This window comes from Paenibacillus sp. D51F (genome assembly GCF_053345695.1).
The window spans coordinates 115,344-228,564 of the sequence record NZ_JBKFAO010000006.1; the positions used below are offsets into that span (position 1 = coordinate 115,344).

At 60.0% G+C, this 113,221-nt stretch carries 101 protein-coding genes, 3 pseudogenes and 3 riboswitches; of the genes and pseudogenes, 71 read left to right on the plus strand and 33 right to left on the minus strand.

The window, feature by feature from the left end; translation table 11 throughout:
* Positions 1-169 precede the first annotated feature (169 nt).
* The 4 genes from ACLBWT_RS12905 to ACLBWT_RS12920 all read left to right on the plus strand — a co-directional run bounded on the left by ACLBWT_RS12905 (position 170) and on the right by ACLBWT_RS12920 (position 6,194).
* A complete protein-coding gene (locus tag ACLBWT_RS12905) occupies positions 170-1,051 on the plus strand; it encodes a carbohydrate ABC transporter permease (protein ID WP_447663508.1) in 882 nt (293 codons plus the stop codon).
* A 24-nt stretch (positions 1,052-1,075) separates the two neighbouring features.
* Positions 1,076-1,915 carry a carbohydrate ABC transporter permease gene (locus ACLBWT_RS12910; protein WP_447663509.1) on the plus strand — a complete coding sequence of 280 codons (840 nt, stop codon included), beginning with the start codon at positions 1,076-1,078 and terminating at the stop codon, positions 1,913-1,915.
* A 107-nt stretch (positions 1,916-2,022) separates the two neighbouring features.
* A complete protein-coding gene (locus tag ACLBWT_RS12915; RefSeq protein WP_447663510.1) occupies positions 2,023-4,386 on the plus strand; it encodes a glycoside hydrolase family 43 protein in 2,364 nt (787 codons plus the stop codon).
* 47 nt (positions 4,387-4,433) lie between these two features.
* Positions 4,434-6,194, plus strand: coding sequence for a glycoside hydrolase family 2 protein (locus tag ACLBWT_RS12920; RefSeq protein ID WP_447663511.1), 1,761 nt, complete (start codon positions 4,434-4,436; stop codon positions 6,192-6,194).
* Positions 6,195-6,305: 111 nt separating this feature from the next.
* Here ACLBWT_RS12920 and ACLBWT_RS12925 read toward each other — a convergent pair whose 3' ends face one another.
* Entirely contained in the window at positions 6,306-6,518 is a 213-nt protein-coding gene (locus ACLBWT_RS12925) for a hypothetical protein (protein ID WP_447663512.1), read from the minus strand.
* A 66-nt stretch (positions 6,519-6,584) separates the two neighbouring features.
* A complete protein-coding gene (locus tag ACLBWT_RS12930) occupies positions 6,585-7,787 on the minus strand; it encodes a stalk domain-containing protein (RefSeq protein WP_447663513.1) in 1,203 nt (400 codons plus the stop codon).
* Positions 7,788-7,965: 178 nt separating this feature from the next.
* Here ACLBWT_RS12930 and ACLBWT_RS12935 point away from each other — a divergent pair, with 178 nt between their 5' ends.
* The 5 genes from ACLBWT_RS12935 (at position 7,966) to ACLBWT_RS12955 (ending at position 12,515) form a co-directional block, all read left to right on the plus strand.
* A complete protein-coding gene (locus ACLBWT_RS12935) occupies positions 7,966-8,625 on the plus strand; it encodes a helix-turn-helix transcriptional regulator (protein WP_447663514.1) in 660 nt (219 codons plus the stop codon).
* Positions 8,625-9,947 carry an alanine racemase gene (locus ACLBWT_RS12940; protein ID WP_447663515.1) on the plus strand — a complete coding sequence of 441 codons (1,323 nt, stop codon included), beginning with the start codon at positions 8,625-8,627 and terminating at the stop codon, positions 9,945-9,947. Before ACLBWT_RS12935 ends, ACLBWT_RS12940 begins: the two co-directional genes overlap by 1 nt.
* Before the next feature lie 18 nt (positions 9,948-9,965).
* Positions 9,966-11,585: an N-acyl-D-amino-acid deacylase family protein gene (locus ACLBWT_RS12945; RefSeq protein WP_447663516.1), complete on the plus strand. Its 1,620-nt coding sequence runs from the start codon at positions 9,966-9,968 to the stop codon at positions 11,583-11,585.
* A 90-nt stretch (positions 11,586-11,675) separates the two neighbouring features.
* Entirely contained in the window at positions 11,676-12,140 is a 465-nt protein-coding gene (locus ACLBWT_RS12950; RefSeq protein WP_447663517.1) for a RidA family protein, read from the plus strand.
* A gap of 201 nt (positions 12,141-12,341) precedes the next feature.
* Positions 12,342-12,515, plus strand: coding sequence for a hypothetical protein (locus ACLBWT_RS12955; protein WP_447663518.1), 174 nt, complete (start codon positions 12,342-12,344; stop codon positions 12,513-12,515).
* 404 nt (positions 12,516-12,919) lie between these two features.
* Here ACLBWT_RS12955 and ACLBWT_RS12960 read toward each other — a convergent pair whose 3' ends face one another.
* The gene (locus ACLBWT_RS12960; protein ID WP_447663519.1) at positions 12,920-13,537 is read right to left on the minus strand and encodes a TetR/AcrR family transcriptional regulator; all 618 of its coding nucleotides are present in this window, start codon (positions 13,535-13,537) and stop codon (positions 12,920-12,922) included.
* A 411-nt stretch (positions 13,538-13,948) separates the two neighbouring features.
* On the opposite strand from ACLBWT_RS12960, the gene ACLBWT_RS12965 reads away from it, so the two are divergent.
* The gene (locus ACLBWT_RS12965; RefSeq protein WP_447663520.1) at positions 13,949-14,635 is read left to right on the plus strand and encodes a response regulator transcription factor; all 687 of its coding nucleotides are present in this window, start codon (positions 13,949-13,951) and stop codon (positions 14,633-14,635) included.
* Positions 14,632-16,026: an ATP-binding protein gene (locus tag ACLBWT_RS12970; RefSeq protein WP_447663521.1), complete on the plus strand. Its 1,395-nt coding sequence runs from the start codon at positions 14,632-14,634 to the stop codon at positions 16,024-16,026. Before ACLBWT_RS12965 ends, ACLBWT_RS12970 begins: the two co-directional genes overlap by 4 nt.
* Positions 16,027-16,322: 296 nt before the next feature.
* Here the strand turns inward: ACLBWT_RS12970 and ACLBWT_RS12975 are convergent, their stop codons facing one another.
* Positions 16,323-18,185, minus strand: coding sequence for an ABC transporter substrate-binding protein (locus tag ACLBWT_RS12975; protein ID WP_447663522.1), 1,863 nt, complete (start codon positions 18,183-18,185; stop codon positions 16,323-16,325).
* Between the two features lie 123 nt (positions 18,186-18,308).
* Between ACLBWT_RS12975 and ACLBWT_RS12980 the strand changes: the two genes are divergently transcribed.
* From ACLBWT_RS12980 to ACLBWT_RS12990, 3 genes are all read left to right on the plus strand, one after another.
* Positions 18,309-18,485 (plus strand): hypothetical protein, encoded by a 177-nt coding sequence (locus ACLBWT_RS12980; RefSeq protein ID WP_447663523.1) that lies wholly within the window; start codon positions 18,309-18,311, stop codon positions 18,483-18,485.
* Between the two features lie 271 nt (positions 18,486-18,756).
* On the plus strand, positions 18,757-18,879 hold the full coding sequence (locus tag ACLBWT_RS12985; RefSeq protein WP_447663524.1) for a hypothetical protein: 123 nt from the start codon (positions 18,757-18,759) through the stop codon (positions 18,877-18,879).
* Positions 18,880-18,959: 80 nt separating this feature from the next.
* Entirely contained in the window at positions 18,960-19,409 is a 450-nt protein-coding gene (locus tag ACLBWT_RS12990) for a DinB family protein (protein WP_447663525.1), read from the plus strand.
* A 146-nt stretch (positions 19,410-19,555) separates the two neighbouring features.
* Here ACLBWT_RS12990 and ACLBWT_RS12995 read toward each other — a convergent pair whose 3' ends face one another.
* Positions 19,556-20,848: an MDR family MFS transporter gene (locus tag ACLBWT_RS12995; RefSeq protein ID WP_447663526.1), complete on the minus strand. Its 1,293-nt coding sequence runs from the start codon at positions 20,846-20,848 to the stop codon at positions 19,556-19,558.
* A gap of 141 nt (positions 20,849-20,989) precedes the next feature.
* Positions 20,990-22,390 (minus strand): MDR family MFS transporter, encoded by a 1,401-nt coding sequence (locus ACLBWT_RS13000; protein ID WP_447663527.1) that lies wholly within the window; start codon positions 22,388-22,390, stop codon positions 20,990-20,992.
* 138 nt (positions 22,391-22,528) lie between these two features.
* Here ACLBWT_RS13000 and ACLBWT_RS13005 point away from each other — a divergent pair, with 138 nt between their 5' ends.
* A complete protein-coding gene (locus ACLBWT_RS13005; protein WP_447663528.1) occupies positions 22,529-23,224 on the plus strand; it encodes a helix-turn-helix transcriptional regulator in 696 nt (231 codons plus the stop codon).
* A 247-nt stretch (positions 23,225-23,471) separates the two neighbouring features.
* Here ACLBWT_RS13005 and ACLBWT_RS13010 read toward each other — a convergent pair whose 3' ends face one another.
* Positions 23,472-23,888, minus strand: a complete 417-nt coding sequence (locus tag ACLBWT_RS13010) for an ImmA/IrrE family metallo-endopeptidase (RefSeq protein ID WP_447663529.1) — start codon at positions 23,886-23,888, stop codon at positions 23,472-23,474.
* Positions 23,889-23,907: 19 nt separating this feature from the next.
* On the minus strand, positions 23,908-24,336 hold the full coding sequence (locus ACLBWT_RS13015) for a helix-turn-helix domain-containing protein (protein WP_447663530.1): 429 nt from the start codon (positions 24,334-24,336) through the stop codon (positions 23,908-23,910).
* Positions 24,337-24,608: 272 nt separating this feature from the next.
* Between ACLBWT_RS13015 and ACLBWT_RS13020 the strand changes: the two genes are divergently transcribed.
* Both ACLBWT_RS13020 and ACLBWT_RS13025 read left to right on the plus strand, forming a co-directional pair.
* Complete coding sequence (locus tag ACLBWT_RS13020; RefSeq protein WP_447663531.1) at positions 24,609-24,905, plus strand: hypothetical protein; 297 nt, start codon at positions 24,609-24,611, stop codon at positions 24,903-24,905.
* 5 nt (positions 24,906-24,910) lie between these two features.
* Positions 24,911-25,318, plus strand: coding sequence for a phage holin, LLH family (locus tag ACLBWT_RS13025; protein WP_447663532.1), 408 nt, complete (start codon positions 24,911-24,913; stop codon positions 25,316-25,318).
* 113 nt (positions 25,319-25,431) lie between these two features.
* Here the strand turns inward: ACLBWT_RS13025 and ACLBWT_RS13030 are convergent, their stop codons facing one another.
* A complete protein-coding gene (locus ACLBWT_RS13030; RefSeq protein ID WP_447663533.1) occupies positions 25,432-26,163 on the minus strand; it encodes an MBL fold metallo-hydrolase in 732 nt (243 codons plus the stop codon).
* A gap of 494 nt (positions 26,164-26,657) precedes the next feature.
* Between ACLBWT_RS13030 and ACLBWT_RS13035 the strand changes: the two genes are divergently transcribed.
* The 4 genes from ACLBWT_RS13035 (at position 26,658) to ACLBWT_RS13050 (ending at position 29,891) form a co-directional block, all read left to right on the plus strand.
* Positions 26,658-26,978: a transcriptional repressor gene (locus tag ACLBWT_RS13035; RefSeq protein WP_447663534.1), complete on the plus strand. Its 321-nt coding sequence runs from the start codon at positions 26,658-26,660 to the stop codon at positions 26,976-26,978.
* Positions 26,979-27,329: 351 nt separating this feature from the next.
* Positions 27,330-28,121 carry an AraC family transcriptional regulator gene (locus ACLBWT_RS13040; RefSeq protein ID WP_447663535.1) on the plus strand — a complete coding sequence of 264 codons (792 nt, stop codon included), beginning with the start codon at positions 27,330-27,332 and terminating at the stop codon, positions 28,119-28,121.
* 69 nt (positions 28,122-28,190) lie between these two features.
* Positions 28,191-28,466: a GNAT family N-acetyltransferase gene (locus tag ACLBWT_RS13045; RefSeq protein WP_447663536.1), complete on the plus strand. Its 276-nt coding sequence runs from the start codon at positions 28,191-28,193 to the stop codon at positions 28,464-28,466.
* Positions 28,467-28,760: 294 nt separating this feature from the next.
* Entirely contained in the window at positions 28,761-29,891 is a 1,131-nt protein-coding gene (locus ACLBWT_RS13050; RefSeq protein ID WP_447663537.1) for a hypothetical protein, read from the plus strand.
* 107 nt (positions 29,892-29,998) lie between these two features.
* Here the strand turns inward: ACLBWT_RS13050 and modB are convergent, their stop codons facing one another.
* Together modB and modA are read right to left on the minus strand one after the other, a co-directional pair.
* Positions 29,999-30,676 (minus strand): molybdate ABC transporter permease subunit, encoded by a 678-nt coding sequence (gene modB / locus ACLBWT_RS13055; RefSeq protein WP_447663538.1) that lies wholly within the window; start codon positions 30,674-30,676, stop codon positions 29,999-30,001.
* Complete coding sequence (modA, locus tag ACLBWT_RS13060; protein ID WP_447663539.1) at positions 30,676-31,527, minus strand: molybdate ABC transporter substrate-binding protein; 852 nt, start codon at positions 31,525-31,527, stop codon at positions 30,676-30,678. Before modA ends, modB begins: the two co-directional genes overlap by 1 nt.
* A gap of 150 nt (positions 31,528-31,677) precedes the next feature.
* Here modA and ACLBWT_RS13065 point away from each other — a divergent pair, with 150 nt between their 5' ends.
* The 4 genes from ACLBWT_RS13065 to ACLBWT_RS13080 all read left to right on the plus strand — a co-directional run bounded on the left by ACLBWT_RS13065 (position 31,678) and on the right by ACLBWT_RS13080 (position 35,187).
* The gene (locus ACLBWT_RS13065; protein WP_447663540.1) at positions 31,678-32,760 is read left to right on the plus strand and encodes a substrate-binding domain-containing protein; all 1,083 of its coding nucleotides are present in this window, start codon (positions 31,678-31,680) and stop codon (positions 32,758-32,760) included.
* Between the two features lie 74 nt (positions 32,761-32,834).
* Positions 32,835-33,002: a hypothetical protein gene (locus ACLBWT_RS13070; RefSeq protein ID WP_447663541.1), complete on the plus strand. Its 168-nt coding sequence runs from the start codon at positions 32,835-32,837 to the stop codon at positions 33,000-33,002.
* Between the two features lie 4 nt (positions 33,003-33,006).
* Positions 33,007-33,507 (plus strand): DinB family protein, encoded by a 501-nt coding sequence (locus tag ACLBWT_RS13075; RefSeq protein WP_447663542.1) that lies wholly within the window; start codon positions 33,007-33,009, stop codon positions 33,505-33,507.
* Positions 33,508-33,849: 342 nt separating this feature from the next.
* Positions 33,850-35,187: an MFS transporter gene (locus ACLBWT_RS13080; RefSeq protein ID WP_447663543.1), complete on the plus strand. Its 1,338-nt coding sequence runs from the start codon at positions 33,850-33,852 to the stop codon at positions 35,185-35,187.
* Between the two features lie 120 nt (positions 35,188-35,307).
* Here ACLBWT_RS13080 and ACLBWT_RS13085 read toward each other — a convergent pair whose 3' ends face one another.
* The 5 genes from ACLBWT_RS13085 to ACLBWT_RS13105 form a co-directional block, all read right to left on the minus strand.
* The gene (locus ACLBWT_RS13085) at positions 35,308-36,183 is read right to left on the minus strand and encodes a hypothetical protein (protein ID WP_447663544.1); all 876 of its coding nucleotides are present in this window, start codon (positions 36,181-36,183) and stop codon (positions 35,308-35,310) included.
* Positions 36,184-36,503: 320 nt separating this feature from the next.
* Entirely contained in the window at positions 36,504-37,118 is a 615-nt protein-coding gene (locus ACLBWT_RS13090; RefSeq protein ID WP_447663545.1) for a DUF975 family protein, read from the minus strand.
* A 72-nt stretch (positions 37,119-37,190) separates the two neighbouring features.
* Positions 37,191-38,084, minus strand: coding sequence for a hypothetical protein (locus ACLBWT_RS13095; protein WP_447663546.1), 894 nt, complete (start codon positions 38,082-38,084; stop codon positions 37,191-37,193).
* Between the two features lie 84 nt (positions 38,085-38,168).
* On the minus strand, positions 38,169-39,125 hold the full coding sequence (locus tag ACLBWT_RS13100) for a TRM11 family SAM-dependent methyltransferase (protein ID WP_447663547.1): 957 nt from the start codon (positions 39,123-39,125) through the stop codon (positions 38,169-38,171).
* 55 nt (positions 39,126-39,180) lie between these two features.
* Positions 39,181-40,521 (minus strand): WYL domain-containing protein, encoded by a 1,341-nt coding sequence (locus ACLBWT_RS13105; protein ID WP_447663548.1) that lies wholly within the window; start codon positions 40,519-40,521, stop codon positions 39,181-39,183.
* A 146-nt stretch (positions 40,522-40,667) separates the two neighbouring features.
* On the opposite strand from ACLBWT_RS13105, the gene ACLBWT_RS13110 reads away from it, so the two are divergent.
* From ACLBWT_RS13110 to ACLBWT_RS13140, 7 genes are all read left to right on the plus strand, one after another.
* Positions 40,668-45,968 carry an S-layer homology domain-containing protein gene (locus ACLBWT_RS13110; protein WP_447663549.1) on the plus strand — a complete coding sequence of 1,767 codons (5,301 nt, stop codon included), beginning with the start codon at positions 40,668-40,670 and terminating at the stop codon, positions 45,966-45,968.
* A gap of 282 nt (positions 45,969-46,250) precedes the next feature.
* Positions 46,251-46,931, plus strand: a complete 681-nt coding sequence (locus ACLBWT_RS13115; protein WP_447663550.1) for a response regulator transcription factor — start codon at positions 46,251-46,253, stop codon at positions 46,929-46,931.
* Positions 46,928-48,349, plus strand: a complete 1,422-nt coding sequence (locus ACLBWT_RS13120; RefSeq protein WP_447663551.1) for a HAMP domain-containing sensor histidine kinase — start codon at positions 46,928-46,930, stop codon at positions 48,347-48,349. The genes ACLBWT_RS13115 and ACLBWT_RS13120 overlap by 4 nt, the downstream gene beginning before the upstream one ends.
* 4 nt (positions 48,350-48,353) lie before the next feature.
* Entirely contained in the window at positions 48,354-48,695 is a 342-nt protein-coding gene (locus ACLBWT_RS13125) for a hypothetical protein (RefSeq protein ID WP_447663552.1), read from the plus strand.
* Between the two features lie 142 nt (positions 48,696-48,837).
* Complete coding sequence (locus tag ACLBWT_RS13130; RefSeq protein ID WP_447663553.1) at positions 48,838-49,773, plus strand: ABC transporter ATP-binding protein; 936 nt, start codon at positions 48,838-48,840, stop codon at positions 49,771-49,773.
* Entirely contained in the window at positions 49,770-50,483 is a 714-nt protein-coding gene (locus tag ACLBWT_RS13135; protein ID WP_447663554.1) for an ABC transporter permease, read from the plus strand. Before ACLBWT_RS13130 ends, ACLBWT_RS13135 begins: the two co-directional genes overlap by 4 nt.
* A 1-nt stretch (position 50,484) precedes the next feature.
* Positions 50,485-51,213, plus strand: coding sequence for an ABC transporter permease (locus ACLBWT_RS13140; protein ID WP_447663555.1), 729 nt, complete (start codon positions 50,485-50,487; stop codon positions 51,211-51,213).
* Between the two features lie 220 nt (positions 51,214-51,433).
* Here the strand turns inward: ACLBWT_RS13140 and ACLBWT_RS13145 are convergent, their stop codons facing one another.
* Positions 51,434-52,801 carry a carbohydrate-binding protein gene (locus ACLBWT_RS13145; RefSeq protein WP_447663556.1) on the minus strand — a complete coding sequence of 456 codons (1,368 nt, stop codon included), beginning with the start codon at positions 52,799-52,801 and terminating at the stop codon, positions 51,434-51,436.
* 212 nt (positions 52,802-53,013) lie between these two features.
* On the opposite strand from ACLBWT_RS13145, the gene ACLBWT_RS13150 reads away from it, so the two are divergent.
* Positions 53,014-53,943 (plus strand): aromatic acid exporter family protein, encoded by a 930-nt coding sequence (locus ACLBWT_RS13150; RefSeq protein ID WP_447663557.1) that lies wholly within the window; start codon positions 53,014-53,016, stop codon positions 53,941-53,943.
* A gap of 418 nt (positions 53,944-54,361) precedes the next feature.
* Here the strand turns inward: ACLBWT_RS13150 and ACLBWT_RS13155 are convergent, their stop codons facing one another.
* Positions 54,362-55,276: a LysR family transcriptional regulator gene (locus tag ACLBWT_RS13155; protein ID WP_447663558.1), complete on the minus strand. Its 915-nt coding sequence runs from the start codon at positions 55,274-55,276 to the stop codon at positions 54,362-54,364.
* 197 nt (positions 55,277-55,473) lie between these two features.
* Between ACLBWT_RS13155 and ACLBWT_RS13160 the strand changes: the two genes are divergently transcribed.
* Entirely contained in the window at positions 55,474-56,541 is a 1,068-nt protein-coding gene (locus ACLBWT_RS13160; RefSeq protein WP_447663559.1) for a branched-chain amino acid aminotransferase, read from the plus strand.
* Positions 56,542-56,986: 445 nt separating this feature from the next.
* Here the strand turns inward: ACLBWT_RS13160 and ACLBWT_RS13165 are convergent, their stop codons facing one another.
* On the minus strand, positions 56,987-58,231 hold the full coding sequence (locus ACLBWT_RS13165; RefSeq protein WP_447663560.1) for an MFS transporter: 1,245 nt from the start codon (positions 58,229-58,231) through the stop codon (positions 56,987-56,989).
* 331 nt (positions 58,232-58,562) lie between these two features.
* Here ACLBWT_RS13165 and ACLBWT_RS13170 point away from each other — a divergent pair, with 331 nt between their 5' ends.
* The 10 genes from ACLBWT_RS13170 to ACLBWT_RS13215 all read left to right on the plus strand — a co-directional run bounded on the left by ACLBWT_RS13170 (position 58,563) and on the right by ACLBWT_RS13215 (position 71,435).
* A complete protein-coding gene (locus ACLBWT_RS13170) occupies positions 58,563-59,459 on the plus strand; it encodes an ABC transporter ATP-binding protein (RefSeq protein ID WP_447663561.1) in 897 nt (298 codons plus the stop codon).
* 38 nt (positions 59,460-59,497) lie between these two features.
* Positions 59,498-60,241: an ABC transporter permease gene (locus ACLBWT_RS13175; RefSeq protein ID WP_447663562.1), complete on the plus strand. Its 744-nt coding sequence runs from the start codon at positions 59,498-59,500 to the stop codon at positions 60,239-60,241.
* A gap of 1 nt (position 60,242) precedes the next feature.
* A complete protein-coding gene (locus ACLBWT_RS13180) occupies positions 60,243-61,376 on the plus strand; it encodes a sensor histidine kinase (protein ID WP_447663563.1) in 1,134 nt (377 codons plus the stop codon).
* Positions 61,373-61,975, plus strand: coding sequence for a response regulator (locus ACLBWT_RS13185; protein WP_447663564.1), 603 nt, complete (start codon positions 61,373-61,375; stop codon positions 61,973-61,975). The genes ACLBWT_RS13180 and ACLBWT_RS13185 overlap by 4 nt, the downstream gene beginning before the upstream one ends.
* Before the next feature lie 165 nt (positions 61,976-62,140).
* Entirely contained in the window at positions 62,141-67,447 is a 5,307-nt protein-coding gene (locus ACLBWT_RS13190; RefSeq protein ID WP_447663565.1) for a hemoblobin-interacting domain-containing protein, read from the plus strand.
* Between the two features lie 188 nt (positions 67,448-67,635).
* Positions 67,636-68,490, plus strand: a complete 855-nt coding sequence (locus ACLBWT_RS13195; protein WP_447663566.1) for a cupin domain-containing protein — start codon at positions 67,636-67,638, stop codon at positions 68,488-68,490.
* 271 nt (positions 68,491-68,761) lie between these two features.
* Positions 68,762-69,853, plus strand: a complete 1,092-nt coding sequence (locus tag ACLBWT_RS13200) for a hypothetical protein (protein ID WP_447663567.1) — start codon at positions 68,762-68,764, stop codon at positions 69,851-69,853.
* A 76-nt stretch (positions 69,854-69,929) separates the two neighbouring features.
* Positions 69,930-70,061 (plus strand): hypothetical protein, encoded by a 132-nt coding sequence (locus ACLBWT_RS13205; protein WP_447663568.1) that lies wholly within the window; start codon positions 69,930-69,932, stop codon positions 70,059-70,061.
* A gap of 89 nt (positions 70,062-70,150) precedes the next feature.
* Positions 70,151-70,912 (plus strand): RNA polymerase sigma factor, encoded by a 762-nt coding sequence (locus ACLBWT_RS13210; RefSeq protein ID WP_447663569.1) that lies wholly within the window; start codon positions 70,151-70,153, stop codon positions 70,910-70,912.
* 85 nt (positions 70,913-70,997) lie between these two features.
* On the plus strand, positions 70,998-71,435 hold the full coding sequence (locus tag ACLBWT_RS13215) for a VOC family protein (protein WP_447663570.1): 438 nt from the start codon (positions 70,998-71,000) through the stop codon (positions 71,433-71,435).
* Positions 71,436-71,594: 159 nt separating this feature from the next.
* Here the strand turns inward: ACLBWT_RS13215 and ACLBWT_RS13220 are convergent, their stop codons facing one another.
* Together ACLBWT_RS13220 and ACLBWT_RS13225 are read right to left on the minus strand one after the other, a co-directional pair.
* Entirely contained in the window at positions 71,595-71,909 is a 315-nt protein-coding gene (locus ACLBWT_RS13220) for a DMT family transporter (protein WP_447663571.1), read from the minus strand.
* Between the two features lies 1 nt (position 71,910).
* Positions 71,911-72,255 carry a DMT family transporter gene (locus ACLBWT_RS13225; protein ID WP_048745092.1) on the minus strand — a complete coding sequence of 115 codons (345 nt, stop codon included), beginning with the start codon at positions 72,253-72,255 and terminating at the stop codon, positions 71,911-71,913.
* A 128-nt stretch (positions 72,256-72,383) separates the two neighbouring features.
* Positions 72,384-72,492, minus strand: a riboswitch (guanidine-I (ykkC/yxkD leader).
* A 545-nt stretch (positions 72,493-73,037) separates the two neighbouring features.
* On the opposite strand from ACLBWT_RS13225, the gene ACLBWT_RS13230 reads away from it, so the two are divergent.
* Positions 73,038-73,511: a hypothetical protein gene (locus ACLBWT_RS13230; RefSeq protein WP_447663572.1), complete on the plus strand. Its 474-nt coding sequence runs from the start codon at positions 73,038-73,040 to the stop codon at positions 73,509-73,511.
* A 169-nt stretch (positions 73,512-73,680) separates the two neighbouring features.
* Here the strand turns inward: ACLBWT_RS13230 and ACLBWT_RS13235 are convergent, their stop codons facing one another.
* Entirely contained in the window at positions 73,681-73,923 is a 243-nt protein-coding gene (locus ACLBWT_RS13235) for a hypothetical protein (protein ID WP_447663573.1), read from the minus strand.
* A gap of 63 nt (positions 73,924-73,986) precedes the next feature.
* Positions 73,987-74,574 (minus strand): ATP-dependent Clp endopeptidase proteolytic subunit ClpP, encoded by a 588-nt coding sequence (gene clpP, locus ACLBWT_RS13240; RefSeq protein WP_447663574.1) that lies wholly within the window; start codon positions 74,572-74,574, stop codon positions 73,987-73,989.
* A 181-nt stretch (positions 74,575-74,755) separates the two neighbouring features.
* Between clpP and ACLBWT_RS13245 the strand changes: the two genes are divergently transcribed.
* The 8 genes and pseudogenes from ACLBWT_RS13245 to ACLBWT_RS13280 all read left to right on the plus strand — a co-directional run bounded on the left by ACLBWT_RS13245 (position 74,756) and on the right by ACLBWT_RS13280 (position 83,356).
* On the plus strand, positions 74,756-75,505 hold the full coding sequence (locus tag ACLBWT_RS13245; RefSeq protein ID WP_447663575.1) for an RNA polymerase sigma factor: 750 nt from the start codon (positions 74,756-74,758) through the stop codon (positions 75,503-75,505).
* A gap of 1,492 nt (positions 75,506-76,997) precedes the next feature.
* Positions 76,998-77,098, plus strand: a riboswitch (glycine riboswitch).
* A riboswitch (glycine riboswitch) is annotated at positions 77,099-77,212 on the plus strand. It abuts the riboswitch before it with no gap.
* A gap of 91 nt (positions 77,213-77,303) precedes the next feature.
* Complete coding sequence (sdaAB, locus tag ACLBWT_RS13250) at positions 77,304-78,029, plus strand: L-serine ammonia-lyase, iron-sulfur-dependent subunit beta (protein ID WP_447663576.1); 726 nt, start codon at positions 77,304-77,306, stop codon at positions 78,027-78,029.
* A complete protein-coding gene (gene sdaAA / locus ACLBWT_RS13255; protein WP_447663577.1) occupies positions 77,998-78,921 on the plus strand; it encodes an L-serine ammonia-lyase, iron-sulfur-dependent, subunit alpha in 924 nt (307 codons plus the stop codon). Before sdaAB ends, sdaAA begins: the two co-directional genes overlap by 32 nt.
* 200 nt (positions 78,922-79,121) lie before the next feature.
* On the plus strand, positions 79,122-80,378 hold the full coding sequence (locus tag ACLBWT_RS13260) for an ABC transporter substrate-binding protein (protein ID WP_447663578.1): 1,257 nt from the start codon (positions 79,122-79,124) through the stop codon (positions 80,376-80,378).
* A 60-nt stretch (positions 80,379-80,438) separates the two neighbouring features.
* Positions 80,439-81,401: a carbohydrate ABC transporter permease gene (locus ACLBWT_RS13265; protein WP_447663579.1), complete on the plus strand. Its 963-nt coding sequence runs from the start codon at positions 80,439-80,441 to the stop codon at positions 81,399-81,401.
* Positions 81,398-82,225: a carbohydrate ABC transporter permease gene (locus ACLBWT_RS13270; protein WP_447663580.1), complete on the plus strand. Its 828-nt coding sequence runs from the start codon at positions 81,398-81,400 to the stop codon at positions 82,223-82,225. Before ACLBWT_RS13265 ends, ACLBWT_RS13270 begins: the two co-directional genes overlap by 4 nt.
* A gap of 197 nt (positions 82,226-82,422) precedes the next feature.
* Positions 82,423-82,629 (plus strand): annotated as a pseudogene (locus ACLBWT_RS13275) (YrpD family protein); the annotation flags it as partial.
* A 247-nt stretch (positions 82,630-82,876) separates the two neighbouring features.
* Positions 82,877-83,356, plus strand: a complete 480-nt coding sequence (locus tag ACLBWT_RS13280) for a copper amine oxidase N-terminal domain-containing protein (protein WP_447663581.1) — start codon at positions 82,877-82,879, stop codon at positions 83,354-83,356.
* Positions 83,357-83,959: 603 nt separating this feature from the next.
* On the opposite strand, the gene ACLBWT_RS13285 is transcribed toward ACLBWT_RS13280, so the two are convergent.
* Positions 83,960-84,172, minus strand: coding sequence for a hypothetical protein (locus tag ACLBWT_RS13285; RefSeq protein ID WP_021882376.1), 213 nt, complete (start codon positions 84,170-84,172; stop codon positions 83,960-83,962).
* Between the two features lie 171 nt (positions 84,173-84,343).
* Here ACLBWT_RS13285 and ACLBWT_RS13290 point away from each other — a divergent pair, with 171 nt between their 5' ends.
* From ACLBWT_RS13290 to ACLBWT_RS13300, 3 genes are all read left to right on the plus strand, one after another.
* Positions 84,344-85,948 (plus strand): cell wall-binding repeat-containing protein, encoded by a 1,605-nt coding sequence (locus tag ACLBWT_RS13290; RefSeq protein WP_447663582.1) that lies wholly within the window; start codon positions 84,344-84,346, stop codon positions 85,946-85,948.
* A 572-nt stretch (positions 85,949-86,520) separates the two neighbouring features.
* Complete coding sequence (locus ACLBWT_RS13295; RefSeq protein WP_447663583.1) at positions 86,521-86,679, plus strand: hypothetical protein; 159 nt, start codon at positions 86,521-86,523, stop codon at positions 86,677-86,679.
* Positions 86,680-87,316: 637 nt separating this feature from the next.
* Positions 87,317-88,918, plus strand: coding sequence for a M4 family metallopeptidase (locus ACLBWT_RS13300; protein ID WP_447663584.1), 1,602 nt, complete (start codon positions 87,317-87,319; stop codon positions 88,916-88,918).
* Between the two features lie 785 nt (positions 88,919-89,703).
* Here the strand turns inward: ACLBWT_RS13300 and ACLBWT_RS13305 are convergent.
* The 4 genes and pseudogenes from ACLBWT_RS13305 to ACLBWT_RS13320 all read right to left on the minus strand — a co-directional run.
* A pseudogene (locus tag ACLBWT_RS13305) lies at positions 89,704-90,270 on the minus strand (MqnA/MqnD/SBP family protein); the annotation flags it as partial.
* 351 nt (positions 90,271-90,621) lie between these two features.
* Positions 90,622-90,885 (minus strand): annotated as a pseudogene (locus tag ACLBWT_RS13310) (MqnA/MqnD/SBP family protein); the annotation flags it as partial.
* Positions 90,882-91,613, minus strand: a complete 732-nt coding sequence (locus ACLBWT_RS13315) for a futalosine hydrolase (RefSeq protein ID WP_447663585.1) — start codon at positions 91,611-91,613, stop codon at positions 90,882-90,884. The pseudogene ACLBWT_RS13310 and the gene ACLBWT_RS13315, both read right to left, overlap by 4 nt.
* A 167-nt stretch (positions 91,614-91,780) precedes the next feature.
* Positions 91,781-92,410: a D-glycero-alpha-D-manno-heptose-1,7-bisphosphate 7-phosphatase gene (locus tag ACLBWT_RS13320; protein WP_447663586.1), complete on the minus strand. Its 630-nt coding sequence runs from the start codon at positions 92,408-92,410 to the stop codon at positions 91,781-91,783.
* A gap of 216 nt (positions 92,411-92,626) precedes the next feature.
* On the opposite strand from ACLBWT_RS13320, the gene ku reads away from it, so the two are divergent.
* The 4 genes from ku to ACLBWT_RS13340 are packed head-to-tail and all read left to right on the plus strand — an operon-like array spanning position 92,627 to position 95,682.
* Entirely contained in the window at positions 92,627-93,589 is a 963-nt protein-coding gene (gene ku / locus ACLBWT_RS13325) for a non-homologous end joining protein Ku (protein WP_447663587.1), read from the plus strand.
* Positions 93,590-93,592: 3 nt separating this feature from the next.
* Positions 93,593-94,513: an ATP-dependent DNA ligase gene (locus ACLBWT_RS13330; RefSeq protein ID WP_447663588.1), complete on the plus strand. Its 921-nt coding sequence runs from the start codon at positions 93,593-93,595 to the stop codon at positions 94,511-94,513.
* Positions 94,510-95,400, plus strand: coding sequence for a non-homologous end-joining DNA ligase (ligD, locus tag ACLBWT_RS13335; RefSeq protein ID WP_447663589.1), 891 nt, complete (start codon positions 94,510-94,512; stop codon positions 95,398-95,400). Before ACLBWT_RS13330 ends, ligD begins: the two co-directional genes overlap by 4 nt.
* A gap of 51 nt (positions 95,401-95,451) precedes the next feature.
* Positions 95,452-95,682 (plus strand): DUF2188 domain-containing protein, encoded by a 231-nt coding sequence (locus ACLBWT_RS13340; RefSeq protein WP_447663590.1) that lies wholly within the window; start codon positions 95,452-95,454, stop codon positions 95,680-95,682.
* 128 nt (positions 95,683-95,810) lie between these two features.
* On the opposite strand, the gene ACLBWT_RS13345 is transcribed toward ACLBWT_RS13340, so the two are convergent.
* From ACLBWT_RS13345 to ACLBWT_RS13355, 3 genes are read right to left on the minus strand one after another with little or no spacing between them, the layout of a single operon-like run.
* Positions 95,811-96,698 carry a DUF4097 family beta strand repeat-containing protein gene (locus ACLBWT_RS13345; RefSeq protein ID WP_447663591.1) on the minus strand — a complete coding sequence of 296 codons (888 nt, stop codon included), beginning with the start codon at positions 96,696-96,698 and terminating at the stop codon, positions 95,811-95,813.
* Entirely contained in the window at positions 96,698-97,255 is a 558-nt protein-coding gene (locus ACLBWT_RS13350; RefSeq protein ID WP_447663592.1) for an HAAS signaling domain-containing protein, read from the minus strand. Before ACLBWT_RS13350 ends, ACLBWT_RS13345 begins: the two co-directional genes overlap by 1 nt.
* Positions 97,252-97,572 carry a PadR family transcriptional regulator gene (locus tag ACLBWT_RS13355; protein ID WP_447663593.1) on the minus strand — a complete coding sequence of 107 codons (321 nt, stop codon included), beginning with the start codon at positions 97,570-97,572 and terminating at the stop codon, positions 97,252-97,254. Before ACLBWT_RS13355 ends, ACLBWT_RS13350 begins: the two co-directional genes overlap by 4 nt.
* A gap of 380 nt (positions 97,573-97,952) precedes the next feature.
* On the opposite strand from ACLBWT_RS13355, the gene ACLBWT_RS13360 reads away from it, so the two are divergent.
* The 10 genes from ACLBWT_RS13360 to ACLBWT_RS13405 all read left to right on the plus strand — a co-directional run bounded on the left by ACLBWT_RS13360 (position 97,953) and on the right by ACLBWT_RS13405 (position 111,192).
* A complete protein-coding gene (locus ACLBWT_RS13360; RefSeq protein WP_447663594.1) occupies positions 97,953-99,344 on the plus strand; it encodes an extracellular solute-binding protein in 1,392 nt (463 codons plus the stop codon).
* Positions 99,345-99,458: 114 nt separating this feature from the next.
* Positions 99,459-100,352, plus strand: a complete 894-nt coding sequence (locus ACLBWT_RS13365; RefSeq protein WP_447663595.1) for a carbohydrate ABC transporter permease — start codon at positions 99,459-99,461, stop codon at positions 100,350-100,352.
* Positions 100,353-100,367: 15 nt separating this feature from the next.
* The gene (locus ACLBWT_RS13370; RefSeq protein WP_447663596.1) at positions 100,368-101,195 is read left to right on the plus strand and encodes a carbohydrate ABC transporter permease; all 828 of its coding nucleotides are present in this window, start codon (positions 100,368-100,370) and stop codon (positions 101,193-101,195) included.
* Positions 101,196-101,585: 390 nt separating this feature from the next.
* The gene (locus ACLBWT_RS13375; protein WP_447663597.1) at positions 101,586-103,403 is read left to right on the plus strand and encodes a cache domain-containing sensor histidine kinase; all 1,818 of its coding nucleotides are present in this window, start codon (positions 101,586-101,588) and stop codon (positions 103,401-103,403) included.
* A 3-nt stretch (positions 103,404-103,406) separates the two neighbouring features.
* Positions 103,407-104,606: a response regulator transcription factor gene (locus ACLBWT_RS13380; protein WP_447663598.1), complete on the plus strand. Its 1,200-nt coding sequence runs from the start codon at positions 103,407-103,409 to the stop codon at positions 104,604-104,606.
* Between the two features lie 602 nt (positions 104,607-105,208).
* Positions 105,209-106,927, plus strand: coding sequence for a peptide ABC transporter substrate-binding protein (locus ACLBWT_RS13385; protein WP_447663599.1), 1,719 nt, complete (start codon positions 105,209-105,211; stop codon positions 106,925-106,927).
* A 135-nt stretch (positions 106,928-107,062) separates the two neighbouring features.
* Entirely contained in the window at positions 107,063-107,986 is a 924-nt protein-coding gene (locus ACLBWT_RS13390; RefSeq protein ID WP_447663600.1) for an ABC transporter permease, read from the plus strand.
* A gap of 7 nt (positions 107,987-107,993) precedes the next feature.
* A complete protein-coding gene (locus ACLBWT_RS13395) occupies positions 107,994-108,935 on the plus strand; it encodes an ABC transporter permease (protein WP_447663601.1) in 942 nt (313 codons plus the stop codon).
* 293 nt (positions 108,936-109,228) lie between these two features.
* On the plus strand, positions 109,229-110,206 hold the full coding sequence (locus tag ACLBWT_RS13400) for an ABC transporter ATP-binding protein (RefSeq protein ID WP_447663602.1): 978 nt from the start codon (positions 109,229-109,231) through the stop codon (positions 110,204-110,206).
* Positions 110,207-110,220: 14 nt separating this feature from the next.
* Entirely contained in the window at positions 110,221-111,192 is a 972-nt protein-coding gene (locus ACLBWT_RS13405) for an ABC transporter ATP-binding protein (RefSeq protein ID WP_447663603.1), read from the plus strand.
* Positions 111,193-111,724: 532 nt separating this feature from the next.
* Here ACLBWT_RS13405 and ACLBWT_RS13410 read toward each other — a convergent pair.
* Together ACLBWT_RS13410 and ACLBWT_RS13415 are read right to left on the minus strand one after the other, a co-directional pair.
* Positions 111,725-112,417 (minus strand): PspA/IM30 family protein, encoded by a 693-nt coding sequence (locus ACLBWT_RS13410; protein ID WP_447663604.1) that lies wholly within the window; start codon positions 112,415-112,417, stop codon positions 111,725-111,727.
* 65 nt (positions 112,418-112,482) lie between these two features.
* Positions 112,483-112,716, minus strand: coding sequence for a PspC domain-containing protein (locus tag ACLBWT_RS13415; RefSeq protein ID WP_232313100.1), 234 nt, complete (start codon positions 112,714-112,716; stop codon positions 112,483-112,485).
* Positions 112,717-112,946: 230 nt separating this feature from the next.
* On the opposite strand from ACLBWT_RS13415, the gene ACLBWT_RS13420 reads away from it, so the two are divergent.
* Complete coding sequence (locus ACLBWT_RS13420) at positions 112,947-113,099, plus strand: hypothetical protein (RefSeq protein WP_447663605.1); 153 nt, start codon at positions 112,947-112,949, stop codon at positions 113,097-113,099.
* Positions 113,100-113,221: the final 122 nt, after the last annotated feature.

The window sequence follows — 113,221 nt, forward strand, 5'->3', positions numbered from 1 at the left end:
TGGGAAGGAGAGCGGCGCTGATGGAGGCCGCTGAAAAAACAAGCGAAGGGCGCGGAATCGTTCTGGAGGAACGGCCGGAAGATTGATCCGCGCACGCAGCGACAACTTTTTCAGCGGCCTCGCGCTTTTGCCGCCTCCCCTTCCGGCTTCGTGCCGGGGAGGAACGTTTATGACAGGCTATCGGCGAAAAGAAATGCTATGGTCCCTGCTGTTTGTAGCGCCGCCGGTTCTCGGCTTCCTCATCTTCGGGCTGGCCCCCCTTCTAACTTCGCTGGGCCTCAGCTTCATGTCCTGGGATATGATGTCTCCAGCCAAGTTCACCGGCCTGGACAACTTCGGGAAGTTGGCCCAGGACGAGAAATTCTACAAATCCATGTACAACACGTTTTATCTGCTGCTCGGAATTCCGCTGGGCATGGTCGTCGCCATGGCGCTGGCGCTCATGATGAACCGTCCGCTCAAGGGCGTAAGCCTCTTCCGGACGATCTATTATATCCCCGTCATCTCGCCGATCATCGCGGTCTCCCTGCTCTGGCAGTGGCTGCTCAACTACGATTACGGCATCATCAACGAATTCATCTGGCGAATCTTCGGCGTGCAGGGCCCGAACTGGCTGGGCGACCCGGACTGGGTCAAGCCGTCCTTCCTGCTGATGGGCTTATGGGGAGGAGTCGGCGGCACGATGGTTCTGTACCTGGCCGGCCTGCAGGGGATATCCTCCAGCTATTACGAGGCGGCGGAAGTCGATGGCGCGAAGCGGTGGCATCAGTTCCGCTACATCACGCTGCCGCTGCTGTCTCCCATCCATTTCTTTGTCGTGGTGATGGGCGTCATCGGCACGTTCCAGTCGTTCAGCCAGATGTATATTCTCGCGGCGGACGGCGGGCCGGAGTACAGCGGAGCGACGATCGTGTACTACATTTTCCAGGAAGCGTTCAAGTACTTCAATATGGGCTTCGCCAGCTCGGTCGCCTGGGTGCTGGGAGTGATCATCTTCATTCTGACCCTGATCCAATTCCGCTTCTCCAAGCGTTGGGTCTACCAGGACTAGGCGTTCCCTAAGGAGGAGTAGACTATGGCCAGAGAAAGACGCTTGATGAACAGCTTGATCTATGTGCTGCTGCTGGCCGGCTCGATCGTCATGCTCGGGCCGCTGGCCTGGACGCTGTCGACGTCGCTCAAGACCCAGCAGCATGTGTTCGATGTTCCGCCCCAATGGATTCCGAAGCCGTCGACATGGAGCAACTATACGGATGTATGGTCCAAAGCTCCGCTGCTGTACGGCTTCCTGAACAGCGCCATCGTCGTGGTCGCCGTGCTGTCGGTCGGGCTGTTCGTGGCCTCCATGGCGGCTTATTCCTTTGCCAAATTCAATTTTCCGTTCAAGGAAGGAATCTTTCTCGCCCTGCTCGGGACGATGATGATTCCCTATTCGGTCGTCATGATTCCCCAGTACATCGGATTCTCCGAGCTGGGCTGGGTGGATACGCTGCTGCCGCTCATCGTTCCGGGACTGTTCGGGAATATCGTGACGATCTTCTTCTTCCGGCAATTCATGCAGGGCTCCATCCCGAACGATCTGATCGACGCGGCCAAAATCGACGGCTGCGGTTATTTCCGCACGTTCGCGACCGTCGCGCTGCCCATCGCCAAGCCGGCGATCGCGGCTCAGGCGGCTCTTGGCTTCATGGGCATCTGGAACGATTTCATGGGACCGCTCATCTACCTGCATACGCCGGAGAGGCAGACGATCCAGGTGCTCATCGCCAGCATGCAGTCCAACTATATCTCGACGTCCAATTATCCCTCGCTCATGGCCGCTTCGCTCATCGCGCTTGTGCCGGTCATCATCGTGTTCTTCATGGCCCAGCGCTACTTCATCGAATCGCTCGCGATCAGCGGGATCAAAGGCTGAGCCGAGGGATGGAGCCGTCAGCAATCAAAAGAAGGAATCGGGTCGTGCTCCTTGCCGGCATGGCATGTGCCGCAGGAGCTGCCGCCATCCTTTGGGGAAGGGGAGAAATGGATATGAATCCGGCCGCGCGCAGCACGGTGCAGATGGGAGCTTCCTATCAAAATCCGATGACGCTCCCGCAGGAATGGGAGGATTACGGCATCGGCGATCCTTATGTCCTGCGCCATGACGGACAGTATTACCTGTATTGCAGCACGAAGGACGGGCGGATCGGCGTGAAAGCCTGGAGCTCGGCCGATCTGGCTAATTGGACCTATGAGGGCCTGGTCGCCGAGGAGCCGGTCACGGAAGGGGCGTATGCTCCCGAGGTCGTCTACTGGAACGGAGCTTTCTATATGTACACCTCTCCGGCCGGCAAGGGGCATTACGTCCTGCGCAGCGATACGCCGACCGGACCGTTCCTCGTCCAGACCGACAATCTGGGCCTCACGATCGACGGGTCCGTGTTCATCGACGACGACGGCAGCTGGTCGTTCACGCATGCCGAATTCGGCGGCATCATGGCCGCGCCGATGAGCGATCCCTATACGATCGGCGCGGGAGAGAAGCTTGGCGCGTCGCTCGGCCATTGGACCGAGGGGTCGATGATCGTCAAGCGCGGAGGCAAGTATTACATGACCTACACGGGCAACCATGTGTTCAGCCGCGGCTATCGCGTCAACTACGCCGTCTCCGACGAATCGCCGGCCGGTCCGTACCGGATTCCGGACAACAACCCGATCCTGCTGTCCACTGAGGAGGGGTTCAACGGCCTCGGCCACAGCTCCACCGTGCTTGGGCCCGATCTCGATTCCTACTATATCTTCTATCACAATCTGGAAGGCCGTTCGGCGGAAGGACCTCCCGTCCGCCATCTCAATATGGACCGGCTTGCCTTCAGCGGCGACAAGATGAGCGTGCTGGGCCCGACCTGGGGCATTCCGACGGAAGCTCCCAAGCTGCCCGTGTTTCATGACCGTCCGGGCTCGTCTCCATCGCCCGATAAGTGGGAGCAGGCAGCCATGCCTGCTTCCGGAAGCGGCCGATCCTGGGTAAGCAGGCAGAGCACGGACAACCGCTATACGGCCGAGTTCAATGTCGTTGTCCAGCCGGACGGCAAGGAGAATGGCATCGAAGCGGGCGGCGAGGCTGTTCTGGAAATGCTGCTCTCCTACCGGAACGAGCGCGACAGCCGCGTGCTGCGCATCGACGGCCGGCAGAAGAAGCTGATCATGGCGGAGCAGTCGGACGGGGCGGAAACAATCGTCTTCTCGGGCGATCTGCCTCAGGGGACGGAACTGAGCGTCCTCCATGCGCTGCGTGCCGAATCGGATGGCGATGGGACGAGGGTCTATTGGGACGGCCTGCTTCTCTCGGATGTGAAGGCGTGGAAGGGCATATCCGGGAAGATCGGGTATCGGTGGCCGCAGGGAGCTGAGCCGGTGCTGTCTTACACCGCTTTCTCGAATGAAGCGGGAGGCAGCAGCGACCGAAGCGTGGTCAAGCCTTTGCCTGGGACGCTGGAGGCGGCCCAAGCCGTCGAAAATCCTTCCTTCCCGCTCAAGGTTGGCGCGGCCGGCACGCCGGACGGAAGCCTGGCGGCGGAGCTGGGCAGGAACGGAGAGTTGGCCTTTCCCGTTCAGGTGAAGAAGGACGGCCGCTACCGGATCGCCGTCATGGCGGAGCGCGGCTCGGAAGGAGCCGCTCTAGAGGTGGAGGCCTCGGGCCGGAAGCTCAAGTCGGAGCTTGATGCCGTCCTGTTCTCCTCGGAGTCGGAGTGGACGAAGGTGCCGCTCGGAGAGTTGGAGCTGAAGGGCGGCCTGCAGTGGCTGGCCGTCAAGCAGAAGTCTTCCGGCGTTTCCCGCATTCGTTACATCGAGGTGCTGGAATCGGCGGAGGTGGACGGTTCTGCGCAGGATGAGCTGGAGAAGCAGGAGCTCTTCGGCAGCTGGGAACAGAGCGAGGCCGGCAGTCGGATCGCGGAAGCCGGGCGCGACAGCAAGCTGTTCGCGGGCGATGCCAGATGGGGCGACTACGAGCTCGATTTCCGCCTCCAGGCGGACGGGGAGGATGCAGGAGAGGCGGCCGTGCTGCTGCGGACGAGCCGGGAATCGGACTATCCGGCTCAGGTGGCGGACTCGTTCATCGGGTATCAGCTCGTGTTCCGCAGCGGCAGGATCATCCTCGAGAAGATCGTGTACGAGCGGAAGGAAGAGCTCGATTCGGCGCTGCTGGAGCTGCGGCCCGGCCAGCCGTCCAAAGTATCCGTGAAGCTGGAAGGCGGCCGGATAAGGGTGTTCCGGGAAGACGGGGAGCCGCTTCTGGATGTGCTGGACCCCGATGCGATCCTGCAAGGAAGAATCGGCTTTCGCTCCTCGTCCCGGGACTGGATCATTTCCGGTCTTGAAGTGCGGCCGGTCGGCCATGAATGACAGAGAACGCTGCGACCAGGCGCGTTAATGGAACGGAGAGAAGACAGATGACAACGAAAAGATACATCAAGGACTACCCGAGGCCGCAGTTCGTGCGGGACAACTGGATCAATCTGAACGGAGCCTGGCAGTTCGGCTTCGACGACGGCAACGAAGGAGAGCGGCTGGGCTGGCCGGAGCGGTTCGGCGGAGATCGGACGATTCAAGTGCCCTTCACCTACGAGACCAAGGCGAGCGGCATCGTCGACGAGTCCCATCATGCCTATGTCTGGTACAGCCGCGAGCTGGACGTTCCTGCCGAGGCGGAGGGCAAGCTGGCCCTGCTCCACTTCCAGGCGGTGGATTACAAGGCCAAGCTGTGGATCAACGGAAGCTATGTGGGAAGCCATCAAGGCGGTTACGCAGAGTTCCATTTCGATATCGCTCCTTATCTGAAGTATGGACAGAGCAACGTGATCACGGTGAAGGCGGAGGACAGCCTCGACGCTACCCAGCCGCGCGGCAAGCAGCGCTGGGTGAAGGACAGCTTCGAGTGCTTCTATGTCCAGACGACCGGCATCTGGCAGACGGTCTGGCTCGAGTACGTGGAGCCGTCCTATGTGGAGGCCGTCAAGATGACGCCGGATCTGGATGCGCGGTCCATGCGGTTCGAATACCAGGTGCAAGGAGCCGGAGCGGCGGACGATATCCGCCTCGAGACGCTCGTCAGCCTGAAAGGGAAGCCGGTCAAACAGGTGAGCCTCGCCATCGACCGTCCGTGGCTGCAGTTGGATGTCGACCTTGTCCATGAAGCCAACGGCCCCTGGAAGCACTGCCACTGGTCGCCTGCCCATCCGAATCTGTATGACGTCGAGTTTATCCTGTACAAAAACGGCGCCGAGGTCGACCATGTGTACGCCTATTTCGGCATGAGGAAAATCTCGATCGAAAAGGATCGCATCCTGCTGAACAACGCCCCGATCTACCAGAAGCTGATTCTGGATCAAGGCTACTGGCCGGATACGCATCTGACGCCGCCCTCCGAGGAAGCCATTCTCGAGGATATCGACAAGCTGCTGGAAATGGGGTACAACGGCGTCCGGAAGCATATGAAGGTGGAGGATGCGCGCTTCCTGTACTGGTGCGATGTAAAGGGAGTGCTCGTATGGTCGGAGATGGCCGCCACCTTCGAATTCAACGACCGGGCCGTGGAGAGGTTCACTCGGGAATGGATGGAGGTCGTCCGGCAGCAGTACAATCATCCTTCCATCGTGACGTGGGTGCCGTTCAATGAATCGTGGGGCGTCATGAACATCGCCAAGGATGTCCGGCAGCAGAAGTTCACGGAAGCGATCTACCATCTGACCAAGGCTTTCGATCCGAATCGTCCGGTCGTGTCCAACGATGGCTGGGAGCATACCGTATCCGACATTCTCACGCTGCACGACTATGTCGAGAGCGGGGAGGAGTTCCGCCGGCGCTATGCGGGCAAGGACGAGATCACCGGCAACATGCGCAGCTTCAACCATTGGAAATACGCGTTTGCGGACAGCTATGCTTACAAGGGCCAGCCAGTCATCGTCAGCGAATTCGGCGGCATCGCCTTCAAATCCGAGGAGGGATGGGGCTACGGCAATCAGGTCGGCTCGGAGGAAAGCTTCCTGGAGCGGTTCCGCAGCATCCATGAGGCCATCCAGCAGACGGAATATATCTCGGGCTACTGCTACACCCAGATCACGGATGTGCAGCAGGAGGTCAACGGCCTGCTGACGGAGGACCGCAAGCCGAAGATTCCGCTGGAGAAGATCAGGGAAATCAACGGCTCGTAAAAGAGGGGATAACGAATCGAAGAGTACCAAAGAAGCCGTCCAATGGGACGGCTTCTTTGGTGTTTTTGCGCAGCTCGGAGGTTCCGGGCAATCGGGAACACGCTCATGATTTCAGGTGGACTTCACGATAATAAAACTCGCTTTGACGGTGGTGCCTGCACGTGGCTGACTGAATACTTCCAGTTCTCCTCCTGCCATTTCAGTCCGTTCTCGAATGCTGGTAAGGCCAATGGAGTATCGGCCGCTCTGCTTTTTATCATAATGGAAACCCATTCCCCGATCGCTGATTTCCATGGATGCTTTGCCGGTTTCAAGCTCCAGCAATAGAGAGGCCTCGCTTATCCGCGCATGCTTGCTGATATTGAGCAGGTTGGCTATTTGCGTACTGTGCTACCTTACCTCTATGATCACTTCGGCCCAGGACGTGGCGGCGGCGCCGCCCGGGGCGGGGATATAATTCGGGCTGATGACCGAGATCAGGTACAGTCCCGGCTCCTTCAGCGTCACGCTGCCGGCGAAGGCTTGCTTGGAGATCGCGACCGTTTTCGTTTCCGTTTCCGTGTAGATTTTCGTAACGTCCTTGGCGTCCTTGTTGAACTTGGCGACCGAGAGCTTCAGGCTGTCAAAGCCGTCGAGCTTCAGCAGCTTGCCGGAAATGGCGACCGGCTTGCCCGCCGCGGCCTTCACATAGCCGGAGGATGGCTCCGACAGCGACAGATTCGGCGTCCCTTCTTCCGTATAGGAGACCGGGACGGAGGCGGGATCGGAGACGCTCCGGACGACGGAGATGGGGACGCTGCCGGCCGAAATGGCTCCTACGGTAAACAGGTTGGCGCCGGGGCGCAGCTTGACGGTGAAGGAGGCTCGATCGTAGACGCGTCCGTCCAGCTGGATGTCCTTGCCCGCCGATTCTCCGGTCGATCCGCCGCCACCGCCGGATCCTAGCGGTTGCATGACCTGCGGAGAATAAATACCTTTCTCATAGAGGACGTTGAAGGTCGTCTCGGAAGAATCCGTACTCCAGGACGGCTTCAGCTTCTCCAGAATTTTGCTGCTCCAGTTCAGCCGGACAATCCCTTCCGCATAGGAAGGACTGATGCCCATGTATTTGAGAGCGGCGACCGGAACGTAGGTGATGCCCTTGCTCAGAAATGGAGCCGGAGTCGCAGGGTCCGCGATGGTGTCGCCTTGCGGGCTGAATAGGCCTGCCTTGCCGATCCGGAAGACGAGCTCCTGCCAGTAGGACTGCAGCTCTTCCTTCATTTTGATCCGCACCTGCCCTTGCTTCGGCTCCCAGTCGACGGAAACCGCGGCGCCGGTCTGGCGCAGCGTTCTCAAAGGGATATAGATGCGGCCATTTGTATGGATCGGCTTGTCTGTCTCGATTTTGTTGCCGTCCAGGACGGCTCCCGAAGCGGATGCGGCGAACGAGAATTCATGCTTGTTCTTGTAGATTTTGACGACGTCGGGGACGGGAGCGAGCGGAGAAGATGCTGCGGCTTGGCTTGGCGCGGATCCCGTGAAGGCCAGCACGGCGGCAAGCAGGGCGGCGGAGGAAGCGAGTCTCCGTTTTTTGGAGAAGAGTCGGTTCATGGATAATCCTCCCTTTTCTAGTACTTCCATTCTGATTACCCGACGGGTTGGATTTCAAATTGGTTGCAAATCACGACATGAATAAAAGTGAGGAAACAGAAAAAAAGTTTGCTGTGAAGAAGGAGCGGGTGTAGGATAAGAGGCAAGAGAATTCAAGCGGTCATGAGGAGCGGTGGAAATGGAATCGGTATCGAAAATGCTGCCGCTGCTGCGGGAGCTGGCGCAAGGCATCGCGGCCCAGTTCGGAGAGCGCTGCGAGGTCGTCGTCCACGACTGGTCGCAGCCTTATGAGAGCACGATCGTGCATATCGAGCACGGCCATGTGACGGGGCGGAAGATCGGCGATCCCGGCACGAACCTCGGACTCGAGGTGATGAGAGGCACGTCGGAGGGCGGCCATCGGCAGAATTACGTCACCCGGACCAAGGACGGCCGGCTGCTGAGATCCACTTCGATTTATTTGAAAAATGACGCAGGAACAGCGATCGGAGCCCTGTGCATCAACTTCGACATCTCTGAGCTGCTCGCCGCCGAGAAGGCGCTGCAGGGGCTGGTCGGCATGCAGGAGCTGCAGCCGGTGCAGGAGTCGTTCGTCAGCAACGTCAGCGATCTGCTGGATTCGCTGATCCAGGAGGCGGAGGACGCCGTCGGACGGCCGCCTGCGCTCATGAGCCGCGAGGAGAGGATCCGGTTCATCGCGCTGCTGGACCGCAAAGGCGCGTTTCTGGTCAAGAAGGCGGGCGAGAAGGTATGCGCGTATCTGGGCATCTCCAAGTACACGCTGTACAGCGATCTGGAGGAAGCCAAGGCGACGGATGCGGAAGGGGAGCAGAACTGATGGGCGAGAAGGAACGGGAAGGGATGGAAGCGGGCGCTCCTGAGCGGGAAGAGGAGCGGTCGGGGCAGGAGGCTGCCGCTCAGGCGGTGATCGAAGCGTCGGAGGGGCCGATAGGGACCGGCGGAGGACCGCCAGCGGCGGAGCGGCTGGATGGCGGCGATATGCCGGAGCAAGCCGCCAAGGCAGCGCCCGAGAGCGGCTGTCTGCCTGGCGGGGAATTCGGCGATGAAGGGCCGCAGACTCCCTTCATTCTTATCCGCAGCGTGCGCGTGGACGCCAATATCGCGTCCATGGCGGAAGCGGCGGCGAAGCGGGGCGTGAAGCTGCGCCCGCATGTGAAGACGCACAAGCTGCCGGAGCTCGCGGCCCGGCAGCTTGCTGCGGGAGCCGTCGGCATCACCGCCGCCAAGTTGTCGGAGGCGGAGGTGATGGCGGATGGCGGGATCGGCGATATCTTCATCGCCTATCCCGTCATGGGTGCCGCCAAGGCGCGGCGCGCCGCGAGCCTCGCGCAGCGGTGCCGGCTCGCCGTCGGCGTCGACAGCGCCGCGGGAGCGCGGCATTTGTCGGCGGCCGCCGAGGCCGCCGGCATCGCGCTCGAGGTCCGTCTCGAGATCGAGAGCGGCCTCCGGCGCACGGGGGTCGCCCCGGAGGCGGCGCTGCCGCTGGCGCGGGAGATCGCAGCGATGCCCGGCCTGGAGCTGACGGGCATCTTCACGTACCGCGGCGCGATGCTCGGCGGGGCTCCGACGATGGATCTGCGGGCGGCCGGTCACGAGGAAGGCCGCATGATGGCTGCCGTCGCACAGGAGCTGCGCCGCGGAGGCGTGCCGATCCGCGACGTGAGCGTCGGTTCGACTCCGACGGCTGTCTATGCCGCCGAGATCGAGGGCGTCACGGAGATCCGGCCCGGCACGTACGTGTTCCATGACCGGATGCAGGCGGCCTTTGGCCTCTGCAAGCTGGACGATTGCGCGGCCGAGGTATGGGCGACGGTCGTCAGCCGTCCGGCGCCGGACCGCATCGTCATCGACGGAGGCAGCAAGACGTTCGCGACCGATGTGCAGCCGGGCAGCGCGCCGCTGCAGCTGCAGGGTTTCGGCCATGTCGTCGGCCTGCCGCATGCCGTGTTCGAGCGCATGAACGAGGAGCATGGCGTCATCCGGATTCGCCCGGAGGACGACTGCCAGCCGGGCGACCTGCTGCGCGTCGTCCCGAACCATATCTGCAGCACGGTGAATCTTCATTCCAGCGTGTACATCAGCGATAAGGACGGCGGGCTTCGGCAAGTTCCGGTCGCAGCGCGCGGTTGCATTCAATAGAAGGGAGCGAAAGGCGACATGCTGGATTTAGTGCTCAAAAACGGACGCATCGTGGACGGGAGCGGCAATCCGTGGTTCCGCGGCGACGTCGGCGTGAAAGATGGGATGATTGCCGCCGTCGGCCGCGTGGACGCGGAGGCGGCGCAGACGATCGACGTCCAGGGACGCGTCATTTCCCCCGGATTCATCGACGGCCACTGCCATTCGGATCTGATGATCCTCGACCATCCGCTCAGCGAGATCAAGCTCAGCCAGGGCGTCACAGCCGAGGTCGTCGGCAATTGCGGGCTCGCTCCGGCGCCGGTATTCCCGGACCGGGAGGAGCTGCTGCGCAGCTACATTTCCCCCGTCATCGGCAGTACCCGGCATGACTGGCAGTGGAATACGGTCGGCGAATATATGGACTACGTCGCCCGATCCGCTCCCGCCGAGCATATGGCGACCTATGTCGCCCACGGCGCCTTGCGGATCGCCGTCATGGGCTTCGACAACCGTCCGGCGACTGCCGCGGAGCTGCACCGGATGAAGGAGCTGCTGGAGGAAGGGCTGCGCGCTGGCGCCATCGGCTTGTCGATCGGCCTGCTCTACTCCCCCGGCAGCTATACGTCCAAGGAAGAGCTTGCGGAGCTGTGCACGGTGCTGCCCCGCTACGACGGCCTGCTGAGCACGCATATCCGCGGCGAGGGCAACAATCTGCTGCCTTCGGTGCGCGAGGTCATCTGGATCGCCGGGAAGGCGGGCATTCCGCTCCATATCAGCCATCTCAAGGCAGCCGGAAAAATCAACTGGGGCAAGGCTCTTGAAGCGATGGAGCTCGTGGAGGAAGCCCGCGCTCAAGGCATGGATGTGACCGTGGACGTGTACCCTTATTCGGCGGGATCGACATCGCTGACGACGATTCTGCCTCCATGGGTGCTGGAGGGAGGCATCCCGGGAGCGCTGGAAGCGTTCCGCGACCCCGTCCTGCGCCGACGCATCCGCGAGGAGCTCGGCCGGGAGCAGGACGACTGGGACAACCTCGTCTGCTCCACCGGCTGGCAGAGCGTGTTCGTCGCCTCGGCCAGCGGCGCCAACGCTGCCTTGGAGGGCAAGCATATCGAGGAGATCGCAGTCATGCGCGGCGTCCATCCCGCCGACTGCATGATGGATCTGCTGCTGGAAGAGGACGGCCAGGTGCCGATCGTTTACTTCCACATGTCGGATGACGACGTCCGCCAGGTCATCGCCTATCCCCGCTCCCTGATCGCCTCGGACAGCCTCACCTGCGAGACGGGCAAGCCGCATCCAAGGCTGTATGGAACGTTTCCCCGCGTTTTTGCCAAATACGTGCGCGAGGAGCGGGTGCTGACGCTGGAGGATGCGGTGCGCAAGCTGACCTCGTTCCCGGTGCAGCGCTTCCGTCTTGGCAAGCGGGGCCTTATCGTGCCCGATTATGCCGCCGACCTCGTCGTGTTCAATCCGGATACGATCCAGGATACCGCGACCTTTGCCGATCCCAAGCAGCAGCCGGAGGGCATCTCGCATGTCGTCGTCTCCGGGCGCGTCGCGATGCAGGACGGCGTGCATACCGGAGAGCGCGCCGGGGGCTTCCTCCGCGCAGCCTCATGCGCCTGCGGCAGCGGGCATGGCACGCACTGAAATGCCGGGCATTTCATGCGGGAGCGCCTGAGATGCAGACAGCATCGCCGCCCTGCCTTAAACAATTCCCAATCGAAAGGATCGATGAACATGTCTAAAATCGACCTACGCCTCGCCGAGCTCGGCATTACGCTTCCGGAGCTTCCGGCTCCGAAATTCTCCTACATACCGGTCAACCAGACCGGCAACCTGATCTACACGTCCGGCTTCGACTGCCGCATCGACGGCGTCCTCATGCATGAGGGCAAGGTCGGCTCCGACCTGACGATCCAGCAGGGCCAGGAAGCCGCGCGCCAGATCGTCATCAACCTGCTCGCTGCGATGAAGGCTTACCTTGGCGACCTTGACCGCGTCGTCAAGATCGTCAAGCTGCTCGGCTTCGTGAACAGCGCTCCAGGCTTCGGCGACCAGCCTTACGTCATGAACGCCGCTTCCGATCTGCTCATCGAGGTGTTCGGCGAGAACGGCCGCCATGCCCGCAGCGCTATCGGCACAAGCGACCTGCCGTTCCATACGCCCGTCGAGATCGAGCTCATCGCCGAGATACGCGAATAGAGCTTGTCGGGCGGTCAGGAGGCCTGCTTGTCCGCATGCTGATTGAAGGTCAATGAGGATGTCGTCCCATAAGTCATGAAAATGACTTTGGGGCATTCCTTCGCTTGTTCGCCTCAAAATAATCGATGGGCTGAATAATTCGCTCCAGCAATCGGGGAACCTATAGGGCAATCATTATGATTCCTTTGGAGGGCGACAAATATGTCAGGACGAAATAGCAAGCCGAAAAATTCAGGTCCCGCAGGGCATCCCGGAAGGCTGGATCAGTTCGGAGCCAAGCTGGGCTCCAGCAACGAGGCCGAATTCGCCGAGGCTCTGGGACAAGCATGCAGCACAGGAGAGAAAAACGATAAAGCTGAGAAGCATACGAAATAAATCCTTCCAAAAGCGCGCCGCAGTCCATCTGTGCCGCGCTTTTTCTTAGCTTCAGCTGTGGTTCGCTCCATGATTGATGCGTTATTCACCCAAGCAGGGCAGTTTTAAGCGAGTCTAAGCTCAGACTTTCCCTTCCGAGCAAAAAGTCGATTTCCTGGGAAATGACAGACGGAATGTCGAAGGAAGGCGTCTGTGGGTGCGGCCGCCGCAGGACGAATCCGTTGCTTCATGGCCGACGCCGAGCTGGTCATCGACGGCGGCTGGACGGCGCTCTAAGTCAAGGCAAAGAAAAAGGCTGGCCCCGATTACGAACCGTGATCGGGGCCAGCCTTTTTCTTGCAGTTTTAGGTCTACATGTGAATAAGGAGGACCGATCCGGTTCTCCTTGTTTTTATTGCAGATAATCAGGCCCGGGGCTTCTGCTGAGGCAGCACCTTATAGGGACCGAGTATGGACAGATTCATCAGCTGGGCGGCGATATCCCTTTCCTCGTATGGCATCCGCTTCTCGATCCACCAGATGACGACCTCGAGAATGGCGGCTTCCGCGTATTTGACGGCAACCTCGCGCCTGGCCGTGAGCAGGCTGTCGTCAGGCTGGGCGAAGGCCATTCCGTCCGACACGAAGTCGTGGATGACATTCAGCATTCCCGAAGCAAGCTGGGGCACGCGGTTGCGGACGAGCATGGCATTGTAGACGGAATATTGCTCGGCTATATGATGGAACAGCTTCACGAAGCTTGGATGAGGCTCGCCCCGGAGATAATCGAACCCTTCGTCATCGGCCTCGGAGGTAGAGACGGCATCCCGGAGCTCCTGTAGAAGCTCGCCGATATATTCATCCAGCAAAGCCTGCTTGTCCACGTAATGCAAATAGAATGTGGCTCGTTTGATTGTCGCCTGATCCGCTAGCTCCTGGACGGAGAAATTATCCACTCCATGCTTTTCCATGAGCTGGACGAGAGCTTCGCGCAGCAGCCGGCGTGTCCGCAGCACGCGCGGATCGGTTTTGCTAGGTGTCATGGGCGGATTCCTTTCTGCCAGCATTAATCTCTTGCAAGTATAGTATTTTGGCAGGCAAAGAGGAAGGATTTCGGCTATCGCGACGGTAAAGCCCCCGATTACCACCTTTAGTTGTGTTGCAGGCTGATCTACGGTTCAGCTGAGTGCAGGCGGTATGCTGGGAGCGATTGTTCTGCAGAGCGGCCAAGGCGCCGCCTTGACTCTGATCAAGATCGACAGTTGAGAAAAAGGAGCTGCCGCTCCATCTTCTCATGATTCCTGCAGGAGGCATTCTCGTATGATCAGGTCAGCCGGAACCTCTGGCTGGCCTTGTTTTGATCGGTCTAACGCTGAAGTTGAAATGGGAGCGTTCATCCGTCATGATACCAACAGTTGATCAAGCGGATTTCATCCGTCAGGAGGGCATGACTCATGCGAATCCATATTCTCGTCGCCGACGACGATCCCCATATCCGAGAGCTGCTGAGGCTCGTGCTGACGAGGGAGGGCTACGCCGTGAGCGAAGCCGCGGACGGACAGCAAGCAGTGTCCGTGCTGGAGGCCGAACAGGTGCATCTGGCCGTCGTCGACGTCATGATGCCCCTTAAGGACGGGCTGGAGCTTACGGAAGAGATCCGCCGGCAGTACGACTTGCCGGTTATTCTGCTTACTGCCAAGGGAACGATGGCGGATAAGGAAAAGGGCTTCGAAGCCGGAACGGACGATTATCTAGTGAAGCCGTTCGAGCCGCAGGAGCTGATGTTCAGGATCAAGGCGCTGCTGCGCCGGTACCGGATGGCCAGCTCGGAGGTCATCCGGCTGGGGGGAGTAACGATTGACCGAGGAAGCTACGAGGTCAATGCCGCAGGGCAGAGCATCGTCCTGCCGCTGCGCGAATTCCAGCTGCTGGCCCAACTGGCCAGCCAGCCGGGCCGCATCCATACCCGGGAGCAGCTCATCTCCATGATCTGGGGAACGGACTATGAGGGAGACAGCCGGACCGTGGACGTGCATGTGAAGCGCTTAAGGGAGAGATTCGAGCCTTATCGGGACGATTTCGTCATCACGACGATCCGCGGCCTCGGCTACAAGCTGGAGACCGGGGGCGGCCCATTGTGAAAAGCCTGTATTTCCGCATTGTCCTTACCTTTGTCCTGATCGCCCTGCTCAGCAGCATCGGAGGCATGCTGCTCACCAGCCTCTACTACGATTACCGGCTCAACGCCAATAATGAAGACAACATGGAGCAGGCGGCGGATCAAGTCAAGGCCATGCATGACGGAGCGCCGCAGGAGGATCTGCCGACGCTGCTCGGAGGCATCGCAGGCCTTGGCTACCAGCTGTATATGGTCGGTCCCTCAGGTGACAAGCACGCCTATGGGACTGCTTTCCGCCACGAGCGGTTTCCTTCCGCAGGCCAGGTGGAGAAGGTTCGGGAGGGGGGCGCTTACCATGGCATGTCGGAGGAGAACAGGCGCTTCAAGCTGTTCGCTTACTTCGAGAACAGCGCCCGCAATACGTATGGCTTCCCGCTGAAGACGGCGGAAGGAACGGCTGCCGTCTTCATCCGTCCCGATCTGGAGCGCCAGATCGGGGAAGTGCGCGTAATCGTGGCGGTGCTGCTCGTCAGCACGTTCGGCATCAGCCTGCTGCTGATCGCCGCCTTGAGCAGCCTCATCGTGCAGCCGGTGAAACGGCTGACGAGAGCGGCGCAGCGCATCGCCGGAGGCGATTACGAGGTGAGCATCGACACGTCCCGGCGCGATGAGATCGGCGAGCTCGGCCGCCGCTTCTCTACGATGGCGCGGTCGATCCGCGATCTGGACCGGATGCGCCAGGAGTTCGTGGCGAATGTGTCCCATGAATTCCAGTCTCCGCTGACGTCCATCCGGGGTTTTATCCGTACCCTTCTCGACAGCAAGCCGGCCCCGGATGCGCAGGAGACCCGGCGTTACCTGGCCGTCATCGACGAGGAGAGCCGGAGGCTGTCCTCGCTCAGCCGCCAGCTGCTCATGCTTGCCGACGTGGACCGGCAGGAACGGGTGCTGGACCGGCAGCCGTACCGGCTGGATGAGCAGCTTCGCCAAGCGCTCCTCATGATGGAGTGGCAATGGACAGACAAGGAGCTCCAGCTGGAGCTGGAGCTGCCCGAGACGACCGCGACCGCCGACCAGAGCCTGATGTACGAGGTGTGGCTGAATCTGATCGGCAATGCCGTCAAATTCACGGGCCGGGGAGGCGTGCTGGGCATCGAGCTCAGGCAAGAGGACGGCTTCTGGAGCGTATCGATCCGCGATACGGGACCGGGCATCGCGCCGGATGAGCTTTCCCGTATCTTCGAGCGGTTCCACAAAGCGGACAAATCGCGCCGCCATGATGGAGAAGGGGGCAGCGGAAGCGGACTCGGACTGTCGATCGTACAGCGGATCGTCACTTTGCACGGGGGCTCCGTGGAGGCGCAAAGCGAGCTCGGGCGGGGGACGGTCATGACGGTGCGGCTGCCGTTCTAGCGTTGCGTACAGCAGCTTCGGGGCCGAATGATTTCTCCAATCGGATTCCTCCTTCGGCAGAATGATGCCGCTAGCGTACCGACTTTTGGCTTATGCACCGGCCCATAGGCTTGCGTACCGGCCCCATAAGTAGCATGCCGGCCCATAGGTTTGCGTACCGGCCCCATATATTGCGTACCGGCCATAGCTTGAGTGACGGGCCAATAGGTTTTGTACCGGCCTTGCGCACCGCCCATAGCAGAAGACCCGTTCGTCATGGCGAACGGGTCTTCTGCTATGGAATTCTCTTGTCCGCCTCAGCTCAGGGAGCCGGACAGCTGCTTCCCTGCTTCCCTGCCTCCGCCGACAGCCAGGCAGCTCTCGAGCCAGACTTCCTTGAAGTCGATCCACCCGAGCGTATTCAGCCTGGCGCCTTGAACGCTAGGGTGCAGATAGGTCTGGAGCTGCTGATGATGAAGGAAGATCAGCGAAGCCTCGTCGCGCAGCTGCTCCTCGATCTGCCGCATGATCTGGCTGCGCTTCTCCGGCAGAGATTCGGCTAGGGCAGCATCTACGCGCTCGCGGATCCAGGACCTTCTCTCATCGTCGAAGTAGTTCGACAAGACGCAGCTTCCGTGCTCGTAGGCTTCGATTTCATCGACCTCGTCATCGGCAAGGACAAGGCCGAAAACCGTGACATCGGCTTCCGTCGTCCCCGTATTCCGGCAGGAAGCAGTCGGGCTCAGCCGCAGTTCGATCTCGATGCCCCATTCCCGGAGCCGCTCCTGGATCCACTGGACATCTTCGCCGTACTTGGGGTTGGCAGTCAGCTGCAGAGGAGCTCCGTCATACTCCGAATCCCGCAAAGCCGTGCGAATGCGCTCGGTCCGCGGCGGCTCGGGCGTGCGCGCCATGCTGACCTCGGGCAGAAAGCTGTAAGCCGGCAGCGCGCGGTCGCCCCCCAGATCGGCGACCATCCGCACGGGATCCAAAATCATTCTTACCGCTCTGCGGAAGGCTTCGGACTGCTGAGGACCGCTGCGGCGCAGATTCCAGGACAGGAGGGTGCAGCCGCGGCACAGCCTTTGCAGCGCGAGCCAGTCGGCCGTGGCGGAGGCATGCTCCCGCGCCCAGCTTTTCCCCGATCCTTCCCGCGGCCGGAAGATTTCGGGCGTGCCTTCGATCCGGGGCCGGAAGTCCTTCGGCATGATGACGATGTCCACACCGTCGAGGTAGGGCCTGCCCAGATGATAGGACGGATGGGCAGCGAGCTCCACGCAGCTGTCGCTGGCCTGGGTCATGCGGAAAGGTCCGCTGCCGGACGGCAGCTTCCAGAATGCCTGCTCGCTTCGGCCCCCGAAGCCGGCAGGCAGCAGGGAAGCTGCTGCGGCGCAGACGAACCGGCTGAAGATATGGTTCGGCTTGCGGAGGTGGAAGCGGACGACGCGCGGGCCGATCGTCTCGATCTCGTGCACGCCTCTCATCAGCCAGCCGTTGTCCGCAGAGGCTCGAAGCCGGTCGAAGGTGAACTTCACGTCGGCGGAGGTCAACTCCGGCCCGTGATGGAAGCGGATGCCTTTCTTGAGAAAGAACGTCCACTCCCTGGCGTCGTCGCTGGAGGTCCAGTGATGGGCGGCTCCAGGCAGCATGACCTGCTCGAGATCGTCGAACTGGAGGAGGCGGTCGTAGATCTGGCGGGCCAGATGACCGTCCAGGGCATAGTTGATCCGGGCCGGATCGAAGGTCTCGAAGGACGATACGACGGGAAAGCGCAGCGTATCCGCCGCATAGGCTCCTCCCTCGTCCTGTTCCTTGCGGTACCCGAAGATGCCCTCCAGCCAGGCCATGAATTCGGCCTTCTCGACTTCGCTTCCGTATCCTTCCATCAGCTCGAAGGCTTGCTTGTAATCGCCTTTGCCTGCATGGCTTCGCAGCAGCTCCAGCAGATAATCGCGCTTGTCGGCCAAGAAGGCGATCCGGGAGCGGTGGCCGCGGCCGCGGCCCGGCAGCCACCGGATCAGCCCCTCGCCTTCCAGCTTGCGAAGAATATGCTTGGCGTTGCGCGGGGTACAGAACAGCGCCGCGGCAATATCCTCGAGCGTCGCTTCGACCGGCAGGGCCGAGTCCTTATCACCCAAAAAACGGCCAAGCAGGGTCAAGTAGCGTTCCTGAGCATGCATTGAGGTTGGCCTCCTCTGCGGTGTGGATGTTCAAAAGGGGAAAAGTATTGAGGTGATTATACGCTTTTTAACCCTTTTTGCACAGAGCATAATAAAAGCAAGGAAGCCAAGGAGGAATGATGGATGATGGAAGAATACTTCATGGAAAAAATGGCGGAGCTGAAACAGTCGGAGATGAGGGGGGAGAGCCCGCTCCTGATGTGGGAAAAGATTGAAAAAGGGCCGGCAGCGGTACGGCGGCGGCCGATCAAAAGGACATGGCATGCATTGGCGATTTTCGGCGCCTTGATCCGGAAATGAAGGCGGCTGCCGCATCTGCAGCGGGCTGGCGCGCCTTTGTCGGAAGTCAGCATAGAGAAATCGTAAGCAAGTCTTCAGCCCTCCTGCCGGGCGCTCCGGTACAGGAGGGTTTTTGTCTGCTTGCAAAGGGGAAACGCCAAGGCGATCCTTTCCTCTTTTGGCGATCCGCATATTTAATAGATTCAAAGGCATCCATCCATGCCATGCTTCTCCGGCATCCATAGAGTAATAGAGCAGTCAAGGCTGCAACGTCGAAGGAGGCGTGATCGGAATGGATGTCATGACATGGCTGCCGCCGGCGCGTCTGCTGGCTTCGGCCGACCCCGTAGAGGGGACGGGCGTGTACTGGGCGCATGGGAGGGTGAATGCGGATCGGGCGGCATCGGAGGGATAGGGAGCTTTGCGGAGTGAAGGGACTGATGCCAGGCTGCCGAAGGCATGGTAGGATGGATGGAAAATGCCGGAGGGATCAGCATGGAAAAAGCATTGAAAAGACTGGAGGAGAGAGTGCGGGTGGTGCCCGGCCGAATTCGGAATCTTCCGCTTCATCAGCTCGAGAACAGGCCGGGGGCGGGCAAATGGTCCGGCAAGGAAATTCTGGGCCATTTGTGCGATTCGGCGCTTGCCAATATCCAGCGTTTCGTTCGGGCGCAGTACGAGCCTCAGCCGCATGAAATCCTCAGGTATGAGCAGGACAAGTGGGTAGCCATCATGGATTATCGGAACCAGCCTGTCGAGGATATCCTGAACCTGTGGACTTCGCTCAACCGGCAGGCCGCCGTTGTCGTCGCGGGGCTCGCCGAGGAGGAGCTGGGCAAGGAATGCTCCAGGGGCCAGGAGGGAAATGTCACGCTGGCTTGGCTGGTCGACGATTATATCGACCATCTGGATCATCATCTGGAGCAGATTTTTGCCCTCCATTGACTGCTTCAGGAGGCTTGTCCAACCATGAGACGCCAAAAAAACGGCCGCCCGTTTTTAATGGAGCCGTTTTTTTGGCTTGCCGTCGGTGCCTTCAAGGCGCCTCGCCGGCTTGTTTCTCCCGAAGCTTGCTGACGGCGGACATGTTCCTAAGGGACGATCGTTTTGCCGCTGGCATGCACGTCCGGGGATGGAGCGGCGCCGTCATGCCAGTCGAACATGATCTTGTACAGGACGGCCGCCGCGACGGCCAGCAGCGCCAGCAGAGTGAACGTCCACTCGAAGCCGATCAAGCCGCAGAGAGGAATGGACAGCGGAGCAAGCGTGCGCCCGATCGTGAAGCGGAGGCTGGACGCGGCGAAATACTGGCCTCTCATCCGTTCCGGCGCGAGCCTCGTCACGAACATCTGCTGCGGCCCTGCGCACATGAGCTCGGCCAGCGTGAAGACGACCATGACGCCGGCAAGGCTCCAGACGCCGCCCGCCTGGCTGAACAGCGCCATGGAGGCGGCGTAGCAGAGGGCGCCGCCGATGAAGATCCAGCGATCCTTCAGCAGCGAGGACCAGCGCGCGATGGCAACGGTGAAAAGGGCGACGAGAAGCCCGTTCTCCGAGACGAGCAGGCCGAACAGCCGCTCGCCGGTCAGCTTCAGATCCCAACTGCTCCATACGCTTGCGGAATGGACGGTCTCTTCCAGATAGACCGGAAGCAGCAGGTCAAGCTGCATGAAGGTCTGCGACAGCAGGATTCCGGCCGCGATGAACAGCAGGAACACCCGGTCGGAGCCGATGATGCGGTAATTGCGCAGCTGCGCCCGCATCGCCTCTTTCCAGGAAGAGGCAGGAGTCCCTTCTTCGGATGCCTGGGTCGGATTCGTTTCGCGCAGCCTGGCCGACAGGAGGACACCCATCGTGACGCAGACGGCGCTCGCGGCTGCGGGCATGGCGGCGGGATGGCCGACGTACAGCACGGAGCCGAGCAGCGGTCCGATGACGACGGCGATGTTGACGAACGTATAGAAGACGGCGAATACTTCCGAGCGGTGCTTCTCGGGCACGACGTCCGCCACCATCGCCTGGCTGGCCGGATAGTAGAACGAAGTGGCCACGCTGGCAATCGTGAAGCCGGCGAACGCCAGCGCCGGAACCGGCAGCCAGGAAGAGGAAGCGGCCGCGAAAATGCCGTAGCCGATCGCCTGGCCGGAGGCGGCGAAGACCATCATCCGCTTGCGGCCGTAGCGGTCGGTGAAGTAGCCTCCGAGCAGGTTGGCTACGACGGCGAGAGACTGCGACAGCACCATCAGCAGGCCTGCCGTGCCTTTGCCGAAGGCGCGGGCGAATACGATGGAGAGGAACGGGAAGAACGTCCAGAAAACGATGTTCAGGACGAACTCTCCCCCGAGCCGCAGTTTCAGGTTGGAATCCCAGTCGCGAAGTTTCATGATCGGCCTCCCTTCAAGACAGGCATGGCGGAGCTCCCGTTATCGGGTGGCGGACGCCATGCGCAGATCAGCAGGAAGCTTCGCTAGGGCATGGTTCTAGGGCAAGTCGGCCGCAAATGTCGTCATATAGCCCGACGGGATTCAGCCTTCCGCAGCGATCCGCCGATCTGTCTTGCGCCCGTAAGGAAGCAGGAACAGCATGAGCAGGTTGACGGCGGCGAAGCCGAGCAGCAGGATGAAGATCATGTGCAATCCGTTCTCAAGCTGGAGCGCGGTGCCGCCTTCCCGGTAAAAGCGGTTGAATACGAGGCCGAAAATCGCGACGCTGATCGTCTGGCCGAGCGCGTTCATGAGCGCATTGGTCGAGGTGGCGACACCTCTCGATTCCCAGCCGACCGAGTTCTGGACCGTGACCAGAATCGGGGTGTTCACGCAGCCCATGCCGAAGCCCATGACGCATAGAATGAAGATGAGATAGGCGAGCGGCGATGACGGCTGCAGGGCAAGCAGCAGCAGCGATCCGGCGGCGATCAGGATGACGCCTCCCGTGATGAACGGACGGGGACCGAGCCGATGCAGATAGCGGCCCGACAGATTGGAGGCGAGCGGCCAGGCGATCGACATCGGCATGAGCGCCAGGCCGGAGAAGGTGGCGGATTTGCCCAGCAGCATTTGAATCCAGAGCGGCGCGTAGATCGTCAGCCCGGATGATACGCTGAACATGAAGAAGCCCATGGTATAAGGCACGGAGCGTTTGCGGTCGGCCAGCAGCGCCAGCGGAAGCATCGGCTCGGCGGCTTTTTTCTCTACCTGAATGAAGACGATCAGGAAGAACGCCGCGGCAGCGAACATGCCCAGAATGAGCGGGGAGTCCCACGCGTAAGTCTCGCCGCCCGTCAGGAGGGCGAAGAGCAGCGCCGAGATGCTGACGGTGAAGGCGGCGGCGCCGGCATAATCGATTTTTTTGCCGCTGCGGCTTACCGTCTCCTTGAGGAAGCCGAATACGAGCGCGAACGAGATGATGCCGATCGGAACATTAATGAAGAAGATCCAGCGCCAGCTGATCTGGTCCACGAAATAGCCGCCTACAAGAGGCCCCAGAAGAGCGGCTACCGACCACACGGAGGCGAAAACGCCCTGGATCTTGCCTCGTTCCTCGCCCGGATACAGGTCTCCGGCGATCGTGAAAGCGACGGGAGAGAGGGCGCCTGCTCCGATCCCCTGGATGGCGCGGAACACGATGAGCTGCTCCATGCTGCCGGCCGCTCCGCATAGGACAGAGCCGAGCACGAAGAGCAGCAGCCCGATGGCGAAGATGCTCCTGCGGCCGAAAAGGTCGGCGAGCTTGCCGAAGATCGGCGTGGAGACGCATGTAGTGAGCGTGTAGATCGAGAAGATCCAGCTCAGCAGCGACAGGCCTTGCAGGTCGGCCGAGATGCTCTTGGTCGCGGTGCTGACGACTGTGGCGTCAAGCGCCCCGATGAACAGGCCGAGCAGCAAGCCTGCCGTCACGATTTTCCGATTCGTTTTGACGGGGGACACAGGCATCCCTCCTTAACGTAAGATGTCAGCTATGGAGCATCGTAACGGCTTTTCTTTGACTTTGTCAATGTATTTCTTTACTATATAAGTACTACGCTGGACGCACGGCAAGAAGACCGGCAAAAGGGGGAGAAGCAGATGTCACCGTCCGACAACAAGCAAGAAGGCGCGAGCGCCACCCGCACCCGCAGAACGATCATCAACCTGCTCAAGCAGCACGGGCCTCTGGACGCCGGCACGCTGGCAGGCATGCTCGGCGTCTCCGGCATGGCCGTGCGCCAGCATCTGTACGGATTGCAGAACGAGGCGTTGATCACCTTCGAGGAGGAGCCCCGCGCGATGGGACGGCCCGCCAAGCTGTGGAGCCTGACGGCGGAGGCCAACCGGCTCTTCCCGGCCGGATATGCGGAGCTGACCATCGGGCTTATGGATTCCGTTCGCGAGACATTCGGCGAGGAAGGGCTGGAGAAGCTGCTCTCCGTCCGCAACGGCAAGCAGATCGCCTTCTACTCCTTGCCTCCAGGCGAGGACGGAACGGAGCCGGCGCTTGAGGACAAGCTGCGGCGGCTGACCGAAGCCCGCACGGCCGAGGGTTATATGGCGGAATACGAACGGCAGGCGGACGGAACGTATCTGTTCACGGAGAAGCACTGTCCCATCTGCGACGCCGCCGCGGCCTGCGCCAGCCTGTGCCGTTATGAGACGGGCATGATCGGCAGCGTGCTCGGCGAGGGCGTCGAGGTCGAGCGTACGGAGCATATGCTCTCCGGGGGACGCCGCTGCGTCTACCGGATTGCAGACACGGGAAGAGCGGGCGGAGCAACCGCTCGTTAAGAATGAAACGATTGAAAAACACGAAACGCCTCTTGCGGGCGTGAAGGGCGTCCAAGAGGGACGGGCCTTTGCGGCGAGAGGCGTTTTTTTGTTTGCGTGCTCACCCTCTGCGGCGATGCTTGAAAGGGAGCAGGGGAGCAGGGGAGCAGGGGAGAAGGGGAGCAAGAGAGCAAGAGAGCAAGCAGGGACAGCGCTGCCCAATTCGCTATAATGCTCCGGAACTGCTCCTTGTAAGTGGAGTCGCCTGCTACCAGAAATGCTTGTCCATGCCGGAGGGAATGCCGCAGCGCCGCAAAAAAGATTCGAGCTGCTCTCCCTCCTCCGGACGTTCCCCGCAGGTCAGAAGCTTCACGGCGAACTCATTGGCTTCCCGTTCGTATCGGGACAGGACGAAGCGGGTGCGGAGCGTGATGAAGGAATGGCTGAAGCCCTTGTGAAGGAGCATATGGCCGAGTTCATGGGCGCAGACGAACACAGCCTCAGCTTCCGTCAGACGATCGGACAGCACGATGAACCGGCGTCGGAACGCATGCTGGCAAAAGCCTTTCATTCCGGAAGGAAGCGGATGCCGTAGAACGGAGATCCCCATTTCTTCGGACAGCCGGAAGGGGCAGGTCACGCCGTATGTGCGGTACAGGTTGCGCGTCCGCTGCCTTAAGTTCATTATGCGCGTGGCTCCTTTCTCAAGCTTGGTCTTGAGTACCCGGGCCGGCGCCGCCTGAGCCGGCTTTCCTCCGCGCCTCCTTGTTCAGCCGCTTGGCCTCCCAGGCGATCGATTCCATGAGCTCCAGCATCTTCTGCCGGTCATCTTCCGAGAATTCATGGCCGTCAAAATAAAGGACCTCGGGCATCTGGATGAATTTCTTGATGTCGCGGCGGTCTCTCATCGTCCCCCAGGAAGGAACCGGAGCCATGGCTTCCTGCTCCAGCAGGAAGTCGGGGCTGACCTCGAAAAAGCCGGACAGCTTGATCAGCATGTCCAGCCTGGGCTTCGCCAGTCCGTTCTCCCAGGCGTTATAGCGGGCCCGCTTGATGCCGAGGCGGGCTGCGAGCTCATATTGGGTCCATCCCCGCTCCTCGCGCAGCCGGAGCAGAATGCTTGCGATCGACATCGGAGGGAGCCTCCTTTCTGAAATTCCAAATCTTGACGGGAATACGAATGGCTGTCTATAATTAAAACACGAACACATGTTCTTGTAAAGTCGACATCAAAAGGAAGAGGACGATCCTTGCCGAATTGGATAAATTAATTATCTAAACAGCTTATCTCTATCGGGAAAGGGGGAGATGCCGCCTGACATTCGGAGAGAAAGAAGGGAAATGGGAGGAGGGAGAGTAGTTAATACAGAATTCCAATCCAGCCTTTTGAGGGAGGTAGACTCACATGGAAACGGGACAGCTGGAGATGTTGGAGCAGACAGCCCAAGTTGCGGATAAATACGGCCTTTCCGCCGTTTTGCTGCTGATTCTGCTTGGGACGGTATTCCATTTGGTGAAGCTTATCGTAACGGGAGCTCTTGTGCCGAGGGAAAGGCTGGACCGCGCCGAGGAGGAGCGGGACAGGCTCCAGGCGATATTGGACAAGGAAAGGGAGGGGATGATGAGGCCCTTGCTTGCGCAAGGCAGCAATGAAAGGACGGAGGGCGTCCTGGTATCTTCCATCAGCAAAGGAGAACGATGATGAAATTGTCAGATGCATGGCAGCACTGGGCCGGCTTCATGGCCGATCTGGCAGCAGTCTTGCTGTCGCTGACGGCGGCTGCGCTGATTCCCATCCTCAGCGTCAGGGCGCTCCTGTACTTGACCGCCAGACGCAACGATCACCAGCGGGAAACGCTGCATCGCATCGCATCCGAGGCGGCGGCTCTGGCTGAAGCGGCGTTTGCGGGCGGGAACGGTCCGCGCAAGCTGTCGCTCGCGATCGGCTACACCCAGGAACAATGCGCCGGAAGCGGCATAACGGCTTCAGCGGATACGATTCGCGCCGCTATTGAGAAGGCGGTCATGGATTACAACGCCATGGTGAAGCCTTGGTCGGGACTTCCGGCTCCCGGAACGATAGTCAAGCCCAAGGGGGAAAGCTACAGCCAGTAATAAGAAGCGGCTGCTTAGCAGGAGCTGTTTTGCATGCATATCCGAAAAGCATACCCGCAGAAGAAAAAGGGGCGGCGGCAGCGCATGAAGCGCTGCAGCCACCCCTTTTGCATTCAGTCGCGCAGCCCTTCCGCTGCTATTTCCGCGATCCGTGCGGGAATTCCTTCTTTCTCATACAAGCCGCCGTGATAACAAAGGACGCGCAGGACGGGCAGCTCCGCGAGCTTGAGCAAGGAGCGGAGCGCTTCAGGCATATCCGGCGTGACGGGCTCGCCCGGTCCGACCAGCTCCCCGTTCACGACTCGCAAGGCGTCGGCGGCGATGAGCAGCCCCTCTTTTTCCACGAAGAGGGAAATGTGTCCCGGCGTATGGCCCGGCGTGTGGATGATCCGAATCCCGCCCTGCAGAGGGAGCCTTTCGCCGTCGACGACGAGGCGGTTGACGTGGCCGCGCGGAGGGTTCGCGAGCAGGGCCTCGAGCTGCTCCGGCGGCATCGCCTTGGACAGACGTTCGCGGTTGAGCTTGATGAGCGGCAGCTCGCCCTCGATATAAGGGCGCTCCTCGGCATGCGCGTATACTTCCAAATGCGGAGTGCATGTCTGAAGATCGTGCAGCGAGCCGATATGGTCGATGTCCTGATGGGTCACGATGACCCGCTTGACGTCGGATACGCTCAGCCCTTCGGCTTCGATGGCTCGGACCAGCAGCTCGTATTGCCCGATCATGCCGGTATCCATCAGCGTTGCGCCGTCCTCGTCCTGGAGCAGAACAGGGTGAATGGCGCTCTCGGGCTGGCCTTCCCGCATGGGAATGACCAGCGCCGAGATGCGGTCGGTCAGTTTCATTTCTACTCTCCTCTCGCGGGATGCGATCCTTCGGATCCTCTCCTGCCTATTATTTAGGACTAAACTATATCGCTATTACAGCTAGTGTAGCGTCAGGAACACCTCAAAATCAAGCGGCCTGCTCCTCGCCGGACGGCTCTGGAGTCGAGGACAGCGTATAGCCGGAGACTGTAGGCGACAAGCCGATGACCAGGATGACGGCTGGCCCGCTGCCATATTTGCATACGCGATTTTCGTGCCGACTTTTGAAGTCAGGGAAGGCATGGTCGTTCTCCTTTCGGTCTAAGCCGCGTATTGGTTTCCTTTGGGCTGACGGCTCCATTTCGGCCTCTATATGGACGACGAACGGTATGGCGGACAATCGACATCAGCAAGAACGTTTCATAAAAAAACTTTTGGCGTCTGTTATTTGCGCGGCAAGAGGTTGAAAATCATTCTCACTTATATTATAATTATTATAAATTAGTATTAATTATATTTAAGGAGTTGACCTGATGATGAAACGTCTGTCTGTCTCTTTGCTTGGAAATCCAGCCGTCATGCCGCCCGGATTTCAAGAAGCGCTGCGTCTGCTGGAGAGGAAGGGAATTGCACTGACGGCCGCCAGGTACGATCTCTTGCACTGCATATATAGGTCGGATGCCAGTGTCTCGGTGGAGGAGCTTGTGGATATTCTGTCCGGCAGCCACCGCATGCTTGGAGCGACGATGGTCTACAGCTATCTGCGCGTCTTCAAGCGGCTCGGTCTCGTGCGGGAGCTCGACGCCCGCTTCAGCGCCCGCCGCTACGAAGCCGTCAGGACTCTGGCGGTATAACGGCTCGGGAGTCTGAAGCTTGAGGAAATCGCTTCCTGCTCAAGAAGAATAAGGGCGGCCCCGGTGCGTGAAGCGCTCCCAACTGTGACAGCTGCGTGAAGCTTTTCGCAACCTGCAATCTTTCCCCGGCTACGGATCGTAAAGGAAAACAAGGCGCGTTCCTCTTGCAGGAAGACGCTGGAAAAGATCCTGTGACGGGGCTTTTCTCTAATTGACATTGAGAATGATTATCAATTATGATGAAAGAACAATCGGCATCGTCTTCCCGGACCGTCGCCCGGCGGAGATGAGCGCTGGGCTGCCCGGCGACTACGGGACGGCAGGAAAGGACGGTGGAGGCTCATGAGCGGAGTGGAGAGATATAGACTGGATGCGCAGGTGCCTCATACACTGGATGATTTGTGGTTCAAGCTGCGGGATGCCGCTCCATGCGGCATTGAAGTGGATAACGGCAGGCTGAAGCCGGAGTGGGAAGGAGACTTCAGGCTGATCGCCCTGACGGCGGGAGCCGGCAGGCTTGTAGCGGGGGAACGCAGCCTTCCGCTGCGCGCGGGATCGGTGTACATCAGCTTTCCGGGCGAGCCGCTCCGGGCAACGGCCGATTCGGCGCATCGGATGGAGATGTTCATCTTCCGGTTCACGGTCATGAAGGATTCCGCGGCAGACAGAAGAGCAACGGAGTCCGTGCAGGATCCCTTTCCCCGTGTAGAGGAAGTAGCTGCCTATCCTGCCGTGGCGCTCACCTCCCTGTGCAAGTCCATCTGCGCCTGCTGGGGCAGTCTGGACATGCTGGAGAGATTCCGCGGGCAATCGGTGTTCGTCGATCTGCTGCATCGCCTGTTCAAGGAAGCCCAGTCGGGAACGGACCAGGAGCTGGATGCGGCGCTGGAAGTCGTCCGCACCTATATCGAGCAGCATTACGAGCAGGAGCTGACCGTGAAGAAGCTCGCCGAAATGTCGAGAATCAGCCCGCGGCATTTGATGCGCTTGTTCAAGGAGAATTACGGCGTCAGCATCAGCGATTATATCAAGGCGCTGAAAAATCCAGGGAAGCAGGCTGCCCCGGTCATGCCGCGCAGTGCGATCAAAGAGAAATTCCGCAGGCCGGAGCCGGCAGGAGCGAATTACCGGGCGGATGCTTAGTCCGGCCGATTCCGGGTAAAAATGAACGGGCAAGGCATTCTACGGTTACCCGGGAAGGGGGCGGCGCTCATGCCGCAGGATCAGCCGGTCAAGGAAGGCAACGGCTATGTCATTCGCCGCGAGGGCACGATCGCAGGAGAAATTACGTATATTCCGTCAGACGGAATATGGATCGTCAACCATACATTCGTGGATCCGGAATTCCGCGGGCAGCAGCTGGCTGGAAGCCTGCTTCAGGCTGTCGTCGACGACGCCAGAAAAGCCGGCGTCAAGATCGAGCCCGCATGCTCATATGCCGCTGCGCAGTTCAAGCGCCGCAAGGATTACGCCGACGTCCGCGCCTAAGAGCCCGCGGCATCGGCGGTGGATTTGTTCTCTGAGCGTGTGAGGCTTGGAGGATAGGAACTATCTTCGTCCGTAGATCAGCCTCTGCCTCCGGGCAGAGGCTGGTTGCGCTTGCGGTGCAACCAATTGCCTGCTGAGGGCGTCAAATAGGAGAGTCTAGTTGATTCTGCCAGTATCCGCATCTCGGTCCGGCTATGGTATAATACTAGGGAATCTGCCCTTATCCCTATGGGGCAGCCCCTTACCCCGTTCAGCGAGGCTGCTTACGGGAAGCAGAGAGGAAGGAACCTTTACATGGAAAATCAAACTTCCCCGCAAACACAAGCAGGGACATTAGAGCCTGGAATCGCCAATCTGTTGGCGGCAATTTCCGGCGAACTGGATCGTGAAGTAGAGAACGGCCTTCCGGGAGAAGAGGCGGAAGCGCTGCTCGGCATGCTTGGCGAAGCGCGGCAGGCGCTGGAAGCCGGCGAGCATGCGGCGGCGGAAGGGTTCCTGTCCTCCATGAAGGAACGCAAACCGGAGATGGCTCCTTTGCAGGGAGCCCTTGTATACACGATTATCGCGCAGCAGCAGTGGGACCGCGCCAAGGAGCAGGAAGAAGTGCTGCTTCAGATGGCTGCCAATCCGGAGCAAGCAGGCGACTTCCAGGGCATGGTGGCGAGCCAGCTGAGCGCGCTCGGCCATGACGGCCGCGCTGCCGAGAAGCTGGAAGCTCTGATTGCGAAGCTTCCGGGACGCGAGGCCGACTTCGTTCCGCTTCTCTCAGCCGTCTATGTGAGATTGGGACGCCAGGAAGAATCGTGGAGCATCATCGAGAAGGCTTTGCCGGAAGAAGGCCAGGAATCGATTGTCCATCTTCCTCTGGTCGTATCGGCCGTCAATCGTGTCATCGACCTCAAGAAGTGGGATGTGTGGGCCAAGATCCAGCTTCGCGTCCGCCGTTATCTGAAGTCGCTGACCGACGAGAACGAGCAGCTCCGCGCCCGCGTCGTGCTTCTCTTGGAATGCCAGGCCTACATGCAGGCGGGACGCTTCCGCGAAGCGGAAATCTACGCCGAGCTGGCATACGGCATGGACAGCCATAACGAAGAGGTCCGCGAGCTGCGCAAGCAGATGCAGGAGATGCATGGACTCAGCAAAGAGCTGGAAAAAATGCGCAAGGATGCCGGAATCCATCCGGGAATCGCCATCCGCAACATGGAGTGGTATTATGCCGAATTCAACGAGGAGGCGGCCGTCAGCCTTCGCGCGAGCCTTCCGGAAGAAGTGCTTTCCCGCATCGATGCCGAGCCCGAGAAGCTGATGCACGGCATCCTGCAGCTCCGCTTCCGCTATCCGGCCTTCTACCGCCGCTACCAGGAAGAATGGCAGGAAGTATACAAGCAAAAGCAAGCCGAGCTGGGTCAGCCGGCTGGCAAATAACGGCAATCATTGCATAATCATGAACAGCAGCAATGAACGGCATTGAAGCCGTATGGAAAAGGCCGGGCAACGTCATGCGAATGACGTCGCCCGGCCTTTTTATGTGCCTATCGTTTCGCCGGCTTGCTGCCGGTGAAGAGCAGCAGCAGGAAGGAGATCAGGATGATGGCGGAGGTCCACGCCCATGCCATCGCGGTGCTGCCGGCGTCGACAGCTACGTAGATGGCAGTCGGCACGGTCTGCGTAATGCCGGGAATGTTGCCTGCGATCATGAGCGTGGCGCCGAACTCGCCGAGGCTGCGCGCGAATCCGAGCAGGAGAGCGCTGAGCAGGGACCGGGCAGCCAGCGGGAGGGCGACATGGCGAAGCAGCTGCGCCTCGCTTGCTCCGGCGGACCGGGCAGCCTGCTCCAGCTCCGGCTCGATGCCGGCGAAGCCGGTCTTCATCGTCTGGTAGACCAGCGGGAAGGAGACCACGACGGCCGCGACAACGGCGGCCCATGGCGTAAAGACGAGCGGAGCGGAGAATACCGCTTCGATCGTCTTGCCAAGGAAGCTGCGGCGGCCGAGCGCAACGAGAAGCACGAAGCCTACGACCGTCGGGGGAAGCACGAGGGGGAGCAGGAACGCGGTTTCAAGCAGCAGCTTCCCCCGAAACCTGGATCTGCTCATGAGCCGAGCGGCAGCCGTGCCGGCAGCGAGGGCGACAACGCTCGCCAGCAGGGCTACTTTCAGGGAGAGGATGACCGGCGGCCAAAACTGCTGCCAGTCTATCGATGCCGGCATTATTTCGGATCCGTGAAGCCGTAGTTCTTGAACACGGCCATAGCATCTTCGGATTGAAGATACGTATAGAACCGCTCAGCCTCGGGCCGATGCTTCGTCGCTTTGACGATGGCGGCGGGATAACGGATGGACGGATAGGATGCTGGATCCACTTCGTAGGCGACGGCTGCTTTGGCGGAAGACAGCGCATCGGTCCGGTAGACGAAGCCTGCATCCGCGTTGCCGGTTTCCACCGCCTGCAGGACGGCTTTTACATCCTTGGCCTGGACGAGCTTGTCCTTCAGGGCGTCCCACTGGCCGGCCTTGGCTAGTGCTTCCTGGGCGTATTGTCCAGCCGGGACGCTCTCCGGAATGCCGATGGCGATCTTGCTGAATGCCTGTCCGGCGAGCGCATCGAGGGAGGAGATGTTTGGGCTGGCCTCCTTCGGCACGATGACGACAAGCGAATTGCCGAGAAGATCGCGGGAATCCTCTGCGGCGACGAAATTTTGATCCACGAGCGCCTTCATGTTTTTGGACGAAGCGGACAGGAACAGGTCGGCGGGAGCCCCCTGTTCGATCTGTTTCTGCAGGGTGCCGGAAGCGCCGAGGTTGAAATGGAGGGAAATGCTTGGATGGGCGGCTTCGAAAGCGGTCTTGATCTCGTCCAATGCTCCGGTCAGGCTGGCCGCCGCGGATACCGTCAGCTCGACGAGCGGGACGGAAGAAGCTGGCGGAGAGGCGGATGCGGAGGTGCCGCCGCTGCTGTCCGGCTGCGTATTGGTTTGCTTGCTGCCGCAAGCGGCGGCAACCAGCAGCATGAGGCCGGCAAGAAGGAACAGGATAGGTTTAATTTTTTTTGATCTCAGCATTTCCTCTCACTCCAAGTATGGTCTTATATGGTCTTGTTATAATTAGGATGATTATATATAGAGGCAGTGAAGCTGTAAATCCCTAAACCGGCTTCATCCGCTATAATAAACAGCATAGAGCGATAGCGGGACAAAAGAGGAGATCAAGTCATGACTCAGGAACCATCCTATACGGTGGAGGAAGTGGCCCAGCTGCTTCGCATCTCGAAGCTGACCGTCTACGACCTTGTCAAAAAAGGCCGGCTTCCCGCTTACCGGGTAGGGAAGCAGATGCGCGTGGACGCTTCCGATCTGGAGGCCTATAAGGCTAAATCCAAGAGCCAGACCGCCTTCCTGGGTCTCAAGGATACGGCGGGATTCGCTGGGGCGCAGGACAATCCGGGCGGGGATGATGCGGCGAGCGGGGCTTCGGGTGTTCGCCGGCACGGGCCGGAAGACAGGAACGGTGGGATTCCCGGCGGAGATATCCGCTCCGGGCAAGGCTCTTCCTCTGTGAATGCGGGCAGAGCTTCTTATGCGGGGACTCCGCAGCATCAGCTCGTCATCACCGGACAGGACATCAGTCTCGATCTGCTGACTTCCTTCATGGAGAAGGCGACCGGATCCAGGCCGCTGCGCTCCCATGCCGGCAGCTTGGACAGCTTGATCCAAATGTACAAGGGAGACGCGGATATCGTGAGCACGCATCTATGGGATGGGGATACGGGACAGTACAATCTCCCGTATATCACCCGCATTCTTGCCGGGTTCCCGCTGCTTGTGGTGAACCTGCTCGTTCGCCGCGCGGGCTTATACGTACAGCCGGGCAATCCGCTGGGCATTTCCGGATGGGCCGATCTGGCCAGGCCGGGAATTCGTTTCGTCAACCGGGAGCGCGGCTCGGGAGCCCGAGTGCTCGTCGATGAGCAGCTGCGCCTGCTCGGTATTCCTCCGCATAGCCTCGAGCAGGATGGAAGAGTCCAGAACAGCCATCTTGGAGTGGCGGCCAAGGTGGCATCCGGCGAGGCGGACGCGGGAATCGGGATGGAGAAGGCGGCTTCGATGGTCGGGAACGTGGAGTTCATCCCGCTGATCCGCGAACGCTACGATCTGGTCGTGGTCAAAAAGCCGGAGAACGCTCCGTGGATCGGCATGCTGATGGATATTCTTCAATCGGAAGCGTTCCGAAGGGAACTGGGCGCCATTACGGGCTGCGACAGCTCCGAGACGGGCAAGGTGTGGCTCGATTCCTGAAACGGGAAGCTCGGTCCGGCAGCCTTTGACGGTCAAAACGTCGCCGTCGGCAACATCGGTGAATAGTGGCAGAGATGCTGGCTTCCATGCGGGAAGAGCCTATTTTCAAGGAAGAAGCTTCAGGCAAGCTTCCAGAAAGCTTACAGAAAGCTTCCAGAAAGCTTCAAGAAAGCTTCAAGAAAGCTTCAAGAAAGCTTCAAGAAAGCTTCAGGAAAAAGATGGTCTTGAAGGGAGCGCCATAAGTCCATGACTTATTCGGATCTAATCAAGTCTTACATCCATGATCTGCAGAGATATACGACGGAGCAGCTGCGCTGTAAATCCGCGGAAGAGGTCTGGTCGCTCGGCCAGATGTACGATCATTTGATTGCTGCGGCTCTTGATTATATGGACCAAGTGGAGGAATGCGCTTCCGGAGGCGAGGAGGATACGGCAGGGAAGACGGAGGCAGGCGAGCGGCTGTTTGCGCTCGGAGGCTTCCCGCCGGTTAAAATCAAGCTGCCTGACGGGCCGTCCAACACGCCTGGCAATTCGGACAGCCAGGAAGAGCTGGCGCGCAGGCTGGAGCATGTTCTGGAACTGATGAAGGAATGGGAGAAGAAGCTGAATCGGATCAATCCGGACAGCAAAGTCAGACATGGAGGATTCGGCTGGCTGAACGCCCGGGAGTGGTTCGACCTGTCCGGCATGCACTTCCGTCATCATCGGGCCCAGCAGAGGGAGCTGGAACAAAGGCTTGGGCTGTAGGCCGAGCATAAAGCCGAAAGAAACGGAGCAGAAAGAAACGGATAGAGTAGATCTGCAGATCGCGAGGAAGTTGCAAAGCGGCAGTTCAGGGAGCGCAATCCCGGGCTGCCGCTTTTTTTATATGGACTAGCGCGCTAGACGGCTATGCTTATCGCGCCAAACGGACCATGATCGAAGGCAAGCGTATATGCCAAATCGAATACGTGGGCGCAGAAGCTCTCGCCGGAAATCGTTGACATTACATGGAGTGTACAGCTATGATGACTTTATAAAGGTATTTATTTCAAAAGTAGAGGATTTGTCTATTCGATCGTCCTCCGTCAACGAAAGAGAGGCAGGAAGATGCCCCATCCCAAACTATTCCGGCTGCTGTGGGCCGGACAAAGCCTCTCCAATCTTGCTGATGCGCTGTATCTGCTGTCGGTCGTCACGATGGTCTACAAACTGACCGGATCGGCGCTGTTCTCCGCATTCGTGCCGTTGTGCCGGGTTGCAGGCCAGCTGGCCTGCGGAATCATGGCACCGCTGATCATGGACCGGTTCCGGCTTACGTCGCTGATCAAACTGTCCCAGCTGATGCAGGTCGCCTTGTTCGCCGTACTGGCTCTGGCGGCGGCGAATATGAGCGTCAGCGGAATACCGATTGCTCTGCTCCTCATTGCCCTGCTGTCGTTTACGGATGGCATTACGACGCCGGTCCGCAATTCGCTCGTCCCCTTGTATGCAGGCAAAAACGAGCTGATGAAAGCCAACGGGCTGATGTCCACGACCGACCAGACTGTCATGATGCTTGGCTGGGCAGGGGGCGGCATGCTTGTCACCTGGCTGGGAGGCGGCACCGTCATGGGCCTGACCCTTGCCATGTATGCCGGGGCGCTTGTGCTGACCTTGCAGCTCAAGGAGCCGGCAGTTCCTTCAGCTTCTTCGCCTGGCCAAAAGGAACCTGACCCGGCAGGGGTTTCAGACTTCGAGGCGGCGGCCGGCCTGCCGGAGCTTGGCGACAGCGGAGTCCGGAGCGGCGGCCAAAAGATCGGCGCCTGGGCGTCGGTCAAGGAAGGCTGGCAAAACATTTGGCGCAACAAGACCCTGCGGCTGCTCATTGTGATGGATACCATCGAAGGCACGGTCGGGGCGGCCTGGATCGGCGCGCTCATGCTCGTCTATGCGACAGAGCAGTTGGGCCGGGGGACCGAATGGTATGGAATCATCAACGGGGGGTATTTTGCCGGCTGCATCATCGGCGGACTGCTCGTCGTTGCCTTCACCAAACGCCTGATGCGAAGGCCGGCTCTGTCCATCATGGCCGGAGCGGGTCTGATGGGCCTGATGACGCTTGCTTATGCCGCGACGGAATCGCCATGGGTCGCGCTGCTGCTGGTCATCCTCATGGGGCCGCCTCAGCAGCTCCGCGAGGTGACGCGCAGAACCGTCTTCCAGAGCGCCTGCCCTCCGGAACAGCTCCCCAAAGTGATGAGCGCCGAAAATACGCTGGTGTACTCCCTGTTCGGCTTGTCGGTCGTTCTTCTGTCCTGGCTGGCGGACCGATGGGGCATCGCGGCCGTCTATGCCATGACGGGAGCCTTCTATCTGCTGACGGCCTGCCTGGCCGGGCTCAACCGAAGCAGGCTCCAAGGGCAGGCAGCTGCTCTGTACGGGGCATCCGACGCCGGACAAACATAGGAAATAACGGCTCAATCCGTAAAGCCTTCAGGCCATCGGGGAAGAACAATTCCGGGGCATTTCGGGTATGGCGCTGATCTTAATAAGGGCAGGAACAGTGATTCCTGTACTCCTCGGCTGTCAGGCCAGAACCTGGATGCCTTGGGCCGCAAGCTGTTTCTTCACGTCGGCAGCGACGGATGCGCTTCGAAGCTCCAGATCGACGATGGCCTGCTTGTGGGCGAGCAGCTGCTTGGCATAACCGTTCATCATCTCCAGCGATTTCTCCACGACGGCGGCATCGCTCTTGCGTGCGGCGGCTCCAAAATCCTTGAGGGCTGCTGCTGCGGCGGATTCGGGAACTTTGGCAGCGGATTGGCGGGATCGGATAGCGAGAGAGAATTCGTCCATTCCTCCCAATGTCTTGCGTGCGGCATTCATTTTGCGGGTACGCTCTGCACGGACGGCTTTCAACTGATCCTCCTGGATCCGGATCTGCTGCCGGGCCAGCTGAACGGCGGCCTTCATCGTATCTGCCTGCATGCGGGCCAGCTTGGCCAATTCCTTGCTGCCGTACTTGGAGGCTGCGCTTGCTTGATGGTTCATGGCCGTATAAGCCGCGTACAAAGGCTCGTAAGCGGACCTCGCCTTCTTCACAGCGGCTTCTTGCTTGGCAACGCGGTCGGTGTCAATCGAAGGAATCGACTTGCGGATGGCGGCAGCGTCCTGGCCGTTGCGAAGATGGAGCTCGGCGGCACGCAGGCTTACTTCCTCCAACTGGGCGGTGAGCGAGACGTAAGCGCCGTAATGGGCATTCAATCTGGCTGCCGCAGGAGCTGCTGCGGCGGCAGCCGTCCGCTCGAAGGCGCTCTTGGCTGCGGAACTCACGGCGAGAGAAGCGGCAGCTGCCGGGGACGGGGCCGCAAGCAGCATGAGTGCAGCAACGAGGGCGGCGGCAGCCGAGCTTGCGCGCCGCCAGCCCGAAGCGCATAAAGACGGAAAAATGGTCGTTGACATTCCAATCTCCTCCTAATTCCGCACGAGTCATAGAACGCGAAAAAGCACCGCAGCAAGCAGCTCTCTAGGAGAGCCGCAGGCTGCGGTGCTTCCGCATGTTCCTACACATGTCGTACGATCGTATGTTCTAAATTTAAGGCTGAAAAACGGAAATGTCAAGCTAAATTCAAGAAATTGTGCACAGGCTTCTTCAACGGCTTGCGTCAGATGGAAGGAGTCTCCTCAGGTTTTCTCGTCGTTCACGCCTGTTCGGTCCTGTTCATGCCTGTGCATTCCTCATAACGGGATGGCCGGATCAGGACAACGAGGGCAAGGACAGATCAAAAAGTGCCGGGCACAAGAGGCTCCTCGGTCAGCTGCCGGTAAAATACCGCAGCAGAAGCCGAGACGTAAGGCATCAGCCACAACAGGCCGAGCCCGAACGGAATCACGGCCAGGATGGCCCAGCCGAGGAAGCTGAGCTGGAGCACGAAAAGCCGCCATTTTTGGCCAATCATCAGCTGCTTGCTGCGGTCCAGCGCCTCGAGCACTCCCGTCTCCGGATTGTCGGCTAGAATATAATAGGCCTGGGAGTAGCGGTATGCCGCGATAATACCGGGTATGACCAGAAGCAGCGTCCACAGAAACACGAACAACGCCATCAGCAGATAGAGCCCGAGCGCTTTGCCGTAGTAGCGAAAGCCGTCAAAGACCATTCCGACGGCGATTTCCCGCCTGCGTACGAGCGCAAGGTAAAAGAGAACCGAGCCGAGCGCGAGCGGACCGGCGACAAGCAGCTCGAGAAGCCCTCCGAACCTGCCGAACTCCTGCAGGATGAAGCTGACCAGCACCGGAATGGCGCTGACCGCGATCGCCCGGCCCCAGCTGCCGGACAGGGCGGAACGGGCCTCCGCGCGAATCTCCGCCCGGGACAGATAAGTGTGGGAAGAAGACATGGAATTCCCCCTTCGTGTAAGGTGAATGTCTTCCCCAGCTTATTCAACGCCGCCCGAGCTTAGAAGGCAATCTCACAGCCTGCCGTATGCGCGCAGCGTAAGCAGGCGCTGGAGCGTGACGAAGCCCCGCCATTCCATCTCCGCCGCCGGACTCAAGGCAGGGAAGGACATCGGCCAGCCGCCGTCCTCCTCCTGCTCTCTTTCCATCGCATCCAGATGCTCCTCCACGGCAACATCCTCGATGAATTTCCTCGCGTAAGCATTCGGCTCCGGCGCCCAGTCCAACACTTTGTGGACGTAGCCTTCGGCATGGAAGTCCAGGCCGATGACGCCCGGCTTCTGCAGCCAGGCATCCAGACGGCGCAGCAGCGGCTCGGCGCGTTCCCGGTCGGGAGCCGCGTTCAGGAAAGCGATCCAGTGGACGCCTTCGTGGTAGCCTTGCGGCTCCCGATCCGGATCCCTCTCCAGCATCCTCCACACCGACCGTTCGGCTGCCTGGAACCAGTCCTGTCGGGCAAGTTCTGTCCAGCCGCTGCGGTAGAAGAGCCCGAGCAGCGTGCCAGTCGGGTTGATGGAGGGGACGGAGGTATCCAGCCCTTGCCACCAGGGGGAGAGCGGCCAGCCGGCCGCATCGCCGCGAATGATGGGCCAACCTCCTTGGGGCAGTGAAGCGGCCTCCAGCCACCGCGTGATGCCGTCCTCCAGCTGCTTGTCCCTCAGACCGGTCTCGGCGATCACATCCAGGGCAGCCTCCAGCGGCACGGGCTGGCTATGCGGGCAGCGAATGTCAGGCTCAAGCGCATGGCCAAAGCCACCATCCGGGTTCTGGTAGGCTTTCAGCGCCTGCAGGACGGCTTCGGCGGAGCCTTCCTCCCAGTGGAAGCGGAAGCGGAGGCGGTCGATCAGACGGGCGTTCAGAAGCAGAAAGGAACGGGCTTTTTCCAGCGATGCAAAATGGGACGGCATACAGGAATCCTCCTCGCAAATTGAGTTCGGCCCCAGTATACCGCCTTCATCCTGACAGCATGGATGTCATGAATTTCTTGGCGATCAAACGCAAAGATGCAGAAAACGCACGAAGCTGCCTTTGGTCAGGCGGCAGGTCTCGCGGATGGAGAAGCCGGCCTCCCGGATGAGCGGCTCGATCGGCTCGGTCGTCAGGATGACGGCCCGTCCCGCCAGCTGGCGCAGGGAGGCAAGCATCTCCAGCTGCTCCTCCGGCGGCGACACGGAGCAGAGATTATAGGGCATGTCGAGCAGGGCGGCGTCGTAATGCCCTTCCAGGCTGCGCATGTCCGCGATCTGGACCAGCTCTTCGGGATAGCCGAAATGCCGCAGATTCTCGCGTGCCCCGACCGCCGCGAGCGGATTGAGGTCGCCGCCCCGGATGTCGATGTCCATCGAGAGAGCTTCCAGCAGCACGGTGCCGATGCCGCAGCAAGGATCGAGCGCGCGTGCGCCGGAGACATCCGGCACCGCGATGTTGACGGCGGCCCGCGCCGCCCGGGCGGGCAGCGCCGTGGAATACTGGCGCGGCTTGGCGTTCTGCCGCAGCCAGACCGGCTCGGCGGAAGCCATCTCGCCGCACAGCCAGCGGCCGTCCAGCAGCGCGACGCCGAACACGGTCTCCGGCCGGCGCAGGTCCGGCTCTCCATGGATGGCCAGCCCGAGCTGCCTCTCCAGAGCAAGGCGGCCTTCATTGTCGGGCTGGCCCGGCGCACCCGTCTTGGCGTAGCGCACGCGGAAGGTGCGTTCGCCGGCGGACAGGCCGGCCGCCCGCTCCAGCAGCTCCTCCGGGGAAGCAGCGTCGATCTCGACCGCGAGGCGCTGCTTCAGGAATGGACTGCGGCTCGGATCGAGCCGGCGGCTGTGGATGAAGGCATCCGCGTCGGACGGCAGAGTCAGTCCGGGGAAGAGACAGCGAAGCTCCAGGGAGCAGAGCTCGGCCTCGGATTCGTGGCAGGCATAAGTATAAAGATAACGAAGGATTTCGTCGCTAGCAGGCATAGAGTATCGGTTCCTTTTCGTCGTCAGGCATGAGGAAGGCGGAATCTCCCGTTTGTCAGGAGCATCCGCGATCGGAATCTTCATTGTACCTCTCCAGCACGGAGGCCGCCATAGAGGCGACAGCCGCCCTCAGCTCGGGGGGCGACAGCACCTCCGCATCCAGTCCCATTCCGTAGAAAAAGCGGATCGTCCATGTCCATTCGGTAGCCGGGCAATCGAAGCGGAGCTCCCATTCCTCATCGCCGATCTGCTCCACGAGCTGGCCGACATGCTCGTCCTGCTCGGCCAGCAGGGAGCCCCGGTAGGTGAGGCGGACCGCGACGGGAATGGCGCTGCCGACAGGGCATGCGGCAGCCGGCATGGAGGAGGGGGAGCGGGAGCATACGCTGTCCCCGGCAGGACCGCCGCTGCAACAGGCGGCGCCGTCTCCAGCGTTCCCATGCGCTGCAGCATGGCTGCCTGCGGGCGATGCGGGTACTTCAGCAGCGGGGGCCTCCGTCTCGTTGGCAGTCGCGCCGCCGCCGTCTGGCTCGCCGCCGGAAGCCGCGCCGCGGCTGGCGCCGTCTGGCTCGCCGCCGGAAGCCGCGACGCCACCCGCGCAGGCTGGTTCGCCGCCGGAAGCCGCGACGCCGCCGGCGCAGGCTGCCTCGCCGCCGCAGGTCGCCCTGCCGACAGATGCCGTCGCACCGCCAGCCCCGGCTGCGTCCTCTATCGCGCCTCGAGGCGCCTCCCGGCAATCCGGCGCCCCCAATCCGGGGCTGCCGGCTTCACTGCCCTCCTCCAGCGGCTGCAGCTCGTCCATCCGGTCGACCCGGAACGTCCGGGCTTCGCCATGCAGAGGCGAGAACGCCTCGCAGTACCAGAACCCATGCGCCGCATACACCCGCATAGGATGCAGCTCCAGCCAGCGCCGGCTCGTCTGGGAGCGGTACAGCGTCCGCAGCCTCCGCGACTCGGCGAGCAGCTCCAGCAGGAGCGGGAGCATAGGGGAGCGGACGCTGCGCCGGGGCACCTCCAGATGCATTTTGCCCAGAATCGGCTCGACCTGCTTCAGCGTCTCCTCCGGCAGCAGAGCCCGGATCTTGTCCAGCACCGTCCAGCGCTCCCGGTTGAACGGGCTGTCGCCGAAGCGGGTAACGGCATGCAGCGCGAACAGCGCCGTCAACGCCTCCTGCGCGTCGAGCTGGAGCGGCGGCAGCCGGTAGCCATCCATCAGGCGGAAGCCGCCGCCGGGGCCGGTGGCGGAATAGAGGGGGACGCCCATTTCAGACAGCGACTGCATGTCTCTCAGTATCGTCCGCACCGACACCTCGAACCGTTCCGCGAGCTGCGCGGCCGTATAGGAATTGCGCTGCAGCGCGATCAGCAGGGCGATCAGACGGTCACTGCGGTTCATAGGCTACCAGCTCCTTTACCGTTTCTACACTTCGGGTTGACGCCTGATTTACAAATCTTCGATACCCTAGTTCCATTATGGTTTTTGAGAGAGCAACTATTATTGAAGCCTGCGGCCATCAGCCGCCGGGGAATGGAGTGAAGGCGTTGACAGCAGCTAGAACAGGCAAGAGCGGAGACATCGGCAGATGGCTCAGGCGGGTATTCCGTCGAAATGGAAAGAGGGCGGGAGCGGCCGCGCTGGCGGTCAGCCTGTCGGCGGGCATCCTGCTTCCTCCGGCTGCTTACGTCGTGCACGCTGCCGCTGTTCCCGGAGTTCCTCCCGTCATCGTGACGGAAATCGTTCCGGATAATGTCGGCACCGACGACTACGAGTTTTTTGAGCTGCACAATACGACCGAGCTTTCCCAAATGGTAACCGATTCGGTCTATTACCGCTACACCGACTCCAGCGGCAAAGCCGACGTCAAGTTCACCATGCCTGCGGGGACGGCGCTCCTTCCCCATGAGACGAAAGTGTTCTGGTACAACAGCAGCGGCAAGACGCTGGCGGACTTCAGCGGACATTTCAAAACCTCCTTGAGCAGCAGCCAGGTTGTCGAGGTCGGAGGCTTCACCGGCTTCGCGAACGGCGGCCAGCGGGCCGTCGTCTTGAAGACGGACGGCGCCGACACCGCCTGGGCGGCCTATCTGGGAACGGATGTCGCGGCAGGGCTCGGCGTCCAATACCAGGCCGACTACAAGCCGGAGGAGATCAAGCTGGAGCTGAAGAGCCCGCCGACACCGGGGTCGGTGAAGCCGGAGCAGCTGTCTCCGCCAGGGCAGCCGCCGGTCGAGCCGCCGGTCCAGCCGGACAAGCCGGTCATCCGTCATCAGGCGCCCGCAGCTGCGGACGGCGGGGCTGATCTCAAGCTGACAGCCGCGGTGGAAAGCGCTGAAGGGACGGCAGTACCGACCGCAGCGGGAAGCGTCTATTACCGGACGGTCACCGACCAGGTCTACGCCAGCGTTCCGCTGACGGCGGAAGCCGGAGGAGCCTCGCTGTCGGGAACGGTTCCGAAGGATGCGCTGAAGGAGAGCAACCTCGTGTACTACATCCAGGCGGACAGCGCGGCGGGAGCCGTCAGATCGGATACATACACCGTACCGGTGAACGAGCTGAAGCCTGACCCGCAGAAGCTGCCCGAGCTGCTCGTCACCGAGGTCGTGCCGGACAGCACCAACGTCGGAAGCAGCGACGGCTACGAGTTCGTGGAGATCTACAACAATACGGACCAGCCGCTGAGCTTCGACGACTACAAGCTGTATTACCGCTATACGGACAAAGGCCCTTCGGCCGACCTGACCTGGCCTTCCAAGCCGGAAAATATCGTTATTCCGGCCCGCGGCACGATCGTCCTCTGGGTGATCAACGGGCCGAACGCCGCCCTGACGGCGGCGGACTTCAATGCCAATTACGGAAGCTCCCTCGTCGAGGGCGTCAATCTGTTCCGCATGGAAAATTCCGGCATGGCCAACGGAGGCCTCAGAGGTCTTGTCGCGGGCACGAACACGCATGAGGATATATCGGCCGCCTACTATGTGAAGGAAGATGTGGCCGTCAACAAAGGCATCCTCTATCAATATCCCGGAGACGGCGGCACGGTCATGCGCAAAGGCTGGCCGGGACTAGAAGCCGCCACGCCGGGAAGGGTCAAGGACTGGCAGGTCCCGTCCGTGCCCGTCCATGTCGCCGCCGACGCCGAGCCGCCGGCCGTCCGCGATCTGACGGGCGCCGCCGAGGCGGATCAGGCCCGCGATCTGGACATCAAGCTGGAGGCGGCGGACAACAACCGCGTCAAGTCGGTTCGCCTCTCCTTCCGGACGGACCGCCAGCAGACGCCGACGACCGTGTATTTGACGCAGGATTACAACGATACCCTGTATCATCATCCGATCTCCTCCGCCGAGCTGATCGGCAAGAAATACCTGGAATACTCGGCCGATGTATCCGACGGGCAGAATGTGACGTCGCTGCCGGCAGTGCTTATTCCCGTCACCGGAGGAGCGGAGCAGGCCGCGCTGCGGCTGAACGTCAAGGACGGCCAGTTCGTGAAGGGCGTGCATACGCTCAAGGCAACGTCGGAGACCGACGCCCCCGAGCAGCTGCAGCTGTCCGTCGACGGGCAGACGGTGACCCAAGGAACCTATGCCGCGCTTGAGCATGACGCGTATTTCGCCTTCGAGGCGACTGCGGTGGACTATTATTTCAAAAATGCGGTTACGATCGGCGATGAGATCCTCTATACGTTCATGGATCCGATCCCGTCCTGGAAAACGCTCGTTTATCCGATCGACAGCTCCAGGCTGAAGGCGGGCGCGAACGGCATCTGGATCCGCGCCGGCTCCAAGTCGGGTCCGTTCGACGATCGTCCGGAAGAGAACAAGGACGACTTTCAGATCCGCAACGTCCGCCTGATTCTGGCCGACGGGACGGAGCTGTACGATCCGGCCTATGCCGATCGGAGCAAGGAAATCCTCATGGGCGATTCCGCCGGCAAGCATGTCGGGCTGGAATTCAAGTTCGCCCTGCAGCAGGAGCAGCTTCGCTCCAAGACGCTGCCTTGGGATACGACGCTGCTGAAGGACGGCAAGCATGTCGTGGCGGTCAAGGGAGCCTCGGGGCAGGCAGCCGCGAATGTGATGGTGGACAATACCGCTCCGAGCATCGTTCCTTCCGTCCAGGAAGGCCAAGTGTACAGAGGGGCGTTCAAGCTGGATGCGGCCGTCACCGACGCCGGCTCCGGCATCCGGGCAGGCTCGGTCGAAGCGCTGCTGGACGGCAAGGCGATCGCCGTTCCGTACGAGACGTCCTCCGCCAAGCTGCAGGCGGGCGGCCATACGCTGCTGATCCGCGCCGAGGACAACGTCGGCAACAAGTCCGAGCAGCGGGTCGCTTTCTCCGTGCCGGCCGAAAACCCGCTGCTGCCGGAGCTGCTGGCTCCGCTGGACGGCTCCGTCGTGGAAGGAGCTTCCGCAGGGCTGAAGGTGCGCGCGTCTGATCCCGAGGGCGACAAGCTGACCGTAGGCTTCTACAAGGGCTTTGCGTACGGCGCTTCCGAGACGTCTTCGTTCCAGGCGTTCTCCGGCGCGGCCGACACCGAGCCGCCGCTCGTCCTGAAGCCGGAAGGCGAAAGGGAACTGACCAAGGAGGAATACGCCGCAATCGCCGGCGGCGAAGGGGACAAGCTGACCAATGATTCGACGCAGCAGTTCCCTTATCACCGCTTCGAGGTGAAGCTGGACGCCGCCGTCAAGGCTCAGGACGAGGTCGTCCTGGAATGGAAGGGCAGCTCGCTGTCCGGCCGCAAGGTGTCGTTGTACGCCTGGAGTCCTTCAAGCAAAGCTTGGAAGCGTCTGGACCAGGCCATCGCCGGCGGGGAGGATTTCTCCCTGCAGGCATCCGTTCCGGCGGGAGACTACGCTACAGGCGGCATGCTGAACGTCCTTGTCCAGGACGAGCTGCCCGCCAAGCAGGATCCGTACGACTTCTCCTTCGTCTGGATGTCGGACACGCAGTATTACTCCGAGAGCTGGCCTGAAATCTACGAGGGCAACACGAAGTGGGTCATGGACAACAAGGATGCCATGAACATCAAGTACGTCATCCATACCGGCGATATCGTCGACAAGGCCGATAGGGAAGAGCAATGGACGAACGCGCAGAAGGCGATGAGAATGCTGGACGACGGCGGGATGCCTTACGGCGTGCTGGCGGGCAACCACGACGTCGGCCATCAGAACAACGACTACAGCAGCTACTGGAAGCATTACGGGGAGGACCGCTTCAAGGACCGTCCGTATTACGGAGGTTCGTACAAGAACAACCGGGGCCACTACGACCTCATCTCCGCCGAAGGCAATGATTTCATCATCGTCTACATGGGCTGGGGCATCGGCGAGGAGGATATCGCCTGGATCGACAGCGTGCTGCAGCAGTATCCGGAGCGCAAGGCGATTCTGGCGTTCCATGAATACCTGCTTGTCTCCGGCAACCGGGCTCCGATCGCCGACGACATCTACGAGCATGTCGTGAAAAACAACAAGAACGTGTTTGCGGTGCTCTCCGGCCACTATCACGACGCCGAGACGCTGGTCGACGAGATCGACGACGACGGGGACGGCAAGCCCGACCGCAAGGTGTACCAGATGCTCGCCGATTATCAGGGAGCGGAGAAAGGCGGCCTCGGCTATATCCGCCTGATGCAGTTCGATCTGAAGAACAACCAGGTGCACATCAAGACTTACTCTCCTTATCTGGACGATTACAACTACTACGATCCGTCGGAATATCCGGGCAAGGATGAGCTCGATCTGGATGTCGATCTGACCCCGGTCGTGAAAAGGGTCGCCACCGATTCCATGTCCGTGAAGGTCTACACGGCGGATCGGATCGGCGAGGCGCAGGCAGCGAGCGGCGCCGAGGCTTCGGCGGCATGGAACGGGCTTGAGGCCGGCCGCAAGTATCAATGGTACGCGGCGGCAAGCGACGAGTACGGCGGCTACGCCCGCTCGGACATTTGGAGCTTCCGTTCGGCAGGATATGAGGCAACGCCGACGCCGACGCCTTCGGAGCCTCCGGTGACGGAGCCTTCGGAGCCCCCGGCGGCAACGCCGACGCCGAAGCCTTCAGAGCCTCCGGTGACGGAGCCTTCGGAGCCTCCGGCGGCAACGCCAGAGCCGTCGCAGCCTCCTGCAGCGACGCCGGCGCCTCCGGTGACGGCTTGGCCGACGCCAACGCCGACGCCGACGCCAACACCGACGCCAACACCGACGCCAACACCGACGCCAACACCGACGCCAACGGGTTCCCCTTCGGCTTCGCCGACTCCGTCGGCAACGCCTGGCGCGACGCCGACTCCGAAGCCGGAAATGGAATTCAAGGATTTGCCGTCAACTCATTGGGCAGCCTCGGCCATTTCCCGGGCGGCAGTCCTCGGCATCGCGAGCGGCTACGGAGACGGCAGCTTCAAGCCTTCGGCGGGAGTATCGCGCGCCGAATTCGTGGTCATGCTAGGCCGGGCTCTCGGCTTGCAGGATGCAGCGAAGGGTCCGGGCTTCAAGGATCAGAAGGCGATTCCGTCGTGGGCTAGCGGCTACGTCGCCGCGGCCGTAGAAGCCGGCTGGCTGAGCGGCTACGAGGACGGCACCTTCGGGCCTGGACGTACGGTAAGCCGTGCCGAGATGGCCGTCATCGCGGCCAAGGCGATGGGACTCAAGGGCACGGGCAAGCCAGCCTTCGCCGACGCGGCCAAGCTGCCGCCGTGGGCGGCCGGTTCCGCAGCGGCGCTGCAGCAGGCAGGCCTGATCCAAGGGGTGGAAGGCAACCTCTTCGCGCCGGGACAGAATGTAACCCGCGCTCAAGCGGTGACGCTGATCTTGAATATGCTGGACAGCGGCAAGCTTTAATCTGCTGTGGGCAAACGATAGACAAAGACGATAGGTAAAGCGGTAGGTCTCGTTCATAGGTACAAGTGCAAGCCGGCTTCGTTGCGACGAAGCCGGCTTTTTTTTCATGGAAAGCTCCAATAGATCCATGCAAGCCGAATGGCGAAGCGGAAAAAAAGAACCTGTCGGCGGGACGGCTTTAAACGATTTTTAACTTTCCATGCGGCAAGGGCCGTTCTATCATGAAGGAATGGACTTGGAACGGGATGGGAACATGCTGAAGACGGACAGGAGGTGCGCCCGATGGCGGCACACGCAAGGATTCTCTACATCGAAGACGACGCCGAGATCGGCGCCTGGCTCGCGGACGATCTTGCCCGCAGAGGCTACGAGGTGACGTGGCTGCAGTCGGGCGAGATGGCGGAGGAGCATGCCGGAGCGGCCGACGTAGCCGTTCTGGACGTCATGCTGCCGGGCCTCGACGGCTTCTCGGTCGGCAGGAGGCTCAAGAAGCGGCGCCCCGAGCTGCCGATCCTGATGCTGTCCGCCCGCACGGCGGTCGAGGACAAGCTGCACGGCCTCGGCTTCGCGGACGATTACGTGACCAAGCCGTTCCATCCCGACGAGCTGGCCGCCAGGCTGGAGGTGCTGCTGCGCCGATCGGGGCAAGGCGGAGAAGAGGCGGTCCTCGTCGGCCATCTGGAGGTGCGCCCCCGGGAGCTGACGGTGACGGATTCCCGCAGCGGAGCAGAGATTGCTCTCACGCCCAAGCAGCTGCAGATTTTGCTGTACCTGCTTCGTCATGCCGGGCGCATCCTGACCAAGGATCAGATCTACGAAGCGGTCTGGGGAGAGCCGTATATGGAGGGGGACAAAACCGTCATGGTGCATATCCGGTACCTGCGGGAGAGAATCGAGCTGGATCCGGCCCAGCCGCGGATCGTGGAGACGGTCCGCGGCATCGGATACCGGGTCAAGCCGTGAAAAGGCTGTTCGGGGCCGCGCGCCGGCCGTCCCTGCTGGCTCGTTATCTCCTGATCATTTTGTCGGCCCTTGTCGTGCTGCCTGTCGCCCTGCTCATGGCAGGAACGGGATCGGTCGTCATCTCCGGGCTTGTCTCCCCCAAGGAGAGGGACAATCCGTATGCGGACACGAGCAGGCTGATCGAAGAGTGGCGCCGGGAGGCGGCCTCGCTCCAGCATGCCGATCCGGAGACGATCGTCCGCAGCCTGGAGTCGTGGCGCAGCCGCTATCCCCGGTCCAGCGTCTTCTGGGTAGACGGCGAAAGCCGTCTGCGGGCAAGCCTGCCCTTCAACGAGAACCTGCCCCAGCTGTGGTCATCCGTCTACACGGTGGCTTTCATGAAGGAAGCGGTCAACGGGACGAAGTATTCGGTCGTGGCTTTCATCGGCAAGGATGGCGAGCAGGGCTTCATGGCCATGCAGGTGCCGCGATATCTCACGCTGCCTTACGGACAGCGGCTGGGGATGCTCGGAGGAACCGCATATACGGCCGGAGCCATTGTCCTTCTGGGACTGTTCCTCACGGTCAGCTTCTTGTTCTTCAACCGCATCCGCAAGCGGCTGGTCAGGCTGCAGGCGGCGATGGAGCAGCCGTCGGGCAGCGGGCTGCCGCTGCCTGTGGAGGTGTCGGGAGCGGACGAGGTCGGCCGCCTGGAGGCAAGCTTCAACGGCATGGTTCGGGAGCTCGAGGCCGGACGCCGCCGCGAAGCCGAGGAGGAGTCGCTGCGGCGCGAGCTTGTCGCACGGCTGTCGCATGATCTGCGGACCCCGCTCACCGTCGTGCGCAGCCATGCGTACTCTCTGGAGCGGGAGCCGCTGAGCGGCCAGGGCCGCAAGTCGGTGGCGCTGATCGGCGGCAAGCTGGATTACCTGTCGCAGCTGATCGAGAATCTGTTCTCCTACAGCCTGCTGTCCGCGGGCAAATACGCCTACCGGCCGGAGAAGACGGATATCGTGCGGCTGGCGAGAACGCAGCTGGCCGCCTGGTATCCCGCCTTCGAGCAGGCCGGCATGGAATTGGAGCCGGATCTTCCGGATGCTCCCGTCTATTGGCATGCCGATCCTCACTGGCTGGAGCGGGTGCTGGACAATCTGCTGCAGAACGCCCTCCGGCACGCCTCTTCAGGAGGCTGGACGGCTGTCCGCATCGTCGAGGACGGGGGAGGCGGACTCATCATCGAGGATAAAGGCCCGGGGCTTGGCGGCGTCTCGCCGAACAAGGGAAGCGGACTCGGCCTGTCCATCGTGCAGCTGATGCTGAAGGAGATGGGTCTTCGCAAGGAAGTGAGCTCCGGCGAAGGAGGAACGACGATTGCGGTCAAGCCGGAACAAGGCAGCGTGAAGGCTCTGGTTTCGGTTCCGACAAAAGGAGATGAGTAAGTCCATGTACGTCAAAGTCTATTCCTACCGGATCAAGCCGGATAAGCGGCATGAATTTTTGGAGCTGCAAAAAAAGGCTGGAGAAAGATACGGAAGGGAACTGGTTTTCCGCACGCATTACTTGAACAGCAGCAGCGATCCCGATTCATGGATGGAACTGACCTGGTACAAGGATGAAGAGACGTATCGGAAAGGGATGCGGCAGCTGGAAGGAGATGAGGAGCTTAGCGGGCTGTTCCGTTCCTTCGAGGAGCTCTTGGCCGAGGGGACGGCAGTAGCCGAAATGGATTATGAGGAAAGACTGGTGCTGGAGGTCGGCCGTGCCTTGGAAGACGAGGAGAGCTGATCGGCCCATAAAAGCTTGGAGGAGCCGAGGGCGGCGAGCCCTCGGTTTTTTTCTTTCACAGCGCTTTTTAACCGCTTTTTAACCTTGTCCCGCCCCGGATTTTAACCTCGGCCCGTTACGATGGAGGCAGAGGTGATTCGAGATGAAGATGATGAGGCAAGCAAGCGGCTCCTGGCTGCTGGAAACGAAAGGCTTGACCAAGAAGCTTGGCGGCAAAGCGGTGGTCCGCGACGTGGACCTGCGGATCGGGGAAGGAGACATCTACGGCTTCCTCGGTCCGAACGGAGCCGGCAAGACGACGACGATCCGCATGCTGCTCGGCCTCGCCAAGCCGACGAGAGGAAGCGTGACGGTATTCGGCAAAAGCTTGGCGGCAAACCGGATGGACATTCTCCGGCATGTCGGCTCGCTGGTGGAATACCCGTCGTATTACGGCCATCTGACCGGTACGGAAAATCTGGAGGTCATCCGCAGGCTGCTCGACGTGCCCAAGGAAAGAATCGCCGAGGCGCTCTCGATCGTGCGGCTGGAGAAGGATGCCCGGCGCGCCGTCAAAGGCTACTCGCTTGGCATGAAGCAGCGGCTCGGCATCGCGGCCGCGCTGCTCGGCAACCCGAGGCTGCTCATTCTCGACGAGCCGACCAACGGCCTCGATCCGGCGGGCATCCAGGAAATGCGGGAGCTGATCAAAAGCCTTCCCGGCGAGCGGGGGGTGACGATCCTGCTCTCCAGCCATCTGCTCTCGGAGGTCGAGCTGATGGCGACGAAGGTGGGCATCATCAGCAGCGGCAGCCTGATCTACGAGGACAGCATCGCCAGCCTCAAGGCCAGGACGGCAGGCAGGATCCGGTTTTCCGTCAGCGAGCCGGAAGCCGCGTGGCAGCGGCTGCTGGAGCTCGGCTTTGAAGCCGAGCGCGACCAGAGCAGGCTGACGGTAGGCGGCGCGGCGGACCGGACGGTGGCCTCGATCGTGGCGGAGCTGGTCCGGCGCGGCCACTCTGTGTACCGGGTGGAAGAAGAGCGGTCTTCCCTCGAGAGCGCCTTCCTGGAAATGACCGGGACGGGAGGCAGCCTGTGATCGGCCGCATGCTCTCGGTGGAGCTGCTCAAGATCCGCCGCAAGCTGCTTTGGCTGCTCGCCGCGCTCGGACCCATCGGCGTCATCGGCCTGCAGGCCGTCAACTACGGCTTGCGCTACGACTATCTGATGAAGCTGTACGCCGACGATCCTTGGCGGGGGCTGCTGCTCCAGGCAGGCTCCTTGATGCTGCCGGCGCTGTTCATCGGCCTGGCGCTGGTCGCCTCCATGTCGGCGGGCATCGAGCATCAGGCCGGCGCATGGAAGCAGCTGCTCGCTCTGCCGGTTACCCGGCTGCAGGTGTTCGCGGGCAAAGTGCTGCTGTCGCTCCTGCTGCTGCTGGCCTCCTGCACGCTGCTCCTGCTGCTGACTCTCGGAATGGGCTTGCTGCTCGGCTTCGACTCGCACGTTCCATGGGCAGACATCGTCCGCATGTCTTACCTGCCCTGCTTGGCCGCTCTCCCCTTCATCGCCCTGCAGAGCTGGCTGTCGATCGTCATGGCGAATCAGGCGCTGCCTCTTACCGTCGGCACGCTCGGCATGGTGTTCTCCATGTTCAGCGTGCTGATGCCCGAATGGATGCCCTGGAGCTGGCCCGACCGGGCCGTACGCTCCGCCGACGCCCTGCAGGCCGCGGGCTCGGGCCTTGCCCTGGGCATGCTCGTGCTGCTGATCGGTTACGCCCATTTTGCCCGGAAGGACGTGAGCTGACATGGCGAGATTATTGGCATCCGAATGGATCAAGCTGAGACGCTCCATCATCTGGCTGCTGCTGCCGGCCAGCCCGCTGCTCGCATTCGTCGCAGGCTGGAGATCCGGTCTCAGCTACGAGGGAGCTGCGGCCTGGAGGGAGGTGCTCGCAGTCGGCGCGACGGTGCACGGGTACTTCTTTCTCCCGCTGCTGGTCGGCATCTTCGCCGCTCTGCTCTGCCGCTTCGAGCACGCTTCCGGCGGCTGGAAGCAGCTGCTCGCCCTTCCCGTCCGTCCTGCGGCTGTCTACGGAGCGAAGCTCGCGACGATCATGGCGCTGGTCGCCATCCTGCAGCTGCTGCTGTTCGCCGCCATCGTCTTGGCGGGGCTGCTGCGCGGGCTGGATGCTCCCGTTCCTTGGGGCATGGTCGGCATGTCGGCTTTCGGAGGCTGGCTCGCCTGCCTTCCTCTGGCCGCGCTCCAGCTGCTCGCGTCCACTGCTTTCCAGAGCTTCGCGGCGCCGCTCGCGGTCAACGTCATCTTCACGCTCCCCAACATGCTCGTCGCCAACTCGCGGGACTTCGCTCCCTGGTACCCGTGGGTGCAGCCGCTGCTGGCGATGGTGCCGCAGGATGCGTACGGCTTTGGCGCGTTCAACGTCTCTCTCGAGACTTTGCTCGCCGTCATCGGGGGCAGCTTCCTCGTCTTCCTCTGCTCCGGCTTGCTGTACTTCGTCCGGAGAGCGGTCTGATGGAGCCGGCGGACTTCCGTGGCGAAGAGCGGGGCGATAGGTACCTAGCCTTGAAGTGGTTGACGGATTGAAAGCCAGAGACCGGATTTCTAGACGCAAAAAAAAAGCTGCTCCCGAGCGCCAGTCAGGCGCTTTGGAGCAGCTTTTGCTTTTTTATCCGCATTCAGCGGAAGCAGGCTTCATCCCGGCATTCAGACGCAGCAGGCTTGCAACACGGCATTCAGCCGAAGTAGCCCTTCATCGCATTGGACCAGGCGTAGCCGGTCGTCGCGTCCCAGTTGATCGACCATGTCATGACGCCGCGGAAGCCCGCGTAGCCGGCCGGAGTCTGGAGCGTGTAGCCGCCGCCGAACGACTGGCCTTTGGTGATGTAGTTCAGCGCCTTCACGATGTCGGCCGGAGCGGTGTAGCCGCCGCCCGCAGCGGCCGGCGAGGACGGCAGCCCGATGGCGACTTGGTCCGCGCGCAGGGCGGGGAACATGTTGGCGGTGTTGCCGGCTACCGCGAAGCCTTTCAGCAGCACCTCGGCCATGGCGACCTGGAAGTCGGCCGTGCCCTGGGAATAGGACTTGCCGTCGAGCGCTTGCATGGAGCCGCTGTTGTAATGCTGGACATGGATGTAGTCGAGTTGGTCACGGACGGCGTAGATGACGGGCAGGTAAGCTCCCCAGGGTCCGCCGTAGGCGACCTGGCCGCCTTGGACGTAAGCCGTCTCGGGAGCCATCGTCAGGTCGAAGCCGGAGCCGTACGAGGCCATGATTTCCTTGATGGCCGCGATCAGATTGACGATCTTGGGCGTCGTCGGATTTTTGAAGTTGGAATCGCCGCCGTTCAAGGAGAGAGAGGCGCCTTCCAGGTCGATGTCGATGCCGTCGAAGCCGTAGGTGCCGATGATGGATTTAAGAGAGCTGACGAAGCTGGCCTTGTTCGCCGCGGTTTCCAGATCCACCGTGGCGTTGGCGCCGCCGATGGAGATGTGGACGCGCTTGCCTTGGCTTTGCAGGTAGGCGACATCGGCCTTGAACTGCGCCGGCGTCGTCTGGAACGGCGTGAACGTGAGCGTCGCGTGGTCGCTGAGCGTCTCGGCGAAGCTGACGTTGATGACGTTGAAGTTGTTCGAGACGTTGCGCAGCGGGATGACGCCGGAGCCGTTGTCGAAGTTATGCCAGTAGCCGACGACCACTTTGCCGGTGGACGGAGTCGCGGTCGGCTTCGGCGTCGGAGTCGGGGTCGCGGTAGGAACCGGAGTCGCGGTCGGAGTTGCCGTCGGTTTCGGCGTAGGGGTCGGAGTTACGGTCGGTTTTGGAGTCGGAGTCGGCGTGACGGTCGGAGTCGGTGTGGCGCTAGGCGTCGGAGTCGGCGTCGTGCCGCCGGTCGGCGTCCACAGCGCCGGCACGTTCGGCGGCTCCCAGCCCGCAAGGGCGGTATGGGATTGCAGGCATTTGTAATCCTTGCCGCTGTACGTGACGACGTCTCCCGTCTTGTAGGCGGTTCCGGGTGTCCAGGCCGCGGCGCCGAATACGGTGGCCGGCAGCAGCGAGACGAGCAGCAGAAGGACGAGCGTCATGGCCAAGCCTTTGCTTTTCATAAGTACATCCCCTTTCGCAGCGGCTCCTTCCTGGAGTCCGCCTCTCTATTGGACCACGAAAGGACCGGGCGGATAAGGGATAAATTTCATAGGGGACAGGGCATATTTTCCTTTGCCGAAGATTTTCCGATTCGAAAAGGCCCGAGGGGGGATGGTATAATAGCTTATCTTATCGTTGAAGACGATTTCTTTATCTGACAAGGAGCCTCATCATGCGAATCGGATTTCGTACCTGGAAAACGGCCGTCGGAGTCAGCCTGTCCGTCCTCATCGCGCAGCAGCTCGGACTGCTCAACTTCGCATCGGCGGGCATTCTGACCCTGCTCTGCATTCAAAAGACCCGCAGGCAGAGCCTGTCGGCCATATTGGACCGGCTGTTCGCCTGTTTGATCGCCATCGCCATATCGGGGGCTTTCTTTGAATGGGCCGGCTATTACGCGCTTCTATTCGTTCCCATCTATTTGATCCTGATTCCCCTCTGCGTGAAGCTCGGCATCCAGGGAGGCATCGCGAGCAGCTCCGTCATTATGATGCATGTCTATATCCATGAGGGCGTGACGCTGAAATTCATCGGCAACGAGCTTCTCCTCATCCTGATCGGGCTGGGGCTGGCGCTGATCGTCAACCTCTATATGCCTGGAATCGACCGCAAGGTGCGGGAGCTGAAGAACGGAATCGAGCAGCGCATGGAGAATATATTGCGCGAGCTGGCGCTGTATCTGAAGGAAGGAAGCACCCTCTGGGACGGACGCGAGGTGTTGGAGCTGGACAAGCTGCTGGACGAGGCGCGGAGCCTCGGAATCCAGGCGACCGAAAACGACTTCAGCGGGCGCCGCAGCTTGTTCTATGCCTATTACGAAACGCGCCGCAGGCAGGTGGAGATTCTGAAGATGCTCATTCCGCTCTGCTCGCAGGTCGACGGACGGCTGGAGCAGGGGGAGCGCATCGGCGGCTTCCTGCTGGATCTGGCCGACAACTGGAATTCCATTCCGGTCGGCCGGGATTACCATGCCAAGCTGCGCGCCATCCGCGACTATCACAAGGAGCTGCCGCTGCCGGAGACGCGCGAGGAGTTCGAGACACGGGCCAGCCTGTACGGCCTTGCGAACGAGCTGGAACGGTTCATTCTGACGCTGGCGTAGGCCGGCGCAGAAGGAGCCGTTTTTCTTTTTTTTCCACAGGAGCCTGATTCCCAAAAGGAACATCGCGCTGCCGTCAGCCCGAGAAGCGCAGGCGCGGCGGAGGGAACGCCGGTGAAGCTCGTAGAAGGAAACAGCGCATGGAAGCACCTTGAGACTCCTACCGATCAAGATAGCGTCTAGCGGCACGTGTACAATGACATGTCCTGGTCCAGCGGCAGCGCGCCGCTAAGGCGCGTACGAGATCGCCGTCGAGGCGCATCAGCAGAGCAAGAGCAGGTGCAGGAGGGGAATTCCCGGCGGCCACCTCCGGGCAGCGGAATAAATGAAAAACGCAAGCGAGGCGATCAGCTCCTGATCCCGGCGCTTGCGTTTTTTCTATGAAGAGAGGATAGCGTGGCCGGGAGGCGAGAGGGAGGCGTCAGCCGCTGTCCGCCGCGTCCTGCGTTTCGTTCAGCAGCGTCTCGATGAAGCGCTCGGAGCTCTTGGACAGGTAGCGGTCCCGCCGCCAGACGATGCCGACCTCGGAGTGGAAGCTTTCGCCGTCGAGCTCCCGCAGCTCGATGCCGGACATCTGGAACGAGGACAGCACGGAGCGCGGCAGGACGGTTGCTCCGATGCCTTCCGCGACAAGGGCCAGAATGACGGCGACGCTGGAGCATTCGCACAGGATATGCGGCTCGCAGCCGGCGCGGTGGAATTCCTCCAGCAGCTTCTCATGCATGGCGGTTGTCCGCTCGGTCTTCAAGGTGAGAAAAGGATGCTTGGCGAGCTCGGCAAGCGTAATCGGACCGGGACGCGCGAGCGGCCAGCCGGACGGCAGAATGGCAGCGAACGGATCGGAGGGCAGATAGGCGATCTGGTAAGCGGCCGGCTCGGCGTCGAACTCGAACGGCAGCCGGGTGACGATCAGCTCGATCTCTCCCGCGTCCAGCTCCTGTCCGAGCGAGAAGTGGTCGCCTTCATGAACCTTGAACGTCACCTCGGGATAGCGGGCATGGAACTGCCGGATCGGCTCCGGCAGCAGGGAGATGCAGGATACGACGGCTCCGACGGACAGCACGCCGCGGATGCCTTCCCCTTGCTCGCGCACCTGCTGGAGCGCATCGGAGAATTCCCGCATGAGCCGCTCCGCCCTTTCGAGCAGCAGCTTGCCGGCGGCGGTAAGCCTCAGGCTGCGGCCGGTGCGGTCGAACAGCCTGACGCCGAGCTCCTCCTCCATCTGCCTGAGCTGGCGGCTGAGCGGCGGCTGCTCCATATGCAGCGCGCGGGCGGCCCGCGTGATCTGGCCTTCCCGGGCGATCGTCGCGAAATAATTCAGCTGGCGCATATCCATATCGAAATCCTCCTATTTGGGGAACAATGGAAGAAAGGCCGCGAGCGGGCGCTCAGCGGCATCCATACCTGGAAGGTATGGGAAGCTGAATGAAACCGATCCTTTAACTATAGGGGATCAAGTGGTAGGATGACTAGTAGAAGAATGAACGGGACGCCCCCGGCGGGCAGACTCCCGGAGAGAGGAAGTTAAGAGTAATGGCATACGATTTCAAGCATGAGCGCACGGCTTCCCCGAGAACGAAGGAATCGCTTCAGGGCTCGGTATTCGGCACCCGCTTCACGGACCATATGTTTATTCTGGACTATGACAAAGGGCAGGGCTGGCATGACGGACGCATCGTTCCTTACCAGCCGATCTCGCTGGATCCGGCGGCCAAGGTGTTCCACTACGGCCAGACGATCTTCGAAGGGCTCAAGGCGTACCTGACCGCTGACGGCCGCGTCCTGCTGTTCCGTCCCCGCAGCAACATCAAGCGGATGAACCTGTCCAACGCCCGCCTCAGCATTCCGCAGCTCGACGAGGAGCTCGTGCTGGAGGCGCTGCGCCAGCTGATCCAGGCCGAGCGCGACTGGGTGCCGTCCGAGGAAGGGACCTCGCTGTACGTGCGTCCGTTCGTCATCGCGACGCAGCCGACGCTGGGCGTCGCTCCGTCCCATCAGTACAAATTCATGATCATCCTCTCGCCGGTCGGCGCCTACTACGCGGAGGGCGTGAATCCCGTCTCCATCTACGTGGAATCCAGCTACGTCCGCGCGGTGCCTGGCGGCGTCGGCGAAGCCAAGACGGCGGGCAACTATGCGGCCGGCCTGCAGGCGCAGGAGGAAGCGACGGCCAAGGGCTATTCGCAGGTGCTCTGGCTCGACGGCGTGCACCGCAAATACATCGAGGAAGTCGGCAGCATGAACGTGTTCTTCGTCATCGGCGACAAGGTCGTGACGCCGGCGCTGAACGGCAGCATCCTGCACGGCATCACGCGCGACTCCGTCATTACGATGCTGAAGCACTGGGGCTACGACGTGGAGGAGCGCCAGCTCTCCATGCAGGAAGTCGCGGACGCCTACCATGACGGCACGCTGAAGGAAGCGTTCGGCACGGGCACCGCGGCCGTCATCTCGCCGATCGGCGAGCTGTACTGGCAGGGCGAGGCGATGCCGGTCAACGGCGGCAAGACGGGCGCTCTGTCCCAGCGTCTGTACGACGAGGTCACCGGACTGCAGCGCGGCGAGAAGGAAGATCCGTTCGGCTGGACGATGGAGCTGTAATCAGCAGCGGATCGCGAGATTTCGTCTCGCAGCCTTGTAATCGGACTCGCAGGCAACAAGACCCCTGGACACTCTTCAAGCGAAGAGATGTCCGGGGGTCTTTTTTTTTCGATCTTCGAGCTTGTGTGGAACTATGCGGAACGGCGGGGGCGGATTCCTTCTTGATCTCGCAGCTCCGATGGAAAGGGGTTGAACAACAATGCGAAGGGACTGTCTCAAAAGCGGATGGCTTTGGGGGAGGCCGCTGAAAAACAAGCGAAGGGCGCGGAATCGTTCTGGAGAAACGAAAGTGGTCGCCTTTGTCACCGGATTTCAACCACAAAAACGGCAAGAATCAGAGGAATACGGGGACAACAGCGATCGGAAGAATGATCCGCGCACGCAACGGCAACTTTTTCAGTGCCCTCCTCTGGGGCAGCCCCTTTCTCCATCATCAAGCCAAGCTCTATAAAGCTGCCTGCGCCTGTTCGGGAGCTCGATGATTCAGGATCGGCATCATGACCATCGCGCCGAGGAGGAACAGCAGCCCCGAGCCGCTGTAGATGGCTACGAGCGGGAACGCGCTCTTGAGCACGCCGGCGACGGACATGGATATGACCATCATGCCGATGAACAACGGATTCAGCACGCCGTTCACCCGGCCGACGATCGTTGGATTCGACCATTTCAGGATCATCGTGCTGATGCCGATGTGGATGCACGGGAACACGAGTCCGTTGACGAACTGGGTGACGAGCGTGAGCGGCACGCTCGTCGAGAAGCCGACGATGACGGTGCATACGGCTCCGACGAGCATGCCGGTCGCCAGCAGCAGCTGCGGAGAGACGCGCTTGGCGAACGTCGCCACGATTCCGCCCCCGATCAGCATGGCCACGCCGCTCACCATGAGGAGGTATTGGAGGAACTCCTTGTCCCGGCCGAGGCGCTCCGTCACGATGAACAGGTTGAGCGCCTGGGCGATGCCGACCGCGAGCCCGGCCAGGATGAAGGCCAGGCCCAGCATGCGGAGCACCTGGCTCTGCCAGACGTACCGGAACCCTTCCGCCAGCTCCCGGAAGAACTGCCCCTTCGCCGCAGCCGCGCGCGGCTGCGGGAGATCTTTGGGCAGCCGGACGAGGACGAGCGCGGAGAGCAGGAAGGCGAAGCCCATGACGGCGACCGACGTCTCCAGGCCGAAGCGGCTGTAGACGAACGTGCCGAGCATGGGGCCGAGCACCATGAACGTCGCTTGCAGCGATTGGAACAGAGCCATGCCCTGCTGCATCTGCGTCTCCGGCACATGCTGCTTGAACAGCCTCATTCCGGATGGCTGGGAGAACTGCGACAGGATGGCGGATATGAAGGCGACGAGGTACACCGACTCCCAAGAGCCGAAATGGATGGCCAGCAGGACGACGAACACGGATACGGCGGATAGGAGGTCGCACCATACCATCGTCCGTTTGGGCGGCCAGCGGTCGGCGAACGTTCCGCCGATGAACGAGAAGACGAATATGGGGGCGAATTCGGCTACGCTGATAAGCGATATGGCGTACGGATCGTTGTTCGTTTTCTCGGCGACAAAGAGGAGGATCGCGAAGTTCCGCACCCAGATGCCGATCTGCAGAAGCATGCTCGAGAGCAGGATCGTCTGCAGGAAACGGTTGCGGAAAAGGCTCGGAGGAGACTCCGCCGCGGATGGAATGCTCATGGTATCAACCACCTTTTTGGATGAAAAAAATTCGAGGCCCGGGCAGGCTTAATTGACCTCCGCATCCATTGTATGTGTATTCGGCTTCTAATTCAGGTCAAGTTTTCTTTTAATTGAATTTTCCGGAAAGTAAACGGACGGAAGTCAAGGAGCCGTGCCTGCATGATCGGCGAGGTCGGCCGGTCTCGTGAGCGGATGCCCTTATCCGGCGCATGACAACTGTCATGCGAAACGGATGATACGTTTGAATTCAAGTCCGTTCCCGCTTCCCTTAAGCTGAAAGCAGGTAGTCGAGCACGGCCGAACGAGGCCGAACGGGAGTGGAAACGAAATGAACCATGAGCCTGCCATCCAGATCGATAACGTGACGAAGCAATTCAAGGATAAAAAAGCCGTCGACCGCCTCAGCCTGAAGATCGAGAAAGGAAGCGTGACGGCGCTGCTCGGACCGAACGGAGCCGGCAAGACGACAACGGTCTCGATGATTCTCGGCTTGATGAAGCCGACGAGCGGCACGGTGAAGCTGCTCGGCGGAGATCCCCGCGATCGGGGGGCGCGAAGCCGGATCGGGGCGATGCTGCAGGACACGAGCGTCATCGATTGCCTCAAGGTCGGAGAGACGATCGACCTGTTCCGCAGCTACTACAGCCAGCCGCTCCCGCTGGAGCGGCTGCTGGAGATCTCCGGCCTCGGCGGGGAGCGGGGCAAGCTGGCGACGTCGCTGTCGGGAGGGCAGCAGAGGAGGCTGGGCTTCGCGCTGGCCGCGGCGGGAGACCCCGAGGTGCTGTTCCTCGACGAGCCGACGGTCGGCATGGACGTCACGGCGCGCGCGCTGTTCTGGGATACCGTCCGGGCGATGGCGGGCAGGGGCAAGACCGTCCTGATGACGACCCATTACCTGGAGGAGGCGGATCAGATCGCCGATCGGGTGGCGGTCATCAGCCAGGGCAGGCTGATCGCCGACGGCACGCCGAGCAGCATCAAAGCCTCCGCGACGGGCCGCTGCATTTCGTTCACGGCCGGAGAAACGCTGACGCGCGACATGCTGCTCGCCGTTCCTGGAGTCGCGGATATCGACTGGAAGGGCAGCCGGGTGAAGCTGTACAGCGCCGACACGGACCGGCTGATCGGCGTCCTGCTGGAGAGGAAGCTGCCGATGCGGGATATCGAGATCCAGAGCGGAGGCCTCGACGAGGCGTTCCAAAACCTGCTGAAGAAAGCCCAGTGACGAGGCAGCGAAACCCCAATGCCAAGGAGAGATTCCCGATGAACCAAACCTATAGAGCGACATGGGCGCAGTGCCGCGCCGAAATGCTCCGCACGATCCGCAACCGCCGCTTCGTCTTTTTCTCGATCTTGATGCCGGCGGCTTTCTTCTTCATCTTCACCGGCACGATGGACGGAGGCGGAATACACAACTGGGCGGCGTATTACCTGATGTCGATGACCTCCTACGGCGTAGTCGGGGCGAGTCTGGTCACCTTCGCCCAGCGGGTGTCCAAGGAACGCGCCCAGGGCTGGATCCGGCTGCTCCGCATGACTCCGCTGCCTTCCGGCGCCTACGTCCTATCCAAGGCAGCCGCTCAAGGCGTCATCAATATCGGGCTTATTCTCGTCCTGTTCCTGACGGGCGGTTTGAGCAAGCCGATCGATCTGCCGGCGTCCGTCTGGATCGAGGCGGGCCTATGGATCTGGATAGGCGGGTTCGCCTTCATGGCGCTCGGCATGCTGCTCGGCACGATGAGGAACAGCGACGTCGTGCAGGTGCTGGCGACGATTCTCTATATGTCCCTCTCCATCGTCGGAGGCTTATGGATGCCCACCGCCACGATGCCGCAGATCATGCAGACGATCGCCAAGTTCACGCCGACGTATCGGATGGGCCAAGGGCCGTGGGCGCTCATCGGCGGGCAGCCGGTCGATTGGAGCGGGATCGGGGTGCTGGCTGTTTATATGATTTTGTTTATGGTAGTATCCGCTTATATCATGAAAAAACAGGAAGCGGTGTAGGATGGCCAAAAAAGGCAGGCGGCCCCGCTCGGGTCCGCCTATTTATTTCCCCCTCGTCTGGTTGGTCTACTTGACCTTTCCGGTCGCCAGCATCCTGCAGCTGCCGGCCGGGGAACGGGCGGCTTCGTTCGGGCTGCTCGGCGCGTTCAGCGCCTTGTATGTCTACAGCTTCCTCAAGCCGAAGCATCGTCTCGCGGGCATTTTGCTGCAGCAGGCGATCATCGCTTATTTCAGCGCGAGGCTCAGCATCAACTTTTTGTACATGGCGTTTTTCCCGTCCCCGATCATCGGCTTCCTGAAGTCGGGGCGGCAGGCGGCGGCCGGATTGTCCGGCATGGCGCTCCTGTTCGCGGCCACGGTATGGCTGCAGAGAGATGATATCCAAGGCGGAGATCTGCTGCAGCTCGTCCCTGCGCTGATCATCATGCTCGTCATGCCGCTCGGCATCCGGATAGGGATGAGATCGCGCGAGCTGCGGGAACGATTGACCATGGCCGAGGAGGAGATCGCCCGCTTGTCCAAAAACGAAGAGAGGCAGCGCATCTCGAGAGACCTGCACGATACGCTGGGCCATACGCTGTCGCTCATTACGCTGAAGGGCGAGCTGGCCGAGCGGCTCGTGCGGGGAGACCCGGCGCGCGCCGAGCAGGAAGCCCGCGATATTCAAGCCGCCTCGCGGGCGGCCTTGAAGCAGGTGCGCGAGCTGGTGTCGGGGATGAACGGCGCGACGCTCCGGGATGAGCTGCTCCATGCGCGGCAGATTCTGGCGGCGGCGGGCATCGCGCTGAACGCAGGGAGCATGCCGCCGGAGGGGATCGTGCCTGCGCTTGCAGACAATATCCTCGGCATGTGCCTGCGGGAGGCGGTCACGAACGCCGTCAAGCATAGCAAGGCTTCCGAGCTTGAGGTGCGCTGGTCGGCCGTTCCGGACCGGATGGAGCTGTCCATCCGGGACAACGGCAGAGGGATGGCGGAATGCCCGGCGGACGGACCCGGCACGGGCAGCGGGCTGGGGAGCATGAAGGAAAGGCTGAAGCTGATCGAGGGCAGCCTGGCGGTAAGCTCCGTTCCGGGAAAAGGGACGGAGCTGGTGCTGGCGGTGCCGCTCGTATCGAAAGGAGCCGTGAAGCGATGAAGGTCGTGCTGGCGGAGGATCAGGGCATGCTGAGAGGCGCGATGGCGGCTCTGCTCGGCATGGAAGACGATATCGAGGTGGCGGGGCAGGCTGCGGACGGCCTGCAGGCATGGGAGCTGATCCAGTCGGTCAATCCGGATCTGTGCGTGCTGGACATCGAGATGCCGCTTATGACGGGACTGGATGTGGCGGAGAAGCTGAAGGAAAGCAGGCATCCGTGCAAGGTCGTCATCCTCACGACGTTCTCGCGGTCGGGGTACTTCCAGCGGGCCATGAAGGCCGGCGCGCGCGGCTTCCTGCTGAAGGATTCGCCCGTCAGCGAGCTGGCGGCGGCGCTGCGCACCGTGCATGCCGGAGGCCGCGCGGTGAGCCCGGAGCTCGCGCTCTCGTTCTGGGAGGCGGAAAATCCGCTGAACGAGCGGGAACGGGAAATTCTGAAGCTCGCCGGAGAAGGGCTGTCGGCCGGCGATATCGCCGGGAGGCTGTTCCTGTCGGCGGGCACGGTGCGCAATTACTTGTCGGAGGCGATCCAGAAGCTGGACGCCCGGAACCGGATCGACGCCTGCGCCATCGCGGAGAAGAACGGCTGGCTGGACTAGCCGTTCTTTTTTGCGTCCGCATGTGTCCGAATGGTCGCTGGGATAGAGGGTTAACCGAATTTCAGTAACCCCATCCGAAATTATGGGGATATTATCCATCCTTGTCATTCGTTATTATTAGGAGGATTCAGTCTTGTAAGCGGTACCAATCAGGAGGGGAAGTCATTGGGAAAAGCAAAATCCGTTGCGGCGCTGCTCGGTGCGCTGCTGATCGCCGGCGGAGCCGTTCCGGTCTACGGAGCGGCTCCGGCCGCCAAGGAAACAAAAGCAGGTTGCAGCAGCCCGGTCATGGAAAGATGGGCGGCGCTCGGTCTGGCCAGCGGTTATCCGGGCGGAGCGTGCAAGCCGGATGCGGCGGTTACGCGCGCGGAGCTTGCCCAGCTGATGGCAAGGCTGTTCGGGCTGGCCGATGACGGCTCGGAGCTGGACAAGCCGTACAGCGATGTGGCGGCAGCCTCCTGGTACTCGCAGGCTGTGCGGGCAATCGGGAAAGCAGGCGTCGCACAGGGCTTCCCGGACGGAAGCTTCCGTCCATCGGCCGCGGTGACGCGCCAGGAGGCCGCGGCCATGGCGGCCAAGCTGTTCAGGCTGCCGCTCGGAACAGGCAGCAGCCTGAACGGCTTTTCGGACGGAGCCGGCGCTGCGGCCTATGCGAAGCCTGCCCTTGAGGCGCTGCTTGCCGGAGGATATTTGAAGGGATACGAAGACGGCAGCCTGAAGCCGCAGCGGCCGATCACGCGCTCCGAGGCTGTCACGCTGCTGGACCGGCTGGCTCCTGCGATGGTGCTGAAGGACGGCAGGCAATCGAACGGCTCAGCGGGAAATATGCTGATCCGGGCCGGAAATACGGTCATTGAGAATTCGCGCATCAAGGGCGATCTCTATATCGCTCCCGGCGTCGGCGAGGGCGATGTCACTCTGGAAGGAGTCACGGTGGAAGGACGGGTCCTCGTTCAGGGAGGCGGCGTCAACAGCATTCATTTCAAGCATTCGAGCGCCGGCTCTGTCGTGGTCGACAAGGCGGGCTCGCCGGTGCGCGTCGTGCTTGAGGATGGCAGCCGGACCGGCAGGCTGTCGGTCGACAGTCCGGCGGCAGTCGAGATCGGCAGCGGCTCCACAGCTGACGAGGTCGAGCTCGGCGAGCATGCGGGCAGCACGTCGCTGGACGTGCGAGGCTCGATCGGACGCCTGACAGCCAAGGCGGGAGGCGCCAGCCTGAACGGCAGCGCGTTGCAGCAGGGCCAGGCTGTCGGCGTGGTAGCGGGCGTCGTCGGCGCTCCCGGCGGCACGGGCTCGACAGCGTCGCCAAGCGCGTCGCCAAGCATGACGCCGGCGCCGTGGGCGGGCACGCCGGCGCCGAGCGCGACGCCGACGCCGAGCGCGACGCCGACGCCAAGCGCGACACCGGCGCCAAGCGCGACGCCGGCGCCAAGCGCGACACCGGCGCCAAGCGCGACGCCGACGCCAAGCGCGACGCCGACATCGAGCGCGACGCCGACGCCGGGAACGGAGCTCAAGGCTCCGCCCGTGCTTCAGCCCGACGGCGACGACAACACGGCCGGACGCGCCATGGTGCTCTCTTTTGAGGAGGACAGCCTGTGGAGATCCGCCATTACGGCCGTGAGCGTGAACGGATCCTACCTGAATGCAGGAAGCTATCATGCGGATTCGCCAGGCATGCTGGAGATCAGTGCAGGAGCGTTCCCGGGCAAGGGCACATATACCGTGAACGTGGAAGCGAAGGGCTACCGGAACGTACAGGTCCAGCAGCAGGTCGGGGAGTGGATGCTGAGCTGGTCGGACGAGTTCAATGGAAACGCAGCGCAGCCGGACACGAACGGAGTCGACCTGTCCAAGTGGGGATACCAGCTTGGCAACGGCTCGGATTACGGCGTTTCCGACTGGGGGAACAACGAGCAGCAGTTTTACCGCAAGGAGAACTTGAAGGTGGAGAACGGCGGCCTCTTCATCGAAGCGCGCAAGGAAAGCGTGAACGGAAAGCCGTATACCTCGGGCCGGCTCTGGACGTCGCCGACCTTCAGCCAGGCTTACGGCAAGTTCGAGGCCCGCATGAAGCTGCCGGCCGGCCAAGGATTGTGGCCCGCCTTCTGGCTCATGCCGAAGGACAGCGTATACGGCACCTGGGCCGCCTCGGGAGAGATCGACATCATGGAGGCCCGCGGCCGCCTGCTCGACGAGGTCGGGGGCACGCTGCATTACGGAAAGCCTTCGCCCAACAACCGATATACCGGCAAGACGTACACCTTCCCGGAAGGGGAGGACATCACCGGCTTCCACACGTACGGCGTGGAGTGGGAGCCCGGCGAAATCCGCTGGTACGTGGACGGCAAGGTGTACCAGACCCAGAGCCGCTGGGACAGCCAAGGAGCGGGACAGCCGGACAAATACGCGTTCCCGGCGCCGTTCGACCAGCCGTTCTATATCATTCTGAACATGGCGGTCGGCGGCAACTATGACGGCAACCGCCTGCCGGACGACTCGGTTCTTCCGGCCCGCATGGAAGTCGACTATGTCCGCGCTTACGAGATCGATGGCCGGCCTTATCGCACGCCGCAGGAGCCGGCAGCCGAGCGCGAGCCTGTGCCTGCGGACGCCAAGCTCCCGGTGGACGGCAGCTGGATCTACGACGAGACGTATGAGCATGGCCTGAAGGACATCGCGGCATCGGGGACGGCGCTCGATCCTCTGTACTGGAACTTCCTGCATACGCCGGACTTCGGTGGAGCGGGCAGCGCTTCGATCGATACGGTGGACGGCAAGAAAATGGCGAAGATCGCCATCTCCTCCGGAGGCGTGCAAAACTACGCCCTGCAGCTGATCCAGTACGCGACCTTGGTCAAGGGCCACGCCTACAAGCTCAGCTTCGACGCCAAGGCGGCGGCGGACCGGACGATCGCCGTGAAGATGGGCGGAGACGAGGACAACGGATGGGCCGTCTATACGGACCAGTTCTCGCCCGCTCTCGGAACGAGCCTGCAGCATTACGAGTACCGCTTCCTTATGAACGGCGACACGGATCCTGCCGCCCGGCTGGAGTTCAATGCCGGCTTGAATGCGAGCGCGGTATGGATCGGAGGCGTCAAGCTGGAGGAGATCGACAGCGTCGCCGATCCTTCCGCCGCCAAGGAACCTCTGGCGGACGGCAACCATGTCTACAACGGAGGCTTCGATCTCGGCACGATGGACCGGCTCGGCTATTGGACAGCCGCTCCTGCCGGCTCCGTCTCGGTTGACGCGGCAGCGCGCGAGGCGAGAATGCATGGTTCCGAAGGGACGCCGATTTCGCTGGAGCAGACCGGCCTCAACCTGCTGCAGACCGACGATTACGAGCTGACCTTCCGCGCCCGTGCTTCTGCCGCGGGACGCTCCGTGACCGCATCGATAGGCAGCGGCAACGGCTCCGCCGTCTTCGGCTCGCAGGCATTCGAGCTCGGCAGCGGAATGGACGAATACAAGCTTGCCTTCACGATGCCTGCAGGAGTTACGGATGTGCACGGCAAGCTCCGCTTCCTGGCGGAAGCCGGGGAGGGCGACATCCTGCTGGATTCGGTGCGTCTGGTGCGCACCTCCAACCGCAACGTCGATTACAGCGGAGTAGATCTGTTCCCGCTGAAGAACGGAGGCTTTGATGCCGGCTTCGATGGCTGGGAGCCGTTCCAGCAAGGAGCGCAGGCTTCCTTCGCCATGGATGGCGGAGCGGCGAAGATCGATATTGCGAATGCCGGCTCGGAAGCCTGGAACGTCATGCTCAATCAGGGAGGCATGAGCTTCGCCAAAGGTCTTACCTACCGGCTCGAGTTCGATGCCCGCGCAAGCGAAGCGCGCGGCATACTGACGACGCTGGAGAACGGAGCCTACACACGGCGCTTCGATTCCGGCACGCTGGCTCTTTCGACGGATTGGCAGCATTTCAGCTATGACGTGAAGATTCCGGAGAAGGAAAGCCTGGCGCTGAAATTCCAGCTCGGCAAGCTGCCGGGAACGCCGGCGGGCTCCCATCAGGTATGGATCGACAATGTCGTGCTGGAGGTCGCGGATGCTCCGGTCAAGCGGCCGCCGCTGCTCATCGCGGACCAGACCGGCAATACGGCCGGCGCTACGCTGGAGCTGACCTTCGCCGACGATGCGGCTTGGCGGGCGGCGGCTGCGGGAGTTGCCGTGAACGGACGCTTGCTGGAAGCAAGCTTGTACGAGCTGATGCCCGGCGTGCTGAAGCTGCTGCCCGGAGCGGTGAAGGAAGGCGGGACGGCTGTTGTGACGGTCAAGGCGGCCGGTTACGGAGATGCGGCCGTACAGCAGCCGGTCAAGGAAGCGGACGGCAATCTGCTGGCCAACGGGTCGTTCAGCGCGGAGGATGCGGGCTGGACCTACTGGAAGGGTGAGGGCGGCGATTCCGAGTTCTCGATCCAGCAGGGCAGGGCCCAAGCCGTCATCCTCAACAACGGCGGGATTCATCCCGAGTGGAAGGTGCCCGTCAGCTGGTCGGCCCAGCTCATTCAGAATAATCTGCAGCTTAAGGCCGGCCGGAGCTACGAGCTCAGCTTCCGCGCCTGGTCCGATGCGGACCGGCCGATCGCGGTGGAATGGGATCCGAACAAGACGTTGACGCCGTCCGTATTCCGTATTACCGGCGACGACCAAGCGATCTACCGGACGGTGATCAAGCCCGGGGCGGATATCACGACGCCGCTGAAATTCCTGCTCGGCAATGTAATCGACGGCGACGCCGCGACTCCGGCCAGCCGCCACACGGTATGGCTGGACGATATCGCGGTGCGGGAGATCGGCTCCGCTCCGACGCTTGCGGTCCAGGGAAGCAGCCAGGCCGGCCAAGACGTGCTGCTCGCTTTCGCGGATGATCCGGCTTGGAGGCAGGCGGTTTCCGCCCTCGTGCTGAACGGCGCCCCCGTTCCGGCGGACGCCTGGACGCTGGAGCCGGGCAAGCTGACGCTGGCGGCTTCGCTCTTTCCGCAAGCCGGCTCTTACCGGCTGACGGTCGAAGCCGCGGGGCATGCTCCGGCGGGGATCGTTATCCAGGCCGCTTCGTCGGCTCCGAATGTTGCCGTAGGCAAGCAGGCATCGGCATCCTCCGCCAAGCAGGCTGATGCGAACGCCGTGGACGGGGATTCCGGCACCCGCTGGGAATCCGAATCCGCGGATCCCCAGTGGATCGCCGTCGACCTCGGCGGCTTGTACCGGCTGGACGAGGCTGTCCTGCACTGGGAAGGAGCCTTCGCCAAAAGCTACCGGATCCAAGTCTCCTCCGCCGAAACGCCGGGCGACGCAGACTGGACGGATGCTTACATGCAGCCAGCCGGAAGCGGCGGGGTCGAGCGGATCGCCTTGAGCGGCGTCCAGGCCCGTCATATCCGCATGCTCGGCCTGCTTCGAGGCACGCAGTACGGCTACTCGCTATGGGAATTCGAAGTGTTCGGCAATCCGGCATCCTAGTGAAAAGGAAGGGCCGGCGCAGCGCGGAATCCGCGTCATGCGCCGGCTTTTTTCTCTTGCCTGTCCCCGTGCGTTACGAACGGACGAGCCGCCTGCTCCTCCTATAGTTTCAGTCATGTTGGAAAGGCGGCGTCCATATGTTCTACTAATCACGGCTTTCAGACATACGGACAGAAGGGAAGATGCGCATGGCCATTTCCTATATGGACTACACCTCGCCCGATCTGCAGTTTTTCTTCGACGTGAATAAAAGCAACGCGCTCTTCACCAACAGCAAAAACTACATCAACATTCTCGGCTACAAGCAGCTGAATACGCTCGGCAACGCCTCGATCCTCGATATTTTCATGAGCAAGGGCCATTATGTCGAGCCGCACTATCATCAGAACGCGACCGAGCTCGTATACTGCGTCTCCGGCAAGATTACCGTCTCGTTCATCAATCCGTTCACCAACAAGCTGTACAACATTCCGATCACGCCCGGCCAGGCGGCCAGCGTGCCTCAGGGGTGGTGGCACTACGAGATGGCGACCGAGGACAATACCCATGTCGTGGCGATTTTCGACGCTCCGATGCCGGAGGTCATTTTGGGCTCTGACATTTTGCGGCTGACTCCGCCGAAAGTTATGGCCGATGCGTATTGCCTCGACGAAGCCAAATGGAAGGAAGCCGTGGCGCCGATTACGAAAACGGTCGGCATCGGACCGCTCGACAGCTGCGGCAAAACCCGCGCCGACGGCGACTTCGAGGCGCCGTATGAGGATGAGCCGGGGCAGAGCCCTTATCAAGGCTATGGCTCGCCGCCGATATCGGAGCCTTATCAGGCGCAGGCCGATGCATATGCCCAGCAGCAGCCGTACGTTTATCGGACGCCGCCGTTCCCTTATGCGTCCTATCCGGCTTCTCCGTACCAAGCCGGCCCTTATCAGGGAGGCGGCTATCCGCAGGCGCATCAGCCTCCCGGCCAGCCGTATCCGGCGTATCCCTACGCTTCTTTACGGGTACCGGCAGCCCTGAAGCGCTTAAAATCCCTTGCGGTATAGGCAGCCCTGAAGCGCTTGATTCCCTTGCAGGTATTGGCCGTTCTATAAGATGCTCAAGTCCTCTGCATGCACCGGCTTCTCCGGCAACTGCCGGTCGGCAGAACCTCTTTTGCTCCTGAGCCATGCGGCTCGGGAGCTTTTTTAGTGCAGACCGGTTCTAGCCGATCTGATAGACTGGGAATTATTGGGGAGCGGAGGCGATCTCTTGGGCATGGAAGGAACAGGAGTAGGAGCAGGAAAAGGAAAAGGAAAAGGTAAAGGAAGAGGTGGGATGGGCAGAGCATGCCGGAGCCGTCTCCGGCTGGTTATCCTGCCCGTGCTTGCTTTGCTGGCCGTCATGTCAGCTCCTTGCGGGGCGGCGCTCGCCAACGGCGGGCCGGTCTACGAGCCGGCGGAAGGCTTCGGCCCGATGCGGCTGGAGCATTCGGAGAGCATACTTCTCATCCGGGAGAGGGTTTCCTACTTCATCCCGGATGACACTTCGGAACGCTACGGTCCATTTCCGGAGGTGACGGTCGACTACGAGCTGCATAACGGCGGCAAGGAGCAGCAGGTCGAGGTGCTGTTCCTGTACCCGGATGGGGACGGAATGGAAGGGCTGCGCGTGGAAGAGAACGGGGAAGCGCAGGTTCCCGTCACGCCGGCATCGGAAGATTCGCTTAAAGGCTTGATCGGGCGTCCGACGATCAGACCGACGATCATGGAGCCGTTCTCCGGCAAGCCACTTGTGACCCGCACAAGCGAACATGCGGTCGGCGGAGGCCGCTTTCCGCTGGTATTCCGGGCCGGCGAAACGAAGCGGGTCCGCATTTTCTACCGAGACCCGGGAGGCTGGGAGGAATCGGCTGTCGTCAACCGGGTCGGATCCCATCTGTATTACTTGTCCCCGGCCTCCTATTGGGCCGGCAAGCCGAAGGTCGAGCTGGAGGTCCGGCTTGCGGACCGCAGCTCGCGGCTCAGCTCCAATATCCCCATGAACAAAGAAGGACCGGGCTTGTACCGGGCCTTCCTGAGCAAGCTTCCGGAGGAGGAGTGGGTGTTCTCGCATGCTTCCGGGCATCGGCTGCTGTTTCCGCTTAACCGGCAGCCGGAATACAACCAGCTCGTCCTCCTGATTGCGGGCGTCGGTGGCATCCTGACCGCCATGCTGGCCGGCAGGCTGCGGCGGCTGTGGATCGCCTGGCTCGGAGCCGTCTTTTGGACCGCTCTCGTAATCGGGTCGATTGCCGATATGGGCGGTTATCCGTTCCAAGTCATTCTGATCCCGTTCGTGTACGGGGCGAATGCGGTGTTCCAGCTTGTCGTCGTGATTGCGGCAGGAAGACGGATAAGAAGGCGCAGAAGCAAGGTAGATACGGCTTGATGCGGGCAGGCTGACAGGCATGCCCGTATCAAGTCGCGCCTGCCTTCCGTGGTCACGATGTCCGCAGCCGGTCCCAATGCAGGCCGACAAGCTCGAGCAGCAAGGAATGATCGGAGCTGCCGGAGTTCAGCAAGGAATGTACGGCATGCCCGTGCAGACGTATGAAATGAGCGTTCCATGCATGGCCGTGATGATCGTTGCCCTCTGAGCGGATCGTCATTCCCAGCGGCGCGCCGACGGGCTATAATGGACTTCATATTCCTTATTTATCCATATGGCTGGGAAGGAGGGAAGATCATGGAGGAGGCTGGATTCCGGACGGTTCTGGAGGCGTACATCCCGGGCCTGCGGCGACGCTGCCTGCGGCTGGCGGGAGCGCGGTGGGATGCCCAGGATCTGGAGCAGGAGGTGCTGGCCAAGCTGCACCGGCTGCAGCTGCGCGAGCCGGAGCGGAGCCTCACCCAGGCTTATGTGAACCGGATGGCGGCAAATGCCTGGATCGACATCTGCCGCAGCAGGAGGAGCCGCGGGGAACAAGCCGGCGTCGAATTTGAGGAGGAGCTCCATGCTCCGCCCGCTTTGGGAGGTCCGGACGAAGCGCTGCGCATCCGCGTGCTGCTGGAGCAGCTCGCCGGCCGCCTGAATCCGAGGCAGATGACGATGATTCTGCTCATGGACGTCTTCCGCTTCACGGCAGGCGAGACTTCCCGCCTGCTCCGCCTGACGCCGGGGGCTGTCAGGGAAGGGCATAGGCGGGCGAGGCAGAGGCTGCAGGCGCTCGCCCGGGAGGAGCAGGAAGGGCAGGAGCAGGCAGCAGGGCAGGAGAGGGGCGGGCCGATCAGGCGCCAGAAATCTGTGGAACCTTTGCCGCCGCGCATTTTAGAGCGGTTCCTTGACGCTTTCCGACGAGGAGATGCCGAAGGCATATGCAGCGCCTATTTGTCCATAGCCTCGCATGGCGTGCAGGTGGACAAGGTCGAAGCCGGAGCAAGGCGGATTTCCTTCGCGTTCCGAGATCCGAGCGGGCATCTCATTCAATTATTTCAGGATTTGGATTGAAATCCGTGTATTTTCCAAGCAGGCTTCCGTTATAGAGGGCGAGAGCGCTCAACTATCCCATAAGATCCGAGGAGTGGATTTGAACATGGCCGTCAAAAACTATGCCGTCATCCAGCTGCCTGTCAGCAATCTGGAAGCATCGATTCATTGGTATCATCACGTTCTGGACATTCCGTTCACTTTTCCGTTCACGCCGGGCGATACCGAAGCCTGGCTGAACGTGGGCGGAGTCGGCCTCGGCCTCGTCAGCAGTCCGAACGTGCCCAAGCTGGAGTTCGAGAACATGCATGGCGTCGTGCAGCCGATCATCTCCCTGCAGGTCGACGATATTCATCAGGCGCATTCGAAGCTGCGCGAGCGCGGCGTGGAAGTGGGAGAGATGTCGTACAAGCCGGGCGGGGGTTACAGCTTCATCCTCCGCGACCCCGACGGCCATGTGTCCAATCTATGGGGGGGCTGGCCGAAGGAAGGCGACGAGGCTCCTGCCGATGCGGATGCTGAAGACGAGACGGCGAAAGCTTAACCCCGGGCTGGCAAGCCGCTGAGACGGCAGATGCTTGAAGAAAGCAAAGAGGAGGCTCCGGCGGGGAGTCTCCTTCTTGGCATTCAGGCTTCGGGGCGGGACAGCCCTCCCGATGGAACCTGATATAAACTTCAGAGCAGCATGCTCTCTATGTGCGGCCTATCCCGCCGCCTTCAGCCCGACAGCTGCTCCGAGCACGAGCATGATGAACAGGATGCGCAGCGGGTTTTTCGACTCGCCGTAGAACAGCATGCCTACCAGCGCTCCGCCGGATGCGCCGATGCCGGTCCAGACCGCATAGGCGGTACCCATCGGAATCGTGCGCATGGCGAGGGACAGCAGCGAGAAGCTCAGAGCGAAGCCGGCGGCCAGCAGCAGCAGGGAGACGAAGTCGCGGCGGCGGGTCAGCCGGTTCATCATGGCGACGCCGAAGATTTCGCATAGTCCGGCTCCGATCAAATAGGCCCAAGCCATCTCAATGCACCTCCCCGGATGCCGGTTCCTTGTCGTGGCTGACGAGCTTCAGCCCGATGACGCCGACGAGCAGCACGCCGATCAGAATCAGCTTGAGGACCTTGGCGGGCTCGCCGAACAAAATCATATCCGCGAGCACGGTTCCGGCTGTGCCGAGGCCGACAAAAACGGCGTATACGGTGCCGACCGGGAGCGTGCGGCTCGCGCTGATAAGCGCATAAAAGCTCACGAGGATGCAGACAGCGGTCGCGATCCATTCCCAGGCCGTGTCGGCATGCTTGAGCCCGATGACCCAGCCGACCTCGAAGAAGGAGGCGCCGATGATTTTAAGCCAGTTCGCATTCATGATGATGACCCCTTTCGAGCCGCAGATCTTGTCGCCGGGACGGGTGGGAAGCTGTATTCCAGCATGCCCCAAAAACGGGGCTGAGCATCAAATAAAGCCCGGAAGACAAACCGCTGCGAAAGCGGCTTATCTCCCGGGCTTTTATCCCTCCGTGTAAATGCGGATCCGTGCTCCGCATCGTTCCCTCTCGGACCAGACCGGCTGGACTTCAGCCGCGGAACCCTAGGCAACCTGAACTGCGCTATGGAATTCAGGCTATTGTATCAACAAGCGGCAGAGGAGGCAAGCGCGTTTGCGGCTGGAACTTTTTTGCAGATGGAGACGTCATACGGTTGGATGGGGATAGGGAAGACGTCGTTGAGGTTGATCATTGGGAATAGGAAAGACGCCGTCGTTAGGATGCTTGGTCCGAATGGGGACGACTTCGTTACGATAAACAGTCATAAATGGTCATGGAAAGGAAAAGGCTTCATGCGATGGGATGATCTTGAGAAGGAAGGCGCAGCAAGGATATAAGCGAGCAGGGGAGAGGATTGAATGACTGTCACCGCGAGACGAATCCATAGGCTGCACGCCGTTTTCCTGTTGTTGTCGATTGGAGCTTTGTTGATCAGTGCGGGCATGTGGAGATATGGAGTCGTCCATCAGGCTCCGGGAGAAATGGATGAAGCGACGAGCCAGGCTATTTTCGGGATGCTTGGGGCCGTTTTTTTCGGCGGCAGCTCGGCAGGAATCGGGCTCCTTTGGCTGGCCGGCAGAGGAATAGGGAGGGGGGATTCAGCATGAAGGGAACCACGCTTGTGCGCTATCTTTTGCTATACGGCATTTTTGTTGCCTTGTTTCTGGGAGCATTGCTTGGCGTGGAGCGGATTGAAGGGTATAAGATCGCGACGACCGAGTATTACGGAATGATGAATATAGGCGGCATCTATATCGCGATGATGTTCATCCTGACGGTAGCTGTCTACCCTGTCCTGGCGCTTCCGCTGACGCTGCTGGCCAACCGCTGGCTGCGGCATCCTGCGCTGCAAGCCGTGCTGTTCACGGGATTGGCCTTGTGGGCCGGCCTGTATCATTACAACAGCTACGGGGATTATTTCATCGAAGGGTACGGGCTCACCCCCTGGAGCTCGATATGGATCTTCGCGGCCGCGGGCCTGCTGTACACGGCAGCCAATATCGGTCTTGGCAGGCTGGCGGATCGAGCGGGAGATTCGGCGATCCATCCGCCCCTAGATCGTCATGGACCCGCTTGAATCCGTGGGCCGGCCCGGTCAATGGCAAGCATAAGCATCGCCGGTATCCGTCTGGCAGCCCGCTCATCCGGGTGCAAAAGCTCCGTCGATATCCGGTGGAAAGCCGGTCATCCGACAACCAAAAAGCCCCGCCGCCCATCCAATGGATGAGCACGGGGCGCAAGTCAGGTCATGCAAACCCGACCTTAGACTTCTGGCGTTCCTTGAGGTTGACCGATACGGTGCGGATCGAGGAGACGGGAATATACAATTCCTGATACTCCGTCTTGTATTTCACGAACTTGTCGTCCACTTCTTCCAGAATGCCTTCCCCGATATGGGTTCCGTCGAGAAAATGAATCAGCACCTGCTTGCCTTTCAACTGCTCCAGCATAGCCATCACCTCTGCGGTTAAAGTTGGATTCCATTCCATTGTACACCTACCGGATGCCGGCTTGGCAAAGTATTGATAGCCGAGCCGGACGCTCTCCTGTTCTCAAGGCTGCATGCTCGTAATGATATGGTCCACGATTCCATATTCCTGCGCCTCTTCAGCGGAAAGGAACGTGTCGCGGTCCGTATCCCGCTCGATGCGCTCCAGCGGCTGGCCGGTACGCTCCGCCGCGATCCGGTTCATCTTGTCCCTCAGCTTCAGGATGCGCGTTGCGGAGATGGCGATGTCGCTGGCCTGGCCCTGCGCTCCTCCTGAAGGCTGATGGAGCATGACCTCGCTGTTCGGCAGCGCTCCCCGCTTGCCCTTTGTACCTGCGAGCAGGAGCCAGGCTGCCATGGAAAAGGCCGTTCCGGTGCAGAGCGTCCGGACGTCCGGCTTCACGAACTGCATCGTGTCGTAGATGGCGAGGCCGGCGCTCGTGGAGCCGCCCGGGCTGTTGATGTACATATGAATGTCCTTGTCGGGGTCATCGGCGGCCAGGAACAGCAGCTGCGCGATGATCGCGTTGGCCATATTGTCCTCGATCGCCGTGCCGACGAATACGATACGGTCTTTCAGCAGCCGGGAATAAATATCATAGGAGCGTTCCCCCTTGTTGGTCTGCTCCACGACATAAGGGATATGGGTCACAGGTCGTCATCCTCCTTCGCTGGATGGGTCGGAATGGTTTTGCCACTGGTAAACGGATGCGGGGAAGGAAAGGATACGGCTTGAACGCGGAAAAGAAATTCCCCTGTCTTGAGTATCCTTTTGGCAGGATCATTCGTTTACCGGTCAGAATATCTATGCGTATTGAAAGGGGATGCCGCCGATGGAGACGGGGCTGGAGCTGGAGGAAGAGCGCGCGGCGCTGAGAAGGTATTGCCTGGCGCTTACCCGCAGCGCCTGGGAAGCGGAGGATCTGGAGCAGTCGGCCTGGTGCAGGGCGCTGGCCGCCCCGATCTGGCGGGAGCATCCCAACCGCCAGGCGCTGCTGCTGCGCATCGCCCGGAACCTGTGGACGGACCATTTGCGCAGGGAAGCTCTCCGCCGCCGAACTTTGCCCGAGCTGGAGGAGGCGGGGGCCGTCCAGCCGGCGGCGAGCTGGGAGCTGGAGGAGCTGCTGCGCCCGCTGGAGCTCCGCCTGTCTCCGCTGCAGCTGTCGGTATGGCTGCTGCGCGAGGTCATGAACCGGTCGATCCGGGAGACGGCGGAGCTGCTTCTGACGACGGAAGGCGCGGTGAAAGCCGCCTTCCACCGAGCCCGGTGCGCGCTTGACTGCGTCAAGCGCGATCTGCAAGCAGGCGGCCTGAGGGAGCCGGCCGACGAAGCGCTCATGGCCCGGCTGCGCGGCCTGGCCGCCGCGGTGCGGACGGACGATGCGGCCGCCATCGCGGTGCTCGCCGAGCAGGACGTGCTGGAGCCGGCTGTGGCGGTCGGCATCATTGGCGCAAGCGCCCATGCCGCCGCAGCGCATCGGGGACCGCAGGCGATGCTTGCCGGAAGCGGGTTCTACGCCTCCGCCGGCGGCGGAGTGTTCGTCTCTGCCGGCGGCTGGGCGTCGTATGGCATGGCAGGCTGAGTCGTTCTTAGGTAATCGCCGAGTTCAACGAGCTATGGGACATAGTTCAGCTAGTTGTAGCCGCTGCATTTGCCGGATTGGGATAGCGACAAAAACCTTGATCGGGCTGAAAAAGCGGCCGGTAAAAAAGGCATAAGCACGCAGGAGGCTGGAACCTGAGGAGGTTTCGGCCTGTTCAGGCTGCATATAGGCTTTATTTAGATTTAGATTTAGATTTAGATTTAGATTTAGATTTAGATTTAGATTTAGATTTAGATTTAGATTTAGATTTAGATTTAGATTTAGATTTAAGCTTGGTCATGTCGTGGTCGTGGTCGTGGTCGTGGTCGATGTGAGGTCGAGGTCGAGGTGGTCGTGGTCTTGAGCGTGGTCGTGGTCGATGTGAGGTCGAGGTCGAGGTGGTCGTGGTCTTGAGAGTGGTTTTAGCTTAGGCTTGAGCCTCATGCAGGAACGCTCGCTTTGTGCGGTAAATTGTTGCTGAGGTGGGAATTCGGGTGTCATTAGACAACGTATCGGACATACGATCCGTTATTTAGGGATTTTCATCGATTTCGCCGAGTTATCGGACATACGATCCGCTATTTGGGGTAAAACAGTCCGTTTTGAGTGGTTATCTCAAAAATAAGGGATCTTATGTCCGTTAAATTTTTTTGAACGGAGATTTACGCTGAAATAGCGGATCGTATGTCCGATACGAGAGAAGTTTTGGTTTTGAATGACAGTCGGCACACCCCGGCACCATGCCCAGCATCGTAAACAATCTGCCCCGCCCCCCGGCACCATGCCCAGCATCGTAAACAATCTGCCCCGACCCCCGGCACCATGCCCAGCATCGTACAATCTGCCCCGACCCCCGACCCCCGACCCCCGGCACCATGCAGCCAGCATCGCCCAATCTGCCCCCCGACCTCCGGCACCATGCAGCCAGCATCTTACAATCTGTCCCGAACCCCGGCACCATGCAGCCAGCATCTTACAATCTGTCCCGAACCCCGGCACCATCCAGCCAGCTTCGTGCAATCTGCCCCGACCCCCGGCACCATGTCCAGCATCTTACAATCTGTCCCGAACCCCGGCACCATGCAGCCAGCATCATCTGCCCCGAGCCCCTGTACCATGCAGCCAGCATCGTACAATCTGCCCCGAGCCCCTGTACCATGCAGCCAGCATCGTACAATCTGCCCCGAACCCCGGCACCATGCAGCCAGCATCGCCCAATCTTCCCGCGAACCCCACCATGCAGCCAGCATCGCCCCAATCTCCCCTCGGCCAGATTCCAAGCAGCATGAATCACACAGCCGGCCCGCAGAGCCGGCCTCGTACGCCATGCACTCATAGCCCGTCCCGTGCAGCGCTATGACCGCCTTTTCGCGTATTCGCCGCCTCCAGTCATCCTGCCCGCGGACTGCGGGTTGAAGATGGCCGCGCTCCTGCATATAATGAGTGTAGATAACGTTTGCAATCTGACGAAATCCTTAATTGAATAGAGCGGATGAAGGCAGCGGGAGAGACTACCTGAACATAGGGCGGCGCCGAAGGAGTAAGCCCTGGGGACAGGGTGAATCTCTCAGGCAAAAGGACCTTTGCCGGACGCATCTCTGGAGAGAATTCCGTGGCCGCGCACAGGCGCGCGTGGAATCACCCAAGGGGAAACTCGCGAAGCGGGAAGCGAGGCAACTCTCAGGTACAAAGGACAGAGCGGAAGAATCGCTTGGAACGGGCGGCACGCCCTTCTTTCGGCGCATTCTTCTGCTCTGTCCCTTTTTTCGGCCTCTACAACAACTCAAGACGAAGGAGAATGGCTGTGCGGTTCAAAGACGTGTTTTCCATTATCGGTCCGGCCATGGTCGGACCTTCCAGCTCCCATACGGCGGGGGCGGCGCGAATCGGGCTTGCGGGGCGCAGGCTGCTGGGCGAAATGCCGCAGAAAGCGAAAATTTCCTTCTACGGCTCCTTCGCGGCCACCTATCAAGGACATGGCACGGATACAGCCGTCACAGGCGGACTCATGGGCTTTCATACGGATGACCCGCGCCTGCCCGATTCGGTGGAGCTGGCCGAGGAAGCGGGAATGGACCTGGTGTTCCAGGAGGGGAAAGGGCTGTTCCCCCATCCCAACACGGTCCGGCTCGATCTGACCGCTGCGGACGGAAGCCGCGAGCTGTCTCTGCTCGGCACTTCGATCGGTGGAGGCAATGTGGAGGTCGTGGAGGTGAACGGCTTCGCGGTGAAATTCAGCTGCTCGTACCCGACGCTGCTCATCCGGCACCGGGACCAGCCGGGCGTCATCGCGGCGCTCTCCGCGGCGCTGCAGGAGGAAGGGCTCAACATCGGCGGGCTGTCGCTCAGCCGCATGGAGCGCCAGGGGGAGGCGCTGGCCGTGGTGGAGCTGGACGCTCCGGTGCAAGCGGGTCTGATGGAGCGGATCGGCCGAATGCCGCATGTGCTTCAGACGGATTATATGGATTTGAACGATGACAGGGGGAACGACGATGAACTTCCGGACGCTGAAGGAACTGAGTGAGCGCTGCAGCGAAAGCGGCCTGAGCATCGGCCGTCTCATGCTGGAGCAGCAGTCGCGCGAATCGGGCCGCGAGCCCGAGGTGGAATTCACGGCGATGAAGGACTATTACGGCATCATGAAGGAAGCCGTCCATAACGGCCTGACGCGGGACACGACATCCCGCAGCGGCCTGACCGGGCTCGACGCCCAGCGGGTCGCGGCCTACAACGCGGCCGGGGAGCCTAGCCTCGGCGGCGATGCGGGGCGCGCCATGGCGTATGCGCTGGCCGTGTCGGAGGTGAATGCTTCCATGGGCCGCATCGTGGCGACGCCGACGGCAGGCTCCTGCGGCATTATCCCCGGCGTATTTGTCAGCACGCAGGAGCGCTTCGGCTGGAGCGAAGACGAGATGACCTACGGCCTGTTCGCGGCCGGGGCGATCGGTTATGTCATCGCGAACAACTCCTTCGTATCCGGAGCGGAGGGCGGCTGCCAGGCGGAGGTCGGCTCCGCGATCGGCATGGCCGCCGGAGCGCTTGCGGAGCTGCGCGGCGGCACGCCGGAGCAGGCTGTACACGCGGTCGGGCTCGCGCTGAAGAACTCGCTGGGCCTGATCTGCGATCCCGTCGGCGGGCTGGTGGAGATTCCGTGCATCGTGCGCAACGGCTTCGGCGCCGTCACGGCGCTTGCGGCTGCCGATATGGCGCTTGCCGGCGTGCGGAGCGTCATTCCTTCCGACGAGGTCGTGCAGGTGATGCTGGAGGTCGGCGCTGCGATGCCGGAGAAGCACCGAGAGACTGCGGGCGGCGGGCTGGCGCAGACACCGACCGGCAAGAAGCTCATGAGCGAGCTGCGCAAGAAAGGCCGCCCTCTGCGCAAAGCGGAGGATGAGGGCGGGAATACGGAAGGTTAGCAAAACGGAAGGCCCCTTGCCGGGGCCTTTTTTGATTACAAGCGTTGTTTTCTGATCTTTCCCAATCTTTTTCCGCTGCCTGTTTCAAATCCCTCTGAACGGTTTATAGGTATTAAATCCTTTTTCAGCTGGAATACCAGCGGGACAACCGAATAGAATGGTACCATCATGCGCTTCAACATGTCAGGAGGAATGCGGAAGTGGTCAAAACCAGAATGGTTGGCTTATGCATGCTGATTCTTGCCATGATCGCCGCGGGCTGCGGCAGCACCTCATCAACCGATAAAACGAAAACGCTTACACTCTGGTACTGGAACCGAAGCCTCGACGACGGCCTCATCAAGTCCGTCGAGCAGAAGTTCCCTGGCATCCGCATCAACGCGCAGAAAATCGGAGGCGACTTCAAGTCCAAGCTGAAAACGACGCTCGCCGCCGGCTCCGCAGGACCCGATATCGTCGCTTTCAACGATTGGGTGTCCGAGCTGTTCGTCAGCTCCGACCGCTTCTACGATCTGTACGACCTCGGAGCCAAGGAGATCGAGCCGGATTTCCTCGACTGGAAATGGAATTTCGGCGTCACGCCGGAAGGGACGATGATCGCCCTGCCGATCGATACGGGGCCGACCGCTCTGTTCTATCGGGCCGATCTGTTCCAGGAAGCCGGCCTACCGTCGGATCCGGAGGACGTGCACAAGCAGCTTGGAACGTGGGAGAGCTATCTCGACGCAGGCAAGAAGCTTCAGGATCATTTTGCCGGCAAGGTCAAGATGCTCGACAACGTCAACAATGTCTACACCCAGGTCAATGCCCAATCCGACCGCATCTATTTCTCCAAGGAAGACGAATTCATCGGCGATACGCCTGACTCCTCGATGAAGAACGCCTGGAACCTGGCCGTCAAGGCCGCCCAATTGAAGCTGGCTGGAAATGCAAACGCCTTCACGAGCGAATGGAGCGCGGCCATGAACAACAGCAGCATCGCGTCCTTCGTCGGGGCCGTCTGGATGAAAGAGGTTCTGGAGGAGGCCGCGCCGGATACGAGCGGCAAATGGAGAGTCGCCCGGGCTCCGGGCGGAGACGGCAACAACGGCGGCTCCTTCCTCGCCATCATGAAGACGAGCAAATACCCGCAAGAGGCCTTCGAAGTCATCCGCTATCTTCAAAATCCCGACAATCAGATTCAGTCCTATAAAAATCTCAATCTGTTCCCTTCCGCCGCCAAAGCGCTGGACGATCCCGTCATGAAGGAGAAGGAGCCCTTCTTCGGCAATCAGGCGACCGGCGAGATCTTCTCGGAATCCGCGCGGAACGTGAAGCCGGCCTACTTCGGTGGCAAGTATTCGAATGTGAACGGAATCGTCGGCCGCGAGCTGACCTCCGTCGCCCTGCAGGGCAAAAACCCCGACAAAGCCTGGAAAGACGCGATAAGCCGGATCAAAAAAGAGCTGCTGCGCTGACGCGAAAGTCGCTGCCCGCTGTGCATTCCTAAGATCAATGGCTGACAGGAGGTCACCCCAATGGGCAATCCCATGCTGAACGCGGAGCCTGCCCGCGCTCCCGTACCCCCGCGCATCAAAGGCAGCTTGGCTTCGAGACTTTGGAGGCATCGGAAGGAATACCTGGCCATATCGCCTTTTTACATCTTGTTCGCCATTTTCGGCTTGTTCCCGATCGCATTCTCCATGTACCTGTCCTTCCAGAAGTGGGATGGAATCGGAAGGATGAGCTACAACGGAGTGAACAATTACCGCTTCATGCTGACGGATCCCGAATTCTGGAAGGCGGTCGGCAACACGCTGCTCATCTGGATCTACTCGACGATTCCGATGTTGTTCATCGCGCTGGCCGTCGCGTTCCTGCTCAATTCCTCGTTCGTCCGGTTCCGGACCTTCTACCGGATCGGCTATTTCCTGCCGAACGTCACCTCGCTGGTGGCGGTGGCGATCGTGTTCGGCACGATTTTTTCCAACAACTACGGGCTGCTCAACTATGTGCTGAACTTGCTGGGCCTGAATTCGATCGAGTGGCTGAACAAAACCTGGGGCATCCAGCTCGCGGTGTCCGTCATGGTCATCTGGCGCTGGGCGGGCTACAACGCGATCATCTATCTGGCGGGCTTGCAAAGCATCCCGAGCGTTCTCTATGAAGCCGCCAAAATCGACGGGGCCTCGACGATCCAATCCTTTTTCCGGATTACGATCCCGAACCTGAGGCCGATCATCCTCTTCACGCTGATCACCTCGACCATCGGAGGCATGCAGATCTTCACCGAGCCGCAGGTGCTCGCGGGCAATGACGGAGGGGTCAGCGGCGGCGGCCTCACGATCGTGCTGTATCTCTACCGCGAAGCGTTCATCCATAACTACTTCGGCTTCGGCGCGGCCGTCGGCTGGGGGATGTTCGTCCTGATCGCGCTATTCTCGATCGTGAACTGGCTGTTCGTCCAAGGCGGGCCTACCCGCGGGCAGGGGGTGAAGTGATGGCGACGAGAACCAAATCGATCCTGCTCCATATCGGCCTCGCCATCGGGCTGCTGATTTCGATCTTCCCGTTCTATTGGCTGCTCGTCATGGCGACGCGCACGACATCGGATATTTACAGCTTCCCGCCGAAGCTGTGGTTCGGCACCCAACTGCTCGACAATATCGGCCGGGTGTTCGACAACGTCGATTTCTTAGGAGCATTCTGGAATACGTTGTTCGTCGCCTCCGCCTGCACCTTGCTCGTGCTGTTCTTCGATTCGCTGGCGGGATTCACGTTCGCCAAGTTCGATTTCCCGGGCAAAAAGATGCTGTTCGTCCTGCTGCTGGCGACCATGATGGCGCCGTCCCAGCTGTCGCTCGTGCCTTCCTTCGTCATCATGGCCAAATTCGGCTGGGTCGGCACGTTCAAGGCGCTGATCATCCCGGGAATGGCCAATGCGTTCGGGATCTTCTGGATCCGGCAGTACGCCCAGGAATCGGTGCCGTCCGAGCTGCTGGATGCCGGCCGCATCGACGGCTGCGGCTTTCTACGTCTCTATTGGAACGTAGCCCTGCCGATTTTGCGACCCGCGCTTTCCTTCCTCGGCGCCTTTACCTTCATCGGAGCGTGGAACGACTACCTGTGGCCGCTGATCATCCTGACCGACGAGCGCAAATATACGCTGCAGGTGGCGTTGGCGTCGCTGAACGGGATCTACGTGACGGATTATTCGATGGTCATCGCCGGAACATTGCTTGCCGTCATTCCCCTTATCATCCTGTTCCTGTTCATCAGCAAGCAGTTCATCTCGGATATCGCAGCAGGCGCGATCAAGAGCTGACGCTTTCCTGACGAAGGGCATGGATGTATAAGTCGAGCCGATTGGCGCAAAAGGTCAAACGAAGCAAGCTGGCGCCGGTGAGCCTCCAAGCGTCAGCTTGCTTCTTTGCGTTTGGCCTGAACATATGGAATCCGGGACTATAGATTCAGAACGGACTAGCTGTTTACTCCTGAAAATCGGATAGAACGGCTTACAACGTTAATTTTGATTCGTCATACAGCCAGGTTCAGTATCGGAATGGATATGAGCCAGGCGCCAGCATCAACTACTACACCTATTACAATGCCAGCGGATACGTCCGCATGAAACTTACGGGCACTGCGCTTTGCGCCGATCTTAATTGCAATAATTCAACATCGACAATGCTTACGACAATCATGCAGACGGACCAAGCGGTTAATTAGAGCGCCGTCAACAACTACAAGCTCGTGACAAGCCTCGTTACAAGCGCCACTTCCGGCAATAACGTTGGAGTGTTTTCCAGCATCAAAGTCGGCACGACTTCCGTCCCGTCTGCCAACTTCTCCGCACCTCTGGTGGATCATGCGACGATTTCTCGGGATGCGAACAATACGGTGAGAATTGCTTGTGATTGACAAAGCAACTTTTCGAAGCGATCGCGTCTAATTATTTGAGAATATGATCCTTATCATGAAAGGGATGAGAAAATTGTCTCGTCGAATACAAGTACTCTTTCTGGCATTGATCGTCGGACTGTCTGTTTTTGGGGCCGGATTGGCAGGAGCTGCTAAAGCTCCGTCAAACAACGATGGAATCAATCGTCCAACGATTGTCATCAACGGCAAGGTTTCCGAGTTGAAGGCCGTAATCCCGCCAAGCGGATCGACTATGGTTCCGTTCCGTTCCTTATTTGAAGCCCTTGACCTGAATGCCGAGTTCGACAATAACACCAAAACGGTGACAGCCAAGAACGATACGACAACCGTTACCTTGACCGCCGGTAAAATGACCGGGACGATCAACGGCAAGGAAATCAAGCTCATTCAAAGTCCGGAACTATCACGTGATGATGATTTGATGTATGTCAATCTGCGATTCATCGCCGAAGCATTTGGCGGAGTCGTCGGTTTTGACAAGAGCACGCTTACGGTAACCATTGATTTTAATTGAGATAACCTTGGGAAAAGGGACCCTTCCCGGTCATCAGGCACGGGCAGGTCCCTTTTCCTGTCGCAATAGTGCGGCCCGGGGGGCGATGTTGCTGAGGCGCGTTGCTTCGGTTTGAGCTCCGTTCAGCCCTCGCGCTGTTGTTGCTCCCGACGGCCTCTTTCTATCGCTTCGTCCAGCTTTCGCTGCCGATGGCGAGCAAGAGCATGTTGGTCATGGATTCTGCAACTCCCATTTCATTAACGCCCTCAAGGGCGAGTTTTATCATTTGAAACAGCTGCAGATGTAGCTCTACAGGCTTATGCAGATGCCGAGGTGCCGAGGTGCAGCAGGCGCAGTGGAGCTGGAAAGATCTCCATGCCGTTTGACAGATGGTGCGCTTTGGAGGCGGTCTTTCAATCGCGCCGCTCTGAATTATTTGTATGAACGATACCAGAAAAAAGAGGATACCCGCCGGGGTATCCTCTTTTTCCTTTTTATTTTTTGCATATTTTAAACCTGTAATAACTCTCAGGAGCGTCAGAAAGACAGGAGGGTTGTTGAATTCTCTCCTCCCGTCTGCCAGGACGATGAAATTCCCCTCGCTGTCAAGGAGGGCGAAACGGGTTACTTGCGCAGCTCGAAAAACTCGCAGCCGCTGCGGGAGTGATAGGCCAGGTCGGCGACGCCGGACTGGATGACGACCGTGCGCTCGTCGAAGCGGACAATGCAGCTGCCGGATTCGATCATCTGGTCGTCGCGGAAGACGCGCACCCGAATGCTCTTGTCGAGCGCTTCCTGGAAGTCGGCATCGGTATGAAGCGGGCGTATGTGGGCCATGGCGGGAAGCTCCTTTGTCATAAGGTCGTGGACAGTCATTGAAAGCCATTATAGCACAAGCGCACAGCGCCCGGTCGCTGTCTGGAGGATGGATAGTCGGGCAGGTTTGGGGATGGGCGGCGGAGGAAACGATGATACGGAGATGGATCGGCGGAAGGGGGACTGAGGGCAATGGATAAGGGTCGGAGAGCGGATGGGATTCAAGGCAGCGAACGGGAAAGGAAGGGAGGGATCGAATTCGGCAAACCCCGAATCATAGCCCGCTTCGGGCATGTCCGTCAGGCAGCTTTGTTCGGGCTTATGCTTCTGTCCGCAGCGATGCTGGAGGGCTGCTTCTCCCATTCCGCTCTGCAGCAGCCTATAAGGACGGTGATGTCGGATGTGACGGGCGGAAGTCGGCAGGCAGACATTCCGATGCTGAAGCCGGAGACGCTGTCGCAGGCTGTTGAGAGAGGCAATGCAGGCGGGGATCGCAATCCTGAGGGCGGAGCGGCAGCTGGTTCGGCAGCCGGATCGCCAGGGAGCGATGCATCCGGGAAGCTTCCCGCGAACCCTGCTGCAGCCCCTTCGCCGTCTGCAATTCCATCGGAGTCTGCAGCTCCAGGCGAAGCCGACGCTTTTCGCGACAGCGCTCCCGAGGCGCTGGCCGTCCGTTCGTCCGAAGCGGCCATGCAAGCGGCTCCATGGATCGCTACGGCCCATACGACGCGGATAAATGCCGCCGATCCGTATGAAGCGGCTGTCCTGGCATCGCGAATGGCATGGCCGTCAACGGAAGGCGAGGAACGTCTGGGCGGGGTCGTAATCGTTCCCAGAGGGGACTGGATTGCAGCCGTGCTGGGAGCGGGCTTGATCGACGATGCCGCGGACGGTCCGCTGCTGTACGCAGATGCAGACGGGATTCCGGAGGCGACATTGCAGGAGCTTAAGCGTCTGCGGCCGATTGGCGCAGCCGAGAATGGAGGCGTGCAGGCCATACTGGTCGGGGCGCTGGGACCGCAGGTTCAGCGGCAGGCGGAGAAGCTCGGCCTGCGCGTCGAACGGATCGCAGCCCGCGGAGCCGCTGATCTGGCCCGCGCCGTGGACGCTTACGAAGCCGCGCAATTAGGCGAATATCCGGCTGATGTCCTCGTCGGATCTGGGGACGAGGAAGCCCGGCTGTACACGGCGCCCGCCGTGAGCCTGATCGCCAGCGGCGCAGAGCCGCTGCTGCTCGTCAGCCGCGCCGGCGTTCCGCTGGAGACGGCGCAGGCTCTGGAGCTGCGCGGGGGCAAAGCGCGCATCCACCTGATCGCGCCAGAGTCTATTGTGCCGTCCGAAGTAGCCGAAGCATTGGCTGAATACGGCCAAGTCACCCGTATTTCGGGCGAGGATCATTTTGCCCAATCGGTGGCTATGGCCCGGTACGGGGAAATTGCCCGGACAGGTGCAGAAGGAAGCGAGGCCGGGATATCGCGAAGCGTTTCGCTCGTGAGCTCGGAGTCGCCGTCGCTAGCTCCTGTCGCAGCGCTGCTGTCCCGAGCGGGCATGTCCGCTCCTCTCCTATGGACGGAGAAGGAGGCTATGCCGGAGACGGTCCTAGCTTATGTGAAATCGCGGCTGACAGAGGGACAGGATTCCTTGGCCTCCTTTCGCCATGCTTGGCTGATCGGAGAGCTTGGCAGCTTATCCATGCAGGCGCAAGGGGAAGTCGACGCGGTCGTTCAACGAGCCGCGGTTCCCGGGCTCGGGAAGGGTGAAGCGGCCGGAAGTTCGGGGGGCGGGCAGCGGGAGTAGGGACAGGAGGAATTGCAGAGGGATTTGAATAGGGAATGGAACAGAGATCGGAATAAGAATAAGAATAGGGATAGTAATAGGGATAGGAATAGGGATAGGAATTGGGATAGGGATTGGAATTGGAATATAGATCGGGATATATCGGAGCAGAGATCGGAAGATAGTCGGAGCAGAGAAGGAATATAGTCGGAGCAGAGAAGGAATATAGTCGGAACAGAGAAGGAATATAGTCGGAACAGATAACGGAACAGAGAACGGAGCCGAGTCGAAGGAGGAATAGGAGCAGTTAAGGAGCCGAGCAGGCTTCCCTGCCAAGAGGCTGGGGCTTTAAAGCATCATGGTGAGGCAATAGCAACGGACGAATTTGGATTCGCGATTAAGCGAGTCTTTTTGTCGTGTGAAAAGGTTATCAAGGACAATTAATATAGGATCAAAGTTTTCATTAAGCGTTAAACTATAATTTCAAAAGTTTAAATTATGCATGAAATGGAATGGGAATCACCCTCTTGCAATTTTGAATATTTGTGAAGAAAAAGAAACTTATGTAAGGTTTAATGGAGGGAGGGATAGACATGAGCAAGGATCAAGAGCTTGAAGAGGACGCCTTTACCGATGGAAGGAGCGCCGGGAAGGAAGAGCGGCAGAAGCTGGGTTTTCCGCATCGGAATCGGAATCGCCATCCTTGTGGTTTTACTCTTCATTTTAGGGGTCGTTCAGTTTATTTCCAGTAAAGACGCGGGTACGCCTCAACAGCAGGATGGCAAGGCCAGAGCCGGTCAAGGGGCAGGGACAATATTGGGGCCGACGGCTCGGCCGTACTGAAGGGACTGGAAGCAGGCATCGATTATTTCGGTATCAGCCGCAAAGAGGATGTTCGCTGACCGTTGCTTTTATAGGGACAAAGAATCTCTGTTCTGAAGGCGGAGGACAAGAAAGAAGGATGATGGAGTGAAGCCTGGACTCTCAGGTTTCTTGATGGTTTCCTTGTGGACGAGGGAAAAGAATAAGACCAACGACAAACACAAGGAGCTTAAGGCCTCATTCCCGATTAAATGAATCCGAACTGATTTTTCATAATCGGATCTGGGGAACCAGTTTCTCAGATTGAAATCGGGACCTAAAGCTTGGATTGCCGCGAAGAATCGATTTCTAATCGTACTAAAGAATCATTTCTTCTTTTGATTATTTTTCCATATTTACCGAATAGATTACGGTGTGGTACATTCATTGCCACCACCGCTAATCTATTTTTTTTCGTCAAAAGGCGGTTGTGAATATTCATACATAGAGCGGAGGCGATAGGTAACATTTATTTTCTGGATTTCTTTTTGGTTTTAAAAAAATTTATGACTGGAGTGAATTTGTGTAATGAAAAAAATGATTCCTACTCTGCTTGGTGCCGTATTGCTGCTCTCTTCCGCTTCCGCTGTTGCTGCTGAAACTCCAAGCCTCGGGACGGCCGGAACTCCCGACGTTAGCGTCGTGAACAATCAGCTCGTGACTCAATTCATCGACGCTGCCAAGGATGCCAAGATTGTGCCGGGCTCTTCCGAGGATAAGATCTGGGCTTTCCTGGAAGGCCAGCAAGCAAAGCTGGGCGTACCCGCAGCGGATGTGAAAACCTCGTTCCTGATTCAGAAGAAGGAAGTGGATCCAACTTCGGGCGTCGAGCATTTCCGCCTGCAGCAATATGTGAATGGCATCCCGGTATATGGCGGTGACCAAACCATTCACATCGACAAGGCCGGCCAGGTTACTTCGTTCGTTGGTGCCGTTCTGCCGGCTCAGAATCAAATCACGGCAAAATCCAGCGTACCAGCCATAAGCGCATCCGATGCTCTGGCTATCGCGGCGAAGGAAGCCAGTTCCCGCATCGGCGAGCTGGGAGCGCAGGAGAAGACTCCGTCGGCTCAGCTGTACGTCTATCCGGAAGGCAACGGGTCCCGTCTCGTCTACCAGACGGAAGTGAATGTGCTTGAGCCGCAGCCGCTGCGCACCCGCTACCTCATCGATGCAGCCGACGGCCATATCGTGCAGCAGTACGATCTGATCGAGACAGCCACCGGTTCGGGCAAGGGCGTGCTCGGCGACAGCAAGACATTCCAGACGACCCTTTCCGGCAGCACGTACCAGCTGAAAGACACCACTCGCGGCAACGGCATCTATACCTACACGGCCAGCAATCGGACCACGATTCCGGGCACTCTGCTGACGGACGCCGACAACGCATGGACGGATGGAGCCGCCGTCGATGCCCATACTTATGCAGGAAAAGTATATGATTTCTACAAAACGAAGTTCGGACGCAACAGCCTCGACGGCAACGGCCTGCTGATCCGTTCCTCGGTCCACTACAGCAGCAGGTACAACAATGCTTTCTGGAACGGCACCCAGATCGTATTCGGCGACGGCGACGGCTCGACGTTCATTCCGCTGTCGGGCGATCTCGACGTTGTCGGCCATGAGCTGTCCCATGGAGTCATCGAGTACACGTCCAATCTCCAGTACCTCAATGAATCCGGCGCGCTGAACGAGTCCTATGCCGACGTCCTCGGCAACTCGATTCAGGCGAAAAACTGGCTTATCGGCGACGATGTCTATACGCCTGGCATCGCCGGCGACGCTCTCCGTTCCATGTCCAACCCGACGCTGTACGGCCAGCCGGACAACTATGCAAACCGCTACACGGGATCTTCCGACAACGGCGGCGTTCATACGAACAGCGGCATCACGAACAAAGCGTTCTACCTGCTCGCCCAAGGCGGCACCCAGAACGGCGTTTCCGTCACGGGCATCGGCCGCGACGCAGCCGTGAACATTTTCTACAACACCGTGGCCTATTACCTTACTTCCACTTCCAACTTCGCCGCGGCGAAGAACGCCTCGATCCAGGCGGCCAAAGACCTGTACGGAACGAGCTCCTCTTATGTCACCTCGGTGACCAATGCATTCAAGGCCGTAGGCCTGTAAGGCGGAGGATGGGTCTGTAAGCAGAAGATAGGTCTGTAAGGTGAAAGATAGGTCTGAAAGAACGGAGCAGCCGGGTTGCCGGCTGCTCTTTTTATTTGGGCAGGGACGAGTATTGTTGGCTGGGGGTAGCCATATTTACTCTCTTTCTTAGGCACATTCTTAGTTATCCTATTTTACCTACTTCGTCTTTCTATGCAGTTATATAGGAAGAACGCGGTTAGTCGAATGGAATTGGAGAGATGGAGGCGGCATCGATCGACAATGGAATTGGGGAGACGAGCGGAGCGGTACAAATGAACGGTGGAAATTGGAAAAGAGCGGGCATTAAGTGGGGATAGGAGAAGTGGACATGAATAGGCAGTTAAACTAGCAGAGGAAGTGGGCATCATGGAAATGGGCATTAGAAAAATACTGGGTGGCGGTTGGTCCTGCAAAATGGCGGGTTGTCCGCACTATCGGACATCAGATCCGCTATTTCGTTCAAAATGTCATATTCAAACGTTTAGCGGACATCAGATCCGTTATTTGTGAACAATTATCGGAATAGTAGTTAGTCGAAGAGAAATAACGGAACGTATGGCCGATAGCAAGCAGAATAGCTCAAATTTCGTGAAATAGCGGAACGTATGTCCGATAGCGAACAGAATGGCTCGAATTTCGAGAAATAGCGGAACGTATGTCCGATAGTTAGACGCCTGACCTGAAATGGGCCAGCCGGGAAAACCGGCTGGCCTGAATCAAGTCCGATGCAGTCCGATAGCGGCTCCGCGAGCCTGTGCCGGACATTATTTCCGCAGCAAAGCCAAGTCGAACTCCGGAACGAGGCCTTCCCTCGCCGCTCGTCCGAGCAAGGACTCGACGGCTTTGTAGCCGTCCTCGCCAAGCTCGCGGGTGAACTCGTTCACGTAGAGGGCGATGTGGGCGCTGGTGACCTCGGGCGACATTTCCTGGGCATGGGATCGTACGTAATCGGCGGATTGCGCGGGATGTTCCCAGGCGTATTCGACGGAAGAGCGCGCCCATGCCTCGATGGAGCTGCGGTCGAGGGAGCGCTTGGCAATGATGGCGCCCAGCGGGATCGGGAGGCCTGTGTCGGCTTCCCACCATGCGCCCATATCGGCCATCAGCGACAGGCCGTATTCGGGATAAGTGAAGCGCGCTTCGTGAATGACGAGCCCGGCATCGATACGGCCGTCACGGACGGCGGGCATGATTTCGTGGAAAGGCATGACGACAATCTCGCCGACGCCTCCGGGAACATTCTGCGCCGCCCAGAGCCGGAACAGCAGGTAGGCGGTCGACCGTTCGCTCGGCACTGCGACCCGCTTGCCGCTCAGCCAGGAAGGATCCGCGCCGGGAGCGGCAGCTCCGCTGTGGGCATGGGCGGAGCCTGCAGCAGGAACGATATCCTGACCGGAGGCTTGATTTTGCTGCTCCGGGACTAGGAGGCCTGCCGAGACATCCGGTTTTGCAGCAGCATCCGTGACGCCCGCAGCATCCGTGACGCCCGCAGCATCCGTGACGCCCGCAGCATCCGTGACGCCCGCAGCAACCGTGCCGCCCGCAGCAACCGTGCCGCCCGCAGCAACCGTGCCGCCCGCAGCAACCGTGCCGCCCGCAGCAACCGTGCCGCCAGCAGCACCCGTGCCGCCAGCGGCGATCGGGGCTCCCGGCTTGGCGTCAGCATGGCTGCGCGAGGTTCCGCCGCCGGCGGTCAGCACGAGCGGACCGCAGCCGCGGCCGAGAGCGCCCCCGCAAGGGATGAGCGCATAGTCTTCCAGCACCCAAGGCAGGGCGGCATAAGAAATTTTCATGACCTCGGGCCCGATGCGGTCGGCTGCCCAGCCGTTGGTAAGGTCGATATCGGCATAAGTCACTTCCAGCTCAGGCGCGCCTTCGATAAGGCCGTGCGCCCAGGCGTGAAAGACAAAGGTATCGTTGGGACAAGGGGAAAAAGCGATTTTCATTGGATTCCAAGCACCTCCGGCAGTAAAAATCCCGTCTTTTCAAGCGCCTTGAGCGCGTCGCCTATGCGCCAGGCTTCCCGGTCGCGCGGACCGACCGAATTGGAGATCGCCCGGATCTCCAGCGCCTCGATGCCTTGCATAGCGGCAGCTATGGCGACGCCGTAGCCCTCCATCGCTTCGGCGGCAGCTCCCGGTACCCTGGCCTGAAGCTCGGCTGCCGACTCCGCCGATCCCGTAACGGTGGACAGCGTCAGCACGGGGCCGGCGGCGGCTGCGACAGGTTCATCCGCCATGCGCAGAGCTTCGGCGAAGCGCTCCGCCAGCTCGCGATCGGTCGCAACGCGCCAGGAACCGAAGCCGAGCTGATCCACGCTGGCGAAGCCGTCTGCCGTCTCGGCGCCCAAATCCGCCGCGATGATATCCGTCGCGATGACGACGGAGCCGACGGGCGCAATCGGGGAGAAGCCTCCGCCGATGCCTGCGCTGATGACATAGCGGAAGGAAGGGCCGCCAGCGATGGCGAGGGCGGCGCTGGCAGCGGCGGCAGCCGGACCTACGCCGCCGGCGAGCACGATATAGCGGCCGACCCGCCGCAGGGGACCTTCGACCTCGCCGCATACTTCGGCGGGACAGGCTTTGAGCAGGCCGCGGACGACGGCGTCCCGCTCGGCTTCCACAGCGGTGACGACCAGGACATAATGCGGCGTTGGATCAAGCTTTTTGATCATGAATAGTATCTCTCCCGGGGGCTTCTTCTCGTAGAAAGAGCCCATTAATGGTCAAGGGCATGCAGCCCGCAGGCGAAGGGCGAGAACTCGAATGCGCGTCGGCAGGAGCTCGTCCGGGTCCGTGATGGACGGTTCATCTCTAACCATACTCCTATGCGGGCGTCCGTTCAAGGAAGCCCCCGCTCTTCCGCCAGTCTCTGCACGATAAGGACCGCCGCTTCGAGCAGGGAGGAGACGTTCCAATCCGCCCGGGACGGCACGCCTCCATTACTTCGCGTCCTTCGCGCAGCGCCGGCTGCCTCTCGGCTGCCGCCTGCCTTCCCTTTGCTCCTGCCCGCCGCGCCGTCCACTCGAATTGTCCGCGTGCCGGCAGCCTGACCGGCTGCGATATCGATCTCGCGGTCTCCGATCATGTAGCTCTCGCTCAGCGAGAGGCGATGCTGCTTCGCCAGCTCCAGCAGCATGCCGGGCCGCGGCTTGCGGCAGGCGCATCCGGCACTGGGCTTATGCGGGCAGAAGGCGATTCCGTCCAGCCGTGCCCCTTTTTCCGCCAGCAGCTCCTCCAGCCGTACATGTACCGCTTCCAGGTCCGCCAAGGACATGTACCCGAGGCCGACGCCGCCCTGATTGGTCACCACGTACACCCGGTAGCCCGCTTCCGCCAGCCCGCGGATCGCTTCGGCGGTTCCGGGCAATAGATGGAGATCGCCCGGACCGTTCACGTGGCGTACACGCGCGGTATTCATCTCGTTCACGACTCCGTCCCGGTCCAGAAAGACCGCTTTCGCTGTTTTCATTCCGCATCCTCCTCTGCCGGGTTTCCTTCCCCGGCTTTTTCAGGTTATGCCCTGAGCGGAGCGGAGCCTTTCCTTCCGAATGGCTGTCCGCCCCTCATGCCTTGTCCGCTTCCTGTTTCCTTATCTTACCCCGCTCCTCAGCTTCCCATCTTGATTGGCTGTTCCCGGACAGAGGGTAATAGAGACCAGACTATCCGGCAAGGAGGCATACCGTCCATGCAAACGATCTGGAAGGGAGCCGTCGGCTTCGGCCTCGTCAACGTTCCGGTGCGGCTATATGCGGCTACCGAGGACAACGACATTCCGATGCGGATGCTCCACAAGAAATACAACCAGCCGATCAAGTACCACCGAACCTGTCCCAAATGCGAGGAGGACGTTTCCTGGAGCGACATCGTCAAAGGCTACGAGTATGAGGATGGCCGCTTCGTCATCTTCGAGAAGGACGAGCTGGAGCAGCTCGCCTCGAAAACCTCGCGCGAGATCCGTATCCTCGATTTTGTGGATTTGGAGGAAATAGATCCGATCTATTTTCAGAAAACCTACTATCTCGCTCCGGAGGAAACCGGCAAGCACGCCTATCGGCTGCTCGTCGAGGCGCTGAAAAGCACCCGGAAAATCGGCGTCGCCAACGTGACGATCCGGCAGAAGAGCAGCCTTGCGGCTATCCGCGTCGTGGACGGAGTGCTTTCCCTCGTCACGATGTTTTATGAGGATGAGATCCGCGAGAAAGATCATATTCCGGGCCTGCCGGAGGAGGAGAAGGTCGACCGCCGGGAGCTGGACATGGCCAAGTCGCTGATCGAGCAGCTGACGGGAAGCTTCGAGCCGGAGAAATACAAGGACGAGTACCGGGAGAGGCTGCTGGAGGCGATCGAGGGCAAGGTGGAAGGCAAGGAGGTCAAGGTCGCCGAAGAGGAGGCGGAGCCGAATGTCCTGGACTTGATGGACGCGCTGCAGAAGAGCCTAAAGCAGCTGAAGCCCGCAGGCGGCACGGATTCCGGGAACGCGGACAAGCCGTCCAAGCCGCGCAGGGGGGCTGCCTCCAAAGAAAAGCCGAAGTCATCCAAAGCCAGGTCCTCCTCTCCCAAAGCAAAGCCGTCGGAATCCAAGCCGAAGCCGGCTGCCGCCAAGCCGAAGCGCCGTTCGGGAACCCGCCCGAAAGAGACGGGATCATAAGGGATGAAGCCTTTCGTCCCGATGTCGCCGATTTTGACGGATTGTCTGCCTGCAGGCGGCGATTGGGTCTATCAGCTGAAGTGGGACGGCTTCCGCATCATCTCCGTCCTCCGCGGCGGGGAAGCGAGCTTATGGTCGAAGCGGATGCAGCCGAAGACCGAATCCTATCCCGATCTAGCCCATGCGCTCGAAGACCGCGCCGCCGAAGGCTTTCCGGATCTCATGCTCGACGGCGAGGCGTTCCTCCTCGATCCCGATACCGCCAAGCCCAGCTTTCAAATGATGCAGGGCCGGGACAAGCTGCGCGGCCGGGAACGGATCGAGCGGGCCTCGCGCCGCCAGCCGGTCGGCTATATGATTTTCGATCTGCTGCAGGAGGGGAGCGAGGATCTCCGCCGCTTGCCGTTCGAGGAGCGCGGCGCCCGGCTGCGAAATCTATGCTCCGGCTGGAAGCCTCCCTTTTTCCTTGCGGATACGTATGAGGACGGCGAGCCGCTCTGGCGGTGGGCGGAGGAGAACGGCTGGGAGGGCGTTGTCGCCAAGCGGCGCGGCAGCCGGTATTCAGAGGGCAAGGAACACGGTGACTGGTACAAGCGGAAGACATTTTTTCACCGCGAAGTGGATATCGTGGCTGTTCTTTATAAGGAAGGGAAGCTGTCGAGCCTGGTCATGAGCCGGCAAGGCCGGTATATGGGGCGCATCTCTTCGGGCTTGAACGAAAGAGCCAAGCGGCAGCTTTCCTTGCAGAAGATGACGGCGGGGCGCCAGGGTGACTTCGGCGGCAGCCTGCCGGAAGGATTGCGGGGGACCGATATCCGCTGGCTGGCCAGCCCGATTGCGGCCGGCGTGAGCGGCCGGGAACTGACGCAGTCGGGCTTGCTGCGGCATCCCAAGCTGGAATGGCTGGAGGGGATACTGTTATGAGCCGGAGAATGCTGGAAGTAGAGGGCAACCGCATCGAGATCACCCATCCGGATAAAATGCTGTGGCCGGCGCCCGGCATCCGCAAAGCCGATTATTTGCAAAAGCTCGTCCAGCTCGCTCCGTATCTTCTCCGCTATTGCAGCGGACGCCGGCTGACGGCGATCCGGTTTCCGGATGGCGTGGGCGGCAAGTCGTTCTACCAGAAGAACGCGCCTGAGCCGACGCCCGAATTCGTGGCCATCGCCGAAGTCGATGGAGTCCGCTACATCAATCTGAACTCCGTATCGACGCTGCTGTGGCTCGGCAATCTCGGAGTGCTGGAGTTCCATCCCTCCTTCGACAAGATCGAGGACGGGATGCCGGGCGAGTGGGTGCTCGACATCGACCCGTCGGAGGAAACCCGCCCCCGCCTGATGGAGGCGGGGAGCCTGATCGGCGAGGCGCTGGACGGCATGGGCATCGCGGCCGTGCCCAAAACGTCGGGGGCGACGGGCATCCAGATCGTAACCCCGCTGGCCAAGCCGTATACGTTCGGGCAGCTTCGGAGCTTGGGGTCTTTTCTGGGGCATTATCTATCCGACAAATATCCGCGGCTGTTCACGGTCGAGCGTTCGATCCGGGCGCGCAGAGGAAGGATCTATATCGACTACGTCCAGCATGCGGCGGGCAAGAGCCTCTCGGCTCCCTACACGCCGAGAGGCCGGGCGGAAGCGACCGTAAGCACGCCGCTCACTTGGGACGAGGTGCGCGGAGAAGCCGATCCGAGAGCGTTCACCCTGCTTGCAATCGGGGAACGCCTCGAGCGGATGGGCGATCTGCTCGCCGAGGCGGAGCCTCAGAACCTCGACGCGGTGCTGGAGTTCACGGCCAAGCGGGCCGAAGCTTGAATGCAGCTTGTCCGCTGGTGCTGGAAATTAAAATCAAGGGAGGAACCTGCAATGGATGACCAACGCAAAGGAAATGTGCATGTTACGCCGGACGTCGACGAGGGATGGGTAACCCAGCGCGAAGGACGCGTGCTCAGCCGACACGATACGAAGGCGGAAGCCGAGGAGCGCGGCCGGGAAGAGGCTCGCCAAGCGAAGACGGAGCTGAAAATCCATAACAGGAATGGCCGAATAGGCGAATCCCACAGCTATGGCAACGACCCCTTTCCGCCGAGAGGCTGATGGGCGGCGCAGCTTGCCGAATGGTTTCGATCCGAGGCAGGCATTGATTTCCTTGAAAATGAATGTTAACCGCAAAAAACCGGTCCGCAGGCCTGATGGCCAGTTGGAGCCGGTTTTTGCGGTTTGACCTAACGCTTCTTGAGGGATATATTTCCTGAACCGGCCGATAGGTTGACCGGGATCTCGCCATTCCCGAACACGATCGTGTCGGTATCGGCATCGCCCTTTTTCTCCCCTCCGCTCCAGTCGTTGCGGAAGCTGCCGGATCCCGTGGAGTAGCTGACTGCAGCGGAATTCGGGGCTCTTTCCGTTAGGACAGTGACGTTGCCGCTGCCGGAGCGGGCCTCGAGCGGGTGGATAAGGGCATCGAGCTCGAGCCGGATGTTGCCGCTGCTGGTCTTCGCCTTGATCGCCCCCTCGACGTCGGTCAGGCGGATATTGCCGCTGCCGACGGTAGTCTCAAGCTCATTCATGCGGCTCTGTTCGATGGACAAATTCCCGGAACTGGTTCTGACTGTGACTCCGTCCGCTTCGACCTCGCTTATCTCTACGTTGCCGGAGCCGTTCTCAAGCTCGAGAATGGAGGTTTTCAGTCCTTCAAAGCTGACGTTGCCGCTGCCGGAATCCACAATGATGGAGTCATATTGACGCTCCGGCACTGTGATTTCCACGTTCACGTTGACGATGTTGAGGCCCATCGTGAAGCCGGTGTTGGCATCGCTCTTCAGGATGGCCGTATCGCCTTCCTTGACGAGATCGACGCGGATTTTTTTCAGAGCTTTTCCGTTCGCCTTGCCGGTTGCGGCCGCTTCGATGACATCCGCCTTTCCTTTGACCAAGGTAACGTCCATGCTGCCGGATTCGACTTTGAGCCGGGTGATGCCGGCAGCGGGGATTTCCTTGCGGATATCGACTTCCTTCAAGCCGAAGCTGAGGTCGGAACCTGCAAAGGTGAAGCCCCCTCCGACCAAGCCGGCCAGAAGCAGGATGAGGGCGAATACAACAAGATTGCGCATCAGGATTGCCTCCCTTTCATGACTCGGGTATTCATTTGAAGATACTTCAACGTCAGCCTCATGAAGCCTCGGGTCAGCTTGTAGGTGCCGGCGCCGGCGAGCAATCCGAGCGAGAGCAGGACCATGGCGGCAGAGATCGACTGCGGCCCGGTCAATGCGTCGCCGAACCAGCCTTCATAGAGAACGGGAACGACGGAGAGCGCGAGAGCGGCCGATACCGCCCAGAACGCGAACAGAATTCCCAGCAGGCCGATATAGGGGCCAAGCACGAAGACCAGGTTGAAGAATCCGAGGCCGACGGCGGCAAATACGGCTCTCGAAACGGATGGCAGGCTTCCTCCCTTGCTCTCCGCTTCGGCTACCCGGTAACCGAGCAGCAGCTCCTTGGCGATCAGCTTCGGGTCCCCGAGCTCTGCGGCCGCTTCCTCCTCGAGGCGTCCGTGCTCGGCCGCCATCCGGAAATGCTCCTCGTAGTCGTACATCCATTCCTTGCGGGTCCGCTCCGGAGCCGGAGACAGCAGATTCCATAATTGCTGCAGATATTGCTCTCTGTTCATCGCTCGACACCTTCCTTGATCAATTCATCCACCGCGATCGAGAACGACCGCCATTCGCTGATGAGGGACATGAGATGGGAATGTCCCTGCGGGGTCAGCTTGTAGTACTTGCGGGGAGGACCCTCCGTCGATTCCCGGAGATAGGTCGTGAAGTAGCCTTCCTGCGTCAGGCGGTTGAGCAGCGGATAGACGCTTCCGACCGCCACCTCGAACTTCGCGGACATCGCGACGGCGAGCTCGTAGCCGTAGCGGTCCTCCCATGCCGTAAGCGCAAGCACGCATAAATCCAGCACGCCTTTCTTGAACTGTACATTCATATGCGCTGCTCCTAACTATAATAAGGTATTCAGTAATGTAGAATAGCTGGCTGTAGAGAATACCGTTCTATGGCTATACTATACCATCCACTATTCAGCTTTGCAATATAGTGTTGAAAATATTGGCAAATGCCCAGAGAAAAGGGGGCATGAGTTCTGTAAACGCCAAATGAGGCGGTAAAGCTCAGCCAGCATAACCTCGAAGCGGCTGCCAGCTCCGAGCGTTCACCCGCGTCTGGTTGAGAAGCGACATCGTAAAAAGCCTTCTTTACATTCAAAACCTTGAAAAAGCAAACCTCACACCTTGAGGATGCCTCATTGTTGAAAACGATTTCTTGACGGATAATTCGACTATAAACTTTGCAAGGGGGACACAACAGGTGGAAAACCAAGTAAAGAAAAACCACGCAATCAAAAAGACGGTCAGCGTCCTTACTATCGGCGCGCTTGCAGTCGGCCTCGCAGCCTGCGGCAGCAGCAACAACAACGGGGGCAACACCGGCGCGGCGAATACGCCGGCCAACACGGGGACGACCGAGAATGCCGGCGCAGCCACGCCGACCGATTCCGGCAAGAAAGTCACCATCACGTTCCAGAACATCTGGCCGGATGAAACCTCTGTCGCCAACAAGATCATGAAGCAGCTCGTCGCCCAATACGAGCAGGAGCATCCCAACATCAAGATCGAGCTGGACTCCCTCAACACCGACAACCAGAAGACCAAGCTGAAGACGCAGGCGGCCAACAACCAGGTGCCGGACATCACGATCGTCAACCCTGCGGCTCAGATGAAGCCATACGTCGATGCGAAGCTGCTGGCTCCGCTGAACGACATGCTCGACCAGAACGGCCTCAAGGACACGTTCCAAAAAGGACTGCTCGACAATTACAGCACCGACGGCAACGTCTACGCGCTGCCGGACGGCAACAACATCGAGGTCGCCTACTACAACAAGGACCTGTTCGCACAGGCAGGCATCAAGGAAGCTCCGAAAACCTTCGACGAGCTGTTGGCTGACGTCAAGGCTCTCAAGGCCAAAGGAATCACTCCGATCGCCATCGGCGAGAAGGATACCTGGACCGGCTCCTTCCTGTTCATGAACATCCTGCTCCGCACGAACGGCGGCCCGGGCTTCCTGCAAGACGTCGTCGACGGCAAGAAGAAATTCGACGATCCGGCCTTCCTCCTGGCGGTCGACCGCTTCCAGGATCTCGTCGCAGCCGGCGCGTTCCCTGAGGGCGCTACTTCCATCGACTACAATGCAGGCGGCAACATCTTCAAGACAGGCAAGGCGGCCATGTTCATCATCGGCTCGTGGGAGACCGGCAACATCGATGCTTCCTCCGTCGCCGGCAAAGTCGCAGCCTTCCCGTTCCCTACGGTAGACGGCAAAGGCGACATCAACCAATACATGCTGGCTCCAGGCTCCGCATTCGCCATTGCGGCGAACAGCAAGCATCTGCAAGAGACGAAAGACTTCCTGAACTTCTTCATGACGAACTATCCGAAGAAGAAATTCGAGCTTAAAGACGCAGTCGGCCTTGGCCAGAACGTAGAAGGCGACTTCAAGACAGCCGGCTACTCCGACCTCGCCATCAGCGTGACGGATCTGTTCAAGACCGTATCCGGCGGCGACATCGCCTTCGACAACACGATGCCTCCAGCTGTCGCTCAGGCGCATCTGACCAGCATCCAGAACCTGTTCGTCCAGAAGGTTGACGCGAAGACGGTAGCCAAAGAACATCAGGACGCTTTCGACGCCAACAAATAAGAGATAGCAAGGCGCATGCCGGCGCCAGAAGCCGGCCCGGCGGTCAAGGGCGGTCTCCAGCGGAGCCCGTCCTTGTCTGCTTCATGCGAAAGATAGAAAAGGAGTGAGAAAACCATGAATGTACTCAAGGTGCCGGCGCGTACAATCGCCCTATTCGTGCTGCCTTGTCTGCTGCTGTATATCTGCATGGTATTCGTGCCGATCCTGTATTCCGTCTACAACAGCACGTTCCAGTGGGACGGAATCAATCCGGTGAAGACCTTCATCGGATTGGACAACTACCAGAAAATCCTGTTCGACGATCCCTATTTCTGGCCGTCCGTGCGCCGTACGCTGATGTATTCCGTCTTCTCCATGGCGGAGATTCCGGTCTGCCTGTTCGTCGCCATCCTCATCAACCGTTATGTCAAAAAAGGCAACTCGCTCGTATCCATCTACTTCCTGCCGGTCATCCTCTCGGTCGTCATCATCGGCCAGCTGTGGAAGACGATCTACAATCCGCTCGACATGGGCGGCATGGTCAACGGCATCCTGCATTCCATGGGCCTGGACTCCCATATGAAAGCCTGGCTGAGCGCGCCGAAGGTCGCCATGTACTGCCTGTACATCGTCTCCTTGTGGCAATATTTCGGCTACCATCTGCTCATCCAATTCACGGGCGTGCAGAACATCCCGGACGACATCTACGAAGCGGCGCGCATCGACGGAGCGGACGGCTTCAAGGCGGACCGCTACATCACGCTGCCGCTCATCATGCCGGTATTCAAAATCTCCATCGTACTGGCGTTCATCGGCTCGCTGCAGGCGTTCGACCTCATCATGGTCATGACGGGCGGAGGTCCGGCCCATGCGACCGACGTCATCTCCACGCTGATGTACAACAACACGTTCCTGTCCGGCAAATACGGCTATGGAAGCGCCCTGGCCATCATGCTGGTCGCGATTTGCCTGATCTTCACCGTCCTCATCAACATCATTTTCAAACGCATCGAGAATAAGGTAAGCTAGGGAGGAGAACCATCCATGAATGCCATCAAAAAATGGATCGTCTATCTTCTTCTGGCGGTCCTTGTCGTCACTCAAGTCTATCCTCTGCTCTGGCTGGTCTTGTATTCCTTCAAGACCAACGAGGAGATACTGGGAGGCAGCTTCTTCGCCCTTCCGCATTCTCCCCGCTTCGAGAACTACGCGGAAGCATTCCGCGCGGGACACTATTTGCGCTCGCTGGGCAACAGCGTTTTCGTCACCGTCGTGACGATGATTTGCGTCATTGTGCTGTCGTCGATGGTCGCTTACGCCATCTCCCGCTTCAAGTGGAAGCTGGCGCCGATCGCGCTGCTTGTATTCATGCTCGGCCTGATGATTCCGATGCAGGCGACGCTGCTGCCGCTGATGTCGATCTTCAAGCAGATTCCATTCATGGCCAACACGTTCTGGATGCTGATCCTACCGTATATCGCGTTCCAGACGCCGATCGCCGTGTTCATCCTCAGCGGCTTCATGAAAGGCATCCCGCATGAAATCGAGGAGTCGGCGTTCATGGACGGCGCGAGCGTCCTGCGGATCTTCCGCAGCGTCATCCTGCCGATCTCAGTGCCTCCGATCATGACGGTCTGCATCCTGACGTTCATCAACATCTGGAACGAATACATCCTGGCCTTCACCTTCATCTCCAAAGAGAAGCTGCAGACGCTGCCGTTCGGCGTCAACAGCTTCGTGAGCCAATATTCCACCAACTACGGCAACATCGGCGCTTTCCTGGTAATGGGAGCCCTGCCGGTCATCCTGATCTACTTCATTCTTTCGGAGCGCATTACGAAGGGCATGGTGGCTGGGGCGGTCAAAGGGTAATTGGATGCGCCACTTGTTTGCAGGCGAATCGTTTTGCGGGCGAACTGTTTTGCTGGCGAATTGCTTTGCCGGCATATCGCTCCGCGTGCGGATCATGCCTCCAATCGCTGTTAAAGACCAGATTTCTTGAATCTATCCCCTGAGAGGAAAAATCCGGTCTTTAAAGGCGAGCGCTGATTTCCGGCATGATTCCGCCCGCTCCGCTTGCCGCGCATCCAGCGGTTCGACAGCTTCGCCTCCATGCTTGAAGGAGGGGGGCTTCGGCCGGCGCGGCCTGCGCTCAATCAAATACAAAGTAGGCCTCGAATCTCCGAGGCCAGACAAGCCCCGCCCGTGAATGGTTTTCGCGGACGGGGATTTGTCATGATAGGAGAAAGGAGCTGTGCCGGCATGAAAAAGGGGAGCAGCTCGTTCCAAACCTGGTTGTTCATCGTTCTCCTGGGCTGCATGACCGGCATGGTGCTGATCGTCAGCCTGCTGTTCTACAACCGGACGACGGAGCAGCTGAGGACCAAGATCCATGATCTATCGTCCCGAAATGTCTCCCAGACGATCGGGCTGTTCGACCTGCTGGACAAGGGCTATGACAGCCTCTCCCGAGCCATCGGCAACAACTTCGAGATGGCGCGCCTGCTGAAGGCCAATCCCGTCACATCCAAGCAGCAGTATGCGCTGGAGCAGGCGATCAACAACATCATCGGAACGAACTTCTTTTCCCGGGAAGATCTCATCGGCATCCATGTCATGACAAAGAAGGGGAAGGTGTACAACTACAGCAATTATGTCAATGACACCGTTCCCGGCTTCGCTGAGACCGACTGGCAGCGCCGCATCATGGACGCCTCGGGAAGGATCGTCTGGCTCGGCATCTACCCTTCATCGATCATCGACCGCAACGAGACCCGGCCGGTGCTGGCCTTCGGACGGGAGCTGTTCGACCTCGACGAGCGCAAGCACATCGGCATCGTGTTGTACGAGAGCAGTCCAGCTCCCATCCTCGAGGCGCTCCAGAATCTTAAGCTCAGTCCCAACAGCCAGGTCTACTTGCTGGATGAGCATGGCAGGCTGGTCAGCGCCACGGACGGCGCCGAGACGCTGCCGGCTATCGCTTCGGTGCCGCGTCCCGAGACAGTAGGCCAATCGCAGGTCTATACCCGCAGCAGCCGGCTGGTGACGTCCTCCCGACTTCCGTTTGCCGACTGGACCGCCGTCACCGTCACCCCGCAGAAGGATCTCAATGTCGAGCTGGTGCAGATGCGGCGTTATCTCATCGTCGTGGGGCTTATACTCATCCTGGTCTCCATCGTCGTCGCCTCTATCCTCTCCAACACCATCTCCTCCCCGCTCAAGCGGGTAATCAGGGAAATGAAGCGGGTCGAGCTCGGCAATTTCCAAGGACAGGTCCAAGTCCGGAGCTACCGGGAAATCAATTCGCTGGCCGGCTCCTTCAATGAAATGGTGCGGAAGATCGATCAGCTCGTCGAGCGGGTCAAGATCAGCTCGATGAGCGAGAAAAACGCGGAGCTGCTGGCGCTTCAGTCCCAGGTCAATCCCCATTTCCTGTACAATACGCTCGACATGATCTATTGGATGCTCGACGAGAAGGAAGAGGATCATCTCGGCGAGGTCGTGCTGTCCCTCTCCCGCATGTTCCGCTACAGCAGCCATTGGGAGCAGGGTGCGCTGGTGACGCTGGGCGAGGAGCTGGAGCAGATCCGCGATTATCTGACCATCATTACGATCCGGTTCGAAGGCAGGGTCTCGGTGAAAATGGAGGTTCTGCCCGAATATCTTTCGGTTCCGCTGCCGAAAATGACGCTGCAGCCGATTATCGAGAATGCCGTCAAGCACGGACTGGAGCCGCTTGGCGGCGAAGGATGCCTGGTCATCACCGCCGGCAGCCAGGAGGGGCGTCTGACGATTACGGTGAAGGATAACGGAGCCGGGATGGATGCTGCCGCGCTGGCCATGCTCAGAGCCTCTCTCGACAGCGAGATCAACGCTCCGGGAAGCGTCTTGGAGCCGGGGATCAAGCGCAAGGGCGGCATAGGCCTTCCGAACGTGCACCGCCGCCTGATCCACACATTCGGACCGGAATATGGACTGCGCCTTAGCAGCGAGAGAGACGAGGGAACGACAGCTTCCATCACGCTCCCGCTTCCGCCGCGCCAGGCGCCGGTTATCCCGTTACCCAAGAAGGAGGAGTGACTCATGCATATTCTGGTCGCCGACGATGAGAGCATCATCCGGACAGGGGTGAGACGGACGCTGGAGCAGGCCCGGCCCGGATATACGATCCACTTGGCCGATTCCGCTGATCAAGCGGCGAAGCTGCTTACGGAGCATCCCATCGATATCGTGCTGACGGACATCCTGATGCCCGGCATGAACGGTCTGGAGTTCATGCAGCTGTCGAGAGCGAAGCATCCCGGAATCAAATGGGTCGTCATTTCGGCTCATTCGGAATTCTCCTATGCGCAGAAGGCGGTGCAGCTGGGGGCGAAGGACTATCTGTTGAAGCCGATCGGAAAAAAGCGGCTCGTCGAGCTCCTGGAAGAGCTGGAGGCGGAGCTGGGCCGGGAGCGGTCGGAGGTCAAGCAAAGCGAGCTGTTGCGGACGAATTTGAAATATTTGCGGGAAGGCATGTTCCAAAGGCTGGCTGCAGGCCATGATATCGGAAACCTGGACATCGGGCCGCTCATGGACCGGTATCCGGAATTCTATCTCGTCGTCGTCCGTTTGGAAGCGGGCAGCCGCGATGCGGGGCTGGAGCATTTCATCGTGGACAATGTGTTCTCCGAGCTGATCGGCCGTTACGGCGAAGGTTTCGTCGTCAGCTACGACCGGCTGACGCTGATCGGACTCGCTTCCGTAGAGACAGAAGACGCGTGTGCCCAGCTGATCGCTTCGCTGCGGGGATATTTGGGCCATTACCTGAAGCTTCCCTTCCGCATAGCAAGCAGCGGCCTCATGAAAGAGATCCGCTCCGTTCCGGATACGATCATGAAGCTGGCTCGCCAGACGTCCGATACCGCAGCCGGACAGGAGGAGGCGGTCCGGATCAAGGGAGGCAGCGACAACAAGGCGATTGAAGTCGCGCTCCAGTATATTGAGGCGCATTATAAGGAAGAAACTCTTTCGCTCGAGAGGATCGCTTCCGTCGTTTACCTCAATCCGGTCTACTTCAGCCAGTTGTTCAAGCAGAAGACCGGGCAGGGCTTCAAGGATTACATCATCGGGCTGAGGCTGGAGGAAGCCAAGCTGCTGCTCCGGGAATCGGATCTGAAGCTCGCGGATATCGCGGAGCGGATCGGGTACCAGGACATGAGGCATTTCACGCAAGTATTCCGCAAGAGATTCATGCAGACGCCTACGGAATATCGGACCCGCAAGAAGCTGGAACAACGGTAACTGTTCATAGCTGACATGGACGTGGCACCTAATTAGGCTTCCCGCCTCTCCAAGAGGTCCGGGGTGCCTATTTATGTCAAAGGCGAATCGGGATCTGGAAGGAAGTGTGGGAAACGGCAATCCTCCAGGGGAACCATGTATATAGAAGGAAGGGCAGGTGAGAATAGGACTGCGGCGGGATTGGAAACGGCCGAAGGGCTCTATCGGGACTACTTGCCGGCTGGTTAGGAAGAGGTCGTTTGCCGGCTGCACAAGCCTGGGACATACAAGAAGAATTCTAAATAAAGATGAGATAATATAAATAAAAATGCAAATTGATTTGCTTAGAGATTGTAAAGAATAGGGCAAGTTTTCCGATAAATCATTTAATCCTTTGCCGCTCCTGTGAATAATACTTTATCAACTAATTGCGTTAATTGAATGAAGCGTCAGTGCGGTGAAATTAACATTGAATAATTATAAGTGTAAAAAATTGAGAATTCTCAGTGAGGCCGAATAAATTTATCAGCCGAAAGAAAATAATGCAAGTTGTTATTCTTACTATGTAATAGTATAATTCATTTATGCTATTCAACCATTAATGTGAGGGGCGTGTAAGGTTAGTGTACAAAAAGACAGGATTGACACTGGCAGCACTGATGATCGCAGGCAGCGTGCTTGCAGCATGCGGCGACGGCAACAATAACAGCAACTCCGGCAACACCGGCGGAGATGCGGCCGGCAACACGGCAACGAACAACGCCGCCAACACCGGCGGAGACGCAGCCGGCAACCTGGCCGCAGATCAAGTCTTCCGCATGAACCTCACTTCCGAGCCTCCTACTTTGGACCCGGCTCTGATGCAGGACAACGTGTCCGGCACGGTTGCGGGCGGCCTGTTCGAAGGCCTGACGAAAACCGACAAGAACGGCGAGATCGTCGGAGGCATGGCCGAGAAGTGGGACGTTTCCGAAGACGGCAAAACGTACACGTTCCACATTCGCCAAGGATCCAAATGGTCCACAGGCAACCCGGTTACAGCGCATGACTTCGAGTTCTCCTGGAAGCGCACCCTGGATCCGAAGGCCGCTACTCCGGCTCCTTACGCTTACCAGCTCTACTACCTGGCCGGCGCTGAAGAGTACAACACGGGCAAAGGCAGCGTAGATGCTGTTGGCGTCAAGGCGATCGACGACAACACGCTGGAAGTCAAGCTGAAAAACCCGACGACTTACTTCCTCAGCCTGCAGACGTTCTACACGTACTTCCCTGTAGATAAAGTCGCAGCCGAGAAGGATCCGAACTGGGCCAACGAAGCGGCAACCTTCTCCAGCAACGGACCGTTCAAACTCGCTGCCTGGAAGCACAACGATTCCGTTGAGCTCGCTCCAAACGACGGCTACTACGGCAAAGCCGACGTGAAGCTGCAAAAAATCCAGTTCTCCATGATCGCGGACTCCAACACCGAGTTCAACAGCTTCAATACGGGCAAGCTCGACTGGGCTGGAGCGCCGACCGGCACGATTCCGCTGCCGCAACTGGCCAAACTCCGTAAAGAGAACGACCCAAGCCTTCAAATCAAGGACACGGCGAACACGTACTTCTACATCTTCAACCAGTCGAAGAAGCCGTTCAACAACGCTAAAGTCCGCAAAGCCCTCTCGATGGCGATCGATCGCCAGCTGCTGATCGACCGCGTCGTATCCGGCGGCCAAAAACCGGCATTCGGCTTCGTACCGCCAAGCATCACCGGCGAATCGAAGAGCTTCCGCGAGGAAACGCAGGACGCTTACTTCAAGGAAGACGTCGCTCAAGCGAAAACGCTGCTTGCCGAAGGTCTGAAAGAAGAAGGCATGGCTTCCTTCCCTGCGACGACGCTGCTCTTCAACACATCCGATGCGCATAAGCAAATCGCTGAAGCTGTAGTCGACATGTGGAAAACGAACCTCGGCATCGAAGTGAAGCCGGAAGTTCAAGAGTGGAAAGTCTTCCTGAAAAACCGTACCGCTCTGAACTACGACATCGCCCGCGCAGGCTGGGGCGCCGACTACAACGATGCCATGACGTTCCTCGACCTGTACGTAACGGGCGGCGGCAACAACGACATCGGCCACAAAAATCCAGAGTTCGACAAGCTGATCAAGGACGCTTATGCTTCCCCGGTTCAAGCGGATCGCGTGAAGATGATGGCGCAAGCTGAAAAAATCCTCATCGAGGACGAAATGGCTGTAATGCCGATCTACTACTACACGAGCTCCGAGCTGGTTAATCCAAAAGTCAAAGACGTTATCATGGATTATGCCGGCAACATCAACTACAACAACGGTTACATCGAGAAATAAGCCATACCGCTGAACAGCTGACAGAGAGAAGAAGGGATCGCGGCTGGAGCCGCCGTCCGGTGCTGGACACCGGACCGTCTCCGGCCGTCCCTTCTTTCTTTGCGGTTGGGCTGGGTAACGAAAAGAGGTGCTGGAATGTTTCGATTCATCGTTCGGAGGCTCATCAATATCGTCATCTCGCTCGTCGTGCTAGCGTCAGCGACGTTTTTCCTGATGAAAGCCGTTCCGGGCAACCCTTTCCTTAACGAAAAAAACTCGCAGGCCACCATTGATGCGATGATGAAATATTACGGTCTGGACAAGCCGTTGTGGCAGCAATACCTGACCTATATGAAAAATCTGTTCCAGGGTGAATTGGGCGAATCGCTCAAAACTCCGGGCCGGATGGTCACCGACATCATCTCCCAATCCTTCGGCAATTCCCTCAAGCTAGGTCTCGTGGCCGTTGTTGTATCCGTCGTCGTCGGCGTGGCGCTCGGCATGATCGCCGCGATGTACAACCGCAAGCTCATCGACAAGGTTGCCGTTTTCATCGCGATTCTCGGAATTTCCATTCCGAACTTCGTCGTCGGTTCTGTCATGCAGTACCTGCTCGGCGTCAAGGTAACCTGGTTCAACGTGGCCGGCCTTGCCGGACCGATGGATTACGTCCTGCCTACGATCGCGCTCTCCGCGCTGCCGATCGCCTTCATCACCCGCTTGACACGCTCCTCCATGCTCGAAGTGCTGACCGCGGACTATATCCGCACAGCCAAGGCAAAGGGACTGTCCCCAGCTCGAATCGTCCTGCGCCACGGCTTGCGCAATGCGATCCTGCCGGTCGTCACCTATCTCGGCCCGATGAGCGCCAACGTCATCACCGGTTCCGTCGTCGTCGAGAAAATCTATGCCATCGCAGGCTTGGGCAAATTCTTCACGGATAGCATCGCGAACCGCGACTACCCGCTGATTATGGGCATCACGCTGTTTTATGCGGTCATTCTCATGGTGGCAAGGTTCCTGGCCGATATCGGCTACGCGCTGGTGGATCCGCGCATGAAGAAGAGCAAAGGAGGCTGATTCCAACATGGATAACACTACTGACCAACGCCGGCCTTTGCCGGATCCGAAAAAGTTCATTCCGCTGAAGAAGCGGGAGAACATCCAGCAGCAGATGGCGCCAAGTTATACGACCTGGAAGCTCGCGATGATGAAGCTGACTTCCAACAAATTCGCCATGGCTGGCGGCGTCGTTCTGGTTCTGCTCATTCTGATGGCCATCTTCGGCCCAAAGATGACCCAATACGACTTCCGCACGACGAGCCTGCTCAATTCTTTCCTGCCTCCTGGAGGCGACCATTACTTCGGCACCGACGACCTCGGACGCGATATATTCGCGCGCAGCTGGAAAGGCGCGCAAATCTCTCTGACCGTGGGCATCATCGCCGCGCTTGCCGACGTCATACTCGGCATCATCATCGGCGGCATCATGGGCTTCTTCGGCGGCAAAGTCGATGAAGTGCTCAACAAGATCACCGAAATCCTTTATTCGATTCCTTACCTGCTCGTCGTTATCCTGCTCGGCGTCGTGCTCGGACAAGGCATGCTCACCATCATCATCGCCCTTAGCGCGACGGGATGGATCAACATGGCCTGGATCGTGCGAGGCCAGATCAAGCAGCTCAAAAATCAGGAATACGTCCTGGCGGCTCAAGCTGTCGGCTCCGGCGGATTCCGCATCCTGTTCAAGCATCTGATTCCGAACACGATGGGTCCTATCATCGTCACGATGACGCTGACCGTTCCAAGCGCGATTTTCGCCGAAGCTTTCCTGAGCTTCCTCGGTCTAGGCGTGCAATCCCCGGCAGCATCATGGGGAACGATGATCAACGATTCGATCGTAAGTTATCAGCTGTATCCTTGGACGCTTCTATTCCCGGCCGGACTTCTCTGTATCGCCATGCTGGCTTTCAACATTTTCGGCGATGGCCTGCGCGATGCATTCGATCCGAAAACCAAGGTGGAATAGGAAGACCCGACTATCGAAAGCTCTGTCTCCGCTGCTGCTGAGACGGGCAGCCGGATGATTTCTATACCCAACAAGAATTTGAATGCCTACTGAGCTCAAGCGCAGAAAGCAGATGAATTCCGCAGAAGCGCAAGCGCTCGCCTTTGAAGACCGGATTTCTACCCTATCAGGGGTTGGAAATTAAAGAAATCCGGGGTTCAACAGCGATCGTAGGAATCATCTGTTTTTGTAGCCGGTTTTCAGCAGACATTCAAACTACTAGCTACCACCGACATGAGGAAGGTGAAACTCTTATGGAACCGATTCTTAAAGTCGACGACCTGCGTGTCTCTTTCCGCGTCCGCGGCGGCGAAGTGCAGGCCGTACGGGGCGTCTCCTTCTCGATGGACAAAGGAGAGGCGCTGGCAATCGTCGGCGAGTCCGGATCAGGCAAGAGCGTCACGGCCCAATCCATTATGCGTCTGATTCCTACGCCTCCGGGCGTTTTCAAGGACGGCTCGATCGTTTTCGAAGGCAGCGACCTGCTGAAGAAGACCGAGAAGCAAATGGAATCCGTACGCGGCCGCGATATCGGTATGATATTCCAGGATCCTATGACATCGCTCAATCCGACGATGACCATCGGCGGACAGATTATCGAAGTGCTGGTCCGCCATCAGAATTTGTCCCGCGGCGACGCCGAGAAGCGCGCCGTCGAAATGCTGCGGATCGTCGGCATTCCGAATCCGGAAGCCCGCGTCAAGCAATATCCGCATGAATTCTCCGGCGGCATGCGCCAGCGCGCGATGATCGCCATCGCGCTGAGCTGCGACCCTACGCTGCTCATCGCCGATGAGCCGACGACCGCTCTCGACGTCACGATTCAGGCTCAGATCCTTCAGGTCATGAAGGACATGCAGGAGAAGCTCGGCACGTCGATCATTCTTATCACTCATGACCTTGGCATCGTAGCCGATATGTGTGATAAAGTTATTGTCATGTATGCCGGACAGGTTGTGGAGCGAGGCGACAAGTTCGAGATCTTTAAAAACCCTCAGCATCCATACACCCAAGGACTCCTGAAATCCTTGCCGCGCATGGATCAGAGAAAAGACGAGCCGCTGATTCCAATCGAAGGCACGCCTCCGGATATGGCCAACCCGCCTCACGGCTGTCCGTTCGCAGCGCGCTGCCCGCACGCGATGGAAGTATGCGTCGAAGTCGATCCGTATATGTTCACGCACAGCCCGACCCATGAATCCAAGTGCTGGCTTCACGCCAAGCCGGAGTAAGGAGGACGAACAGTATGAGCAACAGCAATCATGCGATGCTGGATGTAAACGACCTCAGCAAGTTCTTCGATGTCGGCAAGAACAAGACGCTGAAAGCCGTGAACGGACTGAATCTGTCCATCCGCAAGGGCGAAACGCTCGGCATGGTCGGAGAATCCGGCTGCGGCAAGTCGACGGCCGGACGCACGATCATGCGTCTGTACGAGCCGACCTCCGGATCGGTTAATTTCAACGGCGAGAACATCTACTCGATGAAGGGCGCCAAGCTCAAGGCTCTGCGCCGCGAGATGCAGATGGTGTTCCAGGATCCTTACGCCTCCCTCAATCCACGCTGGACGGTCGAGAACATCATCGCCGAGCCGCTGGATGTGCACGGCCTCACGCCGAGCAAGAAGGAGCGCAAGCTGGCCGTCGAGAGGCTTCTCGACAAGGTCGGCCTGAACCCATCCCATCTGACGCGTTACCCGCATGAATTCTCCGGCGGCCAGCGCCAGCGGATCGGCATCGCCCGCTCGCTCGCGGTGGATCCGAAGTTCATCGTAGCGGACGAGCCGATCTCGGCGCTCGACGTGTCCATCCAGGCTCAGGTCGTCAACCTTCTGCAGAACCTGCAGAAGACGGAAGGCCTGACCTACCTGTTCATCGCTCATGACCTGGCGATGGTCAAGCATATCAGCGACCGGATCGCGGTCATGTATCTCGGCAAGCTGGTGGAAATCGCGGAGAGCGACGATCTGTACGCCGATCCGCGCCATCCGTATACCCAGGCGCTGCTGTCTTCCATTCCGGTGCCGGATCCGGACTTCGAGGCGACCAAGGAGCGCATCGTGCTTCGCGGCGATCTGCCGAGCCCGATCAGCCCTCCGAGCGGCTGCCCGTTCCGTACACGCTGCCCGGCAGCTACGGAGCGCTGCGCGGCCGAAGTTCCAGAGCTGCGCCAAGTCGGTTCGAACCCTGGCCATCTGGCTGCTTGCCATTATGCTTAATGCTTTTTAGATCGATCGAGAACCTCTGGTGTCCTATGCGGATGCCGGAGGTTTTTTATGCTTTGATTCGAAAAGCGAATAGGAGATGAAGGGGAATCCATGGCTTGCGGAATGGGGCTGCCATATATTCGGAATGGTTGAACGCGGCTCTGCCTCGCGTCATTAACGGGAGCAAGCCCCGGCTGGAGCGTTGGTGGAATTCCTTGATCTCCATTTCAAAAAGGTGGATTTGTTCGTAGGTCATACTGCTCTCTCCTTTATTCGGGTTATATGATGGTCGCTCTCCCGCTCTGTACTTCCTTATCTTAGGAGCTTCAAGTGACAACAGTCTGTCAGCAATGATAATTGACAGGAACAAATGTTCCGAGTCGAATGTGGCTTTAGTAAATTAGGAGCTGAGAACTCCTTCGGAGACAAGAGTTCATTGCGTGAAGCCATGCAAAAGAGCCCATGGACATGCAAACAAGTCCATAGGCATGCAAAAGAGCCCCTCGGCAGATAAGCGGCTCGAAGGGCTCAAGGTTTTTACTCGTTACTCGCTTTTCATCTTGCGGCGGAGTTCGGCGAGCTGCTCGTCGATGACGGAGGCGCGGCCGGAATCCGGGGCTGGCGCAGACGGCTCATAGGAAGAAGCTGCTGTGCCGGAGCCGGGCTTGTAGTCTCTGGAGAGACCAAGCTGAGCTTCCCATTGCAGAATCTTCTCCTCGATCCGGTCAAATCCGCGTGAAGCGATTCCCGGCTCGAAGCCATGCGAGAAGCTTGGCGTCTTGCGCTCTGCGGCAGCTTCCGCTTTTTGCAGGCGCTCGCTCAGATCAGAGCGCTTCTGGACAAGACGGGCCAGCTCTTCCTGGGCGCCTTCGAGGCGGATATCCAGCTCGGCAGAAGCATGCTTGGCTTGATCGTACAGGCGGCCGTATTCAGCTGCCTGCTCCGAATAACGGAGCTTGGTTTCGAGGGCAAGGCGCGCTTCCGACTCGCGGCCTTCGGCCAAAGCCTCCTCGGCTTTGAGCTGGTTGTGCTGCGACAGCTGCTCGCATTCATCGAGGCGCTGCTTATAGGCGCGGGAAGCGGATTGCTGGCGGCTGAGCTCGCTTTTCATGCCGTCGATTTCCTCTTCCATATTGCGGATATACTGATTCATCATCAAAACGGGATTTTCAAGCTTGCTGATGACTTCGTTGGCGGTAGCTTTGGTCAGGTTCATGATTCGGTCGAATACGCTCATGGGATGCACTCCTTTATATTGGGTATGGCAGGCTTTATCGGTGCGGAATGGATGACGGTTTCGCCTTAACGATAGGTGTAGGAATCAGGGGGAGGCGGTGCCGCGAAGCCGGACTCCTTGGGCAGGATAACGGCGGCAGCGGCATAGATCAGGAGGGCCGTACCGCAGCTGAATACGGCTGCGGCGATGAAGCCGATCCGGAGCAATCCGGGATCAATGCCGTATGTGCGGCCGATTCCTCCGCATACCCCCGCAAGCTTGCGATCTGTGCGCGAACGATACAAGGTTCTCATACTCATGCATTCTCCTCTTGGCGCGGCGCCCTGCGGCGCTGCTTGATGTTCTTATTGTACCTCCTTGCCGAGAACTGCGACACGGACTCCCGAATGTAATTGCACCTGGACCCGAGACCGGGCTTTCCTCCGCCCCCGGCATGTGAGCGCCGCCGAGGGGACATGCGATGAATGAAATGGCCGGCGGCTTCACAAGCTAACATCGCTTCACATTTCGATATCCGGGAGGTCCACTCATGGACAAGAAAAAAGCTTCCAAAGCAGAGGTCCAATCCACGAAGCTGAACACTTTTTCTGAAAATGACACCGAGTTTTCCAATGAACTGACTTCGGACGCCAAAGCGGCTTTCGGCGGCAAAACGACTAAAGCAAACCGCAAAAAAAGCTAAGCAAAAATCCCCCGCTGGATGCGGGGGACTTTACATAGAACGAGTCGGCCGGTATGGCGACGATGTGGATTTGAGTTTGAACGCTCAGTTAGGGAAGCCTGCTTGTAATGCTGCGGCAAGCC

What these genes read in the sequence shown, in the direction of transcription:
- ACLBWT_RS12905 (WP_447663508.1), top strand. Translation starts at nt 170, where the DNA reads ATGACAGGCTATCGGCGAAAAGAAATGCTATGGTCCCTGCTGTTTGTA.
- ACLBWT_RS12910 (WP_447663509.1), top strand. Translation starts at nt 1,076, where the DNA reads ATGGCCAGAGAAAGACGCTTGATGAACAGCTTGATCTATGTGCTGCTG.
- ACLBWT_RS12915 (WP_447663510.1), top strand. Translation starts at nt 2,023, where the DNA reads ATGGATATGAATCCGGCCGCGCGCAGCACGGTGCAGATGGGAGCTTCC.
- ACLBWT_RS12920 (WP_447663511.1), top strand. Translation starts at nt 4,434, where the DNA reads ATGACAACGAAAAGATACATCAAGGACTACCCGAGGCCGCAGTTCGTG.
- ACLBWT_RS12930 (WP_447663513.1), bottom strand. Translation starts at nt 7,787, where the DNA reads ATGAACCGACTCTTCTCCAAAAAACGGAGACTCGCTTCCTCCGCCGCC.
- ACLBWT_RS12935 (WP_447663514.1), top strand. Translation starts at nt 7,966, where the DNA reads ATGGAATCGGTATCGAAAATGCTGCCGCTGCTGCGGGAGCTGGCGCAA.
- ACLBWT_RS12940 (WP_447663515.1), top strand. Translation starts at nt 8,625, where the DNA reads ATGGGCGAGAAGGAACGGGAAGGGATGGAAGCGGGCGCTCCTGAGCGG.
- ACLBWT_RS12945 (WP_447663516.1), top strand. Translation starts at nt 9,966, where the DNA reads ATGCTGGATTTAGTGCTCAAAAACGGACGCATCGTGGACGGGAGCGGC.
- ACLBWT_RS12950 (WP_447663517.1), top strand. Translation starts at nt 11,676, where the DNA reads ATGTCTAAAATCGACCTACGCCTCGCCGAGCTCGGCATTACGCTTCCG.
- ACLBWT_RS12955 (WP_447663518.1), top strand. Translation starts at nt 12,342, where the DNA reads ATGTCAGGACGAAATAGCAAGCCGAAAAATTCAGGTCCCGCAGGGCAT.
- ACLBWT_RS12960 (WP_447663519.1), bottom strand. Translation starts at nt 13,537, where the DNA reads ATGACACCTAGCAAAACCGATCCGCGCGTGCTGCGGACACGCCGGCTG.
- ACLBWT_RS12965 (WP_447663520.1), top strand. Translation starts at nt 13,949, where the DNA reads ATGCGAATCCATATTCTCGTCGCCGACGACGATCCCCATATCCGAGAG.
- ACLBWT_RS12975 (WP_447663522.1), bottom strand. Translation starts at nt 18,185, where the DNA reads ATGCATGCTCAGGAACGCTACTTGACCCTGCTTGGCCGTTTTTTGGGT.
- ACLBWT_RS12980 (WP_447663523.1), top strand. Translation starts at nt 18,309, where the DNA reads ATGATGGAAGAATACTTCATGGAAAAAATGGCGGAGCTGAAACAGTCG.
- ACLBWT_RS12985 (WP_447663524.1), top strand. Translation starts at nt 18,757, where the DNA reads ATGGATGTCATGACATGGCTGCCGCCGGCGCGTCTGCTGGCTTCGGCC.
- ACLBWT_RS12990 (WP_447663525.1), top strand. Translation starts at nt 18,960, where the DNA reads ATGGAAAAAGCATTGAAAAGACTGGAGGAGAGAGTGCGGGTGGTGCCC.
- ACLBWT_RS12995 (WP_447663526.1), bottom strand. Translation starts at nt 20,848, where the DNA reads ATGAAACTTCGCGACTGGGATTCCAACCTGAAACTGCGGCTCGGGGGA.
- ACLBWT_RS13005 (WP_447663528.1), top strand. Translation starts at nt 22,529, where the DNA reads ATGTCACCGTCCGACAACAAGCAAGAAGGCGCGAGCGCCACCCGCACC.
- ACLBWT_RS13010 (WP_447663529.1), bottom strand. Translation starts at nt 23,888, where the DNA reads ATGAACTTAAGGCAGCGGACGCGCAACCTGTACCGCACATACGGCGTG.
- ACLBWT_RS13015 (WP_447663530.1), bottom strand. Translation starts at nt 24,336, where the DNA reads ATGTCGATCGCAAGCATTCTGCTCCGGCTGCGCGAGGAGCGGGGATGG.
- ACLBWT_RS13020 (WP_447663531.1), top strand. Translation starts at nt 24,609, where the DNA reads ATGGAAACGGGACAGCTGGAGATGTTGGAGCAGACAGCCCAAGTTGCG.
- ACLBWT_RS13030 (WP_447663533.1), bottom strand. Translation starts at nt 26,163, where the DNA reads ATGAAACTGACCGACCGCATCTCGGCGCTGGTCATTCCCATGCGGGAA.
- ACLBWT_RS13035 (WP_447663534.1), top strand. Translation starts at nt 26,658, where the DNA reads ATGATGAAACGTCTGTCTGTCTCTTTGCTTGGAAATCCAGCCGTCATG.
- ACLBWT_RS13045 (WP_447663536.1), top strand. Translation starts at nt 28,191, where the DNA reads ATGCCGCAGGATCAGCCGGTCAAGGAAGGCAACGGCTATGTCATTCGC.
- ACLBWT_RS13050 (WP_447663537.1), top strand. Translation starts at nt 28,761, where the DNA reads ATGGAAAATCAAACTTCCCCGCAAACACAAGCAGGGACATTAGAGCCT.
- modB (WP_447663538.1), bottom strand. Translation starts at nt 30,676, where the DNA reads ATGCCGGCATCGATAGACTGGCAGCAGTTTTGGCCGCCGGTCATCCTC.
- modA (WP_447663539.1), bottom strand. Translation starts at nt 31,527, where the DNA reads ATGCTGAGATCAAAAAAAATTAAACCTATCCTGTTCCTTCTTGCCGGC.
- ACLBWT_RS13065 (WP_447663540.1), top strand. Translation starts at nt 31,678, where the DNA reads ATGACTCAGGAACCATCCTATACGGTGGAGGAAGTGGCCCAGCTGCTT.
- ACLBWT_RS13070 (WP_447663541.1), top strand. Translation starts at nt 32,835, where the DNA reads ATGCTGGCTTCCATGCGGGAAGAGCCTATTTTCAAGGAAGAAGCTTCA.
- ACLBWT_RS13075 (WP_447663542.1), top strand. Translation starts at nt 33,007, where the DNA reads ATGACTTATTCGGATCTAATCAAGTCTTACATCCATGATCTGCAGAGA.
- ACLBWT_RS13080 (WP_447663543.1), top strand. Translation starts at nt 33,850, where the DNA reads ATGCCCCATCCCAAACTATTCCGGCTGCTGTGGGCCGGACAAAGCCTC.
- ACLBWT_RS13085 (WP_447663544.1), bottom strand. Translation starts at nt 36,183, where the DNA reads ATGTCAACGACCATTTTTCCGTCTTTATGCGCTTCGGGCTGGCGGCGC.
- ACLBWT_RS13090 (WP_447663545.1), bottom strand. Translation starts at nt 37,118, where the DNA reads ATGTCTTCTTCCCACACTTATCTGTCCCGGGCGGAGATTCGCGCGGAG.
- ACLBWT_RS13095 (WP_447663546.1), bottom strand. Translation starts at nt 38,084, where the DNA reads ATGCCGTCCCATTTTGCATCGCTGGAAAAAGCCCGTTCCTTTCTGCTT.
- ACLBWT_RS13100 (WP_447663547.1), bottom strand. Translation starts at nt 39,125, where the DNA reads ATGCCTGCTAGCGACGAAATCCTTCGTTATCTTTATACTTATGCCTGC.
- ACLBWT_RS13105 (WP_447663548.1), bottom strand. Translation starts at nt 40,521, where the DNA reads ATGAACCGCAGTGACCGTCTGATCGCCCTGCTGATCGCGCTGCAGCGC.
- ACLBWT_RS13115 (WP_447663550.1), top strand. Translation starts at nt 46,251, where the DNA reads ATGGCGGCACACGCAAGGATTCTCTACATCGAAGACGACGCCGAGATC.
- ACLBWT_RS13125 (WP_447663552.1), top strand. Translation starts at nt 48,354, where the DNA reads ATGTACGTCAAAGTCTATTCCTACCGGATCAAGCCGGATAAGCGGCAT.
- ACLBWT_RS13130 (WP_447663553.1), top strand. Translation starts at nt 48,838, where the DNA reads ATGAAGATGATGAGGCAAGCAAGCGGCTCCTGGCTGCTGGAAACGAAA.
- ACLBWT_RS13140 (WP_447663555.1), top strand. Translation starts at nt 50,485, where the DNA reads ATGGCGAGATTATTGGCATCCGAATGGATCAAGCTGAGACGCTCCATC.
- ACLBWT_RS13145 (WP_447663556.1), bottom strand. Translation starts at nt 52,801, where the DNA reads ATGAAAAGCAAAGGCTTGGCCATGACGCTCGTCCTTCTGCTGCTCGTC.
- ACLBWT_RS13150 (WP_447663557.1), top strand. Translation starts at nt 53,014, where the DNA reads ATGCGAATCGGATTTCGTACCTGGAAAACGGCCGTCGGAGTCAGCCTG.
- ACLBWT_RS13155 (WP_447663558.1), bottom strand. Translation starts at nt 55,276, where the DNA reads ATGGATATGCGCCAGCTGAATTATTTCGCGACGATCGCCCGGGAAGGC.
- ACLBWT_RS13160 (WP_447663559.1), top strand. Translation starts at nt 55,474, where the DNA reads ATGGCATACGATTTCAAGCATGAGCGCACGGCTTCCCCGAGAACGAAG.
- ACLBWT_RS13165 (WP_447663560.1), bottom strand. Translation starts at nt 58,231, where the DNA reads ATGAGCATTCCATCCGCGGCGGAGTCTCCTCCGAGCCTTTTCCGCAAC.
- ACLBWT_RS13170 (WP_447663561.1), top strand. Translation starts at nt 58,563, where the DNA reads ATGAACCATGAGCCTGCCATCCAGATCGATAACGTGACGAAGCAATTC.
- ACLBWT_RS13175 (WP_447663562.1), top strand. Translation starts at nt 59,498, where the DNA reads ATGAACCAAACCTATAGAGCGACATGGGCGCAGTGCCGCGCCGAAATG.
- ACLBWT_RS13180 (WP_447663563.1), top strand. Translation starts at nt 60,243, where the DNA reads ATGGCCAAAAAAGGCAGGCGGCCCCGCTCGGGTCCGCCTATTTATTTC.
- ACLBWT_RS13185 (WP_447663564.1), top strand. Translation starts at nt 61,373, where the DNA reads ATGAAGGTCGTGCTGGCGGAGGATCAGGGCATGCTGAGAGGCGCGATG.
- ACLBWT_RS13195 (WP_447663566.1), top strand. Translation starts at nt 67,636, where the DNA reads ATGGCCATTTCCTATATGGACTACACCTCGCCCGATCTGCAGTTTTTC.
- ACLBWT_RS13200 (WP_447663567.1), top strand. Translation starts at nt 68,762, where the DNA reads ATGGGCAGAGCATGCCGGAGCCGTCTCCGGCTGGTTATCCTGCCCGTG.
- ACLBWT_RS13205 (WP_447663568.1), top strand. Translation starts at nt 69,930, where the DNA reads ATGCAGGCCGACAAGCTCGAGCAGCAAGGAATGATCGGAGCTGCCGGA.
- ACLBWT_RS13210 (WP_447663569.1), top strand. Translation starts at nt 70,151, where the DNA reads ATGGAGGAGGCTGGATTCCGGACGGTTCTGGAGGCGTACATCCCGGGC.
- ACLBWT_RS13215 (WP_447663570.1), top strand. Translation starts at nt 70,998, where the DNA reads ATGGCCGTCAAAAACTATGCCGTCATCCAGCTGCCTGTCAGCAATCTG.
- ACLBWT_RS13220 (WP_447663571.1), bottom strand. Translation starts at nt 71,909, where the DNA reads ATGGCTTGGGCCTATTTGATCGGAGCCGGACTATGCGAAATCTTCGGC.
- ACLBWT_RS13225 (WP_048745092.1), bottom strand. Translation starts at nt 72,255, where the DNA reads ATGAATGCGAACTGGCTTAAAATCATCGGCGCCTCCTTCTTCGAGGTC.
- ACLBWT_RS13230 (WP_447663572.1), top strand. Translation starts at nt 73,038, where the DNA reads ATGAAGGGAACCACGCTTGTGCGCTATCTTTTGCTATACGGCATTTTT.
- ACLBWT_RS13235 (WP_447663573.1), bottom strand. Translation starts at nt 73,923, where the DNA reads ATGGAATGGAATCCAACTTTAACCGCAGAGGTGATGGCTATGCTGGAG.
- ACLBWT_RS13245 (WP_447663575.1), top strand. Translation starts at nt 74,756, where the DNA reads ATGGAGACGGGGCTGGAGCTGGAGGAAGAGCGCGCGGCGCTGAGAAGG.
- sdaAB (WP_447663576.1), top strand. Translation starts at nt 77,304, where the DNA reads ATGGCTGTGCGGTTCAAAGACGTGTTTTCCATTATCGGTCCGGCCATG.
- sdaAA (WP_447663577.1), top strand. Translation starts at nt 77,998, where the DNA reads ATGAACTTCCGGACGCTGAAGGAACTGAGTGAGCGCTGCAGCGAAAGC.
- ACLBWT_RS13265 (WP_447663579.1), top strand. Translation starts at nt 80,439, where the DNA reads ATGGGCAATCCCATGCTGAACGCGGAGCCTGCCCGCGCTCCCGTACCC.
- ACLBWT_RS13280 (WP_447663581.1), top strand. Translation starts at nt 82,877, where the DNA reads ATGAAAGGGATGAGAAAATTGTCTCGTCGAATACAAGTACTCTTTCTG.
- ACLBWT_RS13285 (WP_021882376.1), bottom strand. Translation starts at nt 84,172, where the DNA reads ATGGCCCACATACGCCCGCTTCATACCGATGCCGACTTCCAGGAAGCG.
- ACLBWT_RS13290 (WP_447663582.1), top strand. Translation starts at nt 84,344, where the DNA reads ATGGATAAGGGTCGGAGAGCGGATGGGATTCAAGGCAGCGAACGGGAA.
- ACLBWT_RS13295 (WP_447663583.1), top strand. Translation starts at nt 86,521, where the DNA reads ATGAGCAAGGATCAAGAGCTTGAAGAGGACGCCTTTACCGATGGAAGG.
- ACLBWT_RS13300 (WP_447663584.1), top strand. Translation starts at nt 87,317, where the DNA reads ATGAAAAAAATGATTCCTACTCTGCTTGGTGCCGTATTGCTGCTCTCT.
- ACLBWT_RS13315 (WP_447663585.1), bottom strand. Translation starts at nt 91,613, where the DNA reads ATGATCAAAAAGCTTGATCCAACGCCGCATTATGTCCTGGTCGTCACC.
- ACLBWT_RS13320 (WP_447663586.1), bottom strand. Translation starts at nt 92,410, where the DNA reads ATGAAAACAGCGAAAGCGGTCTTTCTGGACCGGGACGGAGTCGTGAAC.
- ku (WP_447663587.1), top strand. Translation starts at nt 92,627, where the DNA reads ATGCAAACGATCTGGAAGGGAGCCGTCGGCTTCGGCCTCGTCAACGTT.
- ACLBWT_RS13330 (WP_447663588.1), top strand. Translation starts at nt 93,593, where the DNA reads ATGAAGCCTTTCGTCCCGATGTCGCCGATTTTGACGGATTGTCTGCCT.
- ligD (WP_447663589.1), top strand. Translation starts at nt 94,510, where the DNA reads ATGAGCCGGAGAATGCTGGAAGTAGAGGGCAACCGCATCGAGATCACC.
- ACLBWT_RS13340 (WP_447663590.1), top strand. Translation starts at nt 95,452, where the DNA reads ATGGATGACCAACGCAAAGGAAATGTGCATGTTACGCCGGACGTCGAC.
- ACLBWT_RS13345 (WP_447663591.1), bottom strand. Translation starts at nt 96,698, where the DNA reads ATGCGCAATCTTGTTGTATTCGCCCTCATCCTGCTTCTGGCCGGCTTG.
- ACLBWT_RS13350 (WP_447663592.1), bottom strand. Translation starts at nt 97,255, where the DNA reads ATGAACAGAGAGCAATATCTGCAGCAATTATGGAATCTGCTGTCTCCG.
- ACLBWT_RS13355 (WP_447663593.1), bottom strand. Translation starts at nt 97,572, where the DNA reads ATGAATGTACAGTTCAAGAAAGGCGTGCTGGATTTATGCGTGCTTGCG.
- ACLBWT_RS13365 (WP_447663595.1), top strand. Translation starts at nt 99,459, where the DNA reads ATGAATGTACTCAAGGTGCCGGCGCGTACAATCGCCCTATTCGTGCTG.
- ACLBWT_RS13370 (WP_447663596.1), top strand. Translation starts at nt 100,368, where the DNA reads ATGAATGCCATCAAAAAATGGATCGTCTATCTTCTTCTGGCGGTCCTT.
- ACLBWT_RS13375 (WP_447663597.1), top strand. Translation starts at nt 101,586, where the DNA reads ATGAAAAAGGGGAGCAGCTCGTTCCAAACCTGGTTGTTCATCGTTCTC.
- ACLBWT_RS13380 (WP_447663598.1), top strand. Translation starts at nt 103,407, where the DNA reads ATGCATATTCTGGTCGCCGACGATGAGAGCATCATCCGGACAGGGGTG.
- ACLBWT_RS13390 (WP_447663600.1), top strand. Translation starts at nt 107,063, where the DNA reads ATGTTTCGATTCATCGTTCGGAGGCTCATCAATATCGTCATCTCGCTC.
- ACLBWT_RS13395 (WP_447663601.1), top strand. Translation starts at nt 107,994, where the DNA reads ATGGATAACACTACTGACCAACGCCGGCCTTTGCCGGATCCGAAAAAG.
- ACLBWT_RS13400 (WP_447663602.1), top strand. Translation starts at nt 109,229, where the DNA reads ATGGAACCGATTCTTAAAGTCGACGACCTGCGTGTCTCTTTCCGCGTC.
- ACLBWT_RS13405 (WP_447663603.1), top strand. Translation starts at nt 110,221, where the DNA reads ATGAGCAACAGCAATCATGCGATGCTGGATGTAAACGACCTCAGCAAG.
- ACLBWT_RS13410 (WP_447663604.1), bottom strand. Translation starts at nt 112,417, where the DNA reads ATGAGCGTATTCGACCGAATCATGAACCTGACCAAAGCTACCGCCAAC.
- ACLBWT_RS13415 (WP_232313100.1), bottom strand. Translation starts at nt 112,716, where the DNA reads ATGAGTATGAGAACCTTGTATCGTTCGCGCACAGATCGCAAGCTTGCG.
- ACLBWT_RS13420 (WP_447663605.1), top strand. Translation starts at nt 112,947, where the DNA reads ATGGACAAGAAAAAAGCTTCCAAAGCAGAGGTCCAATCCACGAAGCTG.